This is a genomic window from Kribbella yunnanensis (assembly GCF_039529655.1).
GTDB lineage: Bacteria > Actinomycetota > Actinomycetes > Propionibacteriales > Kribbellaceae > Kribbella > Kribbella yunnanensis.
This window is the reverse complement of record NZ_BAAANF010000001.1, coordinates 1-113,529: the sequence shown is the minus strand read 5'-3', so window position 1 is coordinate 113,529 and position 113,529 is coordinate 1. Positions and strand designations below refer to the sequence as shown.

The 113,529-nt window shown below is 67.9% G+C and carries 108 protein-coding genes, 2 tRNA genes and 1 pseudogene (1 of these 111 only partly in view); 57 read left to right on the top strand and 54 right to left on the bottom strand.

Annotated elements, in window-relative coordinates; genetic code table 11:
- The 6 genes from ureB to ABD231_RS00530 form a co-directional block, all read left to right on the top strand.
- On the top strand, positions 1-344 hold the 3' portion of the coding sequence (gene ureB / locus ABD231_RS00555; protein ID WP_344143885.1) for an urease subunit beta. It extends 31 nt beyond the left edge of the window; only the last 344 of its 375 coding nucleotides appear in the window; its start codon lies off the left edge, out of view; the stop codon is at positions 342-344.
- Positions 337-2,040, top strand: a complete 1,704-nt coding sequence (locus ABD231_RS00550) for an urease subunit alpha (RefSeq protein ID WP_344143883.1) — start codon at positions 337-339, stop codon at positions 2,038-2,040. The genes ureB and ABD231_RS00550 overlap by 8 nt, the downstream gene beginning before the upstream one ends.
- Positions 2,041-2,407: 367 nt before the next feature.
- Positions 2,408-3,175 carry an urease accessory protein UreF gene (locus ABD231_RS00545; protein ID WP_344143881.1) on the top strand — a complete coding sequence of 256 codons (768 nt, stop codon included), beginning with the start codon at positions 2,408-2,410 and terminating at the stop codon, positions 3,173-3,175.
- Complete coding sequence (gene ureG, locus ABD231_RS00540) at positions 3,168-3,902, top strand: urease accessory protein UreG (RefSeq protein WP_344143879.1); 735 nt, start codon at positions 3,168-3,170, stop codon at positions 3,900-3,902. The genes ABD231_RS00545 and ureG overlap by 8 nt, the downstream gene beginning before the upstream one ends.
- The gene (locus ABD231_RS00535; RefSeq protein WP_344143876.1) at positions 3,886-4,647 is read left to right on the top strand and encodes an urease accessory protein UreD; all 762 of its coding nucleotides are present in this window, start codon (positions 3,886-3,888) and stop codon (positions 4,645-4,647) included. The genes ureG and ABD231_RS00535 overlap by 17 nt, the downstream gene beginning before the upstream one ends.
- Before the next feature lie 133 nt (positions 4,648-4,780).
- Positions 4,781-5,413, top strand: coding sequence for a nucleoside/nucleotide kinase family protein (locus ABD231_RS00530; RefSeq protein ID WP_344143874.1), 633 nt, complete (start codon positions 4,781-4,783; stop codon positions 5,411-5,413).
- Here the strand turns inward: ABD231_RS00530 and ABD231_RS00525 are convergent.
- On the bottom strand, positions 5,406-6,140 hold the full coding sequence (locus ABD231_RS00525) for a TetR/AcrR family transcriptional regulator (protein ID WP_344143872.1): 735 nt from the start codon (positions 6,138-6,140) through the stop codon (positions 5,406-5,408). The two genes, ABD231_RS00530 and ABD231_RS00525, sit on opposite strands and share 8 nt — an antisense overlap.
- Before the next feature lie 82 nt (positions 6,141-6,222).
- On the opposite strand from ABD231_RS00525, the gene ABD231_RS00520 reads away from it, so the two are divergent.
- Both ABD231_RS00520 and ABD231_RS00515 read left to right on the top strand, forming a co-directional pair.
- The gene (locus ABD231_RS00520; RefSeq protein WP_344143869.1) at positions 6,223-7,122 is read left to right on the top strand and encodes an ATP-binding cassette domain-containing protein; all 900 of its coding nucleotides are present in this window, start codon (positions 6,223-6,225) and stop codon (positions 7,120-7,122) included.
- 9 nt (positions 7,123-7,131) lie between these two features.
- Complete coding sequence (locus ABD231_RS00515) at positions 7,132-7,905, top strand: ABC transporter permease (protein WP_344143866.1); 774 nt, start codon at positions 7,132-7,134, stop codon at positions 7,903-7,905.
- A gap of 169 nt (positions 7,906-8,074) precedes the next feature.
- Here the strand turns inward: ABD231_RS00515 and ABD231_RS00510 are convergent, their stop codons facing one another.
- Positions 8,075-9,226: a cytochrome P450 family protein gene (locus tag ABD231_RS00510; RefSeq protein WP_344143863.1), complete on the bottom strand. Its 1,152-nt coding sequence runs from the start codon at positions 9,224-9,226 to the stop codon at positions 8,075-8,077.
- Between the two features lie 85 nt (positions 9,227-9,311).
- On the opposite strand from ABD231_RS00510, the gene ABD231_RS00505 reads away from it, so the two are divergent.
- The 4 genes from ABD231_RS00505 to ABD231_RS00490 are packed head-to-tail and all read left to right on the top strand — an operon-like array spanning position 9,312 to position 11,583.
- Positions 9,312-9,488 carry a hypothetical protein gene (locus ABD231_RS00505; protein WP_344143860.1) on the top strand — a complete coding sequence of 59 codons (177 nt, stop codon included), beginning with the start codon at positions 9,312-9,314 and terminating at the stop codon, positions 9,486-9,488.
- Positions 9,489-9,497: 9 nt separating this feature from the next.
- Positions 9,498-10,466, top strand: coding sequence for a proline racemase family protein (locus tag ABD231_RS00500; protein WP_344143858.1), 969 nt, complete (start codon positions 9,498-9,500; stop codon positions 10,464-10,466).
- Between the two features lie 10 nt (positions 10,467-10,476).
- A complete protein-coding gene (locus tag ABD231_RS00495; protein WP_344143856.1) occupies positions 10,477-10,800 on the top strand; it encodes a putative quinol monooxygenase in 324 nt (107 codons plus the stop codon).
- A 3-nt stretch (positions 10,801-10,803) separates the two neighbouring features.
- On the top strand, positions 10,804-11,583 hold the full coding sequence (locus ABD231_RS00490; protein ID WP_344143853.1) for an endonuclease/exonuclease/phosphatase family protein: 780 nt from the start codon (positions 10,804-10,806) through the stop codon (positions 11,581-11,583).
- Here the strand turns inward: ABD231_RS00490 and ABD231_RS00485 are convergent.
- Positions 11,580-12,323: a hypothetical protein gene (locus ABD231_RS00485; RefSeq protein WP_344143850.1), complete on the bottom strand. Its 744-nt coding sequence runs from the start codon at positions 12,321-12,323 to the stop codon at positions 11,580-11,582. The genes ABD231_RS00490 and ABD231_RS00485 overlap by 4 nt on opposite strands.
- Positions 12,320-12,787 carry a DUF4913 domain-containing protein gene (locus ABD231_RS00480; RefSeq protein WP_344143847.1) on the bottom strand — a complete coding sequence of 156 codons (468 nt, stop codon included), beginning with the start codon at positions 12,785-12,787 and terminating at the stop codon, positions 12,320-12,322. Before ABD231_RS00480 ends, ABD231_RS00485 begins: the two co-directional genes overlap by 4 nt.
- Before the next feature lie 79 nt (positions 12,788-12,866).
- Between ABD231_RS00480 and ABD231_RS00475 the strand changes: the two genes are divergently transcribed.
- Positions 12,867-13,412 carry a DinB family protein gene (locus ABD231_RS00475; protein WP_344143844.1) on the top strand — a complete coding sequence of 182 codons (546 nt, stop codon included), beginning with the start codon at positions 12,867-12,869 and terminating at the stop codon, positions 13,410-13,412.
- A 52-nt stretch (positions 13,413-13,464) separates the two neighbouring features.
- Here ABD231_RS00475 and ABD231_RS00470 read toward each other — a convergent pair.
- From ABD231_RS00470 to ABD231_RS00420, 11 genes are all read right to left on the bottom strand, one after another.
- Positions 13,465-13,538, bottom strand: a tRNA-Met gene (locus ABD231_RS00470).
- Between the two features lie 57 nt (positions 13,539-13,595).
- Positions 13,596-16,007 (bottom strand): helix-turn-helix transcriptional regulator, encoded by a 2,412-nt coding sequence (locus tag ABD231_RS00465; RefSeq protein ID WP_344143841.1) that lies wholly within the window; start codon positions 16,005-16,007, stop codon positions 13,596-13,598.
- 127 nt (positions 16,008-16,134) lie between these two features.
- Positions 16,135-16,899: an SDR family NAD(P)-dependent oxidoreductase gene (locus tag ABD231_RS00460; protein ID WP_344143839.1), complete on the bottom strand. Its 765-nt coding sequence runs from the start codon at positions 16,897-16,899 to the stop codon at positions 16,135-16,137.
- Complete coding sequence (locus ABD231_RS00455) at positions 16,896-17,258, bottom strand: holo-ACP synthase (protein WP_344143836.1); 363 nt, start codon at positions 17,256-17,258, stop codon at positions 16,896-16,898. Before ABD231_RS00455 ends, ABD231_RS00460 begins: the two co-directional genes overlap by 4 nt.
- Positions 17,255-19,681 (bottom strand): beta-ketoacyl-[acyl-carrier-protein] synthase family protein, encoded by a 2,427-nt coding sequence (locus ABD231_RS00450; RefSeq protein ID WP_344143833.1) that lies wholly within the window; start codon positions 19,679-19,681, stop codon positions 17,255-17,257. The genes ABD231_RS00455 and ABD231_RS00450 overlap by 4 nt, the downstream gene beginning before the upstream one ends.
- A 28-nt stretch (positions 19,682-19,709) precedes the next feature.
- A complete protein-coding gene (locus ABD231_RS00445; RefSeq protein ID WP_344143831.1) occupies positions 19,710-20,732 on the bottom strand; it encodes a glycine cleavage T C-terminal barrel domain-containing protein in 1,023 nt (340 codons plus the stop codon).
- Positions 20,733-20,743: 11 nt separating this feature from the next.
- Complete coding sequence (gene fabZ, locus ABD231_RS00440; protein WP_344143829.1) at positions 20,744-21,238, bottom strand: 3-hydroxyacyl-ACP dehydratase FabZ; 495 nt, start codon at positions 21,236-21,238, stop codon at positions 20,744-20,746.
- Positions 21,235-21,519 (bottom strand): phosphopantetheine-binding protein, encoded by a 285-nt coding sequence (locus tag ABD231_RS00435; protein ID WP_344143827.1) that lies wholly within the window; start codon positions 21,517-21,519, stop codon positions 21,235-21,237. Before ABD231_RS00435 ends, fabZ begins: the two co-directional genes overlap by 4 nt.
- 35 nt (positions 21,520-21,554) lie before the next feature.
- A complete protein-coding gene (gene fabG, locus ABD231_RS00430; RefSeq protein ID WP_344143824.1) occupies positions 21,555-22,286 on the bottom strand; it encodes a 3-oxoacyl-ACP reductase FabG in 732 nt (243 codons plus the stop codon).
- Positions 22,283-23,218 (bottom strand): ACP S-malonyltransferase, encoded by a 936-nt coding sequence (locus tag ABD231_RS00425; protein ID WP_344143822.1) that lies wholly within the window; start codon positions 23,216-23,218, stop codon positions 22,283-22,285. The genes fabG and ABD231_RS00425 overlap by 4 nt, the downstream gene beginning before the upstream one ends.
- Positions 23,215-23,637: a holo-ACP synthase gene (locus tag ABD231_RS00420; protein ID WP_344143820.1), complete on the bottom strand. Its 423-nt coding sequence runs from the start codon at positions 23,635-23,637 to the stop codon at positions 23,215-23,217. Before ABD231_RS00420 ends, ABD231_RS00425 begins: the two co-directional genes overlap by 4 nt.
- A gap of 328 nt (positions 23,638-23,965) precedes the next feature.
- Here ABD231_RS00420 and ABD231_RS00415 point away from each other — a divergent pair, with 328 nt between their 5' ends.
- Positions 23,966-24,415: an acyl-CoA thioesterase gene (locus ABD231_RS00415; protein WP_344143818.1), complete on the top strand. Its 450-nt coding sequence runs from the start codon at positions 23,966-23,968 to the stop codon at positions 24,413-24,415.
- A complete protein-coding gene (locus ABD231_RS00410; RefSeq protein WP_344143816.1) occupies positions 24,412-25,791 on the top strand; it encodes an FAD-binding oxidoreductase in 1,380 nt (459 codons plus the stop codon). The genes ABD231_RS00415 and ABD231_RS00410 overlap by 4 nt, the downstream gene beginning before the upstream one ends.
- A gap of 63 nt (positions 25,792-25,854) precedes the next feature.
- Here the strand turns inward: ABD231_RS00410 and ABD231_RS00405 are convergent, their stop codons facing one another.
- Positions 25,855-26,157, bottom strand: coding sequence for a hypothetical protein (locus ABD231_RS00405; RefSeq protein ID WP_344143814.1), 303 nt, complete (start codon positions 26,155-26,157; stop codon positions 25,855-25,857).
- A gap of 108 nt (positions 26,158-26,265) precedes the next feature.
- Positions 26,266-26,339 (bottom strand) — tRNA-Met (locus tag ABD231_RS00400).
- 104 nt (positions 26,340-26,443) lie between these two features.
- On the opposite strand from ABD231_RS00400, the gene ABD231_RS00395 reads away from it, so the two are divergent.
- On the top strand, positions 26,444-27,409 hold the full coding sequence (locus tag ABD231_RS00395; RefSeq protein ID WP_344143811.1) for a GNAT family N-acetyltransferase: 966 nt from the start codon (positions 26,444-26,446) through the stop codon (positions 27,407-27,409).
- A gap of 172 nt (positions 27,410-27,581) precedes the next feature.
- Positions 27,582-28,103 carry a hypothetical protein gene (locus tag ABD231_RS00390; protein WP_344143809.1) on the top strand — a complete coding sequence of 174 codons (522 nt, stop codon included), beginning with the start codon at positions 27,582-27,584 and terminating at the stop codon, positions 28,101-28,103.
- A gap of 2,053 nt (positions 28,104-30,156) precedes the next feature.
- Here the strand turns inward: ABD231_RS00390 and ABD231_RS00385 are convergent.
- From ABD231_RS00385 to ABD231_RS00365, 5 genes are read right to left on the bottom strand one after another with little or no spacing between them, the layout of a single operon-like run.
- A complete protein-coding gene (locus tag ABD231_RS00385; RefSeq protein ID WP_344143806.1) occupies positions 30,157-33,123 on the bottom strand; it encodes a UPF0182 family membrane protein in 2,967 nt (988 codons plus the stop codon).
- A complete protein-coding gene (locus tag ABD231_RS00380; RefSeq protein ID WP_344143803.1) occupies positions 33,120-33,737 on the bottom strand; it encodes a PPA1309 family protein in 618 nt (205 codons plus the stop codon). Before ABD231_RS00380 ends, ABD231_RS00385 begins: the two co-directional genes overlap by 4 nt.
- A 43-nt stretch (positions 33,738-33,780) precedes the next feature.
- Positions 33,781-34,818, bottom strand: a complete 1,038-nt coding sequence (locus ABD231_RS00375; RefSeq protein ID WP_344143801.1) for a YlbL family protein — start codon at positions 34,816-34,818, stop codon at positions 33,781-33,783.
- Positions 34,815-35,168, bottom strand: coding sequence for a hypothetical protein (locus ABD231_RS00370; protein ID WP_344143799.1), 354 nt, complete (start codon positions 35,166-35,168; stop codon positions 34,815-34,817). Before ABD231_RS00370 ends, ABD231_RS00375 begins: the two co-directional genes overlap by 4 nt.
- Positions 35,169-35,198: 30 nt before the next feature.
- Positions 35,199-35,624, bottom strand: a complete 426-nt coding sequence (locus tag ABD231_RS00365) for a molybdenum cofactor biosynthesis protein MoaE (protein WP_344143797.1) — start codon at positions 35,622-35,624, stop codon at positions 35,199-35,201.
- Positions 35,625-35,747: 123 nt separating this feature from the next.
- On the opposite strand from ABD231_RS00365, the gene ABD231_RS00360 reads away from it, so the two are divergent.
- Entirely contained in the window at positions 35,748-37,031 is a 1,284-nt protein-coding gene (locus tag ABD231_RS00360; RefSeq protein ID WP_344143795.1) for a zinc-dependent metalloprotease, read from the top strand.
- Between the two features lie 231 nt (positions 37,032-37,262).
- Complete coding sequence (locus ABD231_RS00355; RefSeq protein WP_344143793.1) at positions 37,263-37,802, top strand: NUDIX hydrolase; 540 nt, start codon at positions 37,263-37,265, stop codon at positions 37,800-37,802.
- A 3-nt stretch (positions 37,803-37,805) separates the two neighbouring features.
- On the opposite strand, the gene ABD231_RS00350 is transcribed toward ABD231_RS00355, so the two are convergent.
- On the bottom strand, positions 37,806-38,480 hold the full coding sequence (locus ABD231_RS00350) for a response regulator (RefSeq protein WP_344143791.1): 675 nt from the start codon (positions 38,478-38,480) through the stop codon (positions 37,806-37,808).
- A gap of 191 nt (positions 38,481-38,671) precedes the next feature.
- Positions 38,672-39,427 carry a prepilin peptidase gene (locus ABD231_RS00345; protein ID WP_344143789.1) on the bottom strand — a complete coding sequence of 252 codons (756 nt, stop codon included), beginning with the start codon at positions 39,425-39,427 and terminating at the stop codon, positions 38,672-38,674.
- Between the two features lie 328 nt (positions 39,428-39,755).
- Here ABD231_RS00345 and ABD231_RS00340 point away from each other — a divergent pair, with 328 nt between their 5' ends.
- The 10 genes from ABD231_RS00340 (at position 39,756) to ABD231_RS00295 (ending at position 48,595) form a co-directional block, all read left to right on the top strand.
- Entirely contained in the window at positions 39,756-39,941 is a 186-nt protein-coding gene (locus ABD231_RS00340) for a Flp family type IVb pilin (protein WP_344143787.1), read from the top strand.
- A 77-nt stretch (positions 39,942-40,018) separates the two neighbouring features.
- Entirely contained in the window at positions 40,019-40,192 is a 174-nt protein-coding gene (locus ABD231_RS00335; RefSeq protein WP_344143785.1) for a Flp family type IVb pilin, read from the top strand.
- A 30-nt stretch (positions 40,193-40,222) separates the two neighbouring features.
- Positions 40,223-40,630 carry a TadE/TadG family type IV pilus assembly protein gene (locus ABD231_RS00330; RefSeq protein ID WP_344143782.1) on the top strand — a complete coding sequence of 136 codons (408 nt, stop codon included), beginning with the start codon at positions 40,223-40,225 and terminating at the stop codon, positions 40,628-40,630.
- Complete coding sequence (locus ABD231_RS00325; RefSeq protein WP_344143780.1) at positions 40,627-41,733, top strand: TadE/TadG family type IV pilus assembly protein; 1,107 nt, start codon at positions 40,627-40,629, stop codon at positions 41,731-41,733. The genes ABD231_RS00330 and ABD231_RS00325 overlap by 4 nt, the downstream gene beginning before the upstream one ends.
- A 25-nt stretch (positions 41,734-41,758) precedes the next feature.
- On the top strand, positions 41,759-42,568 hold the full coding sequence (gene cpaB / locus ABD231_RS00320; RefSeq protein ID WP_344143778.1) for a Flp pilus assembly protein CpaB: 810 nt from the start codon (positions 41,759-41,761) through the stop codon (positions 42,566-42,568).
- A gap of 1 nt (position 42,569) precedes the next feature.
- Positions 42,570-43,739, top strand: a complete 1,170-nt coding sequence (locus tag ABD231_RS00315; RefSeq protein WP_344143775.1) for a CpaE/TadZ family protein — start codon at positions 42,570-42,572, stop codon at positions 43,737-43,739.
- Positions 43,736-45,124 carry a TadA family conjugal transfer-associated ATPase gene (locus ABD231_RS00310; RefSeq protein WP_344143773.1) on the top strand — a complete coding sequence of 463 codons (1,389 nt, stop codon included), beginning with the start codon at positions 43,736-43,738 and terminating at the stop codon, positions 45,122-45,124. The genes ABD231_RS00315 and ABD231_RS00310 overlap by 4 nt, the downstream gene beginning before the upstream one ends.
- Positions 45,121-47,028 (top strand): VWA domain-containing protein, encoded by a 1,908-nt coding sequence (locus ABD231_RS00305; RefSeq protein WP_344143772.1) that lies wholly within the window; start codon positions 45,121-45,123, stop codon positions 47,026-47,028. The genes ABD231_RS00310 and ABD231_RS00305 overlap by 4 nt, the downstream gene beginning before the upstream one ends.
- A 1-nt stretch (position 47,029) precedes the next feature.
- Positions 47,030-47,938, top strand: a complete 909-nt coding sequence (locus ABD231_RS00300) for a type II secretion system F family protein (protein ID WP_344143770.1) — start codon at positions 47,030-47,032, stop codon at positions 47,936-47,938.
- A 6-nt stretch (positions 47,939-47,944) separates the two neighbouring features.
- Positions 47,945-48,595: a methyltransferase family protein gene (locus ABD231_RS00295; protein WP_344143768.1), complete on the top strand. Its 651-nt coding sequence runs from the start codon at positions 47,945-47,947 to the stop codon at positions 48,593-48,595.
- 337 nt (positions 48,596-48,932) lie between these two features.
- On the opposite strand, the gene ABD231_RS00290 is transcribed toward ABD231_RS00295, so the two are convergent.
- Together ABD231_RS00290 and ABD231_RS00285 are read right to left on the bottom strand one after the other, a co-directional pair.
- On the bottom strand, positions 48,933-49,547 hold the full coding sequence (locus ABD231_RS00290; RefSeq protein ID WP_344143765.1) for a hypothetical protein: 615 nt from the start codon (positions 49,545-49,547) through the stop codon (positions 48,933-48,935).
- Positions 49,548-49,564: 17 nt separating this feature from the next.
- Positions 49,565-49,841 (bottom strand): annotated as a pseudogene (locus ABD231_RS00285) (winged helix-turn-helix transcriptional regulator).
- A gap of 165 nt (positions 49,842-50,006) precedes the next feature.
- On the opposite strand from ABD231_RS00285, the gene ABD231_RS00280 reads away from it, so the two are divergent.
- The gene (locus ABD231_RS00280) at positions 50,007-50,939 is read left to right on the top strand and encodes an NADP-dependent oxidoreductase (protein WP_344143763.1); all 933 of its coding nucleotides are present in this window, start codon (positions 50,007-50,009) and stop codon (positions 50,937-50,939) included.
- Here the strand turns inward: ABD231_RS00280 and ABD231_RS00275 are convergent.
- Genes ABD231_RS00275 through ABD231_RS00265 form a run of 3 tightly spaced genes read right to left on the bottom strand, consistent with a single transcriptional unit; the run spans position 50,929 to position 54,748 of the window.
- A complete protein-coding gene (locus ABD231_RS00275; RefSeq protein ID WP_344143761.1) occupies positions 50,929-52,695 on the bottom strand; it encodes a helix-turn-helix domain-containing protein in 1,767 nt (588 codons plus the stop codon). The genes ABD231_RS00280 and ABD231_RS00275 overlap by 11 nt on opposite strands.
- Positions 52,696-52,712: 17 nt before the next feature.
- A complete protein-coding gene (locus tag ABD231_RS00270) occupies positions 52,713-54,014 on the bottom strand; it encodes an MFS transporter (RefSeq protein WP_344143759.1) in 1,302 nt (433 codons plus the stop codon).
- An 11-nt stretch (positions 54,015-54,025) separates the two neighbouring features.
- Entirely contained in the window at positions 54,026-54,748 is a 723-nt protein-coding gene (locus ABD231_RS00265) for an SDR family NAD(P)-dependent oxidoreductase (protein WP_344143756.1), read from the bottom strand.
- A gap of 146 nt (positions 54,749-54,894) precedes the next feature.
- On the opposite strand from ABD231_RS00265, the gene ABD231_RS00260 reads away from it, so the two are divergent.
- Entirely contained in the window at positions 54,895-57,156 is a 2,262-nt protein-coding gene (locus tag ABD231_RS00260; RefSeq protein WP_344143754.1) for an FdhF/YdeP family oxidoreductase, read from the top strand.
- On the opposite strand, the gene ABD231_RS00255 is transcribed toward ABD231_RS00260, so the two are convergent.
- Positions 57,131-58,297, bottom strand: a complete 1,167-nt coding sequence (locus ABD231_RS00255) for an MFS transporter (RefSeq protein WP_344143752.1) — start codon at positions 58,295-58,297, stop codon at positions 57,131-57,133. The genes ABD231_RS00260 and ABD231_RS00255 overlap by 26 nt on opposite strands.
- Before the next feature lie 68 nt (positions 58,298-58,365).
- Between ABD231_RS00255 and ABD231_RS00250 the strand changes: the two genes are divergently transcribed.
- The gene (locus tag ABD231_RS00250; RefSeq protein WP_344143750.1) at positions 58,366-58,941 is read left to right on the top strand and encodes a CGNR zinc finger domain-containing protein; all 576 of its coding nucleotides are present in this window, start codon (positions 58,366-58,368) and stop codon (positions 58,939-58,941) included.
- Positions 58,942-58,951: 10 nt separating this feature from the next.
- Positions 58,952-59,434, top strand: a complete 483-nt coding sequence (locus tag ABD231_RS00245; protein ID WP_344143747.1) for a GNAT family N-acetyltransferase — start codon at positions 58,952-58,954, stop codon at positions 59,432-59,434.
- Here ABD231_RS00245 and ABD231_RS00240 read toward each other — a convergent pair.
- The 3 genes from ABD231_RS00240 to ABD231_RS00230 form a co-directional block, all read right to left on the bottom strand.
- A complete protein-coding gene (locus tag ABD231_RS00240; RefSeq protein ID WP_344143744.1) occupies positions 59,397-60,089 on the bottom strand; it encodes a nucleoside/nucleotide kinase family protein in 693 nt (230 codons plus the stop codon). The two genes, ABD231_RS00245 and ABD231_RS00240, sit on opposite strands and share 38 nt — an antisense overlap.
- 27 nt (positions 60,090-60,116) lie before the next feature.
- A complete protein-coding gene (locus ABD231_RS00235; RefSeq protein ID WP_344143741.1) occupies positions 60,117-62,303 on the bottom strand; it encodes an MMPL family transporter in 2,187 nt (728 codons plus the stop codon).
- Positions 62,304-62,533: 230 nt separating this feature from the next.
- Positions 62,534-63,070 (bottom strand): M48 family metallopeptidase, encoded by a 537-nt coding sequence (locus ABD231_RS00230; protein WP_344143738.1) that lies wholly within the window; start codon positions 63,068-63,070, stop codon positions 62,534-62,536.
- Between the two features lie 520 nt (positions 63,071-63,590).
- Here ABD231_RS00230 and ABD231_RS00225 point away from each other — a divergent pair.
- On the top strand, positions 63,591-63,749 hold the full coding sequence (locus tag ABD231_RS00225; protein ID WP_012922897.1) for a DUF5679 domain-containing protein: 159 nt from the start codon (positions 63,591-63,593) through the stop codon (positions 63,747-63,749).
- Positions 63,750-63,881: 132 nt separating this feature from the next.
- The gene (locus tag ABD231_RS00220) at positions 63,882-65,192 is read left to right on the top strand and encodes an ABC1 kinase family protein (protein WP_344143736.1); all 1,311 of its coding nucleotides are present in this window, start codon (positions 63,882-63,884) and stop codon (positions 65,190-65,192) included.
- Positions 65,193-65,195: 3 nt separating this feature from the next.
- Here ABD231_RS00220 and ABD231_RS00215 read toward each other — a convergent pair whose 3' ends face one another.
- Positions 65,196-65,363 carry a hypothetical protein gene (locus tag ABD231_RS00215; RefSeq protein WP_344143733.1) on the bottom strand — a complete coding sequence of 56 codons (168 nt, stop codon included), beginning with the start codon at positions 65,361-65,363 and terminating at the stop codon, positions 65,196-65,198.
- A gap of 18 nt (positions 65,364-65,381) precedes the next feature.
- Here ABD231_RS00215 and ABD231_RS00210 point away from each other — a divergent pair, with 18 nt between their 5' ends.
- Positions 65,382-65,906: an NUDIX hydrolase gene (locus tag ABD231_RS00210; protein ID WP_344143731.1), complete on the top strand. Its 525-nt coding sequence runs from the start codon at positions 65,382-65,384 to the stop codon at positions 65,904-65,906.
- A gap of 372 nt (positions 65,907-66,278) precedes the next feature.
- Here ABD231_RS00210 and ABD231_RS00205 read toward each other — a convergent pair whose 3' ends face one another.
- Positions 66,279-66,566: a WhiB family transcriptional regulator gene (locus ABD231_RS00205; protein WP_132407629.1), complete on the bottom strand. Its 288-nt coding sequence runs from the start codon at positions 66,564-66,566 to the stop codon at positions 66,279-66,281.
- A gap of 171 nt (positions 66,567-66,737) precedes the next feature.
- Entirely contained in the window at positions 66,738-66,929 is a 192-nt protein-coding gene (locus ABD231_RS00200; RefSeq protein ID WP_344143727.1) for a hypothetical protein, read from the bottom strand.
- A gap of 403 nt (positions 66,930-67,332) precedes the next feature.
- On the opposite strand from ABD231_RS00200, the gene ABD231_RS00195 reads away from it, so the two are divergent.
- Complete coding sequence (locus ABD231_RS00195) at positions 67,333-68,190, top strand: AraC family transcriptional regulator (RefSeq protein WP_344143724.1); 858 nt, start codon at positions 67,333-67,335, stop codon at positions 68,188-68,190.
- Here the strand turns inward: ABD231_RS00195 and ABD231_RS00190 are convergent.
- The gene (locus ABD231_RS00190) at positions 68,187-70,298 is read right to left on the bottom strand and encodes an ATP-dependent DNA helicase UvrD2 (RefSeq protein ID WP_344143722.1); all 2,112 of its coding nucleotides are present in this window, start codon (positions 70,296-70,298) and stop codon (positions 68,187-68,189) included. The genes ABD231_RS00195 and ABD231_RS00190 overlap by 4 nt on opposite strands.
- Positions 70,299-70,386: 88 nt before the next feature.
- On the opposite strand from ABD231_RS00190, the gene ABD231_RS00185 reads away from it, so the two are divergent.
- Positions 70,387-70,626, top strand: coding sequence for a mycoredoxin (locus tag ABD231_RS00185; protein WP_344143720.1), 240 nt, complete (start codon positions 70,387-70,389; stop codon positions 70,624-70,626).
- Between the two features lie 150 nt (positions 70,627-70,776).
- On the top strand, positions 70,777-73,140 hold the full coding sequence (locus ABD231_RS00180; RefSeq protein WP_344143718.1) for a hypothetical protein: 2,364 nt from the start codon (positions 70,777-70,779) through the stop codon (positions 73,138-73,140).
- Between the two features lie 9 nt (positions 73,141-73,149).
- On the opposite strand, the gene nudC is transcribed toward ABD231_RS00180, so the two are convergent.
- Positions 73,150-74,073 (bottom strand): NAD(+) diphosphatase, encoded by a 924-nt coding sequence (nudC, locus tag ABD231_RS00175; protein ID WP_344143716.1) that lies wholly within the window; start codon positions 74,071-74,073, stop codon positions 73,150-73,152.
- 39 nt (positions 74,074-74,112) lie between these two features.
- On the opposite strand from nudC, the gene deoD reads away from it, so the two are divergent.
- Positions 74,113-74,826, top strand: a complete 714-nt coding sequence (gene deoD, locus ABD231_RS00170; protein ID WP_344143714.1) for a purine-nucleoside phosphorylase — start codon at positions 74,113-74,115, stop codon at positions 74,824-74,826.
- A gap of 161 nt (positions 74,827-74,987) precedes the next feature.
- A complete protein-coding gene (locus tag ABD231_RS00165; RefSeq protein ID WP_344143712.1) occupies positions 74,988-75,368 on the top strand; it encodes a hypothetical protein in 381 nt (126 codons plus the stop codon).
- Here ABD231_RS00165 and ABD231_RS00160 read toward each other — a convergent pair.
- From ABD231_RS00160 to ABD231_RS00150, 3 genes are read right to left on the bottom strand one after another with little or no spacing between them, the layout of a single operon-like run.
- The gene (locus ABD231_RS00160) at positions 75,356-75,643 is read right to left on the bottom strand and encodes a hypothetical protein (RefSeq protein WP_344143710.1); all 288 of its coding nucleotides are present in this window, start codon (positions 75,641-75,643) and stop codon (positions 75,356-75,358) included. The genes ABD231_RS00165 and ABD231_RS00160 overlap by 13 nt on opposite strands.
- Entirely contained in the window at positions 75,636-75,890 is a 255-nt protein-coding gene (locus tag ABD231_RS00155) for a hypothetical protein (RefSeq protein ID WP_344143708.1), read from the bottom strand. The genes ABD231_RS00160 and ABD231_RS00155 overlap by 8 nt, the downstream gene beginning before the upstream one ends.
- Before the next feature lie 21 nt (positions 75,891-75,911).
- Positions 75,912-76,550, bottom strand: coding sequence for a TetR/AcrR family transcriptional regulator (locus tag ABD231_RS00150; RefSeq protein WP_344143706.1), 639 nt, complete (start codon positions 76,548-76,550; stop codon positions 75,912-75,914).
- 148 nt (positions 76,551-76,698) lie between these two features.
- Between ABD231_RS00150 and ABD231_RS00145 the strand changes: the two genes are divergently transcribed.
- The 3 genes from ABD231_RS00145 to ABD231_RS00135 are packed head-to-tail and all read left to right on the top strand — an operon-like array spanning position 76,699 to position 80,151.
- A complete protein-coding gene (locus ABD231_RS00145) occupies positions 76,699-77,505 on the top strand; it encodes an SDR family NAD(P)-dependent oxidoreductase (RefSeq protein ID WP_344143704.1) in 807 nt (268 codons plus the stop codon).
- Between the two features lie 3 nt (positions 77,506-77,508).
- Entirely contained in the window at positions 77,509-78,627 is a 1,119-nt protein-coding gene (locus ABD231_RS00140) for a DUF5938 domain-containing protein (RefSeq protein ID WP_344143701.1), read from the top strand.
- Positions 78,628-78,636: 9 nt separating this feature from the next.
- Positions 78,637-80,151 carry an AMP-binding protein gene (locus ABD231_RS00135; protein ID WP_344143699.1) on the top strand — a complete coding sequence of 505 codons (1,515 nt, stop codon included), beginning with the start codon at positions 78,637-78,639 and terminating at the stop codon, positions 80,149-80,151.
- On the opposite strand, the gene ABD231_RS00130 is transcribed toward ABD231_RS00135, so the two are convergent.
- Positions 80,148-80,828, bottom strand: coding sequence for a GOLPH3/VPS74 family protein (locus ABD231_RS00130; protein ID WP_344143696.1), 681 nt, complete (start codon positions 80,826-80,828; stop codon positions 80,148-80,150). The two genes, ABD231_RS00135 and ABD231_RS00130, sit on opposite strands and share 4 nt — an antisense overlap.
- A 1,457-nt stretch (positions 80,829-82,285) precedes the next feature.
- Complete coding sequence (locus ABD231_RS00125; protein ID WP_344143694.1) at positions 82,286-82,873, bottom strand: TetR/AcrR family transcriptional regulator; 588 nt, start codon at positions 82,871-82,873, stop codon at positions 82,286-82,288.
- 60 nt (positions 82,874-82,933) lie between these two features.
- On the opposite strand from ABD231_RS00125, the gene ABD231_RS00120 reads away from it, so the two are divergent.
- From ABD231_RS00120 to ABD231_RS00110, 3 genes are all read left to right on the top strand, one after another.
- Positions 82,934-83,569 (top strand): mycothiol-dependent nitroreductase Rv2466c family protein, encoded by a 636-nt coding sequence (locus ABD231_RS00120; protein ID WP_344143693.1) that lies wholly within the window; start codon positions 82,934-82,936, stop codon positions 83,567-83,569.
- Positions 83,570-83,733: 164 nt separating this feature from the next.
- Entirely contained in the window at positions 83,734-84,303 is a 570-nt protein-coding gene (locus ABD231_RS00115) for a Uma2 family endonuclease (RefSeq protein WP_344143691.1), read from the top strand.
- Positions 84,304-84,306: 3 nt separating this feature from the next.
- Complete coding sequence (locus tag ABD231_RS00110; protein ID WP_344143689.1) at positions 84,307-84,744, top strand: Uma2 family endonuclease; 438 nt, start codon at positions 84,307-84,309, stop codon at positions 84,742-84,744.
- On the opposite strand, the gene ABD231_RS00105 is transcribed toward ABD231_RS00110, so the two are convergent.
- The 4 genes from ABD231_RS00105 to ABD231_RS00090 form a co-directional block, all read right to left on the bottom strand.
- Complete coding sequence (locus tag ABD231_RS00105) at positions 84,722-87,955, bottom strand: ATP-dependent helicase (RefSeq protein ID WP_344143686.1); 3,234 nt, start codon at positions 87,953-87,955, stop codon at positions 84,722-84,724. The two genes, ABD231_RS00110 and ABD231_RS00105, sit on opposite strands and share 23 nt — an antisense overlap.
- Before the next feature lie 382 nt (positions 87,956-88,337).
- A complete protein-coding gene (locus tag ABD231_RS00100; RefSeq protein ID WP_344143684.1) occupies positions 88,338-91,553 on the bottom strand; it encodes an ATP-dependent helicase in 3,216 nt (1,071 codons plus the stop codon).
- A 246-nt stretch (positions 91,554-91,799) separates the two neighbouring features.
- Positions 91,800-92,096: an MGMT family protein gene (locus tag ABD231_RS00095; protein WP_344143681.1), complete on the bottom strand. Its 297-nt coding sequence runs from the start codon at positions 92,094-92,096 to the stop codon at positions 91,800-91,802.
- Between the two features lie 9 nt (positions 92,097-92,105).
- Positions 92,106-92,945 (bottom strand): TIGR03560 family F420-dependent LLM class oxidoreductase, encoded by an 840-nt coding sequence (locus ABD231_RS00090; protein WP_344143679.1) that lies wholly within the window; start codon positions 92,943-92,945, stop codon positions 92,106-92,108.
- A gap of 123 nt (positions 92,946-93,068) precedes the next feature.
- Between ABD231_RS00090 and ABD231_RS00085 the strand changes: the two genes are divergently transcribed.
- On the top strand, positions 93,069-94,088 hold the full coding sequence (locus ABD231_RS00085) for a hypothetical protein (RefSeq protein ID WP_344143677.1): 1,020 nt from the start codon (positions 93,069-93,071) through the stop codon (positions 94,086-94,088).
- On the opposite strand, the gene ABD231_RS00080 is transcribed toward ABD231_RS00085, so the two are convergent.
- Entirely contained in the window at positions 94,085-94,351 is a 267-nt protein-coding gene (locus tag ABD231_RS00080; RefSeq protein WP_344143675.1) for a DUF2277 domain-containing protein, read from the bottom strand. The two genes, ABD231_RS00085 and ABD231_RS00080, sit on opposite strands and share 4 nt — an antisense overlap.
- 85 nt (positions 94,352-94,436) lie before the next feature.
- On the opposite strand from ABD231_RS00080, the gene ABD231_RS00075 reads away from it, so the two are divergent.
- Together ABD231_RS00075 and ABD231_RS00070 are read left to right on the top strand one after the other, a co-directional pair.
- A complete protein-coding gene (locus ABD231_RS00075; RefSeq protein ID WP_344143673.1) occupies positions 94,437-95,081 on the top strand; it encodes a TetR/AcrR family transcriptional regulator in 645 nt (214 codons plus the stop codon).
- Positions 95,078-95,866: a maleylpyruvate isomerase family mycothiol-dependent enzyme gene (locus tag ABD231_RS00070; RefSeq protein ID WP_344143671.1), complete on the top strand. Its 789-nt coding sequence runs from the start codon at positions 95,078-95,080 to the stop codon at positions 95,864-95,866. The genes ABD231_RS00075 and ABD231_RS00070 overlap by 4 nt, the downstream gene beginning before the upstream one ends.
- 36 nt (positions 95,867-95,902) lie before the next feature.
- Here the strand turns inward: ABD231_RS00070 and moeZ are convergent, their stop codons facing one another.
- The 4 genes from moeZ to ABD231_RS00050 form a co-directional block, all read right to left on the bottom strand.
- Positions 95,903-97,093 carry an adenylyltransferase/sulfurtransferase MoeZ gene (moeZ, locus tag ABD231_RS00065; RefSeq protein WP_344143668.1) on the bottom strand — a complete coding sequence of 397 codons (1,191 nt, stop codon included), beginning with the start codon at positions 97,091-97,093 and terminating at the stop codon, positions 95,903-95,905.
- Positions 97,094-97,276: 183 nt separating this feature from the next.
- Positions 97,277-99,988, bottom strand: coding sequence for a Calx-beta domain-containing protein (locus ABD231_RS00060; protein WP_344143666.1), 2,712 nt, complete (start codon positions 99,986-99,988; stop codon positions 97,277-97,279).
- 168 nt (positions 99,989-100,156) lie between these two features.
- Positions 100,157-102,868, bottom strand: a complete 2,712-nt coding sequence (locus ABD231_RS00055) for a Calx-beta domain-containing protein (protein WP_344143664.1) — start codon at positions 102,866-102,868, stop codon at positions 100,157-100,159.
- Between the two features lie 100 nt (positions 102,869-102,968).
- Complete coding sequence (locus ABD231_RS00050; RefSeq protein ID WP_344143662.1) at positions 102,969-103,883, bottom strand: alpha/beta fold hydrolase; 915 nt, start codon at positions 103,881-103,883, stop codon at positions 102,969-102,971.
- Between the two features lie 43 nt (positions 103,884-103,926).
- Between ABD231_RS00050 and ABD231_RS00045 the strand changes: the two genes are divergently transcribed.
- The 5 genes from ABD231_RS00045 to ABD231_RS00025 all read left to right on the top strand — a co-directional run bounded on the left by ABD231_RS00045 (position 103,927) and on the right by ABD231_RS00025 (position 106,792).
- Entirely contained in the window at positions 103,927-104,334 is a 408-nt protein-coding gene (locus ABD231_RS00045) for an MmpS family transport accessory protein (protein WP_344143660.1), read from the top strand.
- A gap of 16 nt (positions 104,335-104,350) precedes the next feature.
- A complete protein-coding gene (gene ligD / locus ABD231_RS00040; RefSeq protein ID WP_344143657.1) occupies positions 104,351-105,274 on the top strand; it encodes a non-homologous end-joining DNA ligase in 924 nt (307 codons plus the stop codon).
- Between the two features lie 109 nt (positions 105,275-105,383).
- Positions 105,384-106,016, top strand: coding sequence for a TetR/AcrR family transcriptional regulator (locus tag ABD231_RS00035; protein WP_344143655.1), 633 nt, complete (start codon positions 105,384-105,386; stop codon positions 106,014-106,016).
- Between the two features lie 129 nt (positions 106,017-106,145).
- A complete protein-coding gene (locus ABD231_RS00030; RefSeq protein ID WP_344143653.1) occupies positions 106,146-106,373 on the top strand; it encodes a DUF3107 domain-containing protein in 228 nt (75 codons plus the stop codon).
- 146 nt (positions 106,374-106,519) lie between these two features.
- Positions 106,520-106,792, top strand: a complete 273-nt coding sequence (locus tag ABD231_RS00025; RefSeq protein ID WP_344143651.1) for a GlsB/YeaQ/YmgE family stress response membrane protein — start codon at positions 106,520-106,522, stop codon at positions 106,790-106,792.
- 12 nt (positions 106,793-106,804) lie between these two features.
- On the opposite strand, the gene ABD231_RS00020 is transcribed toward ABD231_RS00025, so the two are convergent.
- Entirely contained in the window at positions 106,805-108,007 is a 1,203-nt protein-coding gene (locus ABD231_RS00020) for a glycosyltransferase (RefSeq protein ID WP_344143649.1), read from the bottom strand.
- A 122-nt stretch (positions 108,008-108,129) separates the two neighbouring features.
- The gene (locus ABD231_RS00015; RefSeq protein ID WP_344143647.1) at positions 108,130-108,810 is read right to left on the bottom strand and encodes a ferritin-like fold-containing protein; all 681 of its coding nucleotides are present in this window, start codon (positions 108,808-108,810) and stop codon (positions 108,130-108,132) included.
- Between the two features lie 277 nt (positions 108,811-109,087).
- Between ABD231_RS00015 and ABD231_RS00010 the strand changes: the two genes are divergently transcribed.
- On the top strand, positions 109,088-112,072 hold the full coding sequence (locus tag ABD231_RS00010) for a DEAD/DEAH box helicase (protein ID WP_344143645.1): 2,985 nt from the start codon (positions 109,088-109,090) through the stop codon (positions 112,070-112,072).
- Between the two features lie 85 nt (positions 112,073-112,157).
- Complete coding sequence (locus tag ABD231_RS00005; protein WP_344143643.1) at positions 112,158-113,081, top strand: DUF4349 domain-containing protein; 924 nt, start codon at positions 112,158-112,160, stop codon at positions 113,079-113,081.
- The last annotated feature ends 448 nt before the right edge of the window (positions 113,082-113,529 follow it).

The following is a 113,529-nucleotide window of genomic DNA, read 5'->3' as shown; positions in this document are numbered from 1 at the left end:
AGCAGGGGACGCACACAGCCGCAGTCGCCCCGGCCGATGCCCCCGGAGCGATCCGCGTCCGCCCGGGCACCATCGTTCTCAACGCCGATCGCACTCCCGACGAACGCTTGCGACTGGTGATCGTGAACACCGGCGACCGCCCCATCCAGATCGGCTCCCACCTACACCTCCCCGACGCCAACACCGCCCTCGCCTTCGACCGCGAAGCCGCCACCGGCTACCGCCTGGACATCCCCTCCGGCACCTCCCAACGCTTCGAACCCGGCGCCTCCCGCGAGCTCAACCTGGTAGCCCTCAAAGGCGCCCGCCTCGTCCCCGGAATCCAGGTGAAGCCTCGTGGTTGAGATTTCTCGGGCTGCTTATGCCGCCTTGTACGGGCCGACTGTGGGGGATCAGGTTCGGTTGGCTGATACCGATCTTTGGATCGAGGTGGAGGAGGACCGGACTGCTGGGGGTGAGGAGGTTGTGTTCGGGGGCGGGAAGTCGATTCGGGAGTCGATGGCTCAGGGGACGGCTACTCGCGCGGAGGGGGCGCCGGACACCGTCATCACGAACGTGGTGGTGCTGGACTGGTGGGGGATTGTTCGGGCTGACGTGGGGATTCGGGATGGGCGGATCGTCGCGTTGGGGCGGGCGGGGAATCCGGATATTGCGGATGGGGTGCATCCGCAGTTGCGGATCGGGCCGTCCACCGACGTGATTGCGGGTGAGGGGCGGATCCTGACCGCGGGTGCTATCGACTCGCACGTGCACCTGTTGTCGCCGTCGCAGCTGCACGAAGCGCTGGCGACTGGGATCACCACGGTGGCTGGTGGTGGGACGGGACCGAGTGAGGGGTCGAAGGCAACGACCGTCACACCCGGTGCATGGCATCTCGAGCAGATGCATCGGAGTCTGGATGCGTTCCCGCTGAACATTCTCTTGCTGGGCAAGGGAAACACGGTGAGCGCGGAGGCTCTCGCCGAGCAGGCGCTGGCGGGCGCGGCTGGGTACAAGGTGCACGAGGACTGGGGTTCGACGCCGGCTGCGATCGACACCGCCTTGCGCGCGGCCGACGACTGGGGTTTGCAGGTCGCGCTGCACGCGGACAGTTTGAACGAGGCCGGGTTCGTGGAATCGACGCTCGGCGCGATCGCGGGCCGCTCGATCCACGCGTTCCACGTCGAGGGCGCGGGTGGCGGACATGCGCCGGACATTCTGTCGATCGCGGCGCACCCGCATGTCATCCCGGGCTCGACCAACCCCACCCTGCCGCACACGGTGAACACGGTCGCCGAACACCTCGACATGCTGATGGTCTGCCATCACCTGAGTCCCGACGTACCGGAGGATCTGGCGTTCGCGGAGTCGCGGATTCGCGCGACCACGATCGCGGCCGAGGACATCCTGCACGACCTGGGTGCGTTGTCGGTCACGTCGTCGGATGCGCAGGCGATGGGCCGGATCGGCGAGGTGATCACGCGGACCTGGCAGGTCGCGCACGTGATGAAACAGCGGCGCGGTCAGCTCGACGGCGGGTTGCCGGCCGACAACGAGCGCGCCCGGCGGTACGTCGCCAAGTACACGATCAACCCGGCGGTTGCCCACGGCATCGATCACGAGGTCGGTTCGGTGGAGGTCGGGAAGCTGGCGGATCTGGTGCTGTGGGATCCCCAGTACTTCGGGGTTCGGCCGCGCGTCGTGATCAAGGGCGGCGCGATCGCGTGGGCCGCGCTCGGCGATCCGAACGCGTCGATCCCGACACCGCAGCCGGTGCTGATGCGGCCGTCGTTCGGGGACGCGATCGGGGCGGATCTGTCGGTCACGTTCGTGTCGCCGGCTGCCCTGGACGACGGGCTGGCCGGGCGACTCGGGTTGCGTCGGCGACTCCTCGGCGTACGGCCGACGCGGTCGATCGGGAAGGCGGACATGAAGAACAACTCCGCGCTCCCGTCGATCGACATCGACCCGGAAACGTTCGCCATCGCGGTCAACGGCGAGCCGGTCGAACCCTCCCCCGCGACGGTCCTCCCGCTCGCCCAGCTCTACGCGATGTTCTGATGAGCCCACTCGCGTTAGCCGGTAATTTTTGGGCGCCATATGACCAAAATCTTCCGACTAACGAGTTGCCAACCGCGGCCGCCTGGGTTTGCCCGGATGGGCTGGCGCGGCTAGTCGACGGACGCAGGCTGCGCCGCCCCCAGTACGGCGGGCGCGGTCGACGGACTCGCATGTCGTGTCGAGGCGCAGTCGGCGATTGCCGCGATCGGTCGACGCACATGCGTCGGCGCGAGATGCGTCGGCCCGCGGTGGGTGGTTCCTGGCGGGCTGGTGGGGAGTCGCGTTGGCCGGCGGTGGGTGGTTGCAGGTTGGGTGCGGTTGGGCTTGGGCTGGCGGACCGCGACCGGGCCGTTCGTGGGGTGGTGGGGTGAGTTCGCCCGAGGTGGTTGCGTTGATGCTGGCGGATGGGCGGTTGCCGACTGGCGGGCACACGCAGTCGGCGGGACTCGAGCCGGCGGTTCGTGCGGGATTGGGTGCTGACGGCAAGCAGTTGGCCGATGTCGGCGAGTACGCTCGCGATCGCCTGCGGACCGTGACGCGGATCGAGGCCGCCGTCGCCGTACTCGCTCGGCACCATGTCCCGAGGACCCTCGAAGCAGGTCCGGACCTGGAGGCCATCACAAATGGCCCGACGGAGGTGGCTCAGGCGGTGGCGGGCGAGGAAGCCGCAGTTGTGATGGCTCGCAGGTTCGCACAGCTTGAGTCGGCGTGGGCTGCGCGGACGCCGAGCCGGGCTTTGCGGACGGCGTCGCGGCGGCAGGGGCGTGCGTACCTGCGGCTGGCTGAGCGGGTTTGGCCCGAGACGCTGCGGTACCTGCCGAGGGACGGCGAGATCGCGCGGCCGATCGTCATTGGCGTAATCGGAGCGGTGACCGGGTTGTCGGCCGAGCAGGTCGCGCGGTTGGTGGCGTACGACGACGCGCAGACCGTGGTCGCCGCCTCGCTGAAGTTGCTGCCGGTCGATCCGGCCGGGGCGGTCACCTGGTTGGCCGCGTTGCACGACGACATCGAACGGCTCGTCAACGACGTCGCGCCGCTGACCGACATCGAGAAGATTCCCGCCGGCGGCGCACCCCTGATCGATCAGTTCGCCGAGCAGCACGCCATCGAGAGAATGAGGTTGTTCCATGCCTGACACGACACGGCCTGCCACCACGACTCGTTCGTTCCGGCTCGGTGTCGCCGGACCGGTCGGGACCGGGAAGAGTTCGCTGATCGCGACGGTCTGCCGCGAACTCGCCGACGAACTCCGCCTCGGCGTGATCACCAACGACATCTACACCGACGAGGACGCGCGACTGCTCCGCTCCGCCGGCGTGCTCGACCCGGAGCGGATTCGCGCGGTCGAGACCGGTGCCTGCCCGCATACCGCGATCCGTGACGACGTCACGCCGAACCTGATCGCCGTCGAGGATCTCGAACGCGACTTCGCCCCGTTGGACGTCGTACTGGTCGAGTCCGGCGGTGACAACCTGACCGCGACCTTCTCCCCCGCGCTCGTCGACGCGCAGATCTTCGTGCTCGACGTGGCCGGCGGTGGTGATGTCGCGCGCAAGGGCGGGCCGGGTATCGCGCGGGCGGACCTGCTCGTGGTCAACAAGACCGACCTCGCCCAGTACGTCGGAGTCGACGTACCGCAGATGGTCAAGGACGCCGAGGCTGCCCGCGACGGTAAGCCGGTGCTGGCGCTCTCCCGGCACGATCCGGCGTCGGTTGCGGGTCTGAAGGAGTGGGTGCTGGCGATGACCAAGGTCGTTCGGGACGGCGGTCACACGCCGGTCGACCCCGGCCCGATGGCACCGCATTCGCACGTCGACGAGAACGGCGTACTGATCTCACACACCCATGCCCACTCGCATTGAGGTTGTCGCTGATCCGGTTCGCGACCGTTGTGTGTTGATCACGGATCACCTGTCACCGCGGCGGCTCCCCGCGGCGCCCGGTGTCGTACGGGTCGCTCTCGTGGCGGCCGGCGCGCTGCTGCTCGCCGGTGACCACGTGCGGATCGAGGTCGTGGTGTCCGGGCCGATCCGCCTTGAGATCGTCGAGACGGCCGGGACGGTCGCGTACGCGATGCGTGGCGCGTCGGCGCGGTGGGACGTGGCGATCGAACTGACCGATGGCGCGAGCCTGCAGTGGTACGGCGAACCGTTCGTGGTCGCGGCGGATGCCGACGTCACGCGGTCCACGAGTGCGCAACTGGACGGCGGGTGCACGGCCGAGATCCGCGAGTCGCTGGTGCTCGGCCGGTACGGCGAGGTCGGCGGCACGTTGCGTACGCAGACCCGAGCGTGGATCGGGGCGGACCTGTTGCTGGCGGAGGACCTCGATCTCAGTCCCGAGAACCGCACGGGCTGGGCAATCCTCGGCCGAGCCCGCTGCCTCGACACCGTGACCGCCCTCGGCCACCGCCTACCCGAGGCACCGCACACCCTCCAACTGGAAGGCACCGGCTCAATCGCCCGCCGCCTCGTCCACCAGCAACACGAAAGCGACCTCGGCGGGACGTCGGGCGCGGTCGGCAGCGAGCCAGGGGCGGTCGGTCGCGCATCGGGTGCGGTCGGCGGTGTGTCGGGGGCGGTGGGGCGGACCGCCGGCACTCACTAAGTCTCCGGAACGCCGAGTTGTGGGCCCGCGCTGAGCGTGGGGGCCGGCGGAGGGCGGAGGTTGGTGAGTGGGGGCGGTCCGCCTTCGTGCGCAAAGCGGGCAGCGGCTGAGCCCGTCGAACTAGGATCTGCGGGTGCGCACACTTGATTCGGAGGCCGCGTTCGACCTTGCGGTGGAGCTGGCGACCAGTGGTGAACGGCGGATCCTCGGGATTTGTGGGGCACCGGCGGCCGGGAAGTCGACGTTCGCGGAGCAGCTTGCGGAGCGGTTGACGAAGGCGGGGCACGGGGTCGCGCTGGTACCGATGGATGGGTACCACCTGGCGCAGTCCGTGCTCGAGGATCTCGGGCTGGCGGATGTGAAAGGTGCGCCGCACACCTTCGACGGCTACGGGTTCGTTGCCTTGCTCAAGAGGTTGAAGGAGGCACCCACCGAGCAGATCTGGGCGCCGCGATTCGACCGTGGGCTGGAGGATTCGATTGCCGCCAGCATCGGAGTTGCTCCGGAGGTCAGCCTGGTCGTGACCGAGGGCAACTATCTGCTGCTCGATGAGATGCCGTGGGCAACTGTCCGCACGGTGCTCGATCAGTGCTGGTACGTCGAGGTTCCCGAAGAACTGCGTCATCAGCGACTCGAGGCCCGGCACATGCAGTTCGGACGCACTCAGGCGGAGGCGCACGAGCGCACATACGGCAGCGACGAACGCAACGCACAGCTGATCGCCGCGACGGCCGCCGCAGCGGACGCGATCGTCGAGCTCAGCTGACTCGTTCGATGAAGGCGGCGACGCCGTCCAGGTAGAGCTGCAGACCGAAGTCGAAGTCCTGGTCGCTCTCCTGCTCGAAGTCGCCCACCTCGTCGAAGACCCCCGCGTCCAGCACCCGCGCCAGCGCAGGCATCTGCCGCGGATCGATCACCCGGGACAGCGTCGCGCCGTACTGGCGGAACGCGTCCGGATTGTCGGCGAACCCCGCGGCCAGGTCCGTCGCCATCCGGATCTCGCCCTGGACGTACGTGATCAGGCCCATCGCGATGCCGACCTTGGCCTCCTCCGGCAGCCCGGTACCGGACAGCGCCCCGAGCGCGGAGTCGAGCCAGGCCAGGTTGTTCGGCCCAGCCGGTGGGCCGGAGATCGGCAGCCTCGCATACCAGGCGTGTTTGCGGACCGCGGTCATCACGCCGTCGGCCCAGAACGTCAGTCCGGTTCGCCAGTCGACATCGGCCGGCAGCGGTTCGGGTCGCTCTAGCGCTGCGTCCGACATCAGCACGAGCAACTCGTCCTTGCTCTTCACATGCCGGTAGAGCGCCATCGTCGAGTTGCCGAGCCGCTCGGCGACGCGCGCCATCGACACCGCGGCGAGATCGTTCTCCTCGTCGGCGATCTCGATCGCGGTCCGGACGATGTCGTCGAGGCTCAGCGTCGGCTTCGGCCCGCGCCGCGGGGTTTCCCGCAGTCGCCACATCAGGGCCACGTCGGCCGGCAGCTCGTCCACCGCCTCAGTCTAGGGCTTGCGAACCATCACTGCGTACCTGCTACGCTAATTAGCGTATTGGATACGCAGTGAGGAGGGGACCATGATCGTCGAGGCCACCGGGATCCGGAAGTCGTACGGCGGGACCGAGGTGCTGAGCGGGATCGACCTAGGTGTGCCGGAGGGATCCGTGCTCGCCCTGCTCGGCCCGAATGGCGCCGGCAAGACCACCGTCGTACGGATCCTGAGCACACTGATCCGCCCGGACGGCGGCCGCGCGACCATCGCCGGGTACGACGTTGTCCGGCAAGCGGCCGCGGTTCGCAGCGTGATCAGCCTGACCGGCCAGTACGCCGCGGTCGACGAGAACCAGACCGGCCGGGAGAACCTGGTGATGGTCGGCCGGCTGATGCATCTCGGCCGGGGCGGCGCACACCGTCGTACCGGTGAGCTGCTCGAGCAGTTCGGGCTGACCGATGCGATGGACCGCCGAGTGAAGACCTACTCCGGCGGGATGCGCCGGCGACTCGATCTCGCGATGAGTCTGGTCGGGCGGCCGCGGGTGATCTTCCTCGACGAGCCAACCACGGGGCTCGACCCGGGCAGCCGCTCGACGATGTGGGAGGCGATCGGCGAGCTGGTCCGGGACGGGACAACGATCCTGCTCACCACGCAGTACCTCGAAGAGGCGGACCGGCTGGCCGACCGGATCGTGCTGCTCGACCACGGCCGGGTCGCAGCGGCCGGTACCGCCGATGCGCTCAAGGCAAAGGTCGGCGGTGAGCGGGTCGAACTGCGGTTCGGTACCGAACCAGAGCTGCTGAAGGCGGCCGCCGTACTGGGAGCCCTTCACGCCGGTGACGTGCTGAGCGTCCCGTCCGACGGTACTGCGAAGCACCTGCATCACCTGCTGGACCTGCTGCGCGACAACGGTCTCCATCCGGAGCGTGTGTCCGCGCACCGCCCGACTCTCGACGACGTCTTCCTCGCGCTGACCGCCTAGGAGCTACCCATGTCACACCAGAGTGTCGCCGCCGCACTGTCGGACACGGTGACGATGATCGACCGCAGTGTGCGGCTCGCACGCCGCAACGTGGACACGCTGTTCGCAGCGATCCTGCTCCCGCTGATGATGATGGCGCTGTTCGTGTACGTCTTCGGCGGTGCAATCAGCACCGGCACGCAGTACGTGAACTACGTCGTCCCGGGCATGCTCCTGCTCACCACCGGGTACGGCGCCGCGTCCACCGCGATGGTGGTTGCAGACGACATGAACACCGGCATGATCGACCGCCTGCGCTCATTGCCGATCCACAGCTTCGCAGTACTCACCGGCCACGTCGCAGCGAGTGTTGCGCGCAACGCGCTGGCGACTGCGATCGTCGTACTGGCTGCACTCGCCATGGGCTTCCGGCCGAACGCCGGGGTCGGTGAGTGGCTCGCAGCGATCGGACTGCTGCTCCTGTACGTCGTTGCGCTGTCATGGCTGGCCGCTGGTCTCGGAGTGATCGCGCGGTCGGTGGAGTCGGCCAGCACGCTGAGTTTCTTCATGCTGTTCCTGCCCTACCTCAGTAGCGCGTTCGTACCGCCGGACACGATGCCTGCGTGGTTGCGGCCGATCGGTATGCACCAGCCGATCACACCGGTGATTGAAACGGTACGAGGGTTTCTGACCGGCACACCGGTTGGAAACAACGGCATCCGCGCACTCATCTGGTGCTCTGGTCTACTCCTGTTCTCGGTCGTGCTCGCGACTTCGTTGTATCGGAAGCGGACTCGCCGTTGAGCGCATGAAACGCACCGCTCAGCGGACAGCTTTTCGAGAGAACGCGAAATGGTTCGGACATGACCCCGCGACGTTGTTACTGTCCAAGTCCCCCCCAACGTGTGGAGGTCCCACTCCCCCCGGGACCCACACGGACAAGCGCCCCGGTCATCGACCGGGGCGCTTCGTTTTATCCAAGCTTTACAGGGAGTCCCGTGAGCCCGCGGGTGCGGATGGTGTCCCGCCAGCGCAGCTCCGACGGCGGTACGGCGAGAGTGAGACCCGGTGCGTGATCGAGCAGTGCGTCGATCGCGATCGCCACTTCCAACCGAGCGAGTGGTGCACCGAGGCAGTAGTGGATGCCGTGGCCCAGTGCGAGCTGTCCACCGGCCGCCCGGTCGAGATCGAACCGGTCCGCGTCGGGGAAGCGTTCGGCGTCCCGGTTGGCCGAGGCGAGCCCCAGCAGCACGGTCTCCCCGGCTGGGATCACCACACCGCCGATCTCGAGATCCTCGAGTGGGAAGCGGCGGATGGCGAGCGGCGCAGGACCGTCGTACCGCATCGCCTCTTCGATGGCAGCCGGGAGCAATGAGCGGTCCGCACGCACGCGCTCCCAGCGACTGCGGTCGTCCAGCAGTGCCAGAGTGGTGTTGCCGATCAGATGCACCACGTTCTCGTAGCCGGCGAACAGGATGAGGAAGATCAGCGACGTCAGTTCGTCGTCGCTCAGCCGGTCCTCCTGGTCGCGTGCTGCGATCAGGTCGCTGACCAGGTCGTCTCCCGGCACAGACCGCTTCGCTTCGATCAGTCCGGCGAAGAACCGCAGCATCGCGCCGATCGCAGCGCGCGCCTCGTCCGGTCCGGGCGGTGCCAGCATGGTGTCGGTCCAGGAGCGGAAGTCGGGCCGCGCCTCGACCGGTACGCCGAGCAGGTCGCAGATGACCGTGATCGGCAGCGGTGCGGCGTACTCGGTCACCAGATCGGCCGCACCGCGCATCGGCTCCAGCAGGGCGTTCGCCGTACGACGGATGGGGTCGCGCAGTGCGTCGATCCGGCCAGCTGTGAACGCCTTGGTGACCAGAGTGCGGATTCGGGTGTGGTCAGGCGGGTCCATGTTGAGCAGGTTGGCGTCCAGTGCCGGCGGGAGGCTCAGACCGCGGTAGTTGCCGGGCAGCGCGTTCCGCTTGTCCACGGACAGGCGCGGATCCGCGAGCGCGCGGCGGACGTCGTCGTACCGGGTGACGAGCCAGGACGGGCTCCCGTCCGGCCCGGCGATGCGGTGCACCGGTCCGGCGGTGCGGAGCGCGGCGTAGGCGGCGTACGGGTCGGCGGTGTCGATCACCGTTTCAAATTATCTGAGTAGTGGTGTCAATTCCCGGGGTGCTGGTTCGACGTACCAGTAAGAGCAACCAGAGGAGAGGGTCAGGATGAACGCCACCAACACCATGATCATCACCATGCTGGCCGAGGGAAACCCGGTCTGGTACGTCGCAGCGATGGTGAACATGCGCAGTCACGACGTGTACGAGATCGGCCACGCCGCTGGCTACCCGGACAAGACCAAGCTGCGGTGCGCACTGCTGGCCGCCCGCCGCGCCGCCTAGGCTGACCGTGTGGAGCCTGTGAGCGTTGTCGACTATCACACCGCTGGAGAGCCGTTCCGTATCGTCACTGCTGGCGGATCGGCGGTTCCGGGCTCCACAGTCGCCGAGCGGCGACTGACAGCACAGTCGAACGCGGCGATCGACGCCGTACGGCTGCTGCTCGTGAATGAACCGCGTGGGCACGCGGATATGTACGGGTGCTTCGTTGTACCGCCGGATGATGCAGGTGCTCATTTCGGCGTGCTGTTCTGGCACAAGGACGGCTACTCGACCGCATGTGGTCACGGGACGATCGCCCTGGGCGTGTGGGCCATTGAGAGCGGCCTCGTCCCCGCTACACCCGACGGCGACACCGACGTGGTGATCGACGTACCGTCCGGGCGCGTAGTGGCGCGAGTGACGTGCTCCGGCGGCAGAGTCGTCGGTGTGGCGTTTCAGAACGTCGCGTCGTTCGTACTGGCTCGTTCTGTGCCGGTAGCCGGCGTCAAAGCAGACATCAGCTTCGGGGGCGCCTTCTATGCGTCGGTACCGGCGTCATCCGTCGGTCTGACCGTCACACCGGACTGCTACGCCGACCTGGTCAAGATCGGCCGCGAGATCAAGTGGGCCCTGAACGACCTGGCAGTCCACCCGACCGACCCGCGCCTGAACGGGATGTACGGCACCATCCTGTACGACGACCTGGGTCCGCTGCACCAGCGCAACGTCGCGATCTTCGCCGACGGCCAGGCCGACCGCTCCCCCTGCGGCTCCGGCACGTCCGCCCGCCTAGCCCTCCTCCACGCCGACGGCCTCCTGCCACCCGGCACCACCCTGCTGCACGAATCAATCGTCGGTACGACGTTCCACGGCCGCGTGCTGTCAGAAACGTCCGAAGGCCTCCTCACCGAGGTTTCCGGCACCGCCCACCGCACCGGCACAGCCACCTTCACCCTCGACCCGCACGACCCCCTCGGTACCGGATTCACCCTGCGCTAACGTCACTCCCATGATCTTCATCACCGCGAAGTTCCGCGTGAAGCCCGAGCACGCCGAGAACTGGCCGACCATCACCGCAGCCTTCACCGCCGCCACCCGCGCCGAACCCGGCTGCCTCTGGTACGACTGGTCCCGCTCCCTGGACGACCCGAACGAGTACGTCCTGGTAGAAGCCTTCGCCGACGACGAAGCCGCCACCGCCCACGTCACCTCAGCCCACTTCAAAGCCGCCCAGCACGACCTCCCACCGCACCTGGTAGAAACCCCGCGCATCGTCAACTTCAAGCTCCCCCAGGACAACTGGTCCGAACTAGGCGAACTAGCGGTCAAGTAGCTGATGATTGTTGCTTCGCTCAATACGCGTGGGATACCGCTGCGTGGTTCGCGGCTGGGTGAGCGGTACGCCGCGATCGGTGCGGTGTTCGAGGCGTCTGACGTTGACGTTGTGAACTTTCAGGAAGTGCTGACGTACTACCACCTGCGGCAGTTGGTGCGCGCGATGCCGTCGTACCGGTTTGCCGGCTACCGCAGGTCGGTGGCTGGGCCGGCGGGTGGGTTGCTGACGCTGTCTCGTACGGCGATCGCCCGGACTGGCTACCGGAGTATGCCGCTGCCTCCCAAGGCGGATGCGGTTGGCCTGCCCAGGCTGTCGCGGCTGAAGGCATCGCTCAAGGGGGTGCTGCTGACGAGCCTCAGCGGGGTCACGGTCGCCAACACGCACCTGTTGGCCAACTTCGACGGCGACTGGTCCGACAGCAACCGCTACTACCGCCTGCACCAAGGACAACTCGCAGTACTCGGCCGAGCCGTCGCAGCGATCGACGGGCCGACCATCCTGTCCGGTGACTTCAACATCGCCCGCGACAGCACCCTGTACGACGACTTCATCCGCGACACCGGCCTGGTCGACGCGTTCGGTGCGGACTGCCCGCCGACGTTCCACGCGTCGTACCTGCACTCCAACCAGACCGCACACTGCATCGACTTCCTACTGCTGTCCGATCCGTCGATCAGCGTCGAGGCCGCCCAGCTCACGTTCACCGAGCAACTGCCGATGCCCGGCGGCCCCGACTACCTGACCGACCACCTCGGTCTGCAGGTCACCCTGGCGCTCTAGCGACTCCGGTCGTCGCCCCGGTCGCGGTTGAGCTTCGCCATGGTCTGGTGCGCGGCCGGGAGGATGTGGTGCTTGATCGCCTGCGCAGCCTTCTTTGGCATCGCTTCGAGCGCACCCTCCCAGGCCTGCTTCGTCGCGATGAAGACCGGGTACTGACGCTTGCGAGCCACCATGTACTGGCTGAACACCTCACAGTCGCGCTCACTGAAGCGGCTCTCGGCCCGGCCGTCCTTGATCGCCTCGGCCAGCGCGACCATCTTCGGCACGTCCTTCTTCCGGATCACACCACCCACGGTCCCGAACGTGTGCAGCATGGTGCGCGGATCGAGCGTCGTGAGCTCCTGCCCGAGCAGCCTCGCCTGGCGCGGCTCGAACAGCTCACTCCGCACTGGGAACTGCAACTGCCGATGCGTCAGGTAGGACCGCTCCGACTCCGGCCGGTAGTCGATGTAGGCGTTGATGGTCTCGATGGTGACCGGAAACGGCTGGTTCTTCAGAGACTCCGCAAACGCACCGACCTTCGCCGCCTGGTCACGCGGGATGAGCAGGTCGACGTCCGGCATCCGCTGGGCCAGGTCGTAGGCACCTGGCCGGTTGAAGTCGATCGACGCACCTTGATCGGTGTACGCCGACACCGCCAGACTCCCGACCACCGCGAACGGCACCCGCTCGTTCTTCAGCCAGGTCTGGATCCGGTCCAGCTCGATCAGGAACTTCTCGCGGGTCTCATCGACCGTCACCGGTCAGCCTCACCGAGCACATCCCACCAGTGCTGCTGCGACGAGCTCCACCAGCCGTCCGGCGGCGGAGTCACCGGCAGCACCTGCGGCCGGACATGCTGCTCCGGAGTGCAGGCAGCGAACGGGCCGTTGGCACCGAACAACACATTCAGGTTCGGATCAAGGTGCTCACGAATCCACCCCGCCATTCCGCGCACCGGATCGAGCGCCGCCACCTCCCAGGTCCGCCACAGCGCCTCCAGCCGCAGCATGGCCTCAGCGTGGTCCCACCACGCAGCACACCACCGCTGATCAGCCGTCCGCGCGAACGTCAGCACGAAGAAGCCGTTCACCCAGGACTCCAGATCGGCGAACTGCGGCCGGAACTCCGCCGCCTGCGCCGGCGGCTGCCACCCGGACCCCTGCAGCCCCTGCATGGCCATCCGAAGCGCCTTCACATCCTCGGCATCGAGGTCGCCGTCCACTGTCACTCTCCCCCTGTCGACATGCGCACAGCCTAAGCGGCCACCAGTCCAGCACCCCACTGCCAAGTACTGTCTCGGGATGGACGTTGACTGGTGTGACGAGGTGGTCGATCAGCTTGAGTCGCATTGGCAGGGGCAGCTCCGGCCGCGCCTGGAAGGGCTGACCGACGACGAGTACTTCTGGGAGCCGGTCCCGAACTGCTGGACTCTGAGTCGCCGTGGCAAAAGCACCGCACCGATCTCCTTCGGCGCAGGCGAGTTCACCCTGGACTACGCACAGCCCCAGCCCGATCCGGAGCCGGTGACGACGATCGCGTGGCGGATGGCACACCTGAGTGTCGTGTTCGCATCGACAGGCGGTCTCGGGCGTGCACCTGTCGACGAGTGGACCTACACGTACGCCGGTACCGCGCGCGAGGCGCTGAGCCAACTCGACCACGAGTACGCGCGGTGGATTGCCGACGTACGCGGTCTGGGCACGGAGGGGCTCTCTCAGCCGCAGGGTGCGCCGCCGGCGTTCGCGCGTGCGCCGATGGCGAAGAAGATGCTGTTCACGAACGTGGAGGTCATCCACCACGGCGCCGAGATCTGTCTGCTCCGCGACCTCTACCTGCAGAAGATGTAACTGCACGTAACAAGACGAAGGCCCGGACCGATTGGTCCGGGCCTTCGGAAAGTAGCGGGGGCAGGATTTGAACCTGCGACCTCTGGGTTATGAGCCCAGCGAGCTACCGAGCTGCTCCACCCCGCGCCGCTTTCTTACGTTCGTAAGTCTAGGCGATGGCCGGTGAGCAACCAAATCGGGCCCTCACTGGGACAGGTGCCGCTGGGTGACCCACTGGGCGACGTGGACCCGGGACGGCATCGCGAGCTTGCGCATCACGTGCCGAACGTGGTTCGTCGCCGTCCACTCGGCGATGCTCAGCCGGTTCGCGATCTGCCGGTTCGTCAGCCCGTTCGCGACCAGTACGACGACCTCCCGTTCACGCGCGGTGAGCGACGTACCGTGGAACACGTCGCCGTTCTCCGTCCGGGCGGTGTCGTGGGTCCAGGTGGGTTGCGCGACCAGTCCGGCGTCCTCGTCGAGCAGGGCGGGCAGCGGGAGCGTCTTCCCCGCGATGCATGCGTTCTCGAAGGCCACTGTCCCCAGTCGTTGCCGCAGGTGCTGTAGCGCGCGGTCGACGTACGTCAGGATCTCCGCGCACGCGTAGCTCTGCGTCTCGGCCCGGATCGAGCCTGCGGCCGCGAACAAGCGGACAGCCGACTGATCTGTCGGTGGCCGGCGACGACCGGCCAGCACCAGGCCCAGCGCCTCCAGAGCGAACGGCGTGCCTGGATGGGCGTCCATCTCGACCGCCTCGGCGGCCACGGACCGGCAGATCCGTTCGGCCTTCTGCTGGTCGCCGCGTCGGAAGGCCATCAGTCCGGCCAGCGCACGGACGCAGCGGGCGTTCCAGTCGTCACCGTCGTCGTCCATCAGCGGTAGCGCGAAGCTGATGGCCTCATCGATCTCCGACATGTCGCCACGGCGCATCGAGATCATGGCGAGGTCGATGAGCACCAGAGCTGCCGCCCGCGGCGCCTCGACTGCCTGCCACAGTGACAGGCTCTGCTCGCACAGCCTCCGGGCCTCGGCCAGGTCGCCGCGGACCCTGGCGAGATTCCCCTGGCAGTTCAGGGCTGCTGCCTCACCGGCGACCTCACCGAGCTCGTGGAAGGCCGCAATCGCACGCCGCTGGTAGACCTCGGCGGAGGCGTACTTCCCGAGCGCCATCGCCAGTACGCCGGCAGCGTGGAATGCCTCAGCATTGAGCCTGCCGACCGCCCCGTCCCTCAGCGTCTCCTCCAGCATCTGCAGGCCTTCACTCCAATGGCCCTGGCTGAACATGAACCGCCACATCCCAGTCGCGAGCGTGAGCGCGGCATCGGCATCACCGCGGGCGCACAGGTGCCGGTACGCTGCCCGCGCGTCACCCAGGTCCGACCTGAGCCGGCGAACGTACGCAGTGAGCCGTCCGCTGCGCAGATCGCGCCCCGCGTCAGCGACCAGTCGCAGGACGTACTCGGCGTGCCGGTCGCGCACCTCTCGTTCGTCAGCGGCGGTCCGCAGCCGTTCGACGCAGAACGCCCGCATCGTGTGCAACTGACAGAACCGCGGCTCACCGTCCGCACCGACCGATGAACTCAGCATCCCCTTGTCCAGCAGGGATTCCAGCAACTCCTCGCCGCGAGCCTGAGCAGCCGGTACGACGGCCACCATGGCCGCCGTACTGAATTCGCCCGCGAAGACGCCGAGCCGGATGAGCAGGTCGCGCTCCTCCTGGGTCAGCAACTGGTAGCCCCAGTGGATCGCCGCCCGCATGGACTGCTGGCGGAGTGGTACGTCGGTCAGTTCGAGACGCAGGATGTCGATTCCGTCGCGCAGCCTGGCCAGCAGAGCTGGTGGACCGAACAGCCGGAGTTTCGTCGCGGCGAGTTCGATGGCCAGCGGTAGTCCGTCGACGAGCCGGCAGATCTCGGCCACGTCGCCCACGTTGTCGTCGGTCAGCGCGAAGTCCGGTGCGACGGCTCGGGCGCGCTGCACGAAGAGTGCGATCGCTGGGCTCGCCGCAAGCTCGGCCAGCGGTGCGCGCAAGGAGGGTGCCAGGGGCAGTGGCCGGACCGGGTACAGCCGCTCACCGTAGATCTGCAGCGGCTGACGACTCGTGGTCAGTACCCGCAGGCCGCGGCAGTACGACAGCAGACTGGTCAGCAGGTCGGCAACGCCGTCCGCCACGTGCTCGCAGTTGTCGAGCACCAGCAGCAGCTCGCGATCCCGCAACCCGTCATGCAGGTTGTCCGGCGTCCGGAAGCTGTTGTCGAACACGGCCCGGCACGCCACCGTGACGGTGGCGGCGAGCTGACTCGGCTCGGACAGCGCTGCGAGCTCGACCGGCCAGGCGCCGTCCCGGAAACCGGCCCGTACGTCGCCGACCACCGCCTGAGCCAGCCGGGTCTTACCGGTACCGCTGGGGCCGGTCAGGGTGACCAGCCGGGCCGCTCCTTGGAGGATCTGCCGCAATGCGGCCCGATCCTCGTGCCGGCCGACCAGCTGGTTGGGCGGGTGCACGCCGACCGCCCACGCGGCGGCCGCCGGACCGATGCGTTCCGAGGAACCACGCCCGCCGGCCTGTGGATCGCCTGGCAGGCCCAGACCTGCCATGTCACGTTGCCTGGCCACGAGTGCCTCCAAATCCAGGCCTGTGCCTGGAAACTCGAACGACCGTTTCATCACACTCGGTGAGGCTATCCCCACGCTGGGTGTGTTGACGAAGTGGACAACCCCCTCTCCACCAGGCAGTTTTCGCTCATCGCGCTGCATATCCGCCGTCGACCAGCAGGTCTGTACCGGTGATGAACGAGGCGTCGTCGGACAGGAGGAACAGCACTGCGGCAGCGATCTCACGTGGCACCGCCATCCGGCGCATCGGCGTCGCAGCGACGAAGTCGGCCACGAACTGCGCCGGCAGGTCCACCGTCATCGGTGTCTCGACCAGTCCGGGTGAGACCGCGTTCACCCGGATCCCCGCGCCCGCCAGCTCGACAGCCGCGGCCCGCGTCATCGCGGCCACCGCGCCTTTGGCCCCGTGGTACGCGAACGCAGCACTGGATCCGACCAGACCGAAGACCGAGGACACGTTCACGATCGCGCCGCCGCCGGCCAGGTGCATGGACGGTACGACGTTCTGCATCCCCAGCCAGGTACCGCGCTGGCTGACCTCGACCACGCGGTCCCACTCATCAGCTGTGACGCCGGTGAGGCCATGACTCCCGAGGACACCGGCGTTGTTCACCAGCAACGTCGGATAGCCGAAACACCGCCGGGCAGTCCGGGTCAGCATCGACCACGCGTCGGGGTCGGTGACGTCGGCCTTGACCGCCACGACCCGGCCGGCCGCCTCGATCTCTGCAGCTGCCGCCTCGCACCGACCGCCGTCGACATCAGCAAGCACGACCCCGGCACCAGCCGCAGCCAACCCTTCCGCGACCGCACGGCCGATGCCACTGCCCGCACCCGTGACCACGGCGCTGCGGCCGGCCAGGCCAGCACCTGCTCGCGGATCCGCAGTCACGCGGCAGCCTCGTCGTACCGGTCCGGCAGCCAGGCCAGTGCTACGGCGTACCCAGCGGCATGGCTGAGCGACACCCGTGGCACCAGGAGATTCGCCTGGCTGCGCCACCGCTCGATCGCACCGGCCAGCGACACCACCGGCGCAGAACGCGGCGTACTGACGATCTCGATCTCCTCCCACGGAATGCGCCCGGGCCACTGCAGTGCCTCGACGACTGCGTGCTTCGCCGCCACCCGCGCGGCCAGATGCTCGCCGACGCGGACGAACCCGGCGCAGTAGGCCAGCTCTGCGGGGCTCAGCAGTTGGTGCCACGCACAACCGACGGTCGGCACTTGGAAGACATAGACGGCAGTCATCATGGGGCCGGCGCCAGTACGACGGACGCGTACGTACCGCCCCAGTTGGCGGCCGTGACCAGTGCGGCACGTCCGGCGGGATCAGAGTCAGAGCCGACGTACGGCTCCAGCCCTGGCAACGGGTCTCGCAGTCCCACGATCGGTGGGACCCAGCTGGTGCTGACACTCTCGGCTGCGGCGAGCACAGACATCAACGCGGTGGTGGCGTGGATGTGACCGACTTGACCGGACAGATTGGCCAGTCGGGTCGCCCCGGCCGGGAACACCTCAGCCACGGCCCGCGCCTCCGCCCGGTCGATCGCAGCGGTTCCCCGAGCGTCGCCGTACACGACTCCGACATCGGACGGCGTCAGCCCGGCCGCGTCCAGCGCATTGCGGTGACACTGCGCCCAGGCCTCCCCGGAAGCGTCATTGCCCGCCACTCGATAGGCGTCGCCGGTACTGGCATGCCCGCGGACCTCGGCGAGGATCGTCGCCCCGCGCTGTTGTGCGTGCTCCAACGACTCGAGCACTAGGGCCACTGAGCCCGCACCGATTGCACAGCCGCTGGCTTCGCGGTCGTAAGGCCGGACGGCGTCCGACGCCAGGATGCCGAGGTGGTCGTAGCCGAGGTGGAGCAGGCCGGTGAGCTCGTCCGCGCTCACTGCGGCCATCACCTCGGCCTCACCTCGCCGGATCAGATCCGACGCATAGCCGAGTCCAGCGACACCAGAGGCGCAGCCGATGGCCAGTGTGGACAGTGGTCCCTTGATTTGCAGCGAAAGGCAGGCGTGGCCGGGAGCCGCGTTCATCACCGAGTTGGGGAACAGCCGTGGGTTGACTCGGTGCGGTCCCTCGGTACCGATCGTTTCCGTCAGCTGGGCCACCGTCTCCAGCGGCCCAGTGCAGGTACCGAACACCATGCCAACCTCGGTCGCGTTCTGCCGAGTGATTTGGTACGCGGCGTCCGAGAAGGCGTCTCGAGTCGCAGCCAGCACCAGTGCTCCGAGCTGGTCCAGCCGACGGGCGTACGCCGGGTTGATCCAGCGCCGGTAGCCCTGGTCAGCGATTTCGGCCGCGAGCCCGGTGGCCGACTGGCTGGTGTCGATCCGGGTCGCCGGCGCGATACCGACCACACCGGTGCGCAGTCCGGTGATCAAACCCTCGCGTCCCAGGCCAACCGGCGAAACCACACCGGCACCGGTGATCACCACTCGACGGTCTGGCCGCGGTGGCGCTGGTTTGAGGGTGCGGCCGAGTACCAGCGAGCAGTTGTTACCGCCGAACGCGAACGAGTTCGAGACCACCAGGTCGATGTCAGCTGACCGCGAGGCGTTCGGAACGACGTCGTACGGCGGGCTGTCGGCCGAGGTGTCGACGTTCACTGTCGGCGGCAGGATCTGTTCGCGCATCGCCAGCGCGCAGACCGCAGCCTCGACTGCACCCGCCGCACCGAGCGTGTGACCGACCTGCGACTTGGTACTGCTCATCGGCGGCATCTCCACGCCACCGAACAGCGCTGTCACCGCTTTGGGCTCGGAGCTGTCGTTGGCCGGTGTCCCCGTGCCATGGCCGTTCACGTAGTCCACGTCCGCTGGGGTGTACCCAGCCTGCTCTAGCGCCCGTCGCATAGATCGCAACGCACCGCCGCCCACGGGATCCGGAGCGGTCGCATGATGCGCATCACTGGTCAGGGCGTAGCCCAGCACGTAACCCAGAACCCGCGCACCACGCGACTGAGCCAACTGCGCGGACTCAAGCACCAGGAACGCAGCACCCTCACCGATGTTGAGACCGGTACTGCGTGAGTACGGCGCGCACGGCTGGTCGTCCAGCGCCTTGAGACTGTCGAACCCAGCCAGCGAGAGCATGTCGAGCACATCCACGCCACCGGCCAGCATCACATCGGCCCGGCCCTCCCGGATCGCGTCCAGCGCCCAGCCGATCGAGTTCGCACCGGCCGCACAGGCATTGGAGATCACCACCTTCGGACCCTTCAGTCCGAAGGCCGCGCTGACCGCATCGGTCGACGTGTACAGCGGGTACACCAGCAGATGATGCTTCGAGGCGCCGGCAACACCGTCGCGCAGCAACTGCCAGTGGTACTGCTCACCAGCGTCGAGGCCGCCGACCGACGTACCCATGGCGATCCCGACCCGGTACGGGTCGAACGCGGCGATGTCCAGCTTGGCGTCCTCGATCGCCTCTGCCGCAGTACTCAGCGCGAGGCTGATCGCTCGATCGACCCGCCCCCGGCTCTTGACCGGCGGCACCGGGATCTGACTGACCTCACCGGAGTACTGGCAACTCAGCGTGGAGGTGTCCAGACGCCGGGTCCGGTCGATTCCGCTCGCTGCATCGCGCACTCCGGCCCAGACGGACTCGGCCCCGGTCCCCAGTGCGCAGGTCACTCCGATGCCGGTTATGGCTACACCTGTGGTGTTCATGTGCTCTCCTCACACCGGCCGGTTGGGTTCATTCGAGCGGTACGCCGAAACTGGTGGCGACCAGGAATGGCGCTCCAGTGGTTCGGACCGGCCTGGTGAGCTGCTCGAGCGTCAGCTTCAGACCGGCCGCCGCCACATCGGCGTCGACCCGCGCCGTACCGATCACTCGACCGAGCCGGGGTGAGAACACCGCGTGGGCGACGGCACCCACCGATTCGTCCTCCACGACCAGTCCGCTGCCGGAGTCCGGGATCGACTGCAGCCGGTCGGAGGCGACCCAGCAGACCGGGCGGCGCGGCGGACCGGCCTCCCAGTGCGCGACGAGCGCCTCCTTACCGATGAAGTCGTGACCGAAGTCGACCATCCACTGCAGACCGACCTCGAACGGCGTCACACCGGCCGCCTCCTGTTCCAGGTTCGCGAACCGCATCTCCATCCGGCAGACGTCCACGGCCGCCGTACCGACCTGGCGTGCACCGAGATCGACGAGGTGTTCACGCAACTCGTTGCCGGCAGCAACCGGGACATGCAGTTTGTAGCCGTACTCACCGGTGACACCGGTACGACTCACCAGGAGCTCCAAGCCTTCACGCCATGGCGTCGTGACGAAGCCGGCGTACGAGAGTGAGGTGATCGGGAACGGCAGGAACTTCTGCGCTATCGCGGGCGCATGCGGCCCTTCGATGCCGAAGACGCAGTACTCGTCGCTGACGTCCTGCACGGTCACGTCGTGCACCCCTGTGGTGCCGACGGCGACCAGGTACTCGGTCGCGGCGGCGGCCTGCGCCGGCCAGATCTCGACGAGGTAGTCGGCGCCGTTGCAATGGATCAGTACCTCGGACAGCACGGTGCCATCCGAGTTCAGTAGCAGCGCCGAGGAGATCTGTCCTTCGAGCAGGAAGTCGACGCTGCGGGTCGACACCTGACTGAGGAACGCTGCGGCCTCATTGCCGGCGATCCGGACCAGGCCGAGACCGGTGTAGTCGAGCAGCCCGGACGCGCTGCGCAGCAGCTCGTACTCGGCAACGCTGTCGGAGTAGACGCTTTGCATGATTCTCCCCTTCATTCGCTGTCATTTCGTTCGGTCACGACGAGCCGGGTCGTCATCACCACGTCACGGCCGACAGATGCCTGGCCGGTCACCGACATGAGGCTGCCCATCCGCGGACCGGTCTGGGCCCGGATGACCAGCTGGTCGCCGGGCACCACGGTGCGCAGGAACTTGGCCTGTTTGATCTCCGCGAGATAGCCGACCCGCTCTGCGACGTCAGCCACCAGCTCTCCGGTGGTCCGGGTCGCCGCCGCGCTGCCGTAGATCACTGCGGCGAGCTGCGCGACACATTCGACGAGCAGTACGCCGGGGTACAGCATCCGGCCGGGAAAGTGGCCGGCCAGCACGCCATCGGACGCGGTGACGTTCTTGATCGCCTCTGCCCGTACGCCGGGCTCTACCGAGGTAACGCGGTCCAGCAGGAAGAACGGGTACCGGTGCGGAAGCAGTCGCGCGATCTCGTCGGCCGACAGACCGCCGACCCGCATGGATGGTGCCGCGGTCACTGATTGCCTGCCACGTAGTCGACGAGCCGATTCAGCGACAGCAGGCTCTCGGTGTCGTCGTCGGTGATCATCACCCCGAACTTCTCCTCGACGGCCATCGCCAGCTCGAGGGTGTCGATCGAGTCGAGCTCGAGTCCGCGGCCGAACAGCGGCTGGTCGTCACCGATCAGCTCCGGATCCACCGACAGGCCGAGCCGGTCCACCAGCAGGTGCTTGACCTCACTGCACAGAACCTGCCGAGCCTTCGCGGCCGTCTTCGTCTCTTCCAGCGTTGCCACCATGTGGTCCACTCCTGTCGCGTTGTTGGGTGGGGCGTTCAGCAGGTCAAGCCGCCGTCGATGACGACAGAGGCTCCGGTCACGTACGCCGACTCGGCGCCGAGCAGGAACCGCACGACCGGCGCGACATCGCCCGGCGTACCGATCCGGCCCAGCGGTACTCGCTCCAGGAAGCCGGACAGCTGGTCCTGCGGCATCGAGCGCGTCATCGCGGTGTCGACGAAGCCCGGGACCACCGCGTTGACCCGGATGCCATAGCTGCCGAGCTCCTTGGCCAGCACCCGGACCATGGCGAGCACGCCGGCTTTGGACGCGGCGTAGTTCACCTGGCCGGCCGGTGCGGCCACACCGCTGGTGGAGGCCACCGCGACGATCGCACCGCTGCGCTGCACAGCCATCAGGCGAGCTGCGGCACGGCAGACCAAGAACGACCCGGTGAGGTTCGTGTCCACGACAGAGCGCCACTTCTGCTCGCCCATCATCAGCGCATAGCCGTCGTTCGCGATGCCGGCGTTGCTGACCAGGCCGTCCAGCCGGCCATGGTCAGCGCGGATCCGGCGGAACATCCGGTCCACGTCGTTGGGCTCGGCGATATCGGCTTGGATGAGTTCCGCATCTGGCTGCAGCTCACGGACCTGGTCGAGTGCCTGCTTGGCCTGTTCGATGTCGCGCCGATAGTTCAGCAGAACCCGGCTACCGGCCGCGGCCAGGTCCAGAGCGACGCCGAGACCGATCCCCTTGGTCGCACCGGTTACCAAGACCACGCTCATGATTGGCTCACCGCCAGCGGACTCAGCGCCTCGTAGCCGGCGAGATGTCTGGCCGTCCGGACCATGTTGCGCCCCAAACCGGTCAGCACCCGGCCGGGACCGACCTCGACGAAGGTGCGGGTGTCAGTCCGGGCGAGCGACGCGACAGTGTCGGTCCAGCGCACCGGCCTGGTGATCTGCCCCCCGAGCTGCTGCCGGTAGCTCTCGATGTCCTCGACCACACCACCGGTCAGGCTGGAGACGAACGGCACTTGAGGCGCCCGCAGGTCCACCTCCGCCAGGAGCGGCGCCAGCTCACGCTCAGCCGCAGCCATCAGCGGCGAGTGGTACGCACCACCGACCGGCAGCCGCTTCACCCGCAGCGCCCCGGCCGACCGAGCTGCGTCGACCACCTGGCAGACCTCATCAGTCGTGCCCGAGACGACCACCTGTCGAGGCGCGTTCAGGTTGGCCATCACGACGATGCCGTCATTGGCCGAGAACTGTCGGCACAGCTCGGTCACCTGGTCCTCCGACAGCCCCGCGATGGCGGCCATCGCGCCCGGCTGACATCGCGCAGCCTCGGCCATCACCCGCCCCCGCCTGGCCACAATCGCCAGTGCGGACTCCCAGCCGAGACAGCCGGCTGCCACGAGTGCGGCGTACTCGCCGAGGCTGTGCCCGGCCACTGCGACCGGCCGATAGCCCGCAGCGGTGAGCTCGGCCGCCAGCACGCTGGACCAGACGAAGATCGTGAGCTGCGCGGCTTCGGGATCGGCTAGCGTCGCCTCGTCCGCCCGAGTCATCAGCTCGCCGATCGCGACTCCGGTCAGCTGCTCCGCCCGGACGATCAGTGCGCGCGCCTCTTCGCCGCAGCGGGCCAGCTCGCGCCCCATACCGGGCCGCTGACTGCCCTGACCGGGGAACACGAACGCCGGGTCGGGGGCGATCATTGCGCAGCCTCAGTCGCGACTGCCCAGCACAGGTCGAGCTCGGGACCGAGTACATCACCGGCCGGCAGGACGCCTCCGGTCAGGACGACCCCGTGCTCGTCAGACCAGCGGGCCAACTCGCCCCGCAACTCGATGGGCCGGACGCCGTCGGCTCCGGCCCTGCCGACGATGATGTCGCGGTAGCGGGACCCGGCCGGCAGACCACCGACCACCTTCACCACAGACTCCTTGATCCCGAACAACCGGGCCAGGGAGACCGCGGACTCTGCAGCCACTTCGGTGTCGTCGAATATCCGTCGCCACCAGGCCGGACCGGTACGCCGTGCTGCCAGTGCGAACCGCTGGTGATCCAGCAGGTCGACACCGGCACCGCGGATCCGGCCTGCGGGAACCCGGCAGGCATCGATGGCAGAAATCATGGATTGCTCCCAACACGCGCTGAATCGAGGGGCGGGCGGCTCGGTGGGCTAATTCCGGGCATTTGTTCGCGCGGGACAGGACGGAAGGCTATGAATTGCGTCGACAACCTGTCAAGGAATCCCCGTATGGCTGATCCTTGTCAGTCGAAAAATGCAGCCTGGAGATAGCAGGGATCAGCCATGGCAGGGTTGATTGCTTGACACTGCATCAACCCGGACACCAGTCTTGGCGCAGCCGTTACGGCGGCCCCGAAATTGTTGAGAGTCACATCATACGTCAATTATGGAGATTCTTTCATTTACTGAACCGAGCGGAAGGAAACGGCCTATGCCGCGCTGGGTCGAGACGGCGCCCCGGATCATGCGCGGGGCATTCGTGGAGACGAGTGTCCGGGTGCGCTGGTCCGAGTGCGACCTGCAGCGTCATGCCTACTACGGCAACTACATGACCTGGTGCGACCTGGGCCGGGAGGCCTTCGCCCTGGCCGCCGGCGTCGACTACCGGGACTACCTGGTCACCACCACCGAATTTCATATCCGATTCCACACGCCCGCCCACTACCTCGACGACCTGCTGATCCGGACCTGGACCGCACCACTCACCATCCGGCTCGACTGCAATTACGAGATCTATCGCAAAACCGGCGGCCAGCTGATCGCCGAGGCGAAGTCACAACACGCACTGGTCGACCCCGAGAAAGGCCTTCGGCTGAGCGGCCCCGCATCGTGGCACGATAAATTCGAAACCTTTCTTGAAAATCGGAAGGCGACCAGATGAATCAGCTACCGACCGATCAACTCGCCGCCCAATTACGCGGTGAACTCCTCGTACCCGGTGATCCCGGCTACGAAGACGCGCGCCACGTCTACAACGGCATGATCGATCGTCGGCCCGCGGTGATCGCCCGCTGCCGAGGAGTCGCCGACGTGGTCCACTCGGTGCGATTCGCCGTCGAACACTCGCTTCCGGTCGCGATCCGCGGCGGCGGCCACAGCGTCGCCGGCCACGGGACCTGCGACGACGGCCTGCTGGTCGACCTGTCCGGCATGCGCGATGTCCGAGTCGACTCCGAGGCCCAGACCGTACGGGTCTCCGGCGGCGCCACCCTGGCCGACCTGGATGCGAACACTCAACTCTTCGGCCTGGCAACCCCCAGCGGCCAGGTCTCAATGACCGGCATCGGCGGACTGGCACTCACCGGTGGCATGGGCATGCTGCAGCGCCGCTACGGCCTCACCTGCGACAACCTCCTGTCCGCCGACGTGGTCACCGCCGACGGCACAGTCGTCACCGCCAGCGCCGACAGCCACCCCGAACTGTTCTGGGCCCTGCGTGGCGGCGGCGGCAACTTCGGCGTGGTCACCTCATTCGAGTTCCGCTGCCACCCGGTCGGCCCGACCATCCTGGCTGGCATGGTCGCCTGGCCAGTGGAACAGGCCCCCGAAGTACTGGCCTTCCTGCGGGACTTCATCGTCGACACTCCCGAGGAGCTGAGCGCGGATGCGGTCATCCAGTTCGCCCCGCCGCTCGACGTCATCCCCGAGGAACACCGCGGCCGCCGGCTGATCGGTATCTTCCTGCGGTACTTCGGTACCGACCTCGACCCCGAGATCGTGCGGCCGGTCCAGGAGTTCGGCTCCCCCGTGCTCGACTTCATCTACCCGATGCCGTACACCGCCGTACAGCAACTGCTCGACCCGCTGAACCCGAACGGCAACCTGCACTACTGGACCGGCGAGTACCTCCCCGAACTGGGCACCAAGCAAATCGAAACCCTGTCCTCGTACGGCGCTACCCTGCCCACCGACCACTCGATCATGCAGGTGATCCCGTTCGACAACGCCGTGACAAGGGTCGATCCGGACGCCACCGCCTTCAGCCACCGCCAGGACAGCTGGCTGATCCACGTCATGGCCCAATGGACAGACCCCGCGGACACCGACCGCTGCCGAGGCTGGGCCAAACAAGCAGGCGCCGACCTCCGCGCAGTCGGCTCCGGCGACAGCTACCTCAACCTCGTCACCGGCGACGAGGACGTAGACCGCGTCAGCGCCTTCTGGAATGAGGACCGGCTGGCACGACTCGCGAAGGTGAAGACCCAGTACGACCCGAACAACCTGTTCCGCTTCAACCACAACATCAAGCCGGCCTGATCCACTACGCACGACGAAGGCCTCTGACCAGCAGGGGCCTTCGCTGATAGCAGGACAAGTTGCTCAACTGCGGCGGTGCGGACGGCCGCGCTCCCACCAATCGACAGGTTCGCCGTCCTCAGCCATCCGCCGGATGATCTGAGCGGTGAACTCGACCCTGCTGCCGGCGCCCTGGCAGAACGTCCACAGCTGCCGCGCCGCACGCTGGTACTGGAAGATCACTTCGTCGGCTCCGAAGACGTCCAACTCACCGTCGCGGTGCCGATCGACCGCCTCCGCGACCCGCTGAACCAGCGCAGCCAGTTGCGCCTCGTGATAGGCAGCAACCTGCTGACCCGCAGCCCGCCGCTCAGCCTTCGTACCCACGGCCCAACGGTACCCGGCGCCTAGCCAGCGAAATATGGGCCGCGGCTCCGGACCGGCTTGCCAGGGAAAGACGAAGACCCGGACCAAGTGGTCCGGGTCTTCGGGTAGTAGCGGGGGCAGGATTTGAACCTGCGACCTCTGGGTTATGAGCCCAGCGAGCTACCGAGCTGCTCCACCCCGCGCCGCTGGGTTTAGATTAGTGGATCTGCGCCGGGCAACCAAATCAGTTATCGGTCTGCCCGAAAATCCGTGTCCTGCGGGGAGCTGCGCGGCGTACCGTCCGGGTATGTCTCGACTCGACATCCGGCCGTTCGAAGCAACGGATCTGCCCGCGGCGGCAGCGCTCTTGGCGGAGCGGCACCAGGAGCATCGCAAGCGGCATCCGCTGTTGTCTGCGGCCTATGAGGACCAACAGCGTGCGCTGGTTGAGGTGACGGCTGTGTGGGAGTCCGAAGGTGCCTCCGGCGCCGTGCTGCGCGAGGGCGACGAGGTGACCGGGTACTTGCTCGGGGCACCGAAGAAGTCGCCGGTGTGGGGACCCAACATCTGGGTGGAGGCTGCCGGGCACGCAGTGCGTGAGACAGAGCACATCAGAGACCTGTACGGCGCGGCTGCGGCCAAGTGGGTCGACGATGGACGGATCGCGCACTACACGCTGGTTCCGGATGACGCCGCGCTTCTTGACGCGTGGTTCCGGCTGGCGTTCGGTTCGCAGCAGGCGCACGCGATTCGGCCGGTTCCCTCCGTGCCGATTCCTGCACGGCCGGGGCTGACTGTGCGGCCGGCGGTTCGCGATGACATCTCTGTCCTTGCGCAGCTGGATCTCTCGCTCCCGCAGCACCAGGGGTTGTCGCCGGTCTTCTCGGCCGGCACGCTGCCGACACTGGAGGAGGCACAGGCGGAGTGGGAAGAGGACTTCGAGGATCCGGACTACGTGACTTTTGTGGCCGAGAGCAACGGCAAGGTGATCGGGTCGTCGGTCGGTTCATCTATCGAGAAGGGGAGCACCCATAGCGGGCTGTCGCAGCCGGACAACGGCGGCTTCCTGGGGTTCGCTGCCGTGCTCCCCGAGGCGCGTGGTCTGGGTGTCGGGCGGGCGTTGGGTGAAGCGGTGCTGAACTGGTCGGCCGAGATGGGCTACGACTCCGTCGTCACCGACTGGCGGGTGACGAACCTGTTGTCGTCCCGCGCCTGGCCGGCGCTCGGGTTTCAGCAGACCTTCCATCGCCTGCACCGCTTGATCGGACACTGAGCCGGCCGGTTGTCCACAGATTCGGAAATCGGCGGTCAGGAAGGATGACGATCGCTGCATCTTCTTGGGCAAGAGGCGCCACGCGAAGGAGTGCGGCGCCGAGGTAACCCTGGAGGCAGCCATGTTGCGATCGTCCCGTCGTTCCCGAATCGTGCCACGCCCGAGCCGTATCGTGAGGTGCAGCGCGGTAATCCTGGCCTCCCTGGGTGTCTGGACGGCTGCCGGCGCGGCAGCCGCCGGAGCCTCGGCGCCGTACTCCGCGTCCTCCCCGTCGATCGAGCAAAGGGCACGCACCGTGGACGGCTTCGTCATCGAGCATCTCCCCGGCGGCATCGGGACACCGAGCGACTTCGAGTACGAGTGGGAGGACGTCGTCTTCCACAGCCGGGTCTGGGAGACCGGCCCTGATCCGGAAGGCGCGTTCAAGGTCGACCTGACCGTCAAAACCCTGCGCGGCGCCAAGCTCACCGACCTCGAGGCACTCCACACCTTCCTCATCGAGTACGAGGAGAAGGATCCCGGCTCCTGGCAGCTGCGCCCGGTCAAGATCGGCCCGTACGACGGTCTGGCCGACGACGACGAGGTGTTCTACCTCGTGACCCCCGGGGTAGCCGCGGAGGTCTCGCTCGACCGAACCCGGTTCACCGAGGACGACCTCATCAACACCGCCACCGGCTTCCACCCGGAGAACTGACCCGACGCCCTGGCCCGCAAGCCGCAACCCGGTCTGCCGCCTCCCCGCCTGCCACCGGGCCCGCCCCTTCCCCGCCTGCCACCAGCCCGCTCCCTTCCCTCGGCTCGGCTGCCATACCCGCCCGCCATCTGATGGGTTTCCCCCAAGGCCGGTTAGCTAGGCGGTTCGGGATCGCGTCAAGCACGGTCCAGTACGGCGACCTCAGCGAGCCCACCCCACCGGAGCCGGCGAGCAGGCCCCCGCGTTCCCCTCGCCCTGGCCGGGGGGCGGGATCCTCCCCAAACCGGTTCGGGGCGGATCCCGGACGCATTCGGGCGGTGAATCCTCCCCAGACCATCCCCGCGACCGCGCCCATCCTCCCCAAACCGGTTCAGGGAATCGTGAGTACGCCAGGCCCACGTCGCCACCACCCACCTCGCCTCGAGCCGGTACGACGTCGTGCACGGCTCAACCACGTGCGCAGCCGAACAGTGGTTGAGGGGATGCTCAAGGTGAGCCGCTCGGTCGACCTTGAGCACCGTTCGACCGTCCCGGCCGGGCTCGGGCGGTTGAGGCGTGCTCAACGTGCGCTGGTCGAGGCGACCTTGAGCACCGCTCGACCGTCCCGACGGGCTCGCGTGGTTGACGGGTGCGCAAGGTGACCGCCGGCCCGCGATCCCGGGTCCCCGGGGCTGCCGGGTGCGTTGGCCGATGGGCTTTCGTCACCGAGTCCCCTAAGCCCTCGGGTAACGCAGAACTCGGGCGTCACGTACCTCAGCCACAGCCCGTCAGCCCCAGGCAACGTGAACCCGCGGTCGCCGGCCTCGCCATCCAGCCCAGCCACCCGCCCAGCTCGCCCCTCCGGCTTCAGTCGGCCGCCTTTGGCGGTCGAGTGGGTGCGGGCCGAAAGGTTCTCGGCCGGAGACGCGCGCTGTGGCTGATCACCGCTCCCGGCCGACCTGAAAGACAGCCTGGCGGGGCGCCGTGATGGCTGGGCTGGATGGCGGGGTCCGGTGACCGCGGTTTCACGCTGCCCTTGGGTGACCGGGCTTCGGCTGGCGTGCGGAAAAAGAAGACTCGGGTTGCCGGGGCTTGGTTGCCGTCCGGGAAGACTCGTGGTGCCGGGTCTTGGTTGCCGTGCTGGAAGGAATCGGGTTGGCAGTGGTCCCGCCTCCGGCCCCGATACATCTGCCCCAGGGCCGGTTAGTTAAGGCAGCTCGGGCGGCGCCGGCCGAGCCAGCCGCGACCCAACTCCCCGAACCGGTTCGGGGAGCGCCAGCGCACTGCCCGTGGCCATTCGGGGAGGATCCGGCCCCCGAATACGGCCGATATCCACCCCACACCAGTTCGACACCGGCCGGCATCCTCCCCAAACCGGTTTGGGGAGGACCCACCACCACCGTTCCACACGGCTGGGGAGCCCTACCCGCCGATTTGGTGGGGTAGCGCTCCCCAATGGCGCCGTACAGCACCGCTCTTGACACCACCCCGAACCGCCTAACTAACCGGCGTTGGAGTTCCCCCATCAAATGGGAGGTTCCCGTACCGGATTTCGGGGTGGGAACCTCCCACTGGGTGGGTTCACCCACCAAACGGGGATCTTGTGCTTGATGGGTGGGTTGGGTACGGCGGGCCGTGGCTGAGGTTCGCTGCCATGCGGCCGGGGGTGTGCGGCGGTGGTTGTTCGCCGCTGCGGCCGGCAGGGATGTTCCACAGACCTCGTGTAAAGGGGCGGCTTCGGGCGAGCTCACCTGTCGGACCGCGGTGGGAGGCGGAGCGGGGCGCATCTTGTGCCCGACAGGCCCAACATGCGCCCCGCACTGCAGATTTCGGGAACGAGCGGGTGCGGGTAGAGGTTCGCGGATGGGTGACTACCGCACGGGGCTGGCAGTCGGCAACCGTGCAACAGCAGAAACCACCACGATGGGTTGGCTGACAACCGCCTCGTCCCTCGGCAGCAACCCAAGCCCGTCAGCCCCAGGCAACGCGTACCTCTGACTGGTCAATGCGAGAGGCGGTGACCCGGTCGTTGCCGGTGTCACCGCCTCTCGTGAACTGTTACTGGTCGCCGGGGTCAGCCGGTGGGTGAGCTTGGCGGGGTGGAGGGCGCGGTCGACGGTGTCCCCGAGGGGTTCGCGCTCGGTGTCGGAGTCGGTGCGGCGCCTGCGGCGGCGGCTCGATCGACTGCGGCCTTCATCTTGTCGATCTCTCGCGCGTAGCCGGCCAGGTCACCAGCCTTCAAGGCAGTCTGCGCAGCGGTGTAGGCCGCCTGTGCCTCGGTGAGTGCTTCCTTGATCGTCTGGTTCGCGGGCGGCTGGTTCGTCGGCGGCTTCGGGTCCTCGCCGGTGTCGACGGTGGTGTCGAAGACCTTGGTCAGCGCCTCCTGCAACGTCGAACCGTAGGCGACCCGATCACCGAAGGAGACCAGGACGTAGCGCAGCACCGGATAGCTACCGGCTCCACCGGTCCGGACCGAGTAGACGGGCTGCACGTAGAGCAGACCACCACCCAGCGGAAGGGTCAGCAGGTTGCCGAACTGTGCTTTCGTCCCGCTGGACGGCTGGTTGATCGGCAGCAGCGCCGATCTGATCCCGTCGTCGGTCTGGAACTTGGTGTACACCTGCCCGGGCCCGGGGATCTGCACGTTGCCGGGCAATCGGAGGATCCGGAACTTGCCGTAGTCCTTCGAGGTCGCCTCGGCATCGACCGCCATGAACGCGGTGAGGTTCTCCCGCTCCGCGTTCGGTACGTAGACCGAGGTCAGCGAGAACTTGGGGTCCGTCTGACCGGGCATCCGCAACGAGAGATAGAACGGAGGCTGGTTGTTTTGCACCGACGAATCCGTGTTCGCCGTGACTGCCGCGGTCGGGTCGGCCGGCACGCGCCACAGGTCGCTGTTCTGGTACCAGGTGGTCGAGTCCGTCACGTGGTACTTGGCCAGCAGGTCGCGCTGGACCTTGAACATGTCCTCCGGGTAGCGCAGGTGCGACATCAGGTCCGGCGAGATGTCCGAGCGCGGCTTGACCGTGTTCGGGAAGGCCTTCATCCAGGTCTTCAGCACCGGGTCGCCCTCGTCCCACGCGTACAGCTCGACCGAGCCGTCGTAGGCGTTCACGACCGCCTTGACCGAGTTGCGGATGTAGTTGATCTCCTCGCTCGGCTGCTGCGCGATCGTGCCGCGCCCCGTGGTGGTGTCCCGGGTGCTGTCGTCCAGGGCGACCTTCTGCGCGTACGGGTAGTTTGCCGAGGTGGTGTAGCCGTCGACGATCCAGACGACCTGTCCGTCGACGATCGCCGGGTACGGGTCACCGTCCGGCGTCAGCCACGGCGCCGCCTTCTCGACCCGCTCGCGCGGGGTGCGGTCGTAGAGAATCTTCGAGTCCGAGTTCACCCGGCTGGACAGCAGCAGGTTGGCGTCGCGGAACTTGGTGGCATAGAGCAACCGGTTCCCGAAGCTGCCGATCCCGACCCCGCCCTTGCCGTCGTAGGTGTTGAGCGTCGGGTTACCGCCGGTCGTCCCCTCCGGGGTGTCCAGCTCCACCGCCTGGCCGCCCTTCGGGCCACCGACGATCGAGTAGTCCGGCGACTTCTCGCCGAAGTAGATGCGGGGTTCGTAGTCCCCGAGTTGTCCGGTCGGCGGCAGGTCCTTCTCCGTCCAGACCGGCGTACCGTCGGCGGCGCGCTGGTTGCCGTTCGCGGCGACCACGCCGTAGCCGTGGGTGTAGACGGTGTGGTCGTTGTTCCAGTTGCGCTGACCGGCCGGCAGCTTGTCGATCTGCACCTCGCGGACCGCGATCACGGTGTCGGCGGTCTTGTTGCCGATCTTGTAGCGGTCGACGTCCAGATCGGTCGGGAACGAGTAGAAGCCACGCACCTGCTGCAACTGCTCGAAGGTCGGGCCGACGACACTGGGGTCGATCAGCCGGATACCGGGCAGCACCTCGGCGTCCTGGGCCAGCTCCGAGGGCGTGGCCGTGGTCTTCGCCTTGTAGTCGATGACCTCGGTGCCCTGCAGCCCGTAGGCCTGCCGGGTCGCCGCGATGTTCTTGTCGATGTACGGCGCTTCCTTCACGGGCTCGCTCGGGCGGACGCGCAACTGCTGCAGCGCGGCCGGCCAGAGGGCGCCGAGGAGGATCGCCGACAGGATCAGCACGACCGTGCCCACTCCGGGCAGCAACCAGGTGCGCCGGACCACGTTCGCGAAGAACAGCACGGCACACAACACGGCTATGACAGCCAGGATCTCCTTGCTGGGCAGGACCGCGTTGTCGCCCGTATAGGAGATACCGGTGAACAACCGTGCCTTGCCGGTGGTGAGGCCGTAGCGGTCGAGCCAGTAGCTGAAGGCCTTCAGCAGGACGAGCAGACCCAGCAGCACCGAGAACTGCACCTGCGCCGCCCCCGAGGCCTTCTGCCCCTTGGCCGACGGGCGGAAACCGCCGTACAGGTAGTGGGTAATGATCGCGGCGACCAGCGACAGCAACACGATCGAGTAGCCGAAGCCGAGCAGCACGCGCAGCCACGGGTAGTCGAAGACGAAGAACGCGATGTCCTTGTTGAAGTGCTGGTCGGTGACACCGAACGGTGTCCGGTTCCGCCAGGCGAGGAAGACCTTCCACTCACCCGAAGCGGCCGAACCGCCGAAGATCAGCATCAGTACGGCGACCACGCCGATCGCGATCTTGCCGCGCTGCTGGAGCAGATCGCCGTACCGCTCGAAGCCCGGGCTCGGCGACGGGGCGAGTGCCACCCGCGGCCGGGTCCGGAAGGCCACCACGACGTTCGCCACGACCGCAGCGGCCATCACCAGACCGACCACCACGAACAGCAGCACCCGGGTGCCCAGGACGGTGCTGAACACCGAGCCGAGGTCGACCGAGCGGTACCAGAGACGTTGGGTCCAGACGTCGGTGAAGACGCTGAACAGGATCAGCAGCACGATCAGGGTCGCGATCGTCGGCAGCAACGCCCGTGGGCGTCGCCCGGGATTTCGATCCGCCCGACGCGGCTCGTCCGGCATGTCGTAGACGCCGTCACTCATGGTCGGTTCTCCTCGTCGTCACTGCTGCCGTCGACCCCAGGACCCGCGCCCGGCAGCACGCCGGTCGAGGGTTCGAATGTCAATGACAGTACTTCGCACAGCGTGGGGACCAAGTCGGTGCCGGTGAGTACGGCGCTGTCCTCGTCGTGGGAGCGCAGCCGGACGGCGCCGAAGCGGTCGCCCTCGCGCAGGACGGCCGCGACCATCCGGACCTCGTGGCGGCGTGGATCACTGCCGGCCATCCGGGCGAGCTCGGCGTCGGTCTCGGTGGCGGACAGGCCCGCCTCGGCCGCGGCGGGGAGAACGATTCGCTCGATGGCGAGAGCGCAACCGCTGACGCCGTCAGGCCACTCGATCCGGGCCAGCGCGTCGGCCAGGTGCTCGTCCTCGAGCACACCGGGCAGCTCGCCCTGGGCGACCGGGGTGAGCGGCTGGGACAGGTCGTCGGCCCCGAGCTCGGCGGCCAACTGGGGCTCGGCCCGCAGCAGATCGTCAGTGGGGACCAGCGCGAACAATTGCGCGGGCTGGTCCCAGCCCGCGCTGCTCACGTGCTTCTCGATCTCGATCACCGCTCGGCTGAGCGCGTCAGGAGGCAGGATGCCTACGGATTCCATACCGCCAGATCTCTCCTTCGGCCGGCAGATTCTTCTCGATGACTCAGGGCGTACATCCGGGAACGTCACCCTTCCCACTGCTGACCGCCTGCAGTCCGGCGATCGCGTCGTCCAGGGTGCTGATCTTCACCAGCTGAATGCCCTTCACGCCGGCATGCAGCGCGGCCGCACAGTTCTGGGCCGGTACCAGGAACACCGTGGCGCCGTCCTCCTTGGCGCCGGCGATCTTCTGCTGGATACCGCCGATGGCGCCGACCTGACCGAGCGCGTCGATCGTGCCGGTGCCGGCGACGTGCTTACCGGCCAGCAGCGGACCGGGGGTCAGCTTGTCGTAGATGGCCAGGGCGAAGGCCGTCCCGGCGCTCGGGCCGCCGATGTCCTGGCCGAGGTTGACCGTCACCTTGACCTGGGAGTCGACCCCGATCGTGATGCCGACCATCGGGCGGGTCTCCTCGCCGGGGGTGCCCGCGGTCTTCAGCTCGACCGTCTGCTCCTTCTTGTCCCGGCGGATCAGGAACGTGACGGTGTCGCCGACCTTGTGCTTGCGGACAGCGTCGCCGACCTGCGGGATCTGGGTCATCGGCTGACCATCGACCTTCAGGACGACATCACCGGGCTTCAGCTTGCCGTCGGCAGGAGATCCCTTCGACACCGTCGCGACCTTCGTGTGGAAGGGGACCTTCGCGGCCTGCAGCGCGGCCGCGACCGCGCTGTCCTGCGAGCCGGTCATCTCCGCGGTGTTCTGTTCCTCGACCTCGTCGGCGCTCTGGTCCGGCGGGTAGATGATGTCGCGCGGGAACAGGTCGTGGTGCGGGTCGAGCCAGTTCCGCATCGCCTGCGGCAGGGTCAGCTCGCGGTCCGGCGAGGTGACCGAGACCGTGGTCAGGTCGAGCTGGCCGGTGGTCGGGAAGGTGTCGTAGCCGGTGATCTCGATGACCGGCTTGTTCTTCGACGTCCCGAGGGTGTCCTTGACCGGCCCCGGGCTGAACGAGACGAACGGCACCGGGAACGCGGTGAGCAGTCCGAGCGAGAGGACGAGCACGACGATCGAAGTGACCAATGTGGCGGTACGACGTGTCACGAACCCTGCCCTGCGGTCTTGGTGGAATCCAACGTCTCGGCCGAACCGAGCTTCTTGCCGGCTTGCCCCGCTACCGAACCCAACGACCGGGCCCCGGTGACCGTCCCCGCCGTGTCCGAAGCGTTGCGTGACGCACGCCGGCTGGTCAGCCGGGACTTGAGCGGGCGGCGGCGAGGAGTCGCCTCGGGACCGGGAGCAGCCAGGGCGTCGCTGAAGCGGCGGAAGTCCTCGACCGAGGCGAAGGCACCGGCGGACCGGCGCGGACCACGGTTTCGGCCACGCCACGCGGCCCAGCACATGGCCAGGACTGTGGCGGCCAGCGGGAACACCAGCCACGCCAAAACCTTCATCCGGCCACCTTCATGCGCCCAGCGTACGGGTCAGTGTGCGCCGACCCACTCGCTGGCACCGTCGGCGAAGTGCTGGTGTTTCCAAATCGGGACCTCGGACTTGAGATCGTCGATCAACTGCCGGCAAGCAGCGAACGCGGCGTCTCGATGCGAGGCGGCGACGGCAACGATGACCGCGGCGTCCCCGATCTTCAGGTCACCGATCCGATGAACGGCCGCCAGAGCTGTCACCGCCGGGTCTGCGCAGATCCGCTCGGCCACCAAACGCAGGTGCTTCAGCGCATCCGGATGGGCCTCGTAGCTCAGCCGATCGACCGGTTTGGCCTGGTCGTGGTTGCGCACGGTCCCGACGAAAAGAGCCGTCCCGCCCGCTGTGGGGTCGGACACAGCGGCCAGCACCTCGTCGCTGGACAGCGCATCCGCACGGATGTCCAGCAGCCTGATCGCGTCGCTCATGTCCCTATTCTCCCTTGGTACTCCAGCGCCGAACAGCACACCCCCGTTCGCCGGGGGCGGAACCGACCGGATGAACCAGTACGTTGGAGTTGTACGCCGTACCCGCACAGGAAGGCCACTCCGATGAGCGACGAACCGGACAACCCGTTCAAGGGAACTCCGTTCGAGGCCATGTTCCAGCAGTTCTCCGGTGCGGCCGGCGCGGGTGGCACGCCGGACCTGAACGCGATCTTCGCGCAGGTCCAGCAGCTGCTGAGCGGTTCGACCGACGGCAGGCCGGTGAACTGGGACCTGGCCAAGGACATCGCCCGCAAGACGGTGTCAGCAGCCGGTGACCGGTCGATCACCCCGACCGACTCCGACCGGGTCGCCGACGCCGTCCGGCTGGCCGAGCACTGGCTGGACGAGGCCACCACGCTCCCCGAGGTCTCCACGACGTCCGCGGCCTGGAGCCGCGCCGAGTGGGTAGAGAACACGCTGCCGGTGTGGCAGACGGTGGTCGACCCGGTCGCCGAGCACGTCGCCGGCGCGATGGGTGGCGCGCTGCCCGCCGAGGCCCAGCAGCTCGCGGGGCCGATGGCGGGGATGCTGCGGCAGCTCGGTGGTTCGATCTTCGGTGCTCAGGTCGGTCAGGCGCTCGGTGAGCTCGCCGGTGAAGTGGTGAGCTCGTCGGACATCGGTCTGCCGCTCGGACCGACGGGTCAGGCTGTTCTGCTGCCGGACAACATCGTGAAGTTCGCCGAGGGGCTGGAGCTGGCGGACGAGGACGTCCGGCTCTATCTCGCACTGCGTGAGGTCGCGCACCAGCGGTTGTTCGCCGGAGTGCCGTGGCTGCGGCAGCACCTGTTCGCTGCCGTCGCTGACTACGCGGCGGGTATCGAGGTCGACCGCGGCAAGATCGAGCGCGCGATGGCCGATATCGACCCGCAGAACCCGGAAGCCATGCAGGAGGCACTCGCCGGTGGGCTGTTCGAGCCCGAGGACTCCGAGCAGCAGAAGGCGGCACTCGCCCGGCTGGAGACCGCGCTCGCACTCGTCGAGGGCTGGGTGGACGACGTCGTACGGCAAGCAACCAAGGACCGGATGCCGGCCGCCATTCAACTCGCCGAGACAGTACGCCGCCGTCGCGCGGCCGGTGGTCCCGCCGAGCAGACGTTCGCCACCCTGGTTGGTCTGCAACTGCGTCCCCGACGTCTCCGCGACGCCGCCAACCTCTGGGCCGCCGTCCGCGATGCCCGAGGCATCGACGGCCGCGACAACCTCTGGTCCCACCCCGACCTCCTCCCCAGCACCTCCGACCTCGACGACCCCATCGGTTTCGCCCAGCACGCCGGCGAACTCTCCGACATCGACATCACCGACTTCCTGGACAACCCTCCAACCGACGAGGGCACCGACCCCAAGTAACCGCCACACGCGGGTGGGGGCGCGGACCCGGCTCCCTCAACCGCGGTTGAGGCGGACACCGTCCCCACCCGACCAAACCACGCTCGGCGGAGTGGGAGGGGTGGCGGCCCATCCCCCGCTCTCCGGGGTGAGGCGGCGGCCCATCCGACCCCACCACGCTTTCCGCGGCGGGGTGGCGGCCCGTCCGACCCCTCCACGCTCTCCGGGGTGGGTGGTTGGGATGCTGGGTTGGTGCTTCTTGCGGATGCGGTTGGGGTTTTGACGGGGTGGGTTGCGCCGGATGGGGAGCAGGAGGGGTTGCGGGGGCATTACTTGCGGCATCTCGATGCGCATGTGGATGGGATGTGGCGGGAGTGCCGGCCTGAGCATGTGACGGCTAGTGCGTTGGTGGTTGATGGGGCGGGCGAGCGGGTGTTGCTGACGTTGCATCGGACGATCGGGCTTTGGTTGCAGCTGGGTGGGCATTGCGAGCGGGGGGACTCGACGCTGGTGGGGGCTGCTTTGCGCGAGGCCGGCGAGGAGTCGGGGTTAGGTGGGCTGTCGATCGATAGCCGTCCGCTGCTGTTGTCGCGGCACGAGATTCTGGCGGGCGGGTGTGCGGGCGCGTTCCACTTGGATGTGCAGTTCCTGGTGACGGCGGATGGTGGGACGGAGTACGTCGTCAGCGAGGAGTCGCACGATCTGGCGTGGTTCGCGATGGACGCGCTGCCGGATGGAGTGGACCAGACCGTCAGGAACCTGGTCCGCACCGCCCAGCAGCGCGTCGCTTGACCATTACGCCGGGACGTCGACCTCAGCGGTGATCAGACCCAGGCGCATCGCGGTCATGATGGCGGCGGCTCGGTTGGTCGCGCCGAGCTTGTCGTAAACGCGCGAGACGTAGGTCTTCGCCGTCGAGACGCTGACGAACATGCCTGCGGCGATCGCGGGCACCGAACGGCCAGTGGCGAGCTGGGCGAGGACTTCGAACTCACGCGGGCTGAGCGCGAGGCCTGCCACCGCCGGCATACCGACGTGGCCGGCCTGGGTGCGGCGCGCCAGGGCGTGTGCCAGGCCGGTGGCGGTGAAGGACGCGGCGGCTACGGCCGCGTGGCGGATCGCTCCGAGGACCTCGGCGGTCGGGGCGGTCTTGTGGACGAAGGCGGAGACGCCGGTCTCCAGCGCCCGGAACAGGACATCGTCCTCGGCCTGGGCCGTGAGGACGACGATGCCGAGCTCGGCGTGCCGGTCCCGGAGTTCACGGGCGAGCCGGAAGCCGTCCGCGTCGGGAAGTGCGACATCGAGTACGACGACGTCCGGGCGAGCGGATGCGACCAGCGCGGGCGCCTCAGCCGCCAGAGCGCATCCGCCCACGATCGTGATGTCGTCGTCCGCGTCGGCGAGCCCGATCAGCCCGTACCTCGTTAGCGTGTGGCCGTCGATGACGACGACCGTGATTGGGTTGTGCATAGCCGGTCCCCCCGGATTCTCTCCCCCGTGGCCCCCAGTCGGAGAACAACGTGTTGTCACGTTCTGTAAGGGTGATCGGGGACTCGCCGAGTTCCGTTACGCAATTTTCGTCGGTGCTTTTCACCCAGTTGGTTGAACGCTTGGTAATCAAATTCCCCGAAAGCACTTATTGATATCACGCTACGTAATAATCAGACGGTCGGGGCGGCGGCACTCAGCAGTACGGCGACCAGGGCGCCGGCGAGCATGAACGGGCCGAAACTCACGGAGTGTCGCAGGGTGATCCGGCGGGCGGCGAGCAGTGCGAGGCAGACAACGGCCATCAGGACGAACCCGAGCGCCGCCCCGGCGAAGACGGCCGGCCATCCCAGCCAGCCGAGGGCGATGCCGATACCGCCGGCGAGCTTCACATCGCCACCGCCGAGCTGGCCGCGGCCGACCAGCGCGAGGATCAGATACGCCGTACCGAGGACCAGTCCGCCGAAGATTGCCCGAAGCAACAAATCGGCGCGGCCGCTGAGCAGCGCGGCCGCGCCGAACAGCACGATCAGGCCCGGGTAGAGCGGGACGGTCAACCGGTTGGGCAAGCGCTGGACAGAGATGTCGACAGCCGCCAGCGCCACCCCGATCACGCCGATGAAGACGAAGGCGGGTGCGGCCGGCGAGCCGGCGAAGCGCCAGGCCAACAGACCGGCCACCGCTGCGGTCACGAACTCGAGCACGAGCGGAACGCCGTACGACACATGACAGCGCGGGCAGCGAAAGATGGCGCTGACGCCTGTCGCACAACGCAGGCACGTGGTGCGGGGCGGCTCGCCGGACGGCACGGACAACCGGAACACAGTCGTCCGAAGCACCGCGGCCGACAAGAAGCCGACCACGGCGCCGGCAAGCACCCACCCAGCGAGGCCACTCCCCGCGGGGCCGGTCGAGATCAGCGTGTTCATGCTGGCCAAGGTAGGTCGGCTGATAGCGCCGCGAAATGGGGCTCGGGGAGGTCTGCCCGACTGGCGGGCGGGTGTCGGTCGAGTGGACGACAGCGTCGTCCGGGTGGAGGACATCGACGTCGGTCGGGTGGGGAGCGGGTGTCGGCAGTCGGGTCGTTCAGGTGGAGGACGGCGGTGTCGGGTGTCGGTCGGTTGGGCGGCTGATCGTGACCGGTTGACCGATCCCGCGACACCGCGGCGATCGGGCACGGTTCCGGTACCGGATGGCATCGAGCCGGCCGGACCAGATCGGTGGGACTCGGAGCCCGCCACTCAAGGAGGAGTTCCCATGCGAAAGAACCTGACCGCCTTCGTGCGGACCTACGCCAGCCGGCTGCGTCGCGACGAGCGCGGTGCGTCGATGGTCGAGTACGGCCTGCTGGTCGCCCTGATCGCCGTCATCGTGGCCGCTGCGGCGGGCCCGCTGGGTACGGCAATCGCCGGCCTGTTCACGACCGTCGCCGGCAGCCTCTGACGGGTCGTTCCACTCAGATCAGGTGGGTGACGCGGCCCGGCCCACCGGCCGGGCCGCCACTGTTTCGAGGAGCACCGATGCGCACTCTCACCAGGTTCGTCAAAGAAATGCTCCGGTACGACGAGCGCGGGGCCTCGATGGTCGAGTACGGCCTGCTGCTGATGCTGATCGCGGTGGTCGTCGCTCCGGCGCTGGTCGTCTTCGGACCCCAGGTCGCCGCGTTGTACACAGCCGTCATCGGCGCGTTCTGAAGTCCCAGGACTCATTCACCAGGAGAACCAATGTTTGCCAGAGTCCGCGAGGACCGGGGCGCGACCGCGGTCGAGTTCGCGTTGCTGCTGCCGATGCTGCTGCTGATCGTGATGGGCATCGTCGACTTCGGCCGGATGCTCAACGCACAGCAGACCCTGACTCAGGCCGCCCGGGAGGGCGCCCGGCTGGTGGCACTCGGGCAGCCGAACGTCTCGAGCCGGACGCAGGCCGCCGCGACCGGGCTCAGTCCGGTCGGTGTGGCGATCTCGTCGAGTTGCCCGACGGGAGCCGGACCAGCCAGCAACGGTTCGGTTCAGACCAGCTACAGCTTCCAGTTCACACCAGGGCTCGGTTATCTCGTCAGCTTCTTCGGTGGCAGCGGCATGAGCGGCCAGGTCACCTTGACGGCCCAGGGGGTCATGCCATGCGAAACATGAACATGATGCGACAGCTCGGCCGCCCGATGCTGCGGCTGCTCGGTTCCGACGACCGGGGCGCGTTCGGTGTCCTGGTCGCCTCGCTGCTGGGCACCGGCGTACTGCTGGGGATGGGTGCCCTCGTCATCGACGTCGGCACGCTGTACCAGGAGCGCGCCGAGCTGCAGAACGGCGCCGACGCCGGCTCGCTCGCAGTCGCCAAGAGCTGCGTCGTCGGTCCTTCGTGTACGCCGGGAACCGCGGGCACCTACGCGAATCTGAACGCCAAGGACGGCGTTTCCGCCGTGACCCTGGTGTGCGGCCGCGATCTCAAAGGCGGCCTGCCGGGTTGCCCGGGATCGTCGGGGACGATCCTCGACTGCCCGACCGCTCCGGCGTCGGGTACGAACTACGTCGACGTACACACTGCGACCCGGACAACCGGCGGGTCGTCGTTGCTGCCACCGGTGTTCTCGCGGGCGATCGCCGGCAACTCAAGTTATCAAGGCAGCACCGTCCTCGCCTGCGCCCGCGCCATGTGGGGACCGGCGCTGCAGTCCACGAAGTCGCTCGCGATGACGTTGTCGCTCTGCGCGTGGACGCAGGCGACCGGTGGTACTCCCCCGACGTTCGGCACCGATGTCCGGATCTTCGTGCGGGACGCTCCCAACGCGCCGACCTGCGCCGGTCTGAGCAGGCCTGGCGAGTTCGGCTGGTTGGCCGAGAGCGGCCCGTGTACGGCCGATATCGACCTGACCGCCGGCGGTTACGTGGGCGGCAACGATCCCGGCAAGAACATCTCCCAGGCCTGTCAGGACACGTTGACGTCGTACCGCGCGAGCGGGGCGCCGATCTTCATCCCGATCTTCGACACGACGACCGGGAGTGGCAGCGGGGCGACGTACCACCTGATCGGGCTGGCCGCCTTCGTGCTGACCGGCTACTCGAACATGAACCCGCTCAAGGACGTCTTCCCGGCGGGGTTCTCCAAGGCCGACTGCCCGAACGGCAAGACCACGCCGTCCTGCATCTTCGGCCATTTCACCCAGGCCCTCGTTCCGGTCACCACCACCATCGGCGGCGGCACCTACTTCGGTGCGACCGCGATCAAGCTTGCCGGCTAGTGCTGCCAGCAGAGGAGAGAATCCCATGAAACGTCGAGTTGTGACCATCGTGCTGGCGGTCGCGCTGGCCGTGTCCGGAACGCTGGCCGTGCTGGTCTACGTCAACCGGGCGGACGCCCGCGCCGTCGCCGGCCAGCAGGCCGTCACCGTGCTTGTCGCCGACAAGGCGATCCCATCCGGTACGACGGTCAAGGACGCGAAACCGTTGTTGCGCAAGGAAACGCTGCCCGCGGCGTCGGTGTCGACCGACGCGGTCACCGAGCTGACCGCGGACCAGGACGCCCTGGTCATGTCGTCCGACGTCGGCCCAGGTCAGTTGATGCTGAGGTCGATGCTCGTGTCGGCCGAGCGGGCGACGAACGGGCTCGTGATCCCGGAAGGGCAGGTTGCCGTCACGATCACGCTGTGCAGCCCGGAAGCGGTGGCCGGCAACGTGAAGGTCGGCTCGCAGGTCGCGGTGTTCGGCACGGTCGTCACCGGCGACAACGCCGATGTCGCCGCGCAGCCGAACTGCACCGGCCAGCACAAACAGCAAGTGGGCAAGGGGATCAGCAACACCCGGGTCGTGATTCCGAAGGTGCGGGTGATCGCGATCGGCGCGGCGAAGCAGCCCGAGGACGACGCCAAGACCACCAACGTCTCGCAGAACACCTCAGGACCACAGAACGACCTGATCCTGGTGACCGTCGCGGTCAACCAGGACGACGCCGAACGGCTGATCCTGCTCACCCAGACCGGTCTGCCGTACCTGGCTCTGCACGGCCCGAACGCCCTGGTGAAGCCCGACGACCACGTTGTACCGCAGTTCCCACCACCGGCCAAGAAGGGACGCTGAGATGACCATTCTCTGCCAGCCGGCCGCCTGGCCGGAGGACCTGTCCGCAAGCATCGACGGCGAGGTGCGGACGGTCGACGACCTCACCTCTGCCCTCCGTGCCCTGTACGACGATCCTGCCGAAGATCTCGTGGTCGTGGGCCCAGGTGCCGACACCACCGAGGCACTCGGGTTCACCGAGCAGCTCCGGGTCGAGCGTCCGACCACGGGCGTCATCCTCGTCCGTGACCGGGTCGACGTCACACTGCTCACCGAGGCCCTGCGAGCCGGCGTACGGGAGGTCGTTGCCGTCGGCGACCAGACCGCTCTGACCGCCGCGTGCGAGCGGTCCCGGGAGCTGTCGTGGCGGGTCCGGTCCGAGATGCACGTCGACGAAGAGCCAGAGCCTACCCAGCACGGCAAGGTGGTGACGGTGTTCTCCGCCAAGGGCGGTTGCGGGAAGACCACGATCGCGATCAACCTGGCCGCGGCACTGGCCGACGGCGTCCAGCGGGTGTGCGTCGTGGATCTCGACCTGTCGTTCGGCGATGTGGCGATCAGCGTCCTGCTGGAGCCGGTGCGGACGATCAGCGACGCGCTGCCGATGGCCGGCCATCTCGACACAACCGGCGCCGCGTCGCTGCTGACGCCGTACCGGCCGGGTCTGGACATGCTGCTGGCGCCGGTCACCCCCGGCGACGCCGAGAAGATCCCGGCCGCGCTGGTCGGCGAGCTGCTCGCGGTCCTGCGGGGGATGTACGACTTCGTCGTGGTCGACACTCCGGCCCAGTTCAGCGAGCACGTGCTGACCGCGATGGACCTGTCCGATCACCATGTCCTGCTGACCACGCCGGACACACCGGCGATGAAGAACATGCGGATCACGCTCGACATGCTCGACCTGTTGTCGTACTCGCGCGACATCCGCTCAGTGGTGGTCAACCGGTCCGACTCGAAGGTGGGGCTGACCCCGAGCGATGTCGAACGAGTGGTGCGCACTGCGATCAACGCTCAGGTGCCGTCGAGCCGCAACGTGCCGATCTCGACCAACAAGGGCACTCCGATCGTGTTCGCGACACCGGCGCATCCGGTCAGTCAGGCGATCGCACGGTTCGCCCGCGAACGCCTGATCGGTCAGACCGTCCGGCCGCGGACCAAGAGCTTCGCCCGGCGTGGCTCGGGGAGGCGATGATGGACCTGTCCGAACGCCTTGCCCAGCGGCAGGGCCAAGCACCGCAGGCGCGTCCGGAGACGCCGCGGCCGGCGGCCGACGTGCCGCGTCGCGCCGCGCGCAACGCGGATCCGTTCGCCGGTGTGAAGCGCAGCGTGCACCAGGGACTGCTCGAGACCTTGGGTCCGAAGTTGTACGACGCCCATCTCGACCAGCGCGAACTCGAGCAGCAGGTCACCCAGACCCTGCAGGCCGTCCTGCAACGCGACGACACCCCGATGACCGCCGCCGACCGGGCGCGGGTGGCCCAGGAGGTCGCCGACGAGATCCTCGGCCACGGTCCGCTCGAGCCCTATCTGCGTGACACCGGCGTCTCCGAGATCATGGTCAACGGCCACGATCAGATCTACGTCGAACGCAACGGACGCCTGCAGCCGGTCGACGCGGCGTTCACCGACGAGAGCCACCTGCGGCGCACGATCGACAAGATCGTGTCCCGGGTCGGCCGGCGGGTCGACGACGCGAGTCCGATGGTCGACGCCCGGCTGCCCGACGGCAGTCGCGTGAACGCCGTCGTACCGCCGATCGCGCTGGACGGGTCGTTGCTGACGATCCGGAAGTTCGCCGCCGACCCGTTCACCGTCGCCGACCTGGTCTCGTTCGGCACCCTGACGCCGGCGGTCGCGGAACTCCTGCACGCGTGTGTGCACGGCCGGCTGAACATCCTGATCGGCGGCGGCACCGGTTCAGGCAAGACGACGACGCTGAACGTGCTGTCGTCGTTCCTGCCCGACGACGAGCGCATCGTCACGATCGAGGACGCCGCCGAGCTGCAGCTCCGCCAGGAGCACGTACTGCGGCTAGAGTCCCGACCGTCGAACGTGGAGAAGCGCGGTGAGATCGCGATCCGCGATCTGGTCCGCAACGCGCTGCGGATGCGGCCCGACCGGATCATCATCGGTGAGGTCCGCGACGGCGCCGCGCTGGACATGCTGCAGGCCATGAACACCGGGCACGACGGCTCGATCACCACCGTGCACTCCAACGCACCGCGCGACTCGCTGTCCCGGCTGGAGACCATGGTGCTGATGGCCGGTGTCGACCTGCCGCAGCGGGCGATCCGGGAGCAGATGTCGTCCGCGATCGACCTGATCGTGCACCAGGCCCGGCTCAAGGACGGGACCCGGCGGATCACTCACATCACCGAGGTCACCGGGATGGAGGGTGAGGTCATCACCCTGCAGGACCTGTTCCTGTTCGACTTCCACGCCGGGGTCGACGAGCGGGGCTGGTTCCGTGGCGGGCTGCGGCCGACAGGTCTGCGCCCCGGGTTCCTGGACCGGCTGGCCGACCAGGGTGTCTACCTGCCGCCGCGGATGTTCGGTCTGGAAGAGGTGGCCCGATGAGACGACTGCTCGCCGCCCTTGTGCTGCTGGCGATCGCTCCCGGTACGGCGTTCGCTGCGGGCGACCCGTCGGTGCGCATCGAGTCGGTGAAGGTCACACCGGGACACGCCAGTCTCGTACTCACCACGGCCAACGTCGACGGGCCTGTCCAGGTCACCGCCGGCAAAACCACGCTGGCGTCGCGCGCGACTCCGATCAGCAGTGCCAAGGCCGTTACCGCGCCAACGCGTGCGGTGATTCTCGTCCTCGACACCAGCGGTTCGATGGCCGGTACTGGTATCGCCGCTGCACGTCAAGCAGCACTGAGCTACGTGAACAGCCTGCCCGGGGACGTGCTCGCCGGACTGCTCACCTTCTCCGACCGTCCTCGGCTAGTCGTCAAGCCGACCACAAGCCGCAACTCGGTCCGCAACGCACTCGCTCGAGTGCAGGCCTCCGGAGACACCGCCCTGTACGACGCGGTGCGGGCGGCGGCCGATGCCCTCGCCAGCACGCAGCTCGGGGCCGGTGCTCAGCGCAGGCTCGTCGTACTGTCCGATGGCGTCGACACTTCGAGCAAAGCAACACTCGGCTCTGTCACCGGACGACTGGCAGCCGGTCACATCCCAGCCGACGTGGTTGCCTTCCGCTACGGCAACGGTGACCGGTCCGCAGCGCAGCAGATCGCGTCGGCCGCAGGTGGTCGCACCCTCACCGCCCAGAGCGCCCCTGAGCTGACAGCGGCCTTTGCAGAGGTTGCTCGCAACTTCACCACCCGCTCGACTATTGACGTCCTCGTCCCTGATGCACTGGCCGGTCAACGCGTCTCGCTGCGGGTCACGGTCGGTGCGGTCCACGCCGAGACCACGGTCACCTTCGCAGCGCTCACTCCGACAAGTACGCCGACGCCGGAGAACGCCGCCGTACCGGCTCCTCCGCCGCATCGGACCGTTTGGACGTGGCAGTTGCTCGCGTTGCTGTCTGGCGTCTTCCTGTTCGTACTGCTCGGAGTTGTATTGGTCCGGTGGCAGGGGGTCCGCGAGGACACGACCCGGCAACTGCTGCACCAGGTCGGTCAGTACGGGCCTCGGCGTGACGAACACGCTGCCACAGAGGCCGAGGGCGCCGCTGCGCGGACTGCGGTCGGTTTTGTCGGTCAGGCGTTGCGTTCCGCCGGCGCCGAGCAAGGACTCGCGCGGCGGCTCGATCTCGCTGACATCAAGCGGAAGCCGGCCGAGTGGGCGTTACTGACCCTGTGCGCGGCCGCAGTGCTCGTGGTCCTGGCAATGATGCTCGGTCTGCCGCCGCTGCTGAGTGTGCCGGCCGGGCTGGCCGGTGGCTGGTTCCTGCAATTCGCATTCCTCAGCATCCGGATCAGTCGGCGGCGGGCCGCGTTCAGCGAACAGTTGCCCGACGTACTGCAGCTGATCGTCGGGTCGCTGCGGTCCGGGTTCTCCGTTGCCCAGGCCGTCGACGCGGTGGTCCGGGACGGCACTCAGCCCGCGGCGGGCGAGTTCTCCCGGGCGCTCGCCGAGACGCGGATCGGGGTCGAGCTCGAGCAGGGCCTGAACCACGTCGCCGAGCGGATGGAGTCCGACGACATGCGGTGGGTCGTGATGGCGATCCGCATCCAGCGTGGGGTCGGCGGCAACCTCGCCGAGGTGCTGAAGAACACCGTCGACACCATGCGGGAACGGGCCCAGACCCGGCGCCATGTGCACGCACTGAGCGCAGAGGGGCGACTGTCCGGCTACATCATCGTCGCGTTGCCGATCCTGCTCGCGCTGTTCATGACGTACACCAAACCCGAGTACATGCGGCCGCTGTACACCACTCCGGCCGGTCTGATGATGGTCGCCGGCGGCGCTCTGCTGATCATCATCGGCGCGTTCTGGATCCGGGCATTGATCAAGGTGGAGGCGTGAGATGACTTTTCTCCTGATCGGCGGCGTCGCCGCGCTCGGAGTGGCGATCGTGCTGGCCGTGGCCGGAGTCCTCGCGCGGCCCGCCGAGGGTGGCGTGGCGCGGGCGCTCGCCACGATCGACAACCACTACACACGGCACTCGTCGGTCGAGCCCGAGAGCCCGACCGATCGGTTCGCCGCCACGCCCGGCTGGCTCCGCGCGCTCGCGTTGCGGCTGTCGCCGTCCGGTATCGGGACGACGTTGCAACGCCGGCTCGACCTCGCGGGCAACCCGTCGGGCTGGACGCCGGACCGGATCCTGGCCGCCAAAGGCCTCGGCTTGTTCGTCCTCGGCGGGCTCGGCGCCCTGTACGGCGTCCGCGCAATCGGGCTCCTGGTCGTCGGGGTCGGGGTCGGCGCGGCGGCAGGCTTCTTCCTGCCGGACATCCTGCTGTACAACGCCGGAACCAAACGGCAGCAGAAGATTCAGCGGGCCCTGCCGGACGCGCTCGACATGCTGACCGTGTGCGTCGAGGCCGGGCTCGGATTCGACGCGGCGCTCGCTCAGGTCGCGCGCAACACCAAGGGTCCCTTGGCGGCCGAGTTCTCCCGGGTGCTGCAGGAGATGCAGATCGGCAAGTCGCGGTCGCAGGCGCTGCGGGCGTCGACCGAGCGGACGACCGTTCCCGAGTTGCGGTCGTTCGTGTCGGCGCTGATCCAGGCCGGTGAGCTGGGGATCACGATCGCCGACGTCCTGCGCGAGCAGGCCAAGGAGATGCGGTTGCGGCGCCGGCAACGCGCCGAGGAGAAAGCCCAGAAGGTACCCGTCAAGATCCTGTTCCCGCTGGTGTTCTGCCTGTTCCCGTCGATGTTCGTCGTCATCATCGGTCCGGGCGCGCTCAGCATCGTCCAGCTCTTCTTCGGAAAGTAGCCGATCATGGTCGTCCTCACCTCCACCCCGTCACGCCGCCGGCTCGACCTCGGCCGGCTGTTCATGGTGCCGCTGGCAACGTTGATGCTGATCGCCGGCGCCATGGTCCTGAGCCGGCCGTCCGACGCCGGCGCGTTGCGCTGGATCGGTACCGCACTGGTCGCGGTGTTCTACGTGGTGATCATCTGGGCCTACCTGCGACGCGGCCCGGCCAAGGCCACCGGTACATCGGTCGTCGCGCACGTCGCCGCGATCGTGGCGACGCTGACCCCGTTCGCGTTTCCCGTGCTCACACAGGGATCTGGCGGTGTAGCACGACTGCTGGTCGCGGACGTCCTACTGGTCGCCGGTACGGCGTGGTCCGTCTGGTCGCTGTGGACGCTCGGGCGGAATCTGTCGATCATCGCCCAGGCCCGCGACGTCGTCGAACACGGACCGTACCGGTGGGTGCGACACCCCTTGTACACCGGCGAGATCGTGTCATCACTTGGTCTGGCCATTGCCGCGGACAACCTGGTGGCCGGTGGCGTCTGGCTGATTCTCGTGGCGCTGCAGGTCTACCGCGCCCGGCGCGAGGAGCAGGTGCTCATCGGCGCGCTGCCCGCCTATTCGTCGTACCGCACCCGGACCGCCGCGCTGCTACCTGGCGTCTTCTGAGTGACGGAGCTGGGATGTGGGGCGGTCAGGTGCGTCCCACATCCCAGCTCTGATCATTCGTCCCCGTTGGTGGTGCTCCCCCGAGCTGTGTCCCACCCCTCGTCCCCCGCTTCCCCGTTCCCCCCGTGCGTTCCCCCGCATCCCCGTGTCCCTCGCTACCCCCGTGTCCCCCCGCTTCCCCCCGTCGTGCATCCCACGCAATCCCCTCGTGTTGCGTCCCCCCGTGAGATCCCCGTGCGACACCTCTTCGTCGATCACCGCCCCTGAACGGCATCGGCAGTCGGTGCTCAACTCCCCCGCTGCATGGAGAACGAGCGACTGTTACGAAGGTGACGGGTCAGTTGTGACGAAGTAGAGATCTTGTCGCATCCCAGCCCTCGAGGCCTGGATCCAGTTGCGCAATGTCAGCAGCTGATCGCAGACGGTGCCAACCGGGGCCGACGGCAAGGGCATGCCGGCGCGGCTTGCGTGCTTCGAGGTCGGCGAGGGTGCTGTCAAAAGTCGGGGCAGCGGCCTGCACCCAGGATGCGATCGGGAGATTCACACCGATCGCGGCCAGCGAGCCGTCTGTTGCGGGCGTGACGGCGATGTCGGCCGAGCCCAGCGCGCGGAACAGCTTGCCGATCAGCAGCCCCGGCAGATCCGGTACGTCGTGGCTCACCGCGACGACTGCGGCGGCCGGGCCGGCGAGTTCGATCGCCTCGAGCACCGGGTTGACCGCCGAGACCGCGAACACCGGCGTACCCGGCCAGGTCAGGTCGCGGATCGCGGTCAGCGAGTCACCGGCGACCACTGCGACTGCCACGTCCACCTGAGCCAGGTCGGCCAGAAGCTCGTACGTGTCCTCGGTGAGGGCGTGGTGCCACGCGGTAGGAGTGCGGCCGGGCGGAGCCCAGGTGGGGGTGCCGGGGACCACGAGGACGACCACGCGGCGGTCGTTGGAAGCGGCCATGGTGCCAGAGCCTAGCCTCAGGACAGTGCGTCGTACCGGTCGCGGGCGGCCTCGACCTCGGGCATGTTCGCCTCAGCCCACTCCCGGATGGCCCCGACCAGTGGGAGCAGGCTCCGGCCGAGCGGTGTGAGTTCGTAGTCGACCCGCACCGGCACGGCGGGCGTGACTGACACCTGCGATCCGTCGCGACAGATCGGAGTACCGCTGCGGGCCCTCTGCCAGTCCGAACAGGATGAGTGACACCCACTTGGAGCCGATCCGGTCCAGCAGGTTCCGCGCCGGACACCCCGCCATGAAGACGTCGTACTCGCGGGCTGCGTCCTCGCGCCGTTGAGCGGCAGTCCGCGTCGCCATGGCTCTCCTCGTCGTTCGGTACGCACTTCAAGGTGCCTACTTCCCGATGGAGAGTAGCTCTCCGACAGTGAGAGGGACAACCACTCACCCGAGGAGGACCTGAATATGCGCGCACTGGTGGCCCGGCGGCTCGAGGGACCGGATTCACTGGAGCTGATCGAGACCCCGCTGCCTGAACCCGGCCGGGGACAGGTCCGGATCAAGGTGGCCGCGGCGGCCATCAATCCGGTCGACGTACTCGTCGCTACCGGCGACCTGGTTCGCTACGGCATCGCTGTGCCGCGGGAGCAGTTCGGCATCGGCTGGGACGTCGCAGGGGTCATCGACGCGACCGGGCCGGGCGTGGAGCTCGCAGTGGGTACGCCGGTGGTCGGTCTGGCCGATCTGCTCGCCCGATCACTGAAGACTCATGCGGAGTACGTCGTTCTGAACGCGGACGCGATCGCCGTCGTGCCGGAGGGCCTGGACCTTGTCAAGGCATCCACCCTCCCGCTGAATGCGCTGACCGCGATGAAAGCCATCAGGCGCTTGCAGCTCGCTCCTGGCGGGACGGTGCTGGTCACCGGTGCGGCTGGCGGCGTCGGTGGCTTCGCGGTCGAACTCGCCAAGCACTTCGGCCAGACAGTGATCGCCACTGCCGGCGAACAGGATGAGGACTATGTACGGCGGATCGGCGCCGACCATTTCGTGTCGCGGACCGACGACCTGATTGCGGCCGTGCACGCGATCGTTCCAGCCGGTGTGGATGCACTGGTGGACGCAGCCGTGCTGGAGCTGGCTGCACAGGAGGCGGTTCGTAGCGGTGGCCAGCACGCACACCTCCTGGTCGCGGCAAAGCCGCCGGCTCTCCGTGGGATCACGGTGCACCAGATTGCCGTCCACGCCGACGGCGTCGAGCTGGCCGAGCTGGTTCGGTTGACCGCGGCCGGTGTGCTGTCGACCCCGGTGGCCGGGACCTACACGCTGGCGGACGCGGCGACGGCGTACAAGCGGCTTGCGAAGGGCGGAGTGCGCGGACGGCTGGTGCTCATCCCCTGATTGCTTGGTGGAGCCGGAGTGCGACCTGGAGGTTCAGGCTGCGCTCCGGCGACTGCCACTCGGCGCCGAGCAGCGCACCGACCCGATCCAGTCGCTGCTGGACGGTGTTGGGGTGGATGTGCAGTTCGGCGGCAGCCCTGGTCGGACTCTGACCGGCCGCGAAATAGGCGTGCAGTGTTCCGACCAGGTCGGTCCCCCGCTGGGCGTCGTACTCGATCACTGCACCAAGCACGTGCTGAACATGAGCCTGTACGTCGACCTCCGGCGCACCGACCAGTCCTGCCACACCCAAGTCGTCCGGCGTGGCGGATTCGTTGCGCCGGCCGAGTCGCACCATGGTCGTCGCCAAGCGAGTCGCCTGGCGGTGAGCGTCCACCAGCGCATCCCACGGCGCCGGACCCACTACCGCGATCGTGACGCCAGCACGCTTCGCAACCTCGGTCAGGTCCCGTGCCGCGGCCACCGCATCGGTCCGAGTCAGCAGGAGCACCAGGTCCCCGCCGTACGGACCGGACAGCACCAGCTTGTCCTCAACCGGTGCTGACAACCGAGCCCGTACGGCGCTGTGGTCGCCGCGGCAGACCGCCACCACGAATCGATCGTGCACGCGCCCAAGCGCCAGCAACCGAAGCCGTTCGGTCAGAGCCCGCATGTCACCGACTCCGCTGAGCACATCGGTCAGCAGATCAGCCTGTGCACGCTGGGACTGCTCTGCGGCCTGGCGGCGGAACAGCAGGACGAGCGCGGTGACTACAGCCGCACGCTCGACGATCCGCTGGTCTGCATCGGACACGTCGTCGACACCGCCGATGACCAACGCACCGAGCCGCTCACCCTTGGCCGTCGCCGAAACGACCCAGCACCCGTCGGCTCGGGTCAGTCGGCCGGACGACGACTCCCGCCACGGCACCGCCGTACCGGGGACACTGCCGGCGACAGCGAGCTCGTTGCCGACGGCATCGACCAGCACGACCCACACCCCGAGCAGCTCGGCCAGTGCGGCGGCTACCGCGTCAACATCACCACCGGACAGCACGATGTCGGCAAACCGGTCGTGCGCAGCCGCTGCGTGCTCGACACCGGCATGAGCCTCCGACAACTGGTCGAGTGCCACTGCGGTCTCAGCGGCCGCGCGGACCTGCACGATCGTGACGGCCGCCAGCGCCGCCAGTGAACCGAGCAGCAGCACCTCGGCCCGACTGAACGGGCGCGCGGTGCGGTTCGACACGAACAGCACCCCAACAAAGGCCTCGTCCACGATCAGCGGCGTACCGCAGATGGCGACGAGGCCCTCCTCGCCGACGGCCTCGTCGATCGTGCGGGTGTGCCGGAAGCGCTGGTCGGAGGGATAGTCGGTCGTCCAGTACGGCCTGCGGGTCGACGCGACCAGTCCACCCAGTCCGGCACCGAGTGGCAGCCTGAGCTGCTGGAACGCCACCGACAACGATCCGTCGGTGGCCCGCATGTACGTGTCCCCACGAGCCTCGTCGTACAGAGTCAGGTAGGAGACGTCCGCACCGACCAACGTGCGCGCCCGGTGCACGATGGTGTCCAGTACGCCGCCAGGGTCGCTGGCCGAGGCCAGTTCGCCGGCGACCTCGACCAGGGCGGTCAGTTCGGCCTCACGCTTCTTGCTGGCGTCGATACCGGCCCGAATGCGCAGGACGAGGTCCCGGGCGACCGCATCGTCACCTGCCACCCGGGCCAGCTCGCTACCGGACGCGTCCTCGGCCAGTAGCCGCAGAAGCTCCCTCATCCTCGCGATGATGCCACCTACAGCGTGGTCAGGTCCCGCTCACGGGTTTCGGAGTACAGGGTCACGGCCAGGATCGAGATCGCTGCGCATACCGCGACGTACACCGAGATCGCGTAGCCGGAGTCGTAGGCCTTCAGGAGTGCGACTGCGATGAACGGCGCGAGGCCACCGGCGATGATCGACGCCAACTGGTAGCCGACAGACACACCGGAGTAGCGCACTCGAGTCCCGAAGAGCTCTGTGAAGAAGGACGCCTGCGGCCCGTACATGGCGCCGTGCAGGATCAGTCCGACAGTCACAGCCAGCGTGGCCAGCCCGAAGTTCTTCGTATCGACCAGAGCAATGAAGACGAAGGCCCAGATGCCCACGCCGACCGCACCGATCAGGTAGACCGGCTTGCGGCCGATCCGGTCTGACAGTGCACCCCAGAGCGGGATAGCGCAGAAGTGAATGGCTGCCGCGATCAGAACAGCGTTGAGTGCAAAGGACTTGCCCAGACCAAGGTGTTCCTTTGCGTAGGTCGCAATGACGATCGTGAAGATGTAGTAGCTGACGTTCTCCGCCATTCGCGCACCCATCGCGGTCAGCACCTCACGCGGGTAGCGCGTGAGCACCTCGATCAACGGCATCCGGTCCGTCGGCTCCTGCTTGTCCCGAGCCTCCTTGAACACCGGCGACTCCTCGATCTTCAACCGCACCCACAGTCCGACCAGCACGAGCACGGCCGACAACAGGAACGGAATCCGCCAGCCCCACGAGTCGAACGCAGCCTCGGACTGAAAAGCCGCCAGCCCGGCCAGTACGCCGTTCGCGATCAGCTGTCCCGCCGGAGCGCCCGCCTGCGGCCAGGAGGCCCAGAAACCACGCCGTGCCGGATCACCATGCTCCGACACGATCAGTACGGCGCCTCCCCACTCACCGCCGAGCGCGAAGCCCTGGATGAGCCGCAGCACGGTCAGCAGGATCGGAGCGAGCGCCCCGACCTGCGCATAGGTCGGCAGCAACCCGATGGCGAAGGTGGCGACCCCCATCATCAGCAGGGACAGCACCAGCAGGTTCTTGCGGCCCAGACGGTCACCGAAGTGCCCGAAGACCACTCCGCCGATCGGACGGGCGAAGAACCCGACCGCGAAGGTGGCGAAACTCAGCAGCGTCCCGGTCAGCTGCTCGCCCTTCGGGAAGAACAAGTCGCCGAACACGACGGATGCTGCCACGCCGTACAGGAAGAAGTCGTACCACTCCACCGTCGTACCGACGAGACTCGCTCCGACGACCCGGACGATGGATGGCTTGGTACGAGCGGGGTCTGTTGCTGTCATGGAGAGACCTCCTAGTGGGCGGTCCAGCCGCCATCGAGTACGAATGAGCTCCCCGTGATGGAGGCGGAGGCCGGACCGCACAGCAGTGCGACCAGCTCCGCGACTTCCGCCGGCTCGATCAGTCGTTTCACTGCGACTGGTTCGAGCATGACGTTGTTGAGCACCTCTGGCTCGGTCAGCCCGTGTGCCTTGGCCTGGTCCGCGAGCTGAGCCGTGACGAGCGGCGTACGGACGTAGGCGGGGTTGATGCAGTTGCTCGTCACACCGCGGGCTGCGCCCTCCAGTGCGACGACCTTGCTGAGTCCTTCGAGACCGTGCTTCGCAGCGACGTACGCCGACTTGTACGGGCTGGCCCGGAGTCCGTGCACCGAGCTGATGTTGATCACGCGCCCCCACCCGGCGCCGTACATGTGGGGAAGGGTCTGCCGGATCAGGCGGAACGGCGTCTCCAGCATCAGCCGCAGCAGGTAGCTGAAGCGCTCCGGTGGGAACTCCTCGACCGGTGCGACGTGCTGTACCCCGGCGTTGTTCACCAGGATGTCCACGTCGGTAGGCAACCCGGCCAGGCTGTCCAGGTCGGACAGGTCCGCCACGACCGGCTGCACCTGCGCCGACGCGCCCACGGCGACACGGTCGACGGCCACGACCTGTACGCCGTCCGCCGCGAGACGTTCGACACAAGCGGCACCGATGCCGGATGCGGCTCCGGTGACGAGGGCGCGACGGGTCTCCATGGCGGATGACTGTAGGAATCCCCGGCGTTCCGCACTATGGGATGCGAGCACACAGCCACGCCGCGAAGCATGGGTTCCGGCCCCACTTACGTGCGAGTTTGGCTATCAAAGCGGTCTGAGCTGATAGCTGCACCTATCGTGGAGACATGGTCGATATCGAACAGCCGAAGAAGAAGGCCGCGGGTGTTCCCGCGGTGCTGTCGTCCTTCAAGTTCGGCTTCCGTGAGATGGGCCCGGCCCGGACCGGCAAGGTGTTCCTGAAGATGAACCAGGACGGCGGTTTCGACTGCCCGTCCTGCGCCTGGCCCGATCCCGTCCACAAACGCAAACACGCGGCCGAGTTCTGCGAGAACGGCGCCAAGGCGGTGGCCTGGGAGGCGACCCGCAAACGGGTGCCGCGGGCCTTCTTCGCGGAGAACTCGGTCGAGCAGATCCACGCGATCTCGGAGTTCGATCTCGGCAAGCTCGGCCGGATCACCGAGCCGATGCTGCTCCGGGCCGGCGCCACGCATTACGAACCGGTCGGCTGGGAGGAGGCGTTCCAGGTCGTCGCCCGGCACCTCAAGGCGCTGCCCGACCCCAACGACGCTGTCTTCTACACCTCCGGCCGGACCAGCAACGAGGCCGCGTTCCTCTACCAGTTGTTCGTCCGCGCCTACGGCACCAACAACCTGCCCGACTGCTCGAACATGTGCCACGAATCATCCGGTACGGCGCTGTCCCGGGTGATCGGCAGCGGTAAGGGCGCGGTCACCCTGGAGATGCTCGAGGAGTCCGAGCTGATCGTGGTCGTCGGCCAGAATCCGGGCACCAACGCGCCCCGGATGCTCAGCCACCTCGAGATCGCCAAGCGCAACGGCGGCGAGATCGTCTCGGTCAACCCACTGCCCGAGCCTGGCCTGATGAACTTCAAGAACCCGCAGAAGGCGCGCGGCTGGGTCGGCAAGGGCACCGAGCTCGCCGACCAGCACCTGCAGATCCGGATCGGTGGCGACCAGGCGCTGTTCCTTGCCATCGGCCACCTTTTGCTCGAGGCCGAGGCGGACAACCCGGGCACTGTGCTCGACAAGTCGTTCGTCGAGACCTACACGAGTGGCTTCGAGCTCTACGCCAAGCACAACGCGGAGCTGGACTGGGACGCGGTCGAGCTGGCCACCGGTCTGCGTCGCGCCGAGATCGAGGAGCTGACCCAGCGGTTCCTCAAGTCGAAGGCGACCGTCATCTGCTGGGCGATGGGCCTGACCCAGCACCGCGAGGCGGTCGCGACGATCAGCGAGATCGTCAACGTGCTGCTCCTGCAGGGAAATATCGGCAAGCCGGGCGCCGGGCCGTGCCCGGTCCGCGGGCACTCCAACGTCCAGGGCGACCGCAGCATGGGCATCTGGGAGAAGATGCCGGACAAGTTCCTGGACAAGCTGGATGCCGAGTTCGCGTTCACGTCGCCGCGTGAGCACGGGATCGACGCGGCCGACACGGTCAAGCGGCTGCGGGACGGATCCGTGCGGGTCTTCTTCGCGATGGGCGGCAACTTCGCCTCCGCGACCCCCGACACCGAGGTGGTGCATCGCGGGCTGCGCGAGTGCGACCTGACCGTGCACGTCTCCACCAAGCTGAACCGTTCGCACACGGTCACCGGCCGCGAGGCGCTCATCCTGCCGACGCTCGGGCGAACCGACCACGACCGCACTGCGAACGGTCCGCAGTCCGTGACGGTCGAGGATTCGCAGGGCGCAGTCCACCTCTCCACCGGGAACCTGACACCGCCTGCGCCGGAGCTCAAGTCCGAGATCGGCATCGTCGCCGGCATCGCGCAGGCCGTCGTACCGGATGTCGGGGAGATTCCGTGGGCGGACTTCGCCGATGACTACAGCCTGATCCGGCAGCGAATCGGTCGCGTGGCCGACGGGTACGAGGACTTCGAGGACCGGCTCCGGGCGAACGAGGGCGGCTTCCTGCTGGCGCATGCGGCGCGGGACAAGCGCGAGTTCAAGACCTCGGATGCCAAGGCTCAGTTCACTGCGAACGATCTGAGTTGGTTGCCGACGGCACCGGGCAAGCTGCTGCTGCAGACGCTGCGCAGTCACGACCAGTTCAACACCACGATCTACGGTCTCGAGGACCGGTACCGCGGGATCCACGGCGGTCGCGAGGTGGTCTTCGTGAATCCGGACGACCTGGCCGAGCTCGGGCTGACCGACGGCGCGTTCGTCGACATCGTCAGCGAGTTCCAAGGGGTCGAACGGCGCGCGTCCGGCTTCCGCCTGGTCTCGTACCCGACCGCGCGCGGCTGCGTCGCGGCGTACTACCCCGAGACGAATGTGCTGATGTCGGCCGACGATCTGGCCAAGGGCAGCAACACCCCGGTCGCGAAGGGGCTGACGGTCAGGCTCGAGCCAGTCGCGTCCTGAGCAGCGGTTGCGCGGCGGCCAGCGCGATGGCCGCCGCTGCGTTGATGAGCCACAGCCCTTCAGGGCCTACGGTTTCCAGCAGACGCGTCACGATCAGCGGCGCGATGGTGGTGGCCACGCCCCAGCAGAGGCCGAAGACGGCGAGGTACTGCGCCCGTCCATCATCGGGCGCCAGGCCAGCGGCCTGCGTCAGGTAGCGGGTCAGCAGGAACGTCTCTCCGACACTCCAGAACGCAGTGGCGAGCAGGAAGATCGGCAGGCTGGTCGCGAACGCACAGACGATCAGACCGGCAGCCAGCAACACGTAGCCGACGCGCATCGCTTGGAAGTCGTCGAGCTGCACCCGCAGCAGCCGTTGCGCGAGGATCATCGTGACCGCGGAGACCGCGAGGATGATGCCAGTTCCGGATGCCGGCAGGCCGTGCTCGAGGAGTGTGAGCGGTACGCCGACGATCAGCTGCATGTAGATCGTGGCGAACACCGTGCCGCTGGCGAGCAACCACAGCAGCCGATGATCGCGCCACACGGCGACTCCCCCGGTTGGCACCCGCTCCCGCCGTACGTCGGTCGGCAGCGCGAGAGCGACCAGTACGGCGCAGGCCAGGCAGGTGATCGCGTCTGCGACGAACAGCCAGCGCAGATCCCAATGACTAACGGCTGCGGCCAGCAGACCGGCCAAGACGCCGGCCACCGCCATCGCCGAGCCGAGCAGCCCGTACGCCGCTGGGCGGTCGACGGGCTCGGTGACATCGGCGATGGTCGCCTGACTGGGTGGCTCGTAGATCTCGAAGGCCAGGCCGAGAACGATGGCGGCGAACATCACGGACCAGAGCGTCGTACTCGCCGCGATCCACAACTGCGCGACCGCGCAACCGGTCAGACCGAGGACGATCGTGCGTCGTCGGCCGATTCGGTCGGCCAGGAAACCGCCGAGCAACCGGGACGGGATCGTCGCCAGGCCGAAGAGAGCCACGACGAAGCCGGTCCGGCTCAGCGAAGCGCCGAACTCCACGGTCAGCACGATCGCCAGGAACGACAGCGAGAACGCGCCGATCCGGTTCACGGCACGGGCTGCGACGAGTACCCAGACCGTCCTGGTCAGGCCGCGCCATGGCGCTATCAGGGTCGCTGTTGCGCTCATTGGCCCACCTCATGACTGTCTAAATGGATATGATCGGTCACGCAGGTTCGAGACTACGAAGGAGAGTCGTGACTGGTCAAGTGTCTTTTGATAGTCACGCCCGGAGTGTGCTGGCCGCGTCGGTCGAGTACGTGAACCGACTGACCCCCGGCTTCTCCGGCGGTTCGCCGTACGCCGGTCCTGTCGACCAGGCGCAGGCGGTGGCGGAGTCGCTGGTGGCGATCGGTTATCCGCAGCCGCACGTCCGGCCGGAGGATGCGCGCCGGCTGACGGAGCTGGCTGCGCGGATGCGGATCGTGTTCGAGGCGGCGCACACGGGCGACCTCGATCGGGCCGCGGACGAGATCAACGCGCTGCTCGTCGACACGAACGCACGACCGAAGCTCGACCGGCGGGACAAGGGCTGGAGCCTGCACTTTCACGGGCCTGACGACACTCTCGTCAACGGCTGGGCAGCCGGTTGCGCGGCCGGTCTCGCACTCGCGGTCGGCAGCGACCTGGCCGGTCGGCTCGGCGTCTGCGCCGCACCGCAATGCGACCGCGTCTTCGTCGACACTTCGAAAAATGGGCAGCGCCGCTTCTGCTCCCCCCAATGCCAGAGCCGCGTCAAAGCCGCCGCCCACCGAGCCCGCCAAGCCACCTAGGGTTGGGGCCATGGGAACCACGCTGCGCACCTACGTTCCAGCAGACGCCGTCCCGACCTGGCAGGTCTACTACGCCGCGATCCGGCGAACGGCGATTCGCGACTACACCGAAGAACAGGTGCAGGCCTGGGCCCCAGACGAGGCGAACGTGGACGCCCAAGCCTGGGCGGACCGCCGAGCAGCCGCACACACCTTCGTGGCCTGTGTGGATGACGTCGTCGTCGGCTTCAGCGACTTCACCGACGACGGCCTGCTCGACATGCTCTTCGTCCACCCCGACCACTCAGGCCGCGGAGTCGCCCGCCTGCTAGTCGAGAAGGTCCAGGAAGAAGCCGGCAAACGCGGCCTAACCCGCCTGGTCACCCACGCCAGTCGCACAGCCCGTCCAGCCTTCGAGTCCTTCGGTTTCGTCGTCGACCGCGAGAACCCCACGAACCAGACCCGCAGCGGCGTGATCATCCCCAACTACGACATGCACTACAACCTTCCCTGACGAACCACCGGCTCGCAAAGTCCGTGTTGTCCACCACGACATCCGCCAACGACGCGGGATCCACCTGGTCGACGTACAAACGCTCGCCGGGGATGTACCGCGTCCGATACCGCTCTTCCGCAGCGGCCGCAGAATCCATCCACGCCTGATCCCGCGCAGTCCCCCGCCGCAGTATGACGTCGAAGTCAACATGCACATAGATGCGCAAATCCCAGTCCCGAATGAGCTCCGGCCGCTGCAAGAACACGCCGTCCGCCACGAGCACGGCGTCCGGCGCGGCCTCCTCCTCAACGACAGCGAGAGCGGACTGAGCGTTGACCGAGCGAACCGCGGTCGCATAGCGCCGGTTGCCGTCCGGGCCTAGCGGAAGCAACAACTGCGAGCGCATCGCGTCGAGATCCCACGAGTCGAGGTAGTAGCTCTCTGGTGACTCGATCGGATACGCCGTCCGCACCGCGGGATCCTTCTTGAAGTAGTCGAGCCCGACCCGGATCACCTCCCGATCGGTTCGCTCCCGCAGTACGTCGGCCAGGCCGTCCGCCAGCGTGGTTTTGCCGGCCGCGGACGGACCGTCGATCGCGACTCGCACCGGGTGCGGCCGATCGACGGTGAGTACGAGACCGGCCAGTTCGGAGAAAAGCTCGATGGGCGTCACACGTTGAGTGTGACGCCCATCGGTTGGTCAGCCGACCGGGGTGAGTTCGCGGTCGGGCTCGGGGGCCGGGGGTGCGGAGTGCTTGGCTTGCTTGGGGCGGAGCCACTTGGGGGCCCACCAGTTGGCGTCGCCGAGCAGGATCATGATGCTCGGGAGGACGACGGCGCGGATGATCGTCGCGTCGATCAGGATCGCCACCGCGAGGCCGACACCGAGTTGCTTCATGTCCAGCGTGCTGAGGGTTGCGAAGACCGCGAAGACTCCGATCATCACGGCCGCAGCGCTGGTGACTACCCCGGCCGAGCCCGTGATGCCCTCGGCGACGGCCTGCTTGGTGGGCACGCCGCGCAGCACGGCTTCGCGGATTCGGCTGACCACGAAGACGTGGTAGTCCATCGACAGGCCGAACAGCACCACGAAGAGGAACAGTGGCAGCCAGGAGACGACTGCGCCGTTCGACCGGAAGTCGAGAATCCCTTCGGCCCAGGTGTTCTGGAAGACCGCTGTGACCACCCCGTACGCCGCGCCTGCGCTCAGCAGGTTGAGCAGGATCGCGGTCACCGCGACCACCACCGAGCGGAACGTCACCATCATCACGATCATCGTCAGCAGCAGCACGAACCCGATCACCAGTGGCAGCTTCGCTCTGGTGTGCGCGGCATAGTCGATATCCGCGGCCACGAAGCCACCGACGGCGTACTCAGCGCCTGGGACCTTGCCGACAGTCTGCGGCATGAGCTCCTTGCGTAGCTTGATCAGCGAGTCACGGGCCTGGTCGCTGCCACCCTCGAACGGCGTGGCGACCTCGAGAACCGTCACCGTGCCGTCCTTGGAGATTCGCGGCTTCTCCAGGCCGTCCTGCGCGTACAGCTTGTCGCTCTTCGTCTGCTCCACCAGCTCGGTCAGTGCGGCCTGCACGGCAGCCGACTCGTTGGCCGGAGCCTTGATCGCCACCTCGTGACTGGTCCCAGTGCTCGGGAAAGCCGCGGTCAGCCGGTCGTACGCCTGCATGACCGGAGTCGTCCGCGGCAGGTCCTCGGTACCGGGGAACTTCAGGGTCATCCCCAACGCCGGCGCCGCGGCGGCGAGCAGCGCGATCACCGCGACCAGCAGGGTGGCCATCGGGTACTTCAGAGCCGGCTTGAGCACCATCGGCCAGAAGCGCGGCTGCGCCTTGCTCGCGGTCAGCCGCCAGACGAGCGGGATCCGCGGCTTGTCCACCCACCGGCCGAGTTTCGCCAGTACGGCGGGGAGCACGGTCAGCGAGCCGACGACGGCCATCGCCACCACGAGGATCGAGCCGACGGCGAACGACGAGAACACCGCATCCCGCGCCAGGAACAGCCCGGCCATCGAGATGATCACCGCCGTACCGGAAACGACAACCGCGTGGCCCGAGGTCGCTGCTGCGATCTCGACCGCGTCGACGTGACTGCGGCCCTTCGCGCGCTCCTCGCGTTCGCGGCGGAGGTAGAACAACGAGTAGTCGACGCCGACCGCCATACCGATCAGCAGGATCACGCTGTTGGCCGCGTCGACCGCGGGCACCAGCTGTGAGGCGGCCGCGGAGAGCCCGATCGCGGCGGCGACCGCCGACAGCGCCAGCAACAGCGGCACCGAGGCAGCGATCAGCGCGCCGAACGCGACTAAGAGGATCGCCAGTGTCACCGGCAGGCTGAAGAGCTCGGCGCGTTTGAAGTCCTCACCGAGGGTCTTCTCCAGGGCCTGCCCGATGGACAGCCCGCCGACCTCCTCGATCCGGAGCTGCGGGTACTGCTGCTGGATCTGTGCCGTGGTGTCGAGCAGCGGCTGGACCCGCGCGTCCTCGTCACCGTCCTTCAGCGTCACCCGGACGATCAAGGCGTCCTTGTTCGGCGACGGCATCGGCTGCGAGACGTCCGCGACCCCACCGAGGGCGCGCATCCGCTGGATCACGACGCCGGCCACCTTGGTGGCCTCCGCCTGGTCGAGTGTTCCCGAGGGCGCGGTGATCAGCACGCTCTCCACGTCCGGGTCGGCGAAGTTGCCGTCCTTGACGATGTTGTCCGCCCGCGTCGTCTCACCGATGTCGCCGTCCCCGTCGGCCTTGTTCGTGCCGGTCACCTGACCGACTGCGAAACAGGCGATCACCACGGCCACCCACATCGCGATCGCCCGCCACGGATGGGTGGCACTCCAGCGTGCCGCCCGCACCGTGATCTGTCCCCTGGCCATACCGTCCCTCGCCCTCTGCGCCCCCTCAGGCGCCCCACCCAGCGCACCTGGCACGGCGCTGGCTACGGGCTCAAGCCTCGCTGCCGGACAGCGGTCGGCGATATGCAGGAAGCCACCGAACCGACCCTGGGGGTAACCCCACCCCGACCCCTGGGGGTAACCCTAAGAGGCGGAAAATACTACGGAGCGTAGTCAGCTGACTACAGCAGACCGGACGCCGATCAGGGCGTTCAGAAGTCCTCGAGGTCCAGCGAAGAGGCCGCCGAGACCCCTTCGAGGTAGCCCTCGGCCCGCTCGGCCTTGGGGTAGCGGTGGACCAGCGCCCAGAAGGCCGCGTTGTGCGCCGGCTCGATCAGATGGGCCAGCTCGTGGACCAGGACATAGTCCAGAACCCAGGCCGGCATCGACTGCAAACGGGTCGACAACCGGATCGACCGGTCCGCCGGAGTACAGGATCCCCACCGTCTGTTTTGGTTCGAAACCCACCTCACAGATGCAGGTTCGGGCACTTCGGGGAGGTGGCGACACGCGAGTTCGTGTGCTCTGGCCAACAATTTTTCGTCCGACACGCGGGACCGGCTGCGCTGCTTGTCGAGCCGCGCGAGCATGGTCTCCACCCAGCGCGCCTCCTCGGCGGCCGAGAGCCGGTCCGGCATCAGCACGACCACCCGCTCGCCGTCGCGGTAGGCGCTGACGGTCCGCTTGCGCCGCTTGCTGCGGCGGATGTCCACGTACGGCGGGATCGGGCGCGGCGGGGAATCGGCCATGAGGGAAAAACTACCCGCAGAATCCGACAACTTTCTTCGGTCCACATCCTGTGCACGGACGTTTTCGCAGGTCAGACACCAGTTCTGGGGCCTGACGATTCCGGTTGTTCACACCTTGTTCCCCCACCCGTCCACAGTGCCGACCGGCGCGTCCCACAGCTTGCTCACAGAGTTATCCACAGGGGTGGACAACGTGGGCTTGTGGTTGTGGCGGGCACCTCCTAGCGTCGTCCTCAACAGGCTCCCGGACCTCCTCCGGAGCCGCCCGGAGGGGAAGCCGAGCGGTTTCGGAGGAGGACTCCCGGGGGCCTGTTCCGTGCGGCCGGATTCTGCGGAAAGGGCTTTCCCAGGCGGCCCTGAGCGGCACTCCGGCGGCGGAGTGGGCTTGAGCAGGCGTCAGAAGGCCGTAGGGTGAATCCCGATTGGGCCGAACGGCCTACGGCAGGAAGGTCTGCCGTTAGCATCCACGACTGGCTCGGTGACAACCCCGGGCTGATTTCAGAGCAAGGAGAGGGCCCTCATGGCAGAGACCTGGAGCGGCGAGTTCTACTGCGTCAAGTGCAAGGCCAAGCGCACCGCCGACGGCGAGGTCAAGGTCAACGACAAGGGCACGCGCATGGCGAAGGCCAAGTGCCCCGAGTGCGGTACGAACCTGAACCGGATCCTCGGCAAGGCCTGACGCACCACGCTGCGGGGCGGTGACTGGCCGAACACGGTCCGTCACCGCCCCGACGCCGTTCGATGACGACCTGCAACCCTCCGAACGGCACCCGGGCGCTCCCCGGCTTGGGCGACCCGACAGAATGGGTACGTGTCGGACCTCCCCCGCAAAGCGCTGAGCCGGACCGCGAAACTCGCCAGCCTGCCGCTGGGTGCCGCGGGCCGGGCCACGGTCGGTCTGGGCAAGCGGATCGGCGGTGCGCCGGCCGAGGCCGTGCTCGCCGAGTTCCAGCGCCGGACCGCCGAGCAACTGTTCTCCGTCCTGGGTGAGCTCAAGGGCGGCGCGATGAAGTTCGGGCAGATGCTGAGCCTGATGGAAGCGGCCATGCCCGAGGAGCTCGCGGCGCCGTACCGGGCCACGCTGACCAAGCTGCAGGACTCCGCACCACCGATGCCGGCCGCGACCGTGGACGAGATCCTGTCCCGCGAGCTGGGCAAGCGCTGGCGTGACCGGTTCTCCGAGTTCAACGAGCATCCCGCGGCGGCCGCGTCGATCGGGCAGGTGCACCGCGGCACTCTGAAGGACGGCCGCGAGGTCGCGGTCAAGATGCAGTACCCGGGCGCCGCCGAGGCGTTGCGCGCGGACCTGCGTCAGCTCGGCCGGTTCGCCCGCACCTTCGGCACGCTGGTGCCCGGTATGGACATGAAGCCGCTGGTGGCCGAGATGCAGGCGCGGATCGGCGAGGAACTCGACTACGACCGCGAGTCCCAGGCCCAGCAGCAGTACGCCGATGCCTTCAAGGATCACGACGAGTTCGTCGTACCGCGGGTCATCAAACACTCCCCGACCGTGATCGTCTCGGAGTGGATCGAAGGCAAGCCGCTCTCGTCGTTCATCGCCGACGGCACCAAGAAGCAGCGCGACGAGGTCGGCCTGAAGTACGCCCGGTTCCTCTTCAGCGGACCCACGTACGCCGGTCTGCTGCACTCGGACCCACATCCCGGCAACTACCGGGTGCTGCCCGACGGACGGCTCGGCGTGGTCGATTTCGGCCTGTGTGCCCGGCTTCCAGACGGCCTGCCCCCGGCGATCGGGCGGCTGCTGCGGATCTCGCTCACCGGCGACGGCCAGGCGATCCACGACGGACTGCTTGCCGAAGGGTTCATCAAGCCGCGGATGGAGATCGACCCCGAGCAACTGATGGACTACCTGGCGCCGTTCGCCGAGCCGGCCCGGGACAAGACCTTCCAGTTCAACCGGGCCTGGATGCGCGCCCAGGCGAACCGGACCAGCGACTTCCGCTCCCCCAACGCCACACTGGCCTTCAAGCTCAACCTGCCGCCGTCGTACCTGCTGATCCATCGGGTCTGGATCGGCGGCATGGCGGTGCTGTCCCAACTGGAGGCGGAGGCGCCGTTCCGGTCGGTGCTCGAGGAACTACTGCCCGGCTTCACCGACTGAGAGTCACCAGTAGATGGGGTCGAGCTTCCCCTCGATGCCGCGGACGTTCTCGCGCGCGCAGACGTCGCAATAGTTGAGTTTGCGGCCGTTCTCGACCGAGGTGGCCCAGGTCAGCGGGACGTCCTCGGACTCCGCCTGCCTGCCACACAACGCACAGATAGCACTTGCCATGGCAGTAGTGTGCACCTCGTGCGCTGGCGGATCCACGAAGAACAAGAAGTCTGGGGAAATCCTTGGCTGAGCGTCCGGCGGCTCGACGTGGAGCAGCCCGACGGCCACCGAGTCGACTACCACGCGGTCCGGCTCGCAGACGTCGCAGCAACTGTGGTCACCGACGCTGAGAGCCGAGTGCTGCTGATGTGGCGGCATCGCTTCCTCACCGACACCTGGGCCTGGGAACTGCCGATGGGCATCGTCGAGGCCGGCGAGGCACCGATCGATGCGGCGGCCCGCGAGGTCGAGGAGGAGACCGGCTGGCGGCCCGGTCCGTTGACCGACCTGATCCAGTCCCAGCCGGGCGCCGGGATCATGGACGCCGTCCACCACGTCTTCCGCGCGAGCTCGGCCACGCGGATCGGCGAGCCGACCGAGCGCAACGAGTCCGACCGGATCGAGTGGATCCCACTGACCGACGTACCGGCGATGATCGCGAACGGCGAGATCGTCAGCGGCATCACCCTGGTGGGTCTCCAGCAGGCCCTGCTGCTGCGCTGAACATGCCGAAGGGCGACCCCCCTGAGGTGCCGCCCTTCGATCATTCAGCTGGTCAGGCTGTCGTGCTGCCTGCCCGGCCGGTCCTCCTTACGGACCGGCCGGGCAGGGCTTCAGTTGTGTGTTTCAGACGAGGCGAGCGAGTGCGAGGCGCGCGCGTGCGCTGGCCCTCTCCGCTCGCCTGCTGGCCCGCTCGGCCTGCTTCTGTGCCCGCTCGATTCGGTGAGCGAGGCGGAAGCGCCGGTTCTGCTCCGCGTCGTGCAGTGCCGAGCGTTGATGAGCACGGGCGAGATCTTCGTGAAGTAAATGCATTTCAAGGCTCCTGTGTGAAATCTGGTGCTTCATGGTCTGGTGTCTCGATTCGGATCTGGGTCGTCAGGCGGCGGTCGTGGTGTCGCTCTTGCGGGGGCGTCCACGGGGACGCTTGCGGGCAACCACCACGCCCTGGACGAACAACTGTCCGCCCCACACACCCCACGGCTCCGAGCGCTCGAGCGCGCCGGCCAGGCACTCGGCCTGGAGGGGGCAGGTGGAACACAGAGACTTTGCGTACTCGACGTCCGCCGGCGATTCGGCGAAGAAGAGTTCCGGTGCGTAGGACCGACAGGGCAGGTCCTGCGACGATGCGACCTCGTTGAAGATGTCGAGGAAGCTCACGCTCATTCCGGTCACCTCCCAGTGACTTTCGGTGCTGCTGATCTTTTGTCGTCGGAGACGGTCCGCGGTTGCTGACCGCCAAACTTGGTTTCTCAATGACGCTCCTGGACAAACAAAAGGGCCGCGGGACCCTTTGGTGGGTTCCGCGGCCTGGAGGTGCCGGGTCTGACTCGTCTGTCAGACCGGTGGACTCCATGCTCGAGAACCCGAACCGCCGTACTTCACATCGCCGACAGCTCCGCCCTTGATCTGGGCCGGGCTGACAGCCATCAGCACAACGGAGGTGCCGTGCAGGCGCGGGGCACCCGGGATCAGGGCGCACGGCAGCGCGGCAGCGTTGCTGAACGGCTTCTTGGTGATGTTCGACATTTCCCAGGCACCTCCTCTCGTTGTGGCGAAGCAAGCGGTGGCTCGATCGCTGTGTTGGTTTGAAGTTTTCGGCCAGGCTTCGACCGCAGAAAGAACAGTACGCTGTCGTCCGCAGGGCCCGCAAACTATTTAATGGCATGTTCGGGAAGTTGGCCGGAAGTTGCCGCCACGGTGACCGGATCCGGCTCCCGCGACAGGGTTCCTCCACGCTCCGGGACGCTGAAAGCACGCTCCGAGATCGTTGCCTCTGTCACCTATATGCCTCGTCTGCCAGCAGCAGAACGGGACGCACGAACTCAACCATGCGCCCCGGCCGCCGAGCGTGGCAACACTATTTCCGCAGATTGCACGAACAGGCAGCCGCTTCCTTGCACGATCCTCCACGCTGGGATGGAATCGAGCGGTGGAAGAACTGCGGTCCCTGTTGCGCCGGCACGTCCGGCCGGACCAGACCACGGCCATCGACGGTCTGCACATCGCGAAGATCGAGCGCTCGGGCCCACCATCCCCGTCGATGTCGGGTGTGGTCCTGGCGGTCCTGGTCGAAGGCGCCAAGCGGCTCACGGTCGGCGAGCGCGTCCACCTGTACCGGCCGGGCGACTATCTGGTCGCCTCGGTCGATCTCCCGGTGAGCGGCCATTTCGTCGACGCGACCGTCGCGGAACCGGCGCTCGGTATGGCGCTCGTTCTCGATCCAGCCCTGATCGCCGACCTGCTGCAGCACGCCGGGCCAGGCGATCTCCCCCGCCCGGCCGGTCCGGTACCGGGGATCGCCGTCGGCAAGCTCACCGACGACCTGCTGGACGGCCTGACCCGGCTCGTCCGCCTCCTCGAGCGTCCGCGGGACCAGGCCGTCCTGGCACCGATGCTCAAGCGGGAGATCCACTGGCACCTCATCACCGGGGAGCAGGGCGCGGCCGTCCGGCAGCTGGGGCTGGCCGACAGCAGCATGAACCACATCACCCGGGCCGCCCGGTGGATCCGCGACAACTACGCCGAGCAGTTCCGGGTCGAGGACCTGGCCAAGCGCAGCGGGATGAGCCCGTCAGGCTTCTACCGACATTTCCAGACCGTCACCGCGCTGAGCCCGATCCAGTTCCAGAAGCAGGTGCGCCTACAGGAGGCCCGACTGCTGCTCGCCGCACATCCACGCGACATCGCGACCGTCGCGCACCGCGTCGGCTACGACAGCGCCTCCCAGTTCAGCCGCGAGTACCGGCGACAGTACGGCGTACCTCCCAGTCAGGACGTCGTGGCCTAGCAGGTGCAGATGACCAGGATCTGTTCGCCGTACTTGGTCAGTTTGGTGTGGCCGATGCCCGGGATCTTGCGCAGCTCCAGCTCGTCGGAGGGCCGCGTCTCGGCGATCGCGGTCAGCGTCGCGTCGGTCAGGATGACGAACGCCGGCATCTTCTCGGCGTCGGCCTGCTCGGTCCGCCAGGCGAGCAGCGCGTCGTACAGCTTCTGGTCGATGTTCGACGGGCAGTCCTCGCAGCGGCCGAGCTTGCGGGCGCCCGGGTCGAGCAGCCCGCGGCCACAGACCCGGCACTTCGGGATCGGGCGGCCGGACCGCGCCGCCCGCTCCGCCCGGTCGGTCGTCGGCTCCCACACCGGCTGCTGCCGGGTCGTCCGGACGCCGATCGGATCCAGGAAGCGCGTCGGCCCACGAGTACCGCGGCCGCCGGGCGACCGCGAGGTCGACCAGCTGACGAACAGCTGCTGCTTGGCGCGCGTCACCCCGACGTAGAACAGGCGGCGCTCCTCCTCCACCTGCCCCGGCGTCTGGGCGTAGCTGATCGGCAGCGTCCCCTCATGGGCGCCGACGATGAGGACGCACTCCCACTCCAGGCCCTTGGCCGCGTGCAGTGTCGCCAGAGTGACGCCCTCGGCGACAGGAGCGTGCTGGATCGACGCCCGCCGGTCCAGCTCGACCATCAGGTCAGTCAGCCCGGCCTCCGGATTCGCCGCAGCGAAGTCGGACGTCATGGTGACCAGTGCGCTCAACGACTCCCAGCGGTCCCGGACCGCGCCGACTCCGCTCGGCGCTTCCGGCGTCCAGCCAGCACCACCCAGTACGCCGGTCACCGTCTCGACCAGGTCGTCGGACAGGTCGCCAGCCTTGGCCTGGCCGCGGAGCAGCACCGCGGCCTTGCGGATCTCGGGGCGCTCGAAGAACCGCTCGGCACCTTTCAGCACGGTCGGGATCTTCCGCTCGGCCAGCGCCTGCTCGAAGTTCTCCGACTGAGCGTTGGTCCGGAACAGTACGGCGATGTCCCGCAGCTGCACGCCCTCGTCCTTCAGCCGTGCCACCGCACGCGCGACCGCATCCGCCTCGGCGACCTCGTCGGAGTACTCGCGGTAGACCGGCGCCGGACCGGGGTCGCGCTGCGACCGCAGCGTCACCCGCCCGGGCAGCCCGGCCGGACCGGCCGCATCGAGGATCTTGTTCGCCACGTCGACGATCTGCGGGGTGGACCGGTAGTCCCGGACGAGTTTGATCGTGGTCGCGTTCGGATGCCGGGAGGCGAAGCGGACCAGGTTCTCCGGCTCGGCACCGGCCCAGGAGTAGATGGTCTGGGCCGGGTCGCCGACCACGCAGACGTCTTCCCGGCCGCCGAGCCACAGGTCGAGCAGGCTCTGCTGCAGCGGGCTGACGTCCTGGTACTCGTCGACTACGAAGGTCCGGTACTGCCGGCGGATCTCGGCCGCGACCCGCTCGTCCTCGGCGAGCAGCGCGACCGCGCAGAGCAGCACGTCCTCCAGGTCGATCCGCCCGCGCTCAAGCTTCACGTCCTCGTACGACGCGAAGATCTTCCCGATCGTGGCCGGGTCGAAGGCGGCCAGCGCCCGGCCGGACTTCGGCGCCAGCCGCGCGTAGTCGTCGGGCCGCACGTTGCTGACCTTGGCCCACTCGACCTCACCGGCCAGGTCTCGCAGGGCCGGAGTGTCGACCCGGATCCGGCAGCGCGAGGCGGCCTCGGTCAGCAGCGGGAACTTCCGGTCCGCGATCGGCGGCAACTCACCGCCGTACACCTTCGGCCAGAACCAGCGGGCCTGCCGCAGCGCCGCGGAGTGGAACGTGCGGGCCTGCACACCCTCGACCCCGAGCTGTGCGAGCCGGCCCCGCATCTCTCCGGCCGCCCGCTGGGTGAAGGTCACCGCGAGCACCCGGACCGGGTCGAATGTCCCGGTGCGCACCCCGTACGCGATCCGGTGGGTGATGGCGCGCGTCTTCCCCGTCCCGGCCCCGGCCATCACCACGACCGACCCGTGCAGGGCGGTCGCGACCGCCCGCTGCTCCGGATCAAGCGCCGCCAACAGATCGTCTGGCGAGCCGGATCGTGTGAAGTCACTCACGGACTGGGTCATACGGGAACAGCACCGCCTACGGCATGGTTCGAATACGTCGAGAGCCACCCTAGACGGCTCGCCGGACAGATTCAGAAGGAGACGCCCGATGGCGGCAGTGACGATGTACTCGACCCCGTGGTGTGGCTACTGCCACCGCCTGAAGGGCCAGCTGAAGCGGGCCGGGATCGAGTTCACCGAGGTCGACATCGAGCAGGTCCCCGAGGCCGCGAAGCTGGTCGAGAAGATCAACCGCGGCAACCAGACGGTCCCGACCGTGGTCTTCGCCGACGGCAGCGCGCTGACCAACCCGTCGGTCGCCCAGGTCGCGGAGAAGCTCATCGCCTGACCTGACCTAGCCCGTCATCGCGGCGCCTGCCCTTTGGGGTAGGCGCCGCGTCGCGTTTTCGGCCCCTGCGGACCAGAAGGTTCCTGAGCCATGGACTTACGGTCATGGCCGTTTTACCTTCGAAGGAACTACGCCGCAGGGAGATCCGCCATGATTCCGCGTCGTCTCTTCCGACCTGTCCTGTTCTTAGCGGTCCTGGCCGTATTCAGTGGTTTGTTCACCACGGCCACCGGCGCCGCTCCACCCACCGGGCGACCTGACCCGTGGCCGTCCGAGGTCGGGCCGGAACGCCCCGATGCCATCGGGCGCACGCTCGCCCCCGATCCGATCACCAACCTCGGTGCGCCGATCAGCTCGCTCACCGTGATGGAGGGGACCGTCGGTCGTACTCCGGACGGCCGCGACGTCGTGTACGCCGTACCGGCCGGTGAGAACGCCAATCTGAACGTGGTCGACGTCCACAGCCGTCAGCTCCTGCACACCGTGCCGCTGCCGGGTGCAGCCGGTGCCTGGGGGATCGTCGTCGCCAGCGACGGCAGGCTGTACGTCGGTACCTATCCGAATGCCCACCTCTATCGCTTCGACCCGGTGACGGCAGTGGTCACCGACCTGGGCCGCCCGGTCATCGGTGAGTCGTTCATCTACGGCCTCACCGCCGATGGGAACGGCAACGTCTTCGGCGGCACGTATCCGAACGCGCACGCCTTCAAGTACGACGCCACCACCGCACAGGTCACCGACTACGGCTCACTCGACCCGGTGGAGCAGTACGCGCGGTCGACTGTCTACGACCCCGACCACAACGCACTGTTCGTCGGCATCTCCACACCGGTCGCCAAGCTGCTCCGCATCGACCTGGCCACCGGAACGGTCCAGAACGTGACTCCGGCGAGCCTCGTCGGTGGAGAGATCGTCGACCTCGACTATGCGAGCGGACGGGTGTTCGCGAACGTCAGCGGCAAGCTGACGGTCGTCGACGCGGTCACCTTCGAGCAGGTCAAGTTCACCGACGCCGCGACGGGCGGTCTGGTCCTGACCTATCCACTGGCAGCACGTGGTGTTTCTGGCGGCGGTCCGGGTGGCGTGTACTTCACCACCGCGACCACGCTCAATCTGATGCGCTACGACCTCGACACCAACACCGTCGGCACGGTGACGAACCCACCGATCCGGATGACGCGTGGAGCGGCCATCGGCTACGGCTGGGTGACCGAGAACGGCCAGCAGATCCTGTACGGCCTCACGGGCAACTACTCCGGCGGAACGTTCCGCTACGACCCCGTGGCCCGCACACTCGCGCAATGGAGCTCACCGTTCCAGTACGTACCCGTGGCGCTCCAGCACACGATCGCTGACCCAACCACGGGCCGGGTGTACGTCAATGCCTACCTGAACGGCTCCACGTCGTACTACGACCCTGCTACCGGCAAGGCCACTGTCACTGCACGCCAGGGACAGGTCGAGGGCTGGAACTGGGGCCCCGGCAGCAAGATGTGGGTCGGCATCTACCCGTACGGCCGACTGCAACTCTGGGACACCGCACTACCGGAGAGCACGACCAATCCGAAGGTCCTGTTCAGCCTGGTCGACAGTGACCACCAAAACCGCCCGTTCGCCGTCGTACCGTCCGGCAACAGCGTGTACGTCGGCACGACTCCCGGGTACGGCGAATACGGCGGCGCGATCACCGTGTACGACGTACCCAGCAACACGTTCAAGGTCTACCGGAACCTGGTGACCGACCAGTCGATCGCCAGCCTGCTCCCGGTCGGCACCGACGTGTGGGCCGGATCCGCCATCGAAGGTGGTCAAGGCACTGAGCCCCGGGCCACTGAGGCGCACCTGGTCAAGGTGGACCCGACAACTGGCGCGGTGACGGCAGACGTCGTACCGGTGCCAGGTGCAGCCAGCATCAACGAGCTGACCATCGGACCGGACGGCAACATCTGGGGTCTCGCGGACGGCAACGTGTTCGTCGCCAACAAGACCACCGGCGCGATCCTGCGCACGTACACGGTCTTCTCCGGACGCCTCACCGGTCACGACGGTGCGCTGTCCTGGCGCGACGGCTACCTGTACGGCGTCTCCGGCGGCCGGCTGTTCGTCCTGGACGGCCTGAGCGGGACGTCGACCATCCTCCGCGACCACGGCCTCAACCGGCTCACGGAAGGACCGGACGGCACGTACTACTCGCTGCTACGCCTGGACGGCTGGACCATTCCGACCAACCTGGCGTCGTACAAGCCACCGGTCGACCCGTGTCCCAAGTCGGACCTCCGGACCAACGTCTGGACCGGCAACATCAACAGCCACGTGCTGAACCGCCATCTGGAGTACGGCTGCACGCTCACCGACGTGCTGCCGGACGCCGAGGCGCAGTGGCCCAGCCACGGCGCCTACGTGGTCGCAGTGGACCGGAAGCTCCGCCAGCTCGAAGCCGCGGGCCAGGTGGAGTACTGGGAAGGAATCCTGATCCGGTTCGCCGCAGCCATCTCGGACGTGGGACGGCGTTAGGGGCGGGGCTCACCAGCTTCCGGTGAGCTCCTCGCCGTACCATCCCTCGATCAGACGGCGGCTGATCGAGATGTTGCCCGGGAGGGCCATCGTGCCGGCTTCGACCAGCGCACGGAGGTCCTCCCGGGTGAACCACCGGGCGTCGGAGATCTCGTCACCGTCCACCTCGATGTCGGTACCGGTCGCCTTCGCGTAGAACCCGAGCATCAGACTCGACGGCAGCGGCCACGGCTGACTCCCGGCGTAGTCGACCTCCGGCCCGACGATCACCCCGGACTCCTCGAGCACCTCACGCCGTACGGCGTTCTCCAGCGACTCCCCTGGCTCGACGAACCCGGCCAGTGTCGAGTACCGCCCCTCCGGCCAGGCCGCATTGCGCCCGAGCAGGGCCCGGTCCTGGTCGTCGGTGACCAGCACGATGATCGCCGGGTCGCTCCGCGGGAAGTGGCGCGTGCCGCAGTTGGGGCAGTCCCGGACGTGCCCGGCCTCCGTCACCACGGTGTGCTCACCACAGTTCGCGCAGTGAGTGTTCACGGCGTGCCAGTTGACCAGTCCGACCACGTGGACGGCGATACCGGCCTCCCGGTCGCCCAGCACCGCACCCATCTCCCGCAGACCGGCATACGACTCGTCTGCCTCACCTGGGACCAGTACGGCGAACACTGCGCGCCCGTCGGCGGTCTGACCGGCACCTGACTCGCGGTCGATGCCCAGGAAGAGCCGGACTCCCTCGGGAGCCTCGGACGGCGCAATCAGCTGCAGTGCGGACCGGTCCGCGGTCACCTGGAGCTTGTCACCGGCCACCAGCACCACCTGCGTGTCCGGGGCGGCCCACGCCTTCTCCAGCCAGTCGTCGTCGCGCCGCCGGTCGGCAGCGCGGTCCAGAACGGACCGGGACAGGGTCAGCGAACCAGGAGCAATCGAGTAGGCCACGTAACTCAACATATCCCGGTCGCATGAGAGCATCCCGGCATGAGTATTCACATCGCCGCCGAACCCGGGCAGATCGCACCACGGGTCCTGTTCCCCGGTGATCCGCTACGGGCCAAGTGGATCGCGGAGACCTACCTGTCCGACGTGATCTGCTACACCGAGGTCCGGAACATGTTCGGATTCACCGGCACTTACAAGGGTGAGCAGATCTCCGTGCAGGGCTCCGGAATGGGCCAGGCGTCCGCCTCCATCTACGCGAACGAGCTCTTCGCGGAGTACGACGTACAGACCCTGATCCGGGTCGGCACCTGCGGTGCGCTGACCGAGGACGTGCGGGTCCGGGACGTGATCGTGGCGATGTCCGCGAGCACCGACTCGCAGATGAACCGGCTGCGCTTCCACGGCATCGACTACGCGCCGACCGCCGACTACCAGCTGCTGCGCGCCGCGGTTGACGCCGCCGAGGCGGCCGGGCTGAACGTGCACGTCGGCCAGGTGTTCTCCGGTGACCTGTTCTACAACGACCGTCCGGACCTGGTCTCGCGGACCGCGGAGTACGGCGTACTGGGGATCGAGATGGAGGCCGCGGCGCTCTACACGCTGGCCGCCAAGTTCGGCCGCCGTGCGCTCGGCATCATGACCGTGTCGGACCACCTGATCACCAAGGAGGTGACGTCGGCCGAGGAGCGGCAGACGACGTTCTCCGAGATGATCACGATCGCCCTCGATGCTGCGATCGAGGTGCCGGTCTGAGCCGGACCAGGAGCGCGGCCACCGCCATCGCCGCCCTCCTGCTCCTCACCGCCTGCTCCTCGAACGAGCCCGCCGCGAACCCCGGGACTCCGTCGTCCGCACCCTCGTCGTCCACGCCGACGCAGGCCCCTGAGGCACTGACGCCGGTCAAAGCGACCGCAGTGGTCGCCGGACTGACCAGCGCCGGCTTCAAGTGCGGCACCGACGAGGCGTACGCACTCTGTACGTCGGGCGCCGCATCGGTCTCGATCCTGAACGGCGACCACCCGCGGCCACCAGTGGTGTCCGTGAACGCCAGTGGGCCGGCCGACACGGCAGCTGCCGAGATCGCCAAGGTCCTGCCGAAGGTGCTCGAGGTAGCTCACATCAGCCAGCCGCAGGACATCACCTCCTGGTTCGGCGCGCAGAAGGGCAAGTCGACCGCGGAGATGACCGCAGGCGACTGGCTGGTGAACTACGCGGCCGAAGCGGACACCGAGGAGCCCGGTGTGCACCTGACGGTGACCGACAAGCTGTGCAAGACCGCCTGTCAGGCGGAGTGACTCATCCGCTCCCCCAGCAGCTGCTGGAAGGGCTCGACCAGCCCGGCCCGCCTGCGTAGGTAGCGTCTGATGGAACCGTCGTCGAGCATCAACTCGACGGCGGTTCCGCGCACCTCCCGAATCACTCGCGCCTGCTGCACCCGGGCCGCCGGAACGAACTCCGGCCACGGGACGATCTCCATCAGGTCGTCGGTGATCCCCTTGGCCTCTCTGCGCAGCCGCCGCCGGGCCAGCGCCCGCGTCGTCATCGAGGCGACGCCGAGCAGGTCACCCATCCGCTGCCACCAGGATCACCGCAGCGATCAGCCCTAACGCTGCCACGACCAGGAACGCCGTACGCAGCCCGCTGAGACCGGCCTTGCCGACGAGCCATGCCAGCACGAGCGCACCGGCCATCACGACCACGCACCACAGCGAGGGGTCCATCCGGCGGCCGAAAATCGGCGTAGCCGTCCACCCCTCCGCAGTGAACTCCAGATCGACCAGACCGCCCGGCTCCGACCGCACCCGCTTCACAATCACGGCACGCAGCCTAGAGCGTCCTCAGGTCGTGATGAGCTTCGGCAGAATCTGGCTGACGCGGTGGACCAAGCGCTCCGGCGCACCGGCCGGGTCATCCGCGTAGCCGACAACTGCCTGCTCGAAGAGACCGTCCATCAGCGCGTACGCCGTTGCTGCGTCGACCGACGGTTCGCCTCCGACCAGTTCGGCGTACCGGCTCAGGATCCGCCAGATCATCTCTTCCAGCAACTGGTCGATCGCGACCACATCTGCGCGCAGCTGATCCTCGAACATGCTCTGGGCGCGCAGGTCGTACCAGAGGCGGTGCATGGGTGTCTCTTCGACCAGAGTCTGCGTCAGCTTGGCCAGGAACCCCGCACCGAGCTCGTCGGCGGTGGTGGCAGTCTCCACGACCTCGTCGTACCGCCGCGCGCACTTGGTCTTGTAGTAGCGCACGCAGTAGCTGATCAGGTCGATCTTGTCGCGGAAGTAGTAGTGCACGACGCCGTGCGTGAACTCGGAGTTGTTGGCGATCTCGCGCAGGCTGGTGCGGGCGTAGCCGAGCTCGCCCAGGGTCTTCAGCGCGGACTCGGCCAGTGCGATCCGGCGGCGCTCGATCTTGTCGATCCCGGGTATCCGGACAGGCCGGCCCGTTGGGGTGACGTCTGCTGCTGAGCTCATCGCCCCTCCTGTCGTCGCGGATGGTTGCGTCAGCCTACCCGGATCGGTTTCTTGACAAGTGTCAAGCAAAGTCTTGACGACTGTCAAAGGACGGTCCAGAGTTGGGCACCAATCACCCTCCGCAGCCACTCGAGCAAAGGAGTCACCGATGGGCGGACTCGATCTCTCCGGCCGGAAGGCCCTCGTCACCGGCGGGGCCCAGGGACTGGGCGAAGGTATGGCCAAGGCACTGGCTGCGGCCGGCGCCAAGGTCGTCGTCGCCGACCTGCAGAAGGACGCGGGCGCGGCGGTCGCCGACGCCCTCGACAGCGAGTACGGCGCCGGCAACGGGTTCGTCGCGCACGACGTGACCGATGAGGGCAGCTGGGAGAACGCGGTCGTCGCGGCCAACGACGTACTCGGCGGTCTGGACATCCTGGTGAACAACGCCGGGATCGAGATCACCAGCCTGCTCACCGAGGTCACCGCGGACCAGATCCGCCGGATGCTCGACGTGAACATCCTCGGGACCACACTGGGGATCAAGTACGGCCTGCGCACGATGCGTCCGGACGGCCTGGCCGGACAGGGCGGTGCGATCATCAACATCGCCTCGGTCGCCGCCACCATCGCCTTCCCCGGCATCGCGGTCTACTCGGCCACCAAGTCCGCAGTCGACCGCCTCACCCGGGTCGCCGCGATGGAGTCCGGCAAGCTCGGGTACGGCGTCCGCGTGAACTGCATCTACCCCGGACTCGTCCCGACCGCGATGGGTGCCGGTCTGGCGAACGACGTCGCCGAACTCGGACTGTTCGGCTCCCCGGAGGAGGCGGTCGGTGCGGTCATCGGACTGACCCCGGCCGGCCGGCTCGGTGAGGTGTCCGACATGGCTGACGCAGTCGTCTTCCTGGCATCGAACGAGGCCCGGTTCATCACCGGCATCGGTCTGCCGGTCGACGGCGGAATGGGGATGTGACCCATGCGACCTGTCGTTGTGTACGGCGCTTCCGGCTACACCGGCCGCCTGGTGTGCGAGTACCTCCGCCAGTACCACGTCCCGTTCGTGGCCGCCGGCCGCAGCGAGGAGAAGCTCACATCGTCGATGGCGTCGAATGTGGCCGGCATCGAGACAGCCGACTACGAGATCGCCACGGTCGACCATGAGGTGTCAGCGCTCACCGATCTGTTCAAGGGCGCGTCAGTAGTGCTCAACACGGTCGGACCGTTCAGTGAGCTCGGCCCTGCGGCCGTCGAGGCAGCACTCGCGGCAGGTGCGCACTACACCGACACGACAGGTGAGCAGGACTGGCTGATCACCTGCGACGAGGTGTACGGCGCTCGCTTCGCCGAGGCGGGTCTATTGCTGGCCCCTGGTATCGCTCAGATGTACACGACCGGTGAAATCGCCGCACAGCTCTGCCTTGAGCAGCCGGGGCTCGACACCCTGGACATCGCGGTGTTCTGGGGCGGCAGCCCGACCATCGCCTCCACGCGCACGATTCTGGTGAACGCTGCGACGTCGAAGGCACACTTCCTCGAGCAGAACGCGTACGTCGAATTCCCCGAGCAGGGGCTGGTTCCACTCGTCGTACCGGGTCAGCATGAGTTGGCGCTGTCACTGCCGTGGGGTGGCACGTCACACCCGGTCTGGTTCAAGCGGGACCCCCGGGTCGCCAACTGCAAGGCGCAGGGTGGTGTCTTCAACGCTGCGCTGATGAACGGCGTACCGCAGATCGTGGCGGCCGCACTGGAAGCCACGAAGGACATGACTCCCGAAGACCGCGATGTCGCACTGACCGCGACCGCGCGCCAGGTGATGGATCAGATGCCGCCACGGGAGAACCCGCGCATCAACAAGTCCCTCGACTCGGTGCACGCCTCCGGTCCGCTCGGGCGGGCGCACTGTGTGATCCACGGCAACAGCAACTACCAGCAGACCGGCTTGCTGCAGGCCTATGCGGCGTACTCACTGCTGCAGACGCCGCCGAAACGCGTCGGCTTCGCCAGTGGCTGTCAGGCCTTCGGTCACCGCGAACTGCTCGGCGTACTGCGCAGCTTCGGGCTGGTCGCGGAGCCGCAGCTGACCGTGGTGAGTTAAGAGACCGCCATGCGACTGGTCGACTACCTGGACAAGGGCGCCTCACTCGGAGCGGACAGGCCCTGCCTGACCACCGACGGCGAGACGCTCACGTATGCCGATGTCCAGGACCTGTCGTACCGGATCGCACGTGGACTGGCGGCACGCGGTGTCCGGCCCGGCGGCAAGGTGGCGATCCTGTCCGCCAACGACCCGATCGCGTTCAGTTGCGTGTTCGGGATCAGCCGGGCCGGCGCCGTCTGGTGCCCGATCAATCCACGCAACGAGGCCGCCGAGAACCGGGAGCTGCTCGACCGGTTCGACTGTGAAGTGCTGATCTACCAGTCGGCGTTCGCGCCACTGGTGGATCGGATCCGGGATGCGCTACCGAAGGTCCACACCTTCGTGTGCCTGGATGCCGATCCGAACTCCGGCTGGGACGCGTTCTGCGGGGGCGTGTCCCAGCCGGACCTGCACGAGCCAGAGCAGCTGGCACTGATCGTCGGCACTGGTGGCACCACTGGACAGCCCAAGGGCGTCATGCTCACAACCACCAATCTCGAGACCATGACAGCTCTGACACTGATGGGCTATCCCTTTGGCGGCCGGCCGGTCTATCTGGCGCTCGCACCGCTCACTCACGCCGCTGGCGTGCTCTGCTTCCCGGTGCTCGCATCTGGCGGCGAGATCGTCATCATGCGCACACCGGACGTCCATGCGTTTCTCAAGCTCATCCCCGAGCGCGGAGTGACGCACACCTTCCTCCCACCCACGTTGATTTACATGGTGCTCGCAGCGGAGGAGCTGGACAGCACAGACCTCTCGTCACTGCAGTGCTTCTGGTACGGCGCCGCACCGATGTCGGTGTCGCGGCTCCAAGAGGCGTTGCAGCGGATCGGTCCGGTGATGGCCCAGCTGTTCGGTCAGACCGAGGCGCCGATGATGATCTCGATCCTGCCACCGGCCGACCACTTCGATGCCTCAGGCAACATTGCACGCGACCGGCTGGCGTCGGCCGGGCGGCCGTCCGCGCTGGTCACCACCGCGATCATGGCGCCGGACGGACAGTTGCTGCCACCCGGTGAGCGCGGCGAGATCGTGGTCCGGGGCTCACTCGTGATGCGCGGGTACTACCGCGATGCCGAAGCGACGGCGACAGCATCGGCGTACGGGTGGCACCACACCGGGGACATCGGGTATCTCGACGCGGACAACTACTTGTACATAGTTGATCGAGCCAAGGACATGATCATCACTGGTGGATTCAATGTGTACTCGACTGAAGTTGAGCAAGTATTGATGACTCATGACGCGGTACAGGATTGTGCAGTCATCGGCCGGCCGGACGAGAAGTGGGGCGAACGCGTCGTGGCCGTCGTCCAGCTTCACGCGGGTGCCGCCGCCGACCCGGCCGAGCTGATCGCGTTCGCGAAAGCACGGATCGGCAGCGTCAAGGCTCCCAAGGAAGTGCTGGTCTGGGCGGACCTGCCGCGCTCGAAAGTCGGCAAAGTCCTCAAGCCCGAGATCAAGGCCCGGCTCGGCTAACTGCTCCCAGCGCTACCCGCGGTCGCCGACACCACGATGGCCGCGGTGATCGCAGCCTGCATCTCGGCGACAGCCTTCTTCACCGCAGCCGCAGCCCAGTCGGAGTCGGCGATCACCTTGGCACGAGCGCGAAGCTGCCGCTTGTCGACCGAATCCGTGATCACCTTCGGTACGACGTCCAGTGCGCTCAGCAGCGCGATCAGAGCGCCAGTCCGCTCGTCAGGCATCGTGCCCACCTTCAGCACGTTCCCCAGCGCGGCCCGCACCTCACCCTCGTGCTGCGCGTCCTTAGCCGGCCAGCGAGTGACCGGGAACAGTCCGAGCACCTTGCCCTCGTCCGCCTCCAGGATGCCGCGCTGCGCAAGCCGAGCCAGCAACTGGTCGCGCACCTTCTTCGAGAGGCCACTCAGGATGTCCTTCGGCTTCTTCCCAGCCTTGCTGACCGCGTAGGCGAGCCGGTCGTCCAGGATCGCGTCACCGGTCGACGAGGTGTCCAGCACCTTCAACCGTCCCGGGCGCTCCCCATCACCCTTGGCGGTGATGTCCATCTTCCCGAGCGTGGTCAGCTCGATCAGCAGCGCACCGCCGAGCGCGTATTCCAGTTTCGGCGACCCGACGATCGGCTTCCCGGTCTCGTCGTCGTACAGCAGAAGCAGCAGGTCCTCGGCAATCAGCATGCCCTTAACGTAAGTAACCGGTCGGTTGCCGCACATCCGCCGCGCGGGCTACCCGCCAGATCCGCCTCAAGGCCGGTTACTTAAGCAGTTCGGGGTGGTGTCAAGAGCTGTGCTGTACGGCGCCACTGGGGAGCGCTACCCCACCGAATCGGCGGGTAGGGCTCCCCAGCCGTGTGGAACGGTGGTGGTGGGTCCTCCCCAAACCGGTTTGGGGAGGATGCCGGCCGGTGTCGAACTGGTGTGGGGTGGATATCGGCCGTATTCGGGGGCCGGATCCTCCCCGAATGGCCACGGGCAGTGCGCTGGCGCTCCCCGAACCGGTTCGGGGAGTTGGGTCGCGGCTGGCTCGGCCGGCGCCACCCGAGCTGCCTTAACTAACCGGCCCTGGGGCTGACCCATCTGGACCGGAGGCGGGTCAGTTGCCAACCCGAGTCTTCCTGGACGGCAACCAAGACCCGGCACCACGAGTCTTTCCGGACGGCAATCAAGCCCCGGCACCACGAGTCTTCTTTTTCCGCGCGCCAGCCGAAGCCCGGTCACCCAAGGGCAGCGTGAAACCGCGGTCACCGGACCCCGCCATCCACCCCAGCCATCACGGCGCCCCGCCACGCTGTCTTTCAGGTCGGCCGGGAGCGGTGACCGGCCACAGCGCGCGTCTCCGGCCGAGAACCTTTCGGCCCGCACCCACTCGACCGCCAAAGGCGGCCGACTGAAGCCGGAGGGCGAGCCGAGCGGGTGGCTGGGCTGGATGGCGAGGCCGGCGACCGCGGGTTCACGTTGCCTGGGGCTGACGGGCTGTGGCTGAGGTACGTGACGCCCGAGTTCTGCGTTACCCGAGGGCTTAGGGGACTCGGTGACGAAAGCCCATCGGCCAACGCACCCGGCAGCCCCGGGGACCCGGGATCGCGGGCCGGCGGTCACCTTGCGCACCCGTCAACCACGCGAGCCCGTCGGGACGGTCGAGCGGTGCTCAAGGTCGCCTCGACCAGCGCACGTTGAGCACGCCTCAACCGCCCGAGCCCGGCCGGGACGGTCGAACGGTGCTCAAGGTCGACCGAGCGGCTCACCTTGAGCACCCCTCAACCACTGTTCGGCCGCATACGTGGTTGAGCCGTGCACGACGTCGTACCGGCTCAAGGCGCGGTGGGTGGTGGCGACGTGGGCCTGGCGCACTCACGATTCCCCGAACCGGTTTGGGGAGGATGGGCGCGGTCGCGGGGATGGTCTGGGGAGGATTCACCGCCCGAATGCGTCCGGGATCCGCCCCGAACCGGTTTGGGGAGGATCCCGGCCCCCGGCCACGAGCGTACCGCCGGCGACGAGGCCCAGGGCGGGCGAGGGAACGCGGGGGCCTGCTCGCCGGCTCCGGTGGGGATAGGGCTGGCTGAGGTCGCCGTGCTGGACCGTGCTTGACGCGACCCCGAACCGCCTAACTAACCGGCCTTGAGATCCGCCTGTCAGGTGAGCAGCTGCGCGATGAGGGTCTCGCCCAGCCAGGCCTCGTAGTCCGCGATCGGCCAGTGGCGGTCGAGGACGAGCAGTTGGTAGATCTCGGTCGCCGTACAGGCCAGGAAGAGGTCCAGCGCGCGGTCGACGAGCTGGTCGCCGAAGGACTGGAGAAACAGCTCGAGCTCGTGCTCCCGGGACGCCCAGACGCGCTGCATCTCGGTGGCCATCCGGGCGTCGGCCCGCGCGGCCTCCTGGTAGATCCGGATCACGTCGATACCGGTCTCGAACTGCCTCGTCTGCCAATGCGCCGCGCTGCGCAACCGCTCCGCCGGGTCGTCGATCGCCAGCGACTCCGTCGCCAGCCGGCGGGTGTCCGCCTCGGCGATCCACATCTTCGCGATCTCACCCAGGATCGCCGGCTTGTTGCCGAACGCCGAGTAGATCGTCTGCGCCGGAATCCGGGCCGCCTCCGAGATCGCCGCGACCGTCGTCACGACGTACCCCTGCTCGGCGAACAGCTCCCGCGCGGCCCGCGCCACCTGCGCCTTCGTCTCCTGCGCCTGCCGGGCCCGATGCGATTCCTCCTTGACAGCCACGGAAGGAATCTAGCACTCTGTTGATCATAGTCCTACTATGACGAATAGAGGGGTCATCTGATGAACCACTTGGTACTCGCCGCCGACCCGGCCTGCCCCTGGAGCTGGCTCACCGTCCGCTGGCTCACCGCCGTCGCCCCCGAGCGCGGCCTCATGCTCCGCCTCCAGCCCTACAGCCTCTGGCTCCGCAACGGCGAAACCCAGTCCGCCGGCCTCCCCGACTTCATCGCCGCCATCGCGAACGAGACCAGCCAGCAGTCCCTCCGCGTGATGCGCGTCTTCATGGCCCTAGCCGCGGAGGACCGGTACGCCGACATCTCGCGCCTGTACATCGAATGGGCGTCCCGCGTCTTCACCCCGGGACCGCCGCAGGCCCCGACCCCCGCCGTACTGGCCGAGTCCCTAACAGCCGCCGGCCTGGACGCCTCCTGGCTCCCCCACGCCGACTCCCCCTCGTGGGACACCCCCATCACCCACCAGATGGACCAACTCGACGCCCTCCGCCCCACCACCCCGGGCGCCTCAGTCCCCGTCCTCCTGCAAGGCGACCAAATCCTCCTCCAAGGCGCCATCCTCGCCGCCCCCGTAACCCCCGAAGAGGGCCTAGCCCTCTGGGACGCCTTCGCCCTCCTCACCACCTCCCCCACCTACATCGCCAACTCCCCCACCCCACCCCCATTCCCCGCCTTCGCCTAACCACCAACCGGGGCATTCGAGGGAATCCCTCACCAACATCCCGCGGCCATCCGGGGCAGATCGCGGGGTTTCCAGGGGTTTCCAGGGGCAGATAGCCGAAACGGCACTGAGCACTCGTCGGGATCCAACATGCTGGTTCTGCGACCGAGAAGGAGGCACGATCCGTGGAACCCCTCAACCCCGAACCTGACAGGCTGGAGCCGCACCGCGCGGGGCCTTTCACCTTCGCCGACCTCGACGCCGCACCAGACGACGGCACCCGGCGCGAACTCATCGATGGTGTGCTGCTCGTGACCCCAGCGCCGTCACGAATCCACCAGCGAGCAGTTCTTCGGCTCGCAGTTGTACTCGACGTGGTCTGCCCCGCCGACCTGGAGGTTCTTGTCGCGCCGTACGACCATCGGCCGACCGGCGAGCGCTCCGTGCAACCTGACGTCCTGGTCTGCGCTCCCGACGACACGAACCCCGCGCACGCCGAGAAACCACTACTGCTGGCGGTCGAGGTCCTCTCCCCCGGTACACAGCTTGTCGACCGCCGTCTGAAGCGGAGTGTCTACGAGGAAGCCGGGGTGCAGTCGTACTGGATCCTGGACCCGAAGAAGGAGACCTTGACCGTCTTCGAACTGGTCGATGGCGCGTATGTCGAGCGGGATGTTGTCGTCGGCGAGAAGGTGTTCGAGGCGATGCTGCCCTTCCCGGCTCGGATCGTGCCGGCCGAGTTGAACCGACGGTAGCCCGTGCCAGGTACGCACACTCCGGCGACACTTCACCGGGAGGCGGGTGACCGGATCGAAGCATGCCTTGTCGCTGCCTGTCCGGAGGAAATGGAGGTCGTTCGGGCGCCGTTCAGGTACCGGCTGCGGACTCGTGGGGAGTTGGAACCGGACCTCATGGTCCGGCACCAGAGCGAAGGCAGCCCGATGCTCCTGGCCGTTGAGATCGCGCGGCCGTCGACCTTGGCGGCGGACTGGCTGCGGCGGACCCATGCGTATGCCGCGCTCGGCGTCGGAGCGTTCTGGACTCTCGAGCCGCGGCACGCGGTGCTGAGTGTGCAGGAACGGCTGGATGGGCAGCGGTTCTGGCGCACGATCGAGGGTGATGCGGTGTTCGAGGCGAGTGTTCCGTTTCCGGTGCGGGTGGTTCCCTCGGAGCTCAGCCGTTCAGTAGTTCGGTGAGTTGTTGTTTGTTGGGGAGGCTTTCCGGGCGGATGATGTCGGCGGTTCGGACGTAGTAGAAGGCTGCTCCTACGGAGGGCAGGGGGATGTTCATCAGTTCGGACCAGGCGACTCGGTAGATGGCTAGCTGGAGGGGGTCGGCGGATTCGGAGCGGCTGGTTTTCCAGTCGACTACGTCGTAGCCGCGGGAGCCGTCGGGGCGGACTACTTGGTAGACGGCGTCGATGCGGCCTCGGATGGTGCGGCCGCCGAGGGCCAGGGCGAAGGGGGCTTCGATTTCGTAGGGGGAGGTTTCGCCGTACGGGCCGGTGCGGAAGGCTTCCATCAGGTCGGTGAGGTCGGTGTCGTCGACGATGTCTTCATCGGCTGCGCCGGGGAGGTCGTCGGGGTCGATCAGGAGTTGCTGGCCGAAGTAGGACTCGACCCAGGCGTGGAAGCGGGTACCGAAACGGGCGGCGCGGTTGGGTTTGCGGGGCATCGGGCGGGCGAGCTCGGAGGCGAGGCCGTCGGGGTCCTTGGCCAGGCGCATCACCTGGGTGGCGGACAGGGCGGTCGGGAGCGTCACGTCGTACGCCTTGCGGCTTCGGCTTTCCCTTGCCTCTGACAACAATCTCTCGATCTCGGAGTCCCAGCGGGCGACCAGCGCTTGCTCGTCGAGCAGCAGCGACTCCTCGGCGTCCGTCGAAGGACCCTCGGCGCGCGACTGCTGCACGAGACCGGCCGCCTCCAACCGCAGCCGGTAGGCATCGGCGTCGTACGGCGCCGGCCAGGGGGCCGTGGTCGCCTCGGCAAGCTCGGGGTTCTCCTCATCCAGGTCGGGCTGCGAAGCCCAGGCGATCACTCGCTCGCCAGCGTGCTTCTTCAACGTTTCCAGGTACGACGACGGGCCGCGCGGGCGCTTCTGCGTGGGGCCCCACCAGTGGCCGGTGGCGACCAGGATCTCCTTCGCGCGGGTGAAGGCGACGTACCCGAGGCGGCGCTCCTCGAGGGAGTTGACCTCCTTGCACTCGTCGGCGAACGCCTTCAGACCCGCGTTCGACAGGTCGTGGAAGTCGGGCAGGGTGGCGGCGTCACCGCGGAGCGGCCACGGAAGCACCTTCGCGTTGGTCGTCCACTTGTCGCGGCCACGATCGGAGGGGAACACCTTCTGCACCAGGGTCGGTACGAAGACGATCGGCCACTCGAGGCCTTTGGACCGGTGCGTGGTGAGCAGCTTCACCGAATCGGCCTCACTCGGTACGGCGAGGTCCAGGCCGGCGGCGTATTCCTCCTCGGCCGCGAGGTAGGCGAGCAGGCCGTCGAGTGAACCGTCCGACTCGGTGGAGACAAAGTTGCCGACGGCATCGAGGAACGCGGCCAGGTGGTCGCGGCGGCCGGAGTCGAGGTGGTCCGGGGTGGCAGTCAGCTCGACATCCAGGCCGATGGTGGCGATCACTCGTCGTACCAGGTCGAGGAGCGGCTCACCCGCGTGGGCCCGCAACTCGCGGAGCTCCGTGGACAGTTCCTTGAACCGGATCAGCGCCTCGGCCGAGTAGCCCCAGGCTTCTGACCCCGGATCGTCGACCGCCTCGGCCAGCGAGATGACCTCGGTCGAGTCCATCCCGGCGACCGCCGCGTCGAGGGCGGCGACCAGGTCGTCGGCGGCCGGGCGGGCGCCGGTGTCGGCGAGTGAGCGGGAGCGATTCGCCAGCAGGGCAAGGTCGCGGTGGCCGATCCGGTACCGCGGTCCGGTGAGGATGCGGAGCATGGCGGCGTTCGCGGTGAGGTCGTTGACGGCCTGCAGGGTGGCGACCACGTCGACGACCTCGGGCAGCGCGAGCAGCCCGCCGAGACCGACCACCTCGACCGGGACCTTGCGCGCGATCAGGGCCTCGTGGACCGCGCTCAGGTCGACGTTCGTCCGCATCAGGATGCCGATGTCCTTCCAGCGCCGGTTCGGCGTCCGGTGCGCGGCGACGATCGCGTCGGCGACCCACTCGATCTCCTGCGAACGCGTCTCGAACAGGCCGACGGTGATCGCACCCTCCGGCGCATCGGCGGGCGCTTCGAGCGGGATCACGCCGGGGTGCTGCTCGTACAGTTCGGCGGCGTGCTGGTTGGCGGCGGCGAGGATGCGGCTGCCGCAACGGCGGTTGACGCTGAGCACATAGCGGTGGGCCGGGGTGCCGTCGCCGTTCGGGAAGTGTTCGGGGAACTCGTCGAGGTTGGCCACCGAGGCGCCACGCCAGCCGTAGATCGCCTGACAGGGGTCACCGACTGCGGTGACGGGATGGCCGCGACCGTCGGGGCCGGCGAAGAGCGCGGTCAGCATCCGGCGCTGCGACACCGACGTGTCCTGGTACTCGTCGAGCAGCACGACCTTGTACCGCGCGCGTTCGGCGACCGCAACCTCCGGGCACTCCTCGGCCAGCCGCGCACCCAACGCCATCTGGTCGGCGAAGTCGACGACGCCGCGCTCGCCCTTGTAGGCCTGGTACTCCTCGACCAACTGCAGGATCTCGCCACGCTTCAACGCGGTCTCGGCCAGCTTCTTGACCTCAACCGTCTGCTTCCGCGCCGCGGCAACCTCCTGCCGAACCGCCTCGTCATGATCGCGTACGGCGTCTGCCCGCAGCAGGTGGTCCGCGAGCTCACCGTCGAGCGAGAGCAGGCTGTTGACCAGCGTGGGCACGTGATGCGACGCAAACCTGATTGGTCCGGAGGAACGCCGTACCACCCGACCTGCCAGCTGGAACCTGGTCGCATCAGCCAGCACCCGGGCATCCGGTTCCAACCCGAGCCGCAACCCGTGCTCGGCGATCAACGTGCCCGCAAACGCGTGGTACGTCGACACAACCGGCTCGCCTGGTTCCTCGGGCTCCCAGTTAGGCACGTTGCTCCGCAGGTGCGCGGCCAGAATCGGATGCTGATCTGGTGGGAGGGTCGACCCCAGTACGCCGGCCTTCGTCAGGTCCTCGCGGATCCGCACATCCAGCTCGTTCGCAGCCTTCTTGGTAAACGTCAGCCCCAGCACTTCTTCCGGCTTCACCTGCCCCGTGCAGATCAACCAGACCACCCGAGCCGCCATTGCCGTCGTCTTCCCCGACCCGGCCCCCGCCACAATCACCCCCGGTGCGAGTGGAGCGGTGATCGCCGCCAACTGCTGATCACTGAACGGAATCCCGAGTAGATCGCACAACTCAGCAGTCGTCTGCAGTTTCACGGCGGTCATCAACAACAACTCCCGTCGTCGGCTGAGGTGGTGAGTGGGAAGGCGGTGCGAGAAATCGTGAGGCGGTGAGCGGAGAGTGTGGTTCGAGAGGGGGCGCCCCACGAGCATCCACAACCGGTGGCGCGCGACAGCGCGGAGGAGACAAACACGTGTTGGTCGGCGGAGCGCGTGTGGTGGTGGCCGAGGTGGGCGTGGGTGCCGCCGGGGCGCGTGAGGTGGTTGGCGGAGTGCACGTGGCGGGGTGCACGGTGAGTGTGGTGGTTGGCAGATCGGGCGTGGCGGTTGGCGAGACGCATGTGGTGGGTGGGGTGGTTGGCGAAGCGGGTGGGGTGGATTGCCGAGGGCATGTGGTGGTTGGCGGGGCGGCTGTTGGGTGGGGGCATTAGACGATTTCTCTTCCCTCTGGCTGGATGGGGCAGAGGGGTTTGGCTTCGCAGCGGTTGCAGCCGTCGTTGCGTTGGGCGGTGAAGTGTTCGGTGCGGACCATTTGTTCGGCGTCTTCGACGGCTTCGTCCAGCCAGGTTTTGCCGTCTTCATCGGGTTCCAGCGGAGCTTGGTGTTGGACTTTGGGGAAGCCGCTGTCGTCGTGGCGGAGTTGGACCAGTTCGGCTCCGCCGGCTACGGCTTCGGGGCCGGCGGCGGCTACTTGGCGGGAGGCGATGGCTCGTTGGTAGATGGCTAGTTGGACGTGACGGGCCAGGGCGGGTTTGGTGGGGAGGTTGCGGCCGGTCTTGAGGTCGACGACGCGGATGGTGCCTTCGCCGTCGGTTTCGACGCGGTCCATCCGGCCTTTGACCCGTACGGCGGGTTGGTCGGCATCAGGAAGTAGTACGTCGAACTCGACCTCGGTGCCGACGAGGGTTCGCTCGGGGCGGCCTTGATGCCAGGCGACGAAGCGGCGGAGGGCTTGTTCGGCTTCTACGCGTTCGCGGTCGGAGATCCAGGCGGATTCGAAGTCGAGTTGGGTCCACACCTTGTCGAGCCAGCCGTTCAGCTCGTCGGCCGATGGGGGCAGCGTGCCGGTGGCTACGGCGTCGGCGAGGGTGTGCAACACCTGGCCGAAGCCGATTGCCGACGTACTCGGGGTTTCACCGCCCGCGCGGCGGGTCAGGAACCAGCGCAGCGGGCAGTCGACGATCGTCGTCAGCGCACTCCCCGACAGCGGCACCGGCAGGTCCGGGTCCGCGATCGGGCGCTCCGACTTGGTCCGCTCGCGCACACCCCACCAGCGCCCCGGATCGGCGGTCGGCACCAGCGCCTGCTCGCGGTCGTCGACCGCATCGGCCAGTTGTGCAAGCCGGTCGGCGGCAACCCGCTTGAGGGCAGGTGAGGACGCGGGATCCGCCAGCACACACCGCAGGTCCGCAACGAGCCCAGGCAGCGACAACGGTCGCCGCGGCCGCCCGGCGACCAGCTTCAAAGGAATGTCCAACTCACCCAAGAACCGCGACGGCTGATCCCCATCCGCCTCCGGTGCTTGCACCGCGGTCACGATCAACCGCTCCCGCGCCCGGGTGATCGCGACGTAGAACAACCGCCGCTCCTCAGCCAGCAACGCACCAGCTGACAGTGGATCCACCAACCCGTCCCGCCCGAGCCGATCCGGCTCCAGCAGCGACCCACGCCGCCGCAGATCCGGCCACTGCCCCTCCTGCACGCCGGCCACCACAACAAGCCGCCATTGGAGACCCTTCGACCGGTGCGCAGTCATCAGCTGCACACCGGCCTCGCGATACGTCCCGTCGAACCGGTTGTCCCCCGCAATATCCAACGACTCGAGCTCACTCAGAAACGCCGAGACACCCTTGAACCCGATCTGCTCCTCGGCCCGCCCGGCCGCGTCGAACAACGCGCACAGCGAATCGAGATCCCGGTTCGCCGCCCGCGCCGTCTCGCCGCCGGAATGCGCCTGACCGCGCAGCCGCCGCAACCACGGCGACTCCGACCACAGCGACCACATCACCTCGTCCGGCGCCGCGCCGGCGTTCACGATATTCCTTGCCTTGAGCAACCTCTCCCCCAGCGCCGCGAACCGCGCCTCGGCCGGGGAGGCCTGCTCATCCAGCAGCAACGGGTTCAGCAACGCGTCCCGCAACAGTTCATCCGACGACTTGGGTAGCCGCTGCCCATCGGCCGCCTCCCGATCACGCTTCCGCAGCACCCGCGCCAACCGCCGCAACTGCCCCGCATCCATCGCCCCCAACGGCGACAACGCCAGCGCCCGCACGACATCAACCGTCAGCGTGACCGGATCCGCCACCGCCCGCAGCGCCAACAACATCGGCCGTACGGCGGGCTCGCGCGACAGCGGAAGCTCATCACCAGCGACATCAACCGGGATCCCGGCAGCAGCAAGCGCCCTTCGCAGCGGCGGGATCGACCGGCTCCCGGATCGAACCAGCACAGCCATCTCGTGCCACCCGACACCGTCCTGCACATGCGCTCGCCGCAGCAGATCGGCGATGTGCTCCAGCTCCGCACCACTGGTCGAGTACAGATTCGCCTCGACCTTCCCGGCACCATAGACACACGACGAAGCATCCGGGTTCCGGAAGCGGTCGAACGTGTCGCGATCCAGCGTCCCCGGCACCCCGAGCCGGTTCACGACATTGCGCGAGACCCGCTGCAACGTCGTACCGAATCGGCGGGTGGTCGCCAGAGCAATCTGCGCCGCCGGCGCACCCGACACCGTCGGAAACTCCTCGGTGAACCGCAGCAGCCCGCGCACGTCAGCACCACGGAACGTATAGATCGACTGATCCGGATCACCGACCACGACCAGGTCGCGCCCATCCCCCGCGATCGCCTGCAGCAACATCGTCTGACCAGGATCGGTGTCCTGATACTCATCCACGAAGACGGCCTTGAACTCCGCCCGCAGCTTGTCCTGCACCGCCGGCTGCTGCGCCAGAATCACCGCGCGGTGGATCAGCTCGGAGTAGTCCAGCACCTGCTCGTGGTCGAGGATCTGCAGGTACTCCTCGAAGAAGTCACCGACCGCGACCCACTCGGCCCGCTCGGCCGACCGCCCGATCGCGGTCAGGTCCTCCGGGTCGAGCCCGAGCTGCCGCGCCTTGCCGATCACGGCCTGCACCTCGTCGGTGAAACCGCGAGTCTTCAACGCCGGATGCAGACTGCGCGGCCAATGCACCGCACCGACCTCACGACTCCCCGACAGCGCCTCACTCAACCGAAGCGACTGCTCCGGACCCGACGGCAACCGCAGCGGTACGTCGAAGGCGTCGGCCGGTGTGAACCGTCGCAGCAACGCATAACAGAAGGAGTGGAACGTCATCGACGGCATCACGCGGGTCGTCTTCCCGAGCCGTCCGGTGATCCGGTCCCGGAGCTCGGTGGCCGCCTTCCGCCCGAAGGTCAGCACGAGCACCTCGTCCGGACTCAGGCCGCGGTTCCGCACCCGGTCGACGACAGCCTCCACCAAGGTGGTCGTCTTCCCGGTCCCCGGCCCGGCGAGCACCAGCAGCGGCCCACCCGGATGATCGACGACGGCCTGCTGGTCCGCATCCAGAACCGGCGTCTGCGCAGGTCGTCCCTCGGCCCGAACGAGCCGATACCGGGAACCCTGTCTGCTGACCATCGCCCCATCCCACCAGACCCCACCGACAATCCCGTTCGGGCACCCCGGCAATCCCGTTGGTGCCCCGAAAAACGGACACCCCAACTTTTCGGGTTACGGTCGCATCATCCTTGTCGACAGGGTGAATCGCCGTCGGACGGCGACCACGTGCGCGGCCGGGCCGGTTACCCCAACGACTGGCTCGGCCGCCCGGCACCGGCGGCGCAAGGCTCGGGGCGGAGCCGACCGTCGCCGGTGTTCCTTGACCTAGTCCGTCGGGTCCCAGCGCACCTCGCGCAGATTCACTCGCCCGTTGGTCACCCGCACGCCATCGGACCGCAGGTTGTGCAACTGCTCGTCGCCGACCTCATCAGCCGGTACGCCGGACGCCCGAATCACCCGCCACCACGGCACACCGCCGCCGTACTCGCGCATGATCGCGCCGACCTGCCGCGGCCCGCCCTGACCGACGTACTCGGCGATGTCTCCGTACGTCGCGACGCTGCCCGGCGGAATCGACTCCACCGCCCGCAGCACCGCCTCGACGTATTCGTCCCTGTCCACAGATCCAACTTAAGCCAGTGGGGCCAGCGCCTTGGCCAGCGGCTCGAGCACCGACGGCGGCGCGTCGAGCGGCAGGTTCATCACCGCGAGGTCGACGCCAGCTTCGCCGTACGCCGATGCTGCGGCGACCGCGACGTCGAGTGGCTGGTCCGGATCGATCCGGATGTTCACCGAGCACGTGATCTCGGAAACATCCCGCCCGACGTCCGAACAGTGCTGCACGAGGATGTCCTTGAGCGGCTTCCACTCCTCCGGACTCGCCACGATGACGTTCCAGTGCTGCGCCCACTTGGCCACCGCGCGCAGAGTCCGCTTCGGGCCCTTGCCGCCGATCGCGATCGGCGGGTGCGGGGTCTGCACGGCCTTCGGCTCGCAGTACGCGTCGGTGAGCTTGATGTGCTTGCCGTCGAAGTTCGCGGACTTCTCGGTGAGCAGCGCGATGATCGCCTGCACCCCCTCGTCGAACCGGTCGAAGCGCTCCTTCAACGGGTAGAGCGGGATGCCGTAGGCGGCGGTCTCCATCTCGTTCCAGCCGGCGCCCAGGCCGAGCTCGAGCCGGCCACCCGAGATGATGTCGGTCGTCGCCGCCATGTTCGCGGTGACTGCCGGGTGCCGGTAGATCATTCCGTTGACCTGGCAGCCGACCCGGATCCGCGACGTCGCCTGCGCGAGTGCGGCCAGCGTCGTCCAGGCCTCCAGGTTCGGCCCGGCCATGTCGCCGCTGAGCGGATAGAAGTGGTCCCAGTGCCACGCGGACTCGAAGATCTCCAACTGGTCCGCGGCGACCCACACATCACGCATCTGCTGCCACGTGGTGTGTTCCGGCCTGGTCTTGACAGCGAATCGCATTCCGGCCTCCAGTCAAACAAGCAAACGCTTCCCCGGCGACAGTACAACGGCGCGCCGATGAGCGTCGCAGGCAGCTGACAGGCCCCGCGACACTGGGAGCAGGAACAACGAAAAGAGGCCGGGGTGCTGGGGGAACTGCCGCGGGAACTGGCGGAGGACAGGTTCTGGGAGAAGCTGCCACCGCCGCTGCTCAGCATGATCGTGTTGGGGCTGGCCTTCTTGTTCACGGGCCTGCTCGGAGCTGCCGGGTCGGACGGGACCGCGGACAGCAAAGCGTTTGTGCGGGGCGTTCCCTGGAACGTCTGGCTGGCGGTGACCGGCGCGGCGATGGCCTTGTTCGTCGTGCTCACCGTCCAGGCGGTGCGGGTCCTCCAGCACCCCTACCGATGGGGTTTCTATCCGCCGCGGCGGCGCATCCTCGGCTACCTGGTGTGCGCGATCGCCGGTTGTCTCATCGCGTGTGTCTACCGACTCCAGTTGTCCGGCGCGCTCCCCGACCTGCCGGTGCGCGAGCTGGACTTCCGGACGTTGGTGCCCTTCATCGCGAGCCTCATCGCCACAGCGCCGTGGCTGACGATCGTCTGGCTGGCGCACTCCGAGTGCCGCGAGCTACCGATCCGTGAGGACCGCCCGCCCGGCGGTCAGCACGTCAACGACTATGCGGACGCGCTCGAGGACCGCAGCGACAACCCGGCACTCTTCCCACCGGCGATCCGTCGGCTGGAGCGACTGTGGCAGCTCCTGCTGGTCTGCGTCGGCGCCTTCACCATCGGCGTGGTCGCAGCCGTCGCATCAGCCGGCGCACTACGCGGTGCGTTCGTCGCCGCGCATCCCGACCGCGCCGACGAGTTCCCGCCCGCGAACGTCCTCCTGTACGGCGCCACGTTCGCCGTCGGCCTCGCAGTCATCGGCGTACCGCTGGCTGTGGCCTGGCGCAATCGCGCTCAGCAACTCGCCGAACGGATCTGCCCGATGCCACCCGACGCACGGCCGACCGCGGAATGGCTCGAGGAACGCAAGCGGATCGAGCACCTGCTGCATCTGGACATCGGCGTACTGCGCAACCCGCTGACGATCTTCAGCGTCCTCGCACCGCTGGCGGTCAGCGCGATCGCGGCCTTCCTGCCGCAGCTGGCCAACTAGTCCAGACCGAGGCGTGCCCGAACCTCGGGCCGGCGCAACGGCGGCACGGTCTGCGGTGGGACGCGGCGGTCCGGCATCTCGGCCAGGAGTTGCTCGGTGATGCGCGCGACCTCGGCCGCGGCGCGCTCGATCGGCTCCCGCGTGGTCGCGCTGAGCGATCCGACGCCGGTCACCTTGCGTACATATTGCAGCGCAGCCGCGTAGATCTCCTCGGAGGTCGCGGCGGGCTCCAGTCCCCGGAGCACAGTGATGTTTCGGCACATGCTCCGACAGTACGTGTCCGCAGGGACAGAACCTGTGCCCTACAGGGCATTGACTTCCCTAATGGTATTAGAGAATCCTCAGGGTATGAGCAGCGCTGGACTGGACCGCAGGACCCGGCGTCGTCAGGAAACGATCGAGGAGATCCTGACGGCGGCCATCGAGCTGATGGAGGCCGAAGGGGTCGCCTCCCTCAGCCTGTCCGCGGTGGCCCGGCAGCTGGGCATGCAACCACCATCGCTCTACCAGTACTTCCCGTCCAAGATGGCGATCTACGACGCACTCTTCCAGCGCGGGGCCGAGTTCTTCCGCGAGGCCCGGCTGGAGGCGAACGCAGCGGCGAACACGGACGACATCCGCGAGCTCGACATCATCGCGGTGACGGCGTTCAGCCGCTGGTGCATGGAGAACCCCGTCTACTCGCAGTTGCTGTTCTGGCGGACCGTTCCGGGCTTCGAGCCGAGCCCGGAGGCGTTCGCACCGGCACAAGAAACGCTGGAGGACCTGCGGCAGCATCTGCAGGCCGGCGTCGATCAGGGACATCTACGGCCGGAAGCCGCGACCGAGGAGGGCCTCGCCCTCTACACCTCGATCACGTCCGGTCTGGTCTCGCAGCAGTTGGCGAACGAGCCGCATGCGTCCTTCGAGGACGGCCGCTTCGTCCGGCTGCTGCCGACCGCGCTCGACATGTTCTACCAGTACTACGCACCAACCAGGGGGAAGAAGACATGACCGCTGTACTCGCAACAGAGATCAGCCGCGCCGACCGGCCGCAGTGTGCGGAACACCGGGCCGCAGAACTCGAGGCGTGGCACGACCTGCTGGCGTCCATCAACGGGAGCGAGTGGCAACGCCGTACCGTCTGCGACGAGTGGGACGTCGCCGATATCGCCGGCCACCTGATCGGCCAGGCCGAGGACGTGAACATCCCGTGGTCGTTCCCGCGCCGAATGCGTAAGGCCAAGCGGGTGTACCCGACCACGCCGAAGTTCGACCGGCACATGATGGTGCAGGCCGACGAACACCGCGGAACACCGCCGGACGAACTGCGCAGGACGTTCGACCAGGTCTGGACCAAGGCGACCCGGAAGATCCTCAAGAACCCGGGACTGGTGCGCCGGATGAGCTTCTCGCTGGACGACTACCCGGGCTTCTCACTGGATCTCGGCTATGTGCAGGACATCCTGCTCTCCCGGGACCTGTGGATGCACCGCGACGACGTCTGCCAGGCGCTCGGGCGCCCGTTCGACGCCGGCCGGTACGGCGAGGAAATGATCGCGCAGGTGATGCGCGACGTGATCGACGGACCGTTCTGGGGCGATCGTCCCGCGGTCGACGTGGAGCTCACCGGCCAGGGAGGTGGGACCTACCGACTGGGGAGGGGCGAGCCGGTCGGCCACGCCGCCGTCGACGCCGTCGGCTACATGCGCACGCTGTCCGGCCGCGACGACAATCCGGTCGTCACGGGTGATCCGGCTGCGGCCGCAGCAGTCGCCACCTGCCGCATGCCGTTCTGAGCGATGGGGCCGGAGTTGCTCCGGCCCCACTCACGATCAGTACGCCGGCTGGCTCGGGTCGATCTGGTCGACCCAGGCGACGACGCCGCCACCGACGTGGACCGCGTCGGCGAAGCCCGCGCCCTTGACGATGGCCAGCACCTCGGCCGAGCGGACACCGGACTTGCAGTGGAAGACCAGCTGCTTGTCCTGCGGCAGCTTCTCGAGGGCGACACCGGTCTGGAAGTCGGCCTTCGGGATCAGCACCGAGCCCGGGATCCGGTTGATCTCGTACTCGTTCGGCTCGCGGACGTCGATCAGCTGGAAGTCCTTCTCGCCGTTGTCCTTGAGCTTGATCCACTCGCTCAGCTGCTTGACCGAGATCGTCGAGCCGACGGCCGCGTCGGCCGCCTCCTCGGTGATCGCGCCGCAGAAGTTCTCGTAGTCGATCAGCTCGGTGACGGTCGGGTTCTCGCCGCAGATCGCGCAGTTCGGGTCCTTGCGGACCTTCAGGGCGCGCCAGTTCAGGTCGAGGGCCTCGTAGATGTTCAGCCGGCCCAGCGACGGGTCGCCGATCCCCGTCAGCAGCTTGATCGCCTCGGTGACCTGGGCCGCGCCGACGGACGCGCACAGCACGCCCAGCACACCGCCCTCGGCGCACGACGGGACCATGCCAGGAGGCGGCGGCTCCGGGTAGAGGCAGCGGTAGCAGGGGCCGTGCTCGGCCCAGAACACGCTGACCTGGCCGTCGAAGCGGAAGATCGAGCCCCAGACGTACGGCTTGCCGAGTAGCACGGCGGCGTCGTTCACCAGGTAGCGGGTGGCGAAGTTGTCGGTGCCGTCGACGATCAGGTCGTACTGCTCGAAGATCTCGAACACGTTGTCGTTGTCCAGGCGCACCTCGTGCAGGACGACGTTCGTGTTCGGATTCGTCTCCAGGATCGAGTCACGGGCCGACTGGGCCTTGGACTTCCCGACGTCGGACTGGCCGTGGATGATCTGGCGCTGCAGGTTCGACTCGTCGACGGTGTCGAACTCGACGATGCCGAGGGTGCCGACGCCGGCCGCGGCCAGGTAGAGCAGCGCCGGGCTGCCCAGACCGCCGGCCCCGATGACCAGGACCTTGGCGTTCTTCAGCCGCTTCTGGCCGGCCATCCCGACCTCGGGAATGATCAGGTGCCGCGAATACCGGCGGACCTCGTCGATGGTCAGCTCGGCGGCCGGTTCGACCAGCGGTGGCAGTGACACGTGTCGGCTCCTCGATTGGGTGCGAGTCAGGCTGTCAGGGTTTCAACCATCGGCCTGTCCTCCATGTTCCCGCACAATTCCCGGCACTCCAGCCCTGGTCCGCATCCCGGGACCGACGTCTCGCTCGCCGGACAGCACCGGGCCGGGCGCCCCCAGGACGCCCGGCACGGTCGTTGGTTGCTGTCAGTCGTTGTCGGTGATGGTCGCGGTCAGGGTCTGCGGAACCTTGATGTCGGCTCCGTCGGCCTGGTCCACGACGGCCGTGAACGTCTCGGCCGGCTCCTTCACCTTGTCGTCGACGATCTTCACCAGCATCAGGCCCTTGGTCTGGCCGGACTCGACGTAGCCGTCGATGGTCCGCGAGCCCGGATCGCCCTCGTCGTAGTAGCCGAGGTAGTCCTGCTTGAGCACCGCGGTGCCGTCCTTCAGCTGCCCGTTGACGCCGACGTACTTGTCACTCGGCGCCGACAGCGTCATCGGGAATCCGACCTCGCCGGTCTTCTCGACCGTGGTCAGGTTGCCCAGGGTGAGCTTCGGGGTCGGGTCGTCGTCGATGACCTCGCCGTGCCCGAACGACTTGTCGAGCAGCGCCTCGTGCGGCACCGACAGCACCAGACTGAACTGGATGTCGTAGCTGTCGCGGGTGTTCGACTTCACCGGCAGGCTGATCTTCTGCTTGACCTGTCCCGGCTTGAAGACCACCGTGCGCACCACGTCACCCACAGTCGACCCAAGATCACCGTTGGTCTCGGCGTACACCTTGACCGGCCGGGTGCTCGCGCGGTGCAGCCGCACGTAGAAGTCGACGGTCTGCGTGCCCTTGTCGCCTTCCTTGACCTTGACGTCCGACGCCGACACCCGCGGCAGCTTCACCGCCGGAGCCGAGACACCGACGCCGGCCGACGAGAAGGCCAGGTCACTGAGGTACACCGTGCCCTTGGCGACCTTGTCGGTCCGCAGCTCGATCGCACGCACGTCCTTCAGGTCGATGCCCTTCAGCGAGGACACCGGGATCCGGACGCTCCGCAGCAGGTTCTTCGGCAGACCGAACGTCTTCGGGCCAGGCAGTCGCGTGAGTGCGTCACTGACCTTCGACACCGGCACCGACACCGCACGGCCCTTGCCGTCGACCACGCGGACCGACAGATCGGTCTTCGCAGCACCAGCCGGGTCCGGAGCCGTCCGGAACGACAGTGCAGCGAACTTCCGTACGTCGCGCTGTGCAGCCGGCAGGTTCACCCGCAGTACGCCGGTCTTGTCGCGCCATGACAGCCGGGTCGCCGCCATGGTCGGCGTACGGGCTGCGAACCACGCGGAATCCCAGTGGGGTGAGTCACCCGAGCCATCCGTTGTCAGACAGGTCGGAGTGGCAGCGCGCGCGTCCTTGAGCGTGGCACCGGAACACACCACTGCAGAGGCCTTGCCGGTGAGCGCACCCTTCGGCAGCGCCGAGTCGAAACGGTTCACGTCCCGACGGGTCGCCAGCGGGGCCTGCGAGACCACCCGCACCACCGCACGACCAGCAGACGCCGCACGGGCGTCAGAGCCGTCGAACAGCGGCAGGAACTGCTTCTCGTTGCCCAGGTGCAGCCGGAAGAAGCCCGACAGGTACGCCGTCCCGACGGCCTGCTGCTCCTTCGCCTTCAGTCGCCCGGCGTACTTGGCGTCACACGGAGCCGCCTTGCCCTCGCCACCCCAGTCGTCGTTGGACGGCGCCTCGGACTGGCCCGGAGTCCACTCGGTGTTGAAGAAGTTGTGGTTGGCACCGAGCACCGTCACCGTCGAACGCGTCGCCGCGTCACCGGTGACCGAGTAGCGGGTGTCGTCGTAGAACTTCTGGCCCTGCAAGTCGGAGACGTCGCCGTCGCAGTACGGCAGGATGACGCTCATCGCGACCCCCGGCACCGTCGAGCGGGCGAAGTCCACCGGAGCCAGCGGCAGCACCGCGCGGATCCCGAACTCGCCGCCACGGTCGGCGTTCACGACGGCTGCGCGGGCCACGCCCTCACCGCCACGTGAGTGGCCCATCAGACCGATGTTCTGCAGGTCGATCTTGCCGACGTACTTGTTGCCGAACGGACCCCCGCCGGCGGTCGACCACTGCTTCCACAGCTTGAGGTGGTCGAGGATCAGCTCGGCCCGCGCCTGCGCACCGGCGTCGTACACACCGCCGTCGTACGCGTTGACCGCGTTGGAGCTGATCGACACCACCTGGTAGCCGCTACTGGCCAGTGCCTTCGCAGCGCCGTCGTACCCGCGGTAGCTCGGCACCGGCTTGGCGCCGTCCGTGCAGGGCCACGGCTTCTCCGGCTGCTCGTTCGTGCCCCCGTAGCAGTACGAGTGCCGGCCGTGCAGGAACAGCACGAACGGCCGCTTGCCGGTCGCACCGACCGGTGTGTAGACCTTGCCGACGACCTCGGACTTCTGGCCCAGCCCGGGCAGGAAGACCGCCTCGTCACCGAGGTTGTACTCCGACGTCTCGACCTTGAACTTGCCCGGCTTGGCCGGGTCGTCCTTGAGCAGCGCCCCCAGCTTGGGCTTCAGCCAGTACGCGTCGTTCGGGCCGCCAACAGCCGCACCGCGGCTCTCGGCCTTCCGGTCGTCCTTGCCGAGGTCCCCCGACCACACCAGCTTGACGTCCTTGGCCTTCAGTACGGCCGGATCGGTGCTGACCAGTGTCAGCGTCCGCTGGTCGGTGGACTGCTTGGCCACCCCGATCGGCTCGCCGTCCACGGCCAGCAGCGGGAGCGACGCGCGCATCGGCGCCGGCGCTCCCAGCCGCAGCGTGATCTGGTAGCCGGCCGCGACCGGCTTCACGTCCCAATTGTTGCCTTGAGCAATGGTTGGCGCCGGCGGCGGCGCGGCGGCCGCGAACGGCGCCGTGGTCAACCCCACCCCTAATAGTGCGACCATCCCCAGCGACAGGTGCCTCAATCTGCCGATCTCTCGCACAGTTGTCCTCTCGAATCGACGAAACAGACCACAAAGAACGACTTCGTGGGCGAGAGGAAAGTTGACCTGATCAGCCGCTCGATCTCGTCTCAGTCCTGCGACAGATTCGACTCAGTCGTTGTCGAGGATCGTCCCGGTCGCGGCGATCGGCAGCTGGAGGCCGTCGATCCCGTCGACGGTGTCGAGGAACGCCGTGAACGTCTCGGTCGGTTCCTTGACCTTGTCGTCGGTCACCGTGACGGTCAGCTCACCCTCGAGCTTCGCGACCTCGATGCCACCGGTGAGGGTGTGCTCCGGCGGGTCGTACTGCCCGCGGTAGTCCCTGCCGAGGACGGCCGCACCGTCCTTCCACAGACCACCGAAACCGATGTGCTTGTCGCTGGGCGCCGACAGCTTCACCGGGAACGTGACCTCGCCCTTGCCCTCGGTGGTGACCAGCTTGCCGACGGTGAATTTCGGCGACGGGTCGTCGTCGAGAACCACACCGTGCCCGAAAGACTTGGCCAGCAACGCCTCACGTGGCGCAGCCAACGCCAGGTCGAACTTCACGTCGTAACTGTCGCGAGTGTTCGCCTTGATCGGCACTCGCACTGTCTGCCGGACCTGGCCGGGTTTGAAGACCACTGCCTTCGCCACATCACCCACCGGCATCACCTCCGCGAACGGAAGGCTGGTCTCGGCGTACACGACGACCGGGCGGGTGGTCGGCCTCGACAGCCGCACCACGAAGTCCGCGTACGTCGTCCCCTTGTCGCCCTCCTTCGTGGTGACGTCCGACACCGTCACCTTCGGCGCCTTCACCGTCGGAGCCGAGACTCCGATACCGGGCGACGAGAACGACAGATCACTCAGGTACGCCGAACCTTTCGCGACCCGATCGGTCCGCAGCTCGATCGCGCGGACGTCCCGCAGGTCGACTCCCTTGAGCGACGACAGGGGGATCCGCACGGTGCGCAGCAGGTTCTTCGGCAACCCCGCCGTCTGGTTGCCCGGCATCCGCACCAGCGCGTCGCTGACCGTGGACACCGGTACGGACGCGGCCCGACCACGACCGTCGACGACACGGACGGTCAGGTCGGCCTTCGGCGTACTCGTGGGGTCCGGAGCGGCCCGGAAAGACAGTGCGGCGTACTTGCGCACGTCCCGCTGCACAGTCGGCAGAGTGAGTCGCAGGACTCCGGTCTTGTCGGTCCAGGACAGCTTGGTGACCGCAAGGGTCGGTGCGTGCGAGGCAAACGCAGCTGGGTCCCAGTGCGGCGCGTCCCCTGCACCAGTGGTGGTCAGACACGCGCTCTTGCCCGTCTCACCAGCACAGACCACCGCTGTGACCTTGCCGCTCAACGCACCCTTCGGCAGTGCCTTGTCGAAGGCGGTCACGTCACGCCGCGATGCCAGCGGCGCCTGCGCGACCACCCGCACCACAGCCTTGCCTGCGGACGCAGTGCGAGCGTCAGACCCGTCGAACAGCGGCAGGAACTGCTTCTCGTGCCCGAGCTGCAACCGGAAGAACCCAGCCACGTACGCCGTACCGACCGCCTGCTGTTCCTTCGCCTTCAACCGCCCGGCGTACTTGGCGTCGCAGGGCGCCTTGCTGCCCTCGCCACCCCAGTCGTCGAAGGACGGTGCTACTGACTGACCGGGTGTCCACTCGGTGTTGAAGAAGTTGTGGTTGGCGCCCAGCACGGTGACTGTGGAGCGAGCTGCCCCATCACCGGTAATGGAGTTCCTGGTGTCGTCGTAGAACTTCTGTCCCTGCAGGTCGGACACGTCACCGTCGCAGTACGGCAGCAGGACGCTCATGGCGACACCTGGCACGGTAGATCGCGCGAAGTCGACCGGTGCGAGCGGCAGTACGGCGCGGATGCCGAACTGGCCACCGCGGTCGGCGTTCACCACCGCGGCTCGCGCGACACCCTCGCCACCGCGTGAGTGACCCATCAGACCGACGTTCTGCAGGTCGATCTTGCCGATGTACTTGGAGCCGAACGGACCGCCGCCGATAGTCGACCACTGCCGCCACCGCGTGAGGTGGTCGAGTACCAACTCCGCCCGGGCCTGCGCACCGCCGTCGTACGCGTCGAAGTCGAAGGCGTTGACTGCGTTCGCACTGATCGAGACGACCTGGTAGCCACTGCTCGCGAGTGCCTTCGCGGGGCCGTCGTAGCCGCGATAGCTGGGGACCGACTTGGTGCCCTTCGGGCAGGGCCAGGGCTTGTCGCTGGGGGCCGACTCGTCGCCGTAGCAGGACTCGTGCCGACCGTGCAGGAAGACCACCAGCGGACGCTTGCCCGCAGCTCCGACCGGTGCGTAGACCTTGCCGACCACCTCGGACTTCTGGCCGAGTCCGGGCAGCAGAACCGCCTCGTCACCCAGGTTGTACTCGGATGTCTCGACCTGGTACTTGCCGGGCTTGCCCGGGTCGTCCTTGAGCAGTGGCCCTTTCCGCGCGTTCAGCCAGTAGGCGTCCGTCGGTCCACCAGCAAGGGCACGGACGCTCATGCGCTGGTCGCCGGGCCAGGTGAGCTGTACGTCGTGCGCGTGCGCGGCCACCTTGTCCGTCGTGACCAGCGTCAGCGTCCGGCCGTCAGCGGATTGGCGGGCCACTCCGACCGGCTTCCCGTTCACGGCCAGCAGCGGCCGGGCCGCACGCATCTGCACCGGTGCGTCCAGCCGCAGCGTGACCCGGTAACCCGCCGGCACCTGCTGCACGTCCCAGCTGTTGCCCTCCACAACGGGCGACGGCGGTGGCGTCGCGGACGCCGTAACTGGCCCGATCGCCAGTACTGCGGCCATGCCCAGCGTGATTGTGCCCAGAACGCGCACGGTCTTCCTCTCGTCGACGGACAGCTCTCCATGAGATAGCCCGTGCGAGCGAAAGGTTGGGTTATTTACCGCACGCGTTCAGATTCCAAAATCCGCTCAGTTACGCGATGAGGTCCCGGAAGGCGGCCGCAACCTGCTCCGGGTGCTCCATCTGAGCGACATGACCGGACTTGGGCAAGTACAGCAGCCGCGCGTCCGGAAAGGTCCGTTGCGCCTTGGTCCGGATGCGCGCGTCGACCAGCCGGTCGCGGCCGCCGTACACGAGTAGGACCGGGCACTTGACGCTGGCTGCGTCCGCCCAGAGCGACCGGCGTGGCGGTGCCAGTGACGAGCGCAGGATGCTCTTGGCGGCGTCGGTGGTCGCCTGCATGTTCCACGGGTCGGTGTCCCGCCGGTGCAGCTCGGCCTCGTAGTTGGCCCGCACCTCGGGCGGTAGCGCGCGCGGGTCGCCGAAGACCATCGCCAGCGACGCCTGGAACCGTCGATCGAACGGCAACCGCTGTGCGCGCTCCAGAACCACCGGTCCGAGCCTTGGCGTCGCGAGTGCCGCGAACCACAGCGCACTGGCCGACACCCGCGGATGCGGTAGCGCCGGCGACACCAACGTGAGTGACGCCACCAGATCCGGGCGCTGTGCCGCCAGAGCGACCGCGGAGGCCCCACCCATCGAGTTGCCGAAGACATGCGCCGGCTGGTCGTACTCGCTCTCCAACAGCTTCACCAGTACGTCGGCCTGCTCGGAGATCCCGGTCGGACCGGACAACGGCGTACGTCCGAAGCCGGGCAGGTCAGGTGCGATCCCCCGCACGGTGTCGTTGAGCAGTAGTCCGAGCGCGGTCCAGTTCAACGACGAGCCGCCCAGGCCGTGCACGTAGAGCGCGGGCGCTAGCTCCGCCGCCGCATCCGGCACGTCTCTGACCAGCAGGTCCACGCCTGCGACCGGCACCTGGCGGGCCGGCCATTCCTGTGTCGCCAACGGCGCATCAGCGCCGGTTACTGCCCCGTAGCTCTCCACGAATCCCATGGTAGGACCCCGTCGACCGGAACACTTGCGACCCATGAAGCGCAGAGTCCCCAAACCGCTACTGATCGTGCTGCTCGTCGTACTCCTCGCCTATCCGGCGTTCCAGCTGTTCCTACTCGGCTACACCGGCGTCCGGATGCTCGTCGCGAGCCAGGAGAAGCACGAGGTCGTCTACAAGGTCAGCGGTACGGCGGAGCAGCCGGACGTCAGCTACGTCCGCGACGGCCAGCGGGAGTCCGTGGACGTGAAGTACGCCGCACTGCCGTGGGAGAGCCAGAAGCTCGAGACCAAGGGCAGCACTCAGATGCTGTCCGTCAGCGCCCTCCAGCAACTCGAGGACCGCGGCTCGGTCCGCTGCGAGATCTGGATGGACGGAAAGCTCGTCGAGAGCAAGGACTCCGCAATGAGCGGCCTCAGCGTGCACTGCATGTACCAGCCGTAGGTGGAGACTGGGACACATGGCAGCGTCGCAGCAGGTGACGACCGAGGTCGACGGGCAGACTCTGAAGCTCACGAACCTCGGCAAGGTCCTGTATCCGCAGACCGGCTTCACCAAGGCAGAGGTGATCGACTACTACCACCAGGTCGCCACCTTGCTACTGCCACACCTGTCCGACCGGCCACTCACCCGGAAGCGCTGGCCGGACGGCACCGACGCGTCGTACTTCTTCGAAAAGAACGCACCCCGCGGTACGCCGGCCTGGGTGCGGACCGAAACTCTGCCCACCCCCGGTAGCTCGACCGGCCGCGACGAAGCCGACTTTGTGGTCGCGGACGACGTACAGACCGTGGTGTGGCTGGCGAACCTCGCAGCGCTCGAACTGCATGTGCCGCAGTGGCGGATCGGTCTGTCGGAGCACGGGAGTGACCCGCAAGCCGACCTGATCGTCTTCGACCTCGACCCGGGGCCGGGCGCGACCATCGTCGAGTGCTGCGACGTCGCACTGGCCCTGCGTGAGCTCCTCGGGCACTACGGGCTGGAGGGCTGGCCGAAGACCTCCGGCAACAAGGGCATGCACCTGTATGTGCCGATCGAGCCAGCGTCGTCGAAACGGACCAGTGCGTTCGCCAAGCAGCTCGCTGAGCAGTTGGCGGAGGCCCTGCCCGAGGACGTCACCGCGAACATGACTAAGGCGCTCCGGCCGAACAAGGTCTTCATCGACTGGAGCCAGAACGCCAGTGCGAAGACGACGCTGGCGCCGTACTCGCTGCGTGGTTCCGACGAGCCCCGGGTGTCCACACCGATCGACTGGGACGAGGTGGCCGCGACCACCACTCCGGAGGAGCTCAAGTTCCTCCCGCACGAGGTGCTCGCCCGGATCGAGGAGTACGGCGACGTCCTGGCCGAGCTGTACGACGACCCGCGGCCGCTGCCTTCCTGACGGGCCCATCCGGCGGGGAAGCTACTGACCGGGAGGACCGGTGGGTAGGATTCTGCCTACGACCCGGGGCGCGTCCTGCCGCCGGTGCCGCACCACCGAAGGAGCCGACGTGTCGACGACACCGGAGACCGCACCGAAACGCGGCAGCCGCCTGCCCCGGCTGGCCCGCCGCGCGCAACTGCTCGAGGCGGCTCAGGAGGTCTTCGTCGCGAACGGGTACCACGCCGCCGCGATGGACGACATCGCCGACCGCGCGGGGGTGTCCAAGCCGGTCCTGTACCAGCACTTCCCCGGCAAGCTGGAGCTCTACCTGGCACTGCTGGACACCTCCTGCGAAGCCATCGTCGCCTCGGTGCACGAAGCGCTGAAGTCGACCGACGACAACAAGCAGCGGGTCGCGGCCACCGTGCACGCGTTCTACGACTACGTCGCGAACGCGCAGGGCGCCTTCCGGCTGGTCTTCGAGTCCGACCTGACCAACGAGCCGGCGGTCCGGGAGCGCGTCGACCGCGTCACCATCGCGTGTGCGGAGGCGGTCTCCGAGGTGATCAGCGCGGACGCCGGCCTGAACCGGGAGCAGTCGATGGTGCTGGCAGTCAGCCTGGTCGGCCAGGCCCAGGTGAGCGCGCGCTACTGGCTGGCCGCGTCCGACCAGAGCTCGCTGCCGCAGGAGCACGCTGCCGACTTGGTCGCGTCACTCGCCTGGCGCGGTATCCGCGGCTTCCCGCGAACTGACGGCTGACGCGCGACCCCACGCCGTACCGCTGCGGGTTCTGCTTTGGGCGGACGGGTGAGAGACCGGGGCCGGCAGCGGATAGGCTCGAACCGTCACCGGCGAGAGCCGCCGGTCGGAACGTGCCCGGAGGGTTTCGTGGAGGTCAAGATCGGCGTGCAACACGTCAATCGCGAGTTGGTGCTCGAGAGCGAGCAGAGCCCGGACGAGGTACAGGCGCAGGTTTCGGATGCGCTCAGCGGGAAGAGCAATCTGCTGCAGCTGACCGACGACAAGGGCCGCCGGGTGCTGGTACCGGCCGACCGGCTCGCGTACGTCGAGATCGGTGAGGTCTCGATCCGGAAGGTCGGGTTCGGCGCGATCTGATCGCGTTCCGGACACGGTCCTGCGTGTCCGGGTTCCGGAATCCGGTTCGGTGGGCACCATGTGCGGTGAGACCTGCGTCGTAGTGGTCTGGTAGCTACGGGGCGCCGCCCAGACGCAGGTCCGTCACCCCCTCTGAAGGAGGAACCGTGGGTTACTGGATCTGGATGATCATCGTGAGCCTGCTGGCCGGCGTCATCTTCGGGCCACTCGCGCGGCTCGTACTCCCCGGCAAACAGAACATCAGCCTCGGCTGGACCATCCTCGGCGGCGGTATCGGCGCCTTCATCGGTGGTCTGATCGCCTACTTCCTCGACATCAAGGACACCGACGGGCCGGACTGGATCCAGTACCTGATCCAGATCGTCTGTGCCGCGGTGGTCATCGCGATCATCGCCGCCCGCAAGCCCCGGGCAACCTGACCTGAGCAAGCGTCACCCGACGGCCGCCACCCCGCCTGGGGCAGGCGGCCGTTGTGATGCCAGCCCTTCGTACAGGGCCAGCAGCTTCTCGGCGTGCTCACGCGGCGCCGGCCGGTACCGCGGCGCCCACAGGCGCTGGGTTTCCGGCGTACGGAGGGCCTGACCGACCACGGCCGCCAGCTGCGCCGGTTCGGCCGGAGCGAACGTCCGCGTCCGCTCGTGACCGCGGTACAGCCACGGGTCGACAACCACCAGCGGGCAGCCGGCCGCCTCGGCCTCGTGCGCAACCAGCGACTGGGTCTCCGAGATCGAGGCGATCACCACAGCGTCCGCAGCGAGGTAGTAACCCGCTAGCTCGGCCCGCGGCAGTACGCCGGGCATCCGCACCTGAGCGCTGATCCCGAGCCGGTCGATCAAGTCGGTGACGCGCCGCCGGTCGCCGTACCCGCCGACCATGACCAGGCAGGCGTCCGGCCGGATGCGCAGCAGCTCGGCGAACGAGCACAGCAGCAACTCGTCGTTCTTCTCGCCGCTCAACCGGCCGACCGACAGCACGATCGGGTCCTGTGCCCCGAGAGCGAGCTGATGCCGGATCTCCGCGGCCGACACCGACGGAGCGGGCATCGGGAGCGTCGGGCTCGGCAGGACCACAGTCGGCGCCTCACAGCCCAGGTCGTCCAGCTGCTGCTGCACCTTGGCCGTCGGCGCGACGACCAGGTCGACCGCCCGCAACAGGTTCTGCACCTCCGTGCACTCGCGCTGGTAGCCACGCGGCGCTCCGAGGCCGACCCGCCAGGCCTTGCCTGCCAGCCACATCGCCAGCCGGATCTCCGCGTAGTGCTGGCGGTAGATCTCGAGATCCGTGTGCCAGGTCAGGACAACCGGGAGCTGCTTGCGCCACGCGGCGTACAGGCCGGACACCCCGATCGGACCAAGCGTGTGGACGTGCACTACGTCGTACTCCGGCTTGTTCCTGGTCGGGCGGAGTGTGCCGAGGCGGTAGTCGCGGCCCCAGGTCTCGGTGCCCGGCACCGACCGGATCGGCAGCCTGCTCTCGTGGCTGTTGGCGCGGTACGGCGCGACCACCTCGAGCTGGACACCGAGCTCACACAGCGCTCGCCCGGCAGCCTCCAGCGAGACGGCCACACCATCGGCCCGTGGCACCAGGGTGTCGGAGTAGATGCCCAGGCGGACCGGGCGGTAAGGCAGTGTCATGCAGGCAGGCTCTCCGGCGTCGACCCCCGTCAACAACGAACGGAGTCATGCAACCAGGAACGCAGGCAAATCGCAGTCACGCTTGCCGTAGGTACTGGTGAACATCCGGCCAACTGACGACCTCAGGCCTGCAGACCCAGCGCTGTCATCCGTGCGGTGTGGGCCTCGGTCAGCCGGGTGAACATCCGGCCGATGGCGGCCAGATCCAGCCCGGGGCGGTCGACGCTGCCGGCCAGCAGCGCAGTCAGCGAGTCCCGGTCGGCGGCGATCCGCTGCGCCTGGCTGAGCGCCTCACCGACCAGCCGGCGTCCCCACAGCGCCAGGCGGCCGCCGAGCTTCGGGTCGTCCTCGATCGCGGCCCGGACCCGGTCCACGATGAACTCGGCCTGCCCGGAGTCGGCGAACACCTCGAGCACCAGGGCCCGGGTCCCCGCGTCCACGAACGACGCGATCTCGCGGTAGAAGTCGTTGGCCAGGCCGTCCCCGACGTACGCCTTCACCAGACCTTCCAGCCAGTCCGACGGCGCGGTGTGGTCGTGGAAGGCGTCCAGCGGGGTGACGAACGGCTGCATCGCCTCCATCGGGTCCACCCCGAGCGTGACGAGCCGGTCGCGGAGTTGCTGGAAGTGCCCGAACTCGGTGGTCGCCAGGGCAGCGAGCTCCGCCTTGTCGTTCAGGGTCGGGGCCAGCTTGGCGTCCTCGGCCATCCGCTCGAAGGCGGTCAGCTCGCCGTACGCGAGAACTCCCAGCAGGTCCACCGCCGCGGCCCGGTAGGCGGGATCGTCGAAGGCCGTCTGTTCCATGCCCGGCACCTTATCCGGCTTCGAGGGCTGCCAGAACTAGTCCATGGTTGCCGATGCGTGTCGTGGCACGAACCACACGGAACGTCGATGACGCAAGTTGCGGTTACACTGGTGAGCGATTCGCCGGTGACGCGCCCACATGGGCACGCTGGTGCGAGGTGCTTGCACAGTGTCCCCGCGCCTCTTCTGACGAGGCTTCACCCGCCTCTGGCGCCCGGCCACTGTCCGTTCAAGCATGTGAGAGGCGATCAGCCTGACCACCTTCCGAGAGCTCGGCGTGCTGCCCGAGATCTGCGACGCGCTCGACCGCGTCAACATCGTGGAGCCCTTCCCGATCCAGGAAATGACGCTCCCCGTCGCCCTGCTGGGCACCGACCTGATCGGCCAGGCCCGGACCGGGACCGGCAAGACGCTCGGCTTCGGTATTCCGTTGCTGCAGCGCACGATCTCCCCCGGCGAGGCCGACTACACCGAACTCGCCGCCCCGGGCAAGCCGCAGGCCCTGGTCGTCACCCCGACCCGCGAGCTGACGATCCAGGTCGCCAAGGACCTCGTCACCGCGTCCACCGTCCGCACCGTGCGGATCCTGACCATCTACGGCGGGGTCGCGTACGAGCCGCAGCTGGAGGCGCTGAAGACCGGCGTCGACGTCGTCGTCGGCACCCCCGGCCGGCTGCTGGACCTGGCCAACCGCGGCGTCCTCGACCTCAGCCACATCAAGGTTCTGGTGCTGGACGAGGCCGACGAGATGCTCGACCTCGGCTTCCTGCCGGACGTGGAACGCATTCTGCGCAAGACACCTGAGCTGCGGCAGACAATGTTGTTCTCGGCAACGATGCCGTCGGCCGTGATCGGCCTGGCCCGCACCCACATGCGGCACCCGCTGAACATCCGGGCCGAGTCCCACGAGGACTCCCAGATGGTCCCGACGACGGCCCAGTTCGTCTACCGGGCACACGATCTGGACAAGCCCGAGGTGGTCGCCCGGATCCTGCAGGCCGAAGACCGCGGCCGGGTGATGATCTTCTGCCGGACCAAGCGCGAGGCGTCCCGGCTGACCGACGACCTGATCGACCGCGGCTTCAAGGCCGCCGCGATCCACGGCGACCTGAACCAGCAGGCCCGCGAGCGGGCGCTGACCCGGTTCCGCGGCGACAAGATCGACGTGCTGATCTGCACCGACGTCGCCGCCCGGGGGATCGATGTCGAGGGCGTCACGCACGTCATCAACAACACCTGCCCCGAGGACGAGAAGGCCTACGTGCACCGGATCGGCCGGACCGGCCGGGCCGGTGCGAGCGGGATCGCGGTCACGTTCGTCGACTGGGCGGACCTGGTCCGCTGGAAGACGATCAACCAGGCCCTCGATCTGCCGTACCCGGATCCGCAGGAGATCTACTCCACGTCACCCGAGCTGTACCACGATCTCGGTATCCCGACCGAGGCGAAGGGCCGGATCAAGCCCGCCGCCGACCGCGAGGAGCGCTCGGAGCGTACTGAGCGCTCGGATCGTCCGGGTCGCGACAAGCACCGCCGTACCGACGACCGGGCCGAGTCCGGCCACGGGCATGGACACGGCCGGGACCGCAAGCGGAACCGCACTCGCAAGCGCACCCGCCAGGGCCAGCCGGTCGAGGAGAACGCCGACGTCACCACCAAGACCCTCGTCCCGCCTGCGGTCGAGGCCGAGACCGCTGCAGTCGAGACCACCTCGGTCGAGGCGCCGCGTGAACGCAAGCGGAAGCGCAACCGCAACCGCAAGCGCCGCGGGGATCGTCCGGTCGAGGGCGCAGTAACCACCGAAGCTGGTACGACGCCTGCTCCGGCTGCTGCTCCGGTCGAGACGAGCGCCCCGGCGGTCGTCGCTTCGGACCGACCTGCGGTGGACGGTTCGGCCGAGCCGCCTGCGGTGGATGGTGCGAGTGAGCGGCCGTCGCGGCGTCAGCGTTCGCGCCGGTCGTCCGGTGGGGCCCAGGCTGCACCGGTCACCGAGGCCCCAGCTAAGAAGGTCCCCCTCTTCGAGGCCCCGACCCAGCAGACCCCCGCCGAGAAGGCACCGGCTGACAAGGCACCTGCACAGCAGGCACCGACTCAGCAGGCACCGGTTCAGAAGGCGCCCGCTCAGAAGGCGCCCGCTCAGAAGGCGCCCGCTCAGAAGGCTCCGGTCGAGACGGCACCTGCACAGCAGGCACCGGCTCAGAAGACTTTGGCTCGGAAGGCTCCGGCGAAGGCGGCTGCGGCCGAGGCTCCTGCCAGGAAGGCTGCTGCCGCTCCGGCACCGGTCAAGAAGGCGGCAGCCAAGAAGACTGCAACTGCACCGGCACCCGCCAAGAAGGCCGCGCCCGTTAAGAAGGCCACGCCGACCAAGGCGGTCGCCAAGAAGGCTGCCCCGGTCAAGAAGGCTGCGCCCGCGAAGGCGGTTGCGACCAAGACCGCGGCACCGGCGAAGAAGGCTCCCGCCAAGGCCGTTGCCAAGAAGGCCGCACCCGCCAAGGCAGTCGCCAAGAAGGCGGCTCCGGTGAAGAAGGCGACTCCGGCCAAGGCAGTCGCGAAGAAGGCGACTCCGGCTAAGGCGGTCGCGAAGAAGGCGGCACCTGCGAAGGCCGTTGCCAAGAAGGCCGCACCCGTCAAGAAGGCCACGCCGACCAAGGCGGTCGCCAAGAAGGCCGCTCCGGTCAAGAAGGCCACGCCGACCAAGGCGGTTGCTAAGAAGGCAGCGCCGGCGAAGAAGGCCGTTGCCAAGAAGGCGGTGCCCGTGAAGGCCGCGCCCGCCAAGAAGGCTGCTCCTGCGAAGGCTGTTGCCAAGAAGGCGGTGCCGGTCAAGAAGGTGGCTGCTAGCAAGACCGCAGCACCGGCCAAGAAGGCCGCCGCCAAGAAGGTCGCGCCTGCGAAGAAGGCGGTCACGGCCAAGAAGGCGGCACCGGCCAAGGCCGTTGCGAAGAAGGCAGCGCCGACCAAGAAGGCTGCTGCTAGCAAGACCGCAGTACCGACGAAGAAGGCTGCTGCCAAGAAGGTCGCGCCCGCGAAGAAGGCTGTCGCGAAGAAGGCGCCCGCCAAGGTAGTCGCCAAGAAGGCGCCGGCTAAGGCCGTTGCCAAGAAGGCACCCGCCAAGGCCGTCGCGAAGAAGGCGGCGCCGGTGAAGAAGGCGGCTCCGGCCAAGAAGGTTGCGGCAAAGAAGACGGTGGCCAAGAAGGCGCCGGCCAAGGCTGTGGCTAAGAAGGCGCCGGCCAAGGCTGTGGCCAAGAAGACCGCTCGTCGGTGAAGTGACCAAGCTGTAATTTCTCGCTGCAACACCCAGCCCCTCGTGGAGCGTCCCCAGGACATATCCACACGAGAGGGGCTGGGTGATGAGGCGCAAGGGTGGGACAGCTGTGCTGGCCGCGGTTGGTCTGATACTGCTGGCAGGTTGTGGCGCGTCGGGCGGTGAGAGCACATCCGGGGCCGCCAGCGACAGCAGGGGTAATTCCGCGCAGCAACCCGAGAGCGCGGCGAGCGACGGCGGCGGTAAGGCGATCGGCGGCCAGGCCCAGCCGAAGGCTCCGGTCGCGGAGCAACCGCCCGTCACACGGGCGATCATCCGAACCGGTTCGCTCACGGTCGAAGCCGACGACGTCAACAAGCGTCGGCAAGAGGCGATCACGGTCATCACCGGCCTCAAAGGCCAAGTCGCCTCCGAGAACACCGGCGACGACGACAAAGGCAACATCTCCCGGGCGAATCTCGTCCTGAAGGTCCCGAGTACGTCGTACGACGCCGCCATCGACGGCCTCTCGAAGCTCGGCAAGCGGTTGCAAATCCACCAGGAATCCACCGACGTCACCGAACAGGTCGTCGACGTGGACAGCAGGATCCGCACCCAACGCGCCAGCCTCGACCGCATGCGCGCCCTCCTCGCCAAGGCGAACACAATCGGCGAAATCGTCTCCGTCGAGTCCGAACTGACCCGCCGCGAGGCCGACCTGGAATCTCTGCTCGCCAAGCAGAAGAACCTAGCCCTCCAAACCGAGCTAGCCACCCTCAACCTCACGCTGACCACCAAAGACACCCCGCCGGTCACCACCGACCCCGACCGCGGCTTCGTCGGCGGCCTCAAGAGCGGCTGGCACGCATTCACCGCCACCTTCTCCGCCCTAGCAACCGCAGTAGGCGCAGTACTCCCCTTCGCCATCCTCCTGGCACTCCTCGCCATACCAGCCCTATGGCTCCGCCGCCGCCTACGCCGCCCCCCAACCCCCACCACCCCCGACCCAGCCGAAACCGGCCCCGCCTAACCACCCATCCGCCACCCCCTGACATCCGCCCCGCCCCCACACATTCGAACGGATATCCCTTCCAAACGCTCCTTCTCCGCTCGTACTCGAGGGGGAGAAGGGGCAACACGAGCGGATATCCGCTGAAATGACCTCGGGAACAACCGGACCACCCAGTGCCGCCGCGACTGAAGCCACCGTGCGAGTGGGACCGCCGCGACCGAAGCCATCGTGCGAGTGGGAGGAGTTGCCCGGCGAGTGTGAGGACCGGGGCGTCGGTAATCGGTTTCCGGCGACACACTCCGCACACTCGGCACGTAAGCCGCCGCAGGCGGGGGTGAGCGGGAGATCGGCGGGGCGCGCGGGTGCCCGCAAGGGCGCGGGGCGCGGGCGCGGGGCGCGGGGCGCGGGCGGACGGCGCGAGGCGGGGGCGAGGGCGCACGGCCGCCAGGCGGGGGCGATGGCGCGG

What these genes read in the sequence shown, in the direction of transcription:
- ureG (WP_344143879.1), top strand. Translation starts at nt 3,168, where the DNA reads ATGCCTGACACGACACGGCCTGCCACCACGACTCGTTCGTTCCGGCTC.
- ABD231_RS00535 (WP_344143876.1), top strand. Translation starts at nt 3,886, where the DNA reads ATGCCCACTCGCATTGAGGTTGTCGCTGATCCGGTTCGCGACCGTTGT.
- ABD231_RS00520 (WP_344143869.1), top strand. Translation starts at nt 6,223, where the DNA reads ATGATCGTCGAGGCCACCGGGATCCGGAAGTCGTACGGCGGGACCGAG.
- ABD231_RS00515 (WP_344143866.1), top strand. Translation starts at nt 7,132, where the DNA reads ATGTCACACCAGAGTGTCGCCGCCGCACTGTCGGACACGGTGACGATG.
- ABD231_RS00505 (WP_344143860.1), top strand. Translation starts at nt 9,312, where the DNA reads ATGAACGCCACCAACACCATGATCATCACCATGCTGGCCGAGGGAAAC.
- ABD231_RS00495 (WP_344143856.1), top strand. Translation starts at nt 10,477, where the DNA reads ATGATCTTCATCACCGCGAAGTTCCGCGTGAAGCCCGAGCACGCCGAG.
- ABD231_RS00490 (WP_344143853.1), top strand. Translation starts at nt 10,804, where the DNA reads ATGATTGTTGCTTCGCTCAATACGCGTGGGATACCGCTGCGTGGTTCG.
- ABD231_RS00475 (WP_344143844.1), top strand. Translation starts at nt 12,867, where the DNA reads ATGGACGTTGACTGGTGTGACGAGGTGGTCGATCAGCTTGAGTCGCAT.
- ABD231_RS00455 (WP_344143836.1), bottom strand. Translation starts at nt 17,258, where the DNA reads ATGATGACTGCCGTCTATGTCTTCCAAGTGCCGACCGTCGGTTGTGCG.
- ABD231_RS00450 (WP_344143833.1), bottom strand. Translation starts at nt 19,681, where the DNA reads ATGAACACCACAGGTGTAGCCATAACCGGCATCGGAGTGACCTGCGCA.
- ABD231_RS00445 (WP_344143831.1), bottom strand. Translation starts at nt 20,732, where the DNA reads ATGCAAAGCGTCTACTCCGACAGCGTTGCCGAGTACGAGCTGCTGCGC.
- ABD231_RS00435 (WP_344143827.1), bottom strand. Translation starts at nt 21,519, where the DNA reads ATGGTGGCAACGCTGGAAGAGACGAAGACGGCCGCGAAGGCTCGGCAG.
- fabG (WP_344143824.1), bottom strand. Translation starts at nt 22,286, where the DNA reads ATGAGCGTGGTCTTGGTAACCGGTGCGACCAAGGGGATCGGTCTCGGC.
- ABD231_RS00425 (WP_344143822.1), bottom strand. Translation starts at nt 23,218, where the DNA reads ATGATCGCCCCCGACCCGGCGTTCGTGTTCCCCGGTCAGGGCAGTCAG.
- ABD231_RS00420 (WP_344143820.1), bottom strand. Translation starts at nt 23,637, where the DNA reads ATGATTTCTGCCATCGATGCCTGCCGGGTTCCCGCAGGCCGGATCCGC.
- ABD231_RS00415 (WP_344143818.1), top strand. Translation starts at nt 23,966, where the DNA reads ATGCCGCGCTGGGTCGAGACGGCGCCCCGGATCATGCGCGGGGCATTC.
- ABD231_RS00410 (WP_344143816.1), top strand. Translation starts at nt 24,412, where the DNA reads ATGAATCAGCTACCGACCGATCAACTCGCCGCCCAATTACGCGGTGAA.
- ABD231_RS00395 (WP_344143811.1), top strand. Translation starts at nt 26,444, where the DNA reads ATGTCTCGACTCGACATCCGGCCGTTCGAAGCAACGGATCTGCCCGCG.
- ABD231_RS00385 (WP_344143806.1), bottom strand. Translation starts at nt 33,123, where the DNA reads ATGAGTGACGGCGTCTACGACATGCCGGACGAGCCGCGTCGGGCGGAT.
- ABD231_RS00380 (WP_344143803.1), bottom strand. Translation starts at nt 33,737, where the DNA reads ATGGAATCCGTAGGCATCCTGCCTCCTGACGCGCTCAGCCGAGCGGTG.
- ABD231_RS00370 (WP_344143799.1), bottom strand. Translation starts at nt 35,168, where the DNA reads ATGAAGGTTTTGGCGTGGCTGGTGTTCCCGCTGGCCGCCACAGTCCTG.
- ABD231_RS00365 (WP_344143797.1), bottom strand. Translation starts at nt 35,624, where the DNA reads ATGAGCGACGCGATCAGGCTGCTGGACATCCGTGCGGATGCGCTGTCC.
- ABD231_RS00360 (WP_344143795.1), top strand. Translation starts at nt 35,748, where the DNA reads ATGAGCGACGAACCGGACAACCCGTTCAAGGGAACTCCGTTCGAGGCC.
- ABD231_RS00350 (WP_344143791.1), bottom strand. Translation starts at nt 38,480, where the DNA reads ATGCACAACCCAATCACGGTCGTCGTCATCGACGGCCACACGCTAACG.
- ABD231_RS00345 (WP_344143789.1), bottom strand. Translation starts at nt 39,427, where the DNA reads ATGAACACGCTGATCTCGACCGGCCCCGCGGGGAGTGGCCTCGCTGGG.
- ABD231_RS00340 (WP_344143787.1), top strand. Translation starts at nt 39,756, where the DNA reads ATGCGAAAGAACCTGACCGCCTTCGTGCGGACCTACGCCAGCCGGCTG.
- ABD231_RS00335 (WP_344143785.1), top strand. Translation starts at nt 40,019, where the DNA reads ATGCGCACTCTCACCAGGTTCGTCAAAGAAATGCTCCGGTACGACGAG.
- ABD231_RS00330 (WP_344143782.1), top strand. Translation starts at nt 40,223, where the DNA reads ATGTTTGCCAGAGTCCGCGAGGACCGGGGCGCGACCGCGGTCGAGTTC.
- ABD231_RS00325 (WP_344143780.1), top strand. Translation starts at nt 40,627, where the DNA reads ATGAACATGATGCGACAGCTCGGCCGCCCGATGCTGCGGCTGCTCGGT.
- cpaB (WP_344143778.1), top strand. Translation starts at nt 41,759, where the DNA reads ATGAAACGTCGAGTTGTGACCATCGTGCTGGCGGTCGCGCTGGCCGTG.
- ABD231_RS00315 (WP_344143775.1), top strand. Translation starts at nt 42,570, where the DNA reads ATGACCATTCTCTGCCAGCCGGCCGCCTGGCCGGAGGACCTGTCCGCA.
- ABD231_RS00310 (WP_344143773.1), top strand. Translation starts at nt 43,736, where the DNA reads ATGATGGACCTGTCCGAACGCCTTGCCCAGCGGCAGGGCCAAGCACCG.
- ABD231_RS00305 (WP_344143772.1), top strand. Translation starts at nt 45,121, where the DNA reads ATGAGACGACTGCTCGCCGCCCTTGTGCTGCTGGCGATCGCTCCCGGT.
- ABD231_RS00300 (WP_344143770.1), top strand. Translation starts at nt 47,030, where the DNA reads ATGACTTTTCTCCTGATCGGCGGCGTCGCCGCGCTCGGAGTGGCGATC.
- ABD231_RS00295 (WP_344143768.1), top strand. Translation starts at nt 47,945, where the DNA reads ATGGTCGTCCTCACCTCCACCCCGTCACGCCGCCGGCTCGACCTCGGC.
- ABD231_RS00290 (WP_344143765.1), bottom strand. Translation starts at nt 49,547, where the DNA reads ATGGCCGCTTCCAACGACCGCCGCGTGGTCGTCCTCGTGGTCCCCGGC.
- ABD231_RS00280 (WP_344143763.1), top strand. Translation starts at nt 50,007, where the DNA reads ATGCGCGCACTGGTGGCCCGGCGGCTCGAGGGACCGGATTCACTGGAG.
- ABD231_RS00275 (WP_344143761.1), bottom strand. Translation starts at nt 52,695, where the DNA reads ATGAGGGAGCTTCTGCGGCTACTGGCCGAGGACGCGTCCGGTAGCGAG.
- ABD231_RS00270 (WP_344143759.1), bottom strand. Translation starts at nt 54,014, where the DNA reads ATGACAGCAACAGACCCCGCTCGTACCAAGCCATCCATCGTCCGGGTC.
- ABD231_RS00265 (WP_344143756.1), bottom strand. Translation starts at nt 54,748, where the DNA reads ATGGAGACCCGTCGCGCCCTCGTCACCGGAGCCGCATCCGGCATCGGT.
- ABD231_RS00260 (WP_344143754.1), top strand. Translation starts at nt 54,895, where the DNA reads ATGGTCGATATCGAACAGCCGAAGAAGAAGGCCGCGGGTGTTCCCGCG.
- ABD231_RS00255 (WP_344143752.1), bottom strand. Translation starts at nt 58,297, where the DNA reads ATGAGCGCAACAGCGACCCTGATAGCGCCATGGCGCGGCCTGACCAGG.
- ABD231_RS00245 (WP_344143747.1), top strand. Translation starts at nt 58,952, where the DNA reads ATGGGAACCACGCTGCGCACCTACGTTCCAGCAGACGCCGTCCCGACC.
- ABD231_RS00235 (WP_344143741.1), bottom strand. Translation starts at nt 62,303, where the DNA reads ATGGCCAGGGGACAGATCACGGTGCGGGCGGCACGCTGGAGTGCCACC.
- ABD231_RS00230 (WP_344143738.1), bottom strand. Translation starts at nt 63,070, where the DNA reads ATGGCCGATTCCCCGCCGCGCCCGATCCCGCCGTACGTGGACATCCGC.
- ABD231_RS00225 (WP_012922897.1), top strand. Translation starts at nt 63,591, where the DNA reads ATGGCAGAGACCTGGAGCGGCGAGTTCTACTGCGTCAAGTGCAAGGCC.
- ABD231_RS00215 (WP_344143733.1), bottom strand. Translation starts at nt 65,363, where the DNA reads ATGGCAAGTGCTATCTGTGCGTTGTGTGGCAGGCAGGCGGAGTCCGAG.
- ABD231_RS00205 (WP_132407629.1), bottom strand. Translation starts at nt 66,566, where the DNA reads ATGAGCGTGAGCTTCCTCGACATCTTCAACGAGGTCGCATCGTCGCAG.
- ABD231_RS00200 (WP_344143727.1), bottom strand. Translation starts at nt 66,929, where the DNA reads ATGTCGAACATCACCAAGAAGCCGTTCAGCAACGCTGCCGCGCTGCCG.
- ABD231_RS00190 (WP_344143722.1), bottom strand. Translation starts at nt 70,298, where the DNA reads ATGACCCAGTCCGTGAGTGACTTCACACGATCCGGCTCGCCAGACGAT.
- ABD231_RS00185 (WP_344143720.1), top strand. Translation starts at nt 70,387, where the DNA reads ATGGCGGCAGTGACGATGTACTCGACCCCGTGGTGTGGCTACTGCCAC.
- ABD231_RS00180 (WP_344143718.1), top strand. Translation starts at nt 70,777, where the DNA reads ATGATTCCGCGTCGTCTCTTCCGACCTGTCCTGTTCTTAGCGGTCCTG.
- deoD (WP_344143714.1), top strand. Translation starts at nt 74,113, where the DNA reads ATGAGTATTCACATCGCCGCCGAACCCGGGCAGATCGCACCACGGGTC.
- ABD231_RS00160 (WP_344143710.1), bottom strand. Translation starts at nt 75,643, where the DNA reads ATGGGTGACCTGCTCGGCGTCGCCTCGATGACGACGCGGGCGCTGGCC.
- ABD231_RS00150 (WP_344143706.1), bottom strand. Translation starts at nt 76,550, where the DNA reads ATGAGCTCAGCAGCAGACGTCACCCCAACGGGCCGGCCTGTCCGGATA.
- ABD231_RS00145 (WP_344143704.1), top strand. Translation starts at nt 76,699, where the DNA reads ATGGGCGGACTCGATCTCTCCGGCCGGAAGGCCCTCGTCACCGGCGGG.
- ABD231_RS00140 (WP_344143701.1), top strand. Translation starts at nt 77,509, where the DNA reads ATGCGACCTGTCGTTGTGTACGGCGCTTCCGGCTACACCGGCCGCCTG.
- ABD231_RS00135 (WP_344143699.1), top strand. Translation starts at nt 78,637, where the DNA reads ATGCGACTGGTCGACTACCTGGACAAGGGCGCCTCACTCGGAGCGGAC.
- ABD231_RS00130 (WP_344143696.1), bottom strand. Translation starts at nt 80,828, where the DNA reads ATGCTGATTGCCGAGGACCTGCTGCTTCTGCTGTACGACGACGAGACC.
- ABD231_RS00120 (WP_344143693.1), top strand. Translation starts at nt 82,934, where the DNA reads ATGAACCACTTGGTACTCGCCGCCGACCCGGCCTGCCCCTGGAGCTGG.
- ABD231_RS00105 (WP_344143686.1), bottom strand. Translation starts at nt 87,955, where the DNA reads ATGACCGCCGTGAAACTGCAGACGACTGCTGAGTTGTGCGATCTACTC.
- ABD231_RS00100 (WP_344143684.1), bottom strand. Translation starts at nt 91,553, where the DNA reads ATGGTCAGCAGACAGGGTTCCCGGTATCGGCTCGTTCGGGCCGAGGGA.
- ABD231_RS00090 (WP_344143679.1), bottom strand. Translation starts at nt 92,945, where the DNA reads ATGCGATTCGCTGTCAAGACCAGGCCGGAACACACCACGTGGCAGCAG.
- ABD231_RS00080 (WP_344143675.1), bottom strand. Translation starts at nt 94,351, where the DNA reads ATGTGCCGAAACATCACTGTGCTCCGGGGACTGGAGCCCGCCGCGACC.
- ABD231_RS00075 (WP_344143673.1), top strand. Translation starts at nt 94,437, where the DNA reads ATGAGCAGCGCTGGACTGGACCGCAGGACCCGGCGTCGTCAGGAAACG.
- ABD231_RS00070 (WP_344143671.1), top strand. Translation starts at nt 95,078, where the DNA reads ATGACCGCTGTACTCGCAACAGAGATCAGCCGCGCCGACCGGCCGCAG.
- ABD231_RS00045 (WP_344143660.1), top strand. Translation starts at nt 103,927, where the DNA reads ATGAAGCGCAGAGTCCCCAAACCGCTACTGATCGTGCTGCTCGTCGTA.
- ligD (WP_344143657.1), top strand. Translation starts at nt 104,351, where the DNA reads ATGGCAGCGTCGCAGCAGGTGACGACCGAGGTCGACGGGCAGACTCTG.
- ABD231_RS00020 (WP_344143649.1), bottom strand. Translation starts at nt 108,007, where the DNA reads ATGACACTGCCTTACCGCCCGGTCCGCCTGGGCATCTACTCCGACACC.
- ABD231_RS00015 (WP_344143647.1), bottom strand. Translation starts at nt 108,810, where the DNA reads ATGGAACAGACGGCCTTCGACGATCCCGCCTACCGGGCCGCGGCGGTG.
- ABD231_RS00005 (WP_344143643.1), top strand. Translation starts at nt 112,158, where the DNA reads ATGAGGCGCAAGGGTGGGACAGCTGTGCTGGCCGCGGTTGGTCTGATA.